This window comes from Phyllobacterium chamaecytisi, assembly GCF_020164455.1.
In the GTDB taxonomy this organism is placed as follows: Bacteria; Pseudomonadota; Alphaproteobacteria; order Rhizobiales; family Rhizobiaceae; genus Phyllobacterium; species Phyllobacterium chamaecytisi.
In genome coordinates this window covers 1-112,319 of the sequence record NZ_JAIQWW010000018.1, presented here as the reverse complement: position 1 = coordinate 112,319, position 112,319 = coordinate 1, and the positions used below count along the sequence as shown (strand labels likewise).

The window sequence follows — 112,319 nt, the reverse complement described above, 5'->3', positions numbered from 1 at the left end:
ATGGTCATTTTATGGAGGGCTTCACGCAGCGGAACCAGCATGCCCTTGTGCCAGGCGAGAGCAAGGATAAGAACGGTCGAGATCGAGCTGCGTACGAGCATGACCTGGCCCATATTCATGTCTTCCGCAACGAATTTGACCGTTGCATCGTTGAACGTGAAACTGGCCATGCCGATGGCCATGAAAAGACTGCCACGCAAATTGGGAGATAGCGCCAAGATGGTCAATTCCGAATGAGGAAGCGATTCTCCTCCAGAATCGCTTCATTAGATATATCAATCTGTGCTGATCAGTGCATCTGGAATGTTTTGGCGAGGCTAGTGCCCGAGGCTCTAACCGCCTGTGACACTCATGTGGCGGGATACGGCAGGGCGATTGTGACGGCGGTCGATAATAAAATCATGGCCTTTCGGCTTGCGGCCAATTGCTTCGTCAATGGCATTGTTCAGAAGTTCGTTACCTTCTGAAGCGCGCAATGGTTCGCGTAGATCAGCAGCGTCTTCCTGGCCGAGGCACATGTAGAGCGTGCCGGTGCAAGTCAGACGTACCCGGTTGCAACTCTCGCAGAAATTATGCGTCATCGGTGTGATGAAGCCGACACGTCCGCCGGTTTCCTCGATCTCGACATAGCGGGCAGGACCGCCGGTCTTGTAGGCGATGTCGTTCAAGGTGAACTCTTCGCTGAGTTTGGCCCGAAGCAGCGACAGCGGCAGGTACTGGTCTGTACGATCGAGTTCGATTTCACCCATTGGCATGGTTTCGATCAGCGTCAGGTCCATACCGCGCCCATGAGCCCAGCGAATCATCTCTGGAATCTCGTGATCGTTGAAGCCCTTAAGAGCGACTGCGTTCAGCTTGACTTTGATGCCGGCTTCTTGCGCAGCGTCGATGCCTTCCATAACCCGGTTGAAGTCACCCCAGCGGGTAATGGCCCGAAATTTATCAGGATCCAGCGTATCTAGCGATACATTGATGCGCTTGACGCCGTGGCCGGCCAACTCAGGCGCAAAGCGTGCGAGCTGCGAGCCGTTCGTTGTGAGTGTCAACTCTTCGAGCGCACCGGACTGAAGGTGACGCGAAAGCTCTCCGATCAGATGCATGATATTCTTGCGCACAAGCGGCTCGCCGCCGGTAAGACGCAGTTTTTTCACGCCCTTCTCGATGAATGCCGTGCAAAGCCGATCCAGCTCCTCGAGCGTCAGCAGATCCTTCTTTGGCAGGAATGTCATGTGTTCCGACATGCAATACGTGCAGCGGAAATCGCAGCGATCCGTCACCGATACGCGCAAATAGCTGATCGTTCGCCCGAAAGGGTCGATCATGGGGGCCTGATGTGCCGTCGTATCGAGCAATGCAACGTGATCCAAGAGCTTCCTCCTACCAAAGAGATAGGGTGCCGGCTTCCAATTGTCCAGCCGTCGGACGAGACAAACGCTGAGGCTTTTCCACGCAGTTTGTTCAACCCTGCGTTCGTTGCCGACCGCGTCTGACAAAGTAGAGAATTGGCCGTGTGCAAGCGAAACAGTCTGCACAGTGCCAGCCGTGTATTGGAAAGGACGGACTTGCGGGGATCGATCCTTGTTCTTACAGAAGAGGGAGCACGAGGAGCGTTCGCGATGACTGATGCCTGGCCCAAAGAACTGCGCGTAAGCAAAGACCGCCGATCGCTCACGATCGTCTTCGACAATGGGGAAAGCTATGTGCTTACGGCGGAGCTTTTACGGGTCGCGTCACCTTCGGCGGAAGTACAAGGGCACTCGCCCGAACAGCGCCAGACATTGCCGGGCAAAATAAATGTCGAGATTGCCAAGATGGAACCCGTTGGAAATTATGCTGTGCGCATCATTTTCGACGATATGCACGATACCGGCCTGTTCAGTTGGGACTATTTGATCGATCTTGGGCGTAACAAGAATACACGCTGGCAGGCCTATCTCGATGAACTTACCGAGAAGGGTTTAAGCCGCGAACCGTTCACGCCGCGGCGAGTGACCTGAGTTACTTCAAGATGATGTCATGCGAATGCAGCCCGAGCAATTCCAGAACCATAGGTTGCAGGAGATGACACGAACATACGCGCAGTGGGCGAGTGGTCCGGTGGCCATTTGCCGGCTTGGCGTTCGCGTTGACCCGTAAGAAATATTCTCTTGATAAGTGTATCCTGCGCATTTGCGGGTGACATTAAAGAATTCATTCCAAGAACCGCCAAACACAACAACGACATGCTGAAAAACTTGTTCACCATGCTCTCCAATTCGATGCAGTGGGTCGCTTCTTCTGGAATATTATTACGATTTTTGGGAATGAACTGGATTGCTCAACTATTTGTGTGATGAATTAACATGAAAGTGTGGGTGAATTGGGATAAATGTGTCAAAACCAGCACACAGCTTAAAATTGTGCCGCGGCGAGTTAATATTTGGGGGCGGGGCATTGTTAAAAGATTCTAAATACGATGCGGTCAAACTGGCTACACACCTCATCAATGGCTCATGTTCATCCGTGGGCAACACAGTTCCAGCTGGGCACGCATCATGAATTCCCGTTCCAAAAAAAATGCAATCTTTCTGGCCGCGATGTTATCGGCCACGGTCGTCCCAATGGCGCCGGCATCAGCAGCCAATAACCTGATGGAACTGCTGTTCGGCAATCGTCGCGTCGAGTCGCGTCCTGTCGACCAAACACATCAGGTCCATCCTGGCAGGCTGCAGGATGCGAGCGTGCGGCGTCCGAACGCCCCTATCAAGCGCGTGGTCGTCACAGCGCCGACAAACTATGACTACAAGCCCGAAGGCTTGGTTCAGATCGATTTTTCGAAAGTGGATACGCAGATCACGGCTTCAGCCGATCATGGCACGGATATGTCGTCATCAATGGCGATGGATGAATTCGGTCTGAAGATCGACCATCTGAAGGCTGCTCACGTTCTTGCGGAAAAGGAGATATCTGACGCGATTGTCTCGTATTATGCCACGAAACAGCGCCCGATCTGGACGGCTTCTTATGATGTGACACGACAGGCAAAGGCGGTCGTGGCGCTTTTTGCAAAGGCTGCAGATGATGGTCTAGATCCACAAGATTACACAGTTGTGGTCCCGAGTGACGATTACGACCGTGCCAACATTCCAGCGCGATTGAAGGAGCTTGCAGATTTCGAGTTGTCGATGTCGGCGCGAGCGCTGCGCTACGCCATGGATCAGGGTGAGGGCCGCATCAATCCAAACCGCCTCAGCGGGTTCCATGACTTTGCTACGGGCCGGGTCAAGCCGCGCGAAGTGATCGAACAGCTCGCTTCGTCGAACGATCCCGCCGCGACGCTTGTCGCTTTCGAACCACAGAATAAATGGTATACCGAGCTCAAACAAAATCTGCACGAGCTCGATGGTACCGATGAGCCGACTGTGAGCATTGCTCCCGGCACAATGATCCGCCCGGGCGATACAAGCGCTGAACTTCGCAATGTCGTAGCGCTGATCCGGGCGAAAGCGCCGCAGGATTATTTGGCACAGCACAAGATTGTGCTGGCCGCGCACGAAAACAGCTATGTCTATGACGAGAGTCTCGTCCAAGCCATCAAGGACTTTCAGAAGGCGCAGGGGCGCAAGGCCGACGGTGTAATCGGCAGCAACACCATCAAGTCGCTTCAAACCGAAACAACTCTGTCCAAACGGAACCGTATTTTGTATTCCATGGAGCGGCTGCGCTGGCTGCCGCATGATTTCGGCAAGCGCTATGTTTTCATCAATCAGCCTGCCTACCGGGCCCAGTACTTCGACGACAACACAGAAAAACTGGCGATGAATATCGTGGTCGGATCACCCACGAACCAGACCTATTTCTTCGACGATACGATCGAGACTGTTGTCTTCAATCCATCCTGGGGGGTGCCGCGCTCGATCATTCTCAACGAGATGATGCCGAAAATACTCAGCAATCCGTCCTATCTCGAAAATAGTGGATACGAGGTCTATGACAAGACGGGTCGCGTGGTTCCGTCGAGCTCGATCAATTGGTATCAGGTTGCTTCAAATGGCGGCGGCGTTGGCATTCGCCAGAAGCCGAGCCTCGACAATGCTCTCGGGGAACTGAAGATCCTCTTCCCGAACAGTCACGACATCTACATGCACGACACGCCGGCCAAATCTTATTTCAAGCGGGACATGCGAGCATTGAGCCATGGCTGTATCCGCCTGGAGCGCCCACGTGACATGGCCGCGGCAGTGCTCGGCGTTCCGGTCGAAGATCTGAAACAGTACTTCGGCAAAAACGAACGCAGCGTCAAGGTAAAGGACCAGTTGCCGGTCTATGTGTCCTATTTCACTGCGTGGCCAGACGCGACGACGGGCGAGATCAAGTATTACGACGACGTCTATGAGCGCGACGCTTATCTCGAAAAGGCTTTCGTCAAGACGCGGGCAATGCGACAGGCAACAAGCGTCCAGACTGCGAAACTTTAAAGGCAGCGCCCCTAGTCGTTTTTGATTTCGAAAGGTGGCAGGCTTTGGAATGCAAGTTTCAAGGCCTGTGACCAACCATCTGAAATCATTTCATAATAAGGATCATGGCGTTCGATGCGTTTTTCGAAACCAAGCTTGAGACTATCCGACTCGTAGAACTGTAAGTCCAGCGGCAGTCCTACTGACAAGTTGGATTTCAGCGTCGAATCGAAGGAAACCAGCAACAGCTTCGTCGCTTCCTCAAAAGTCAGTGCAGGGTCGTAGGACCGCACGATAATCGGCTTTCCATACTTGTGCTCACCGATCTGGAAGAAGGGTGTATCCGGCGTCGCCTCAATGAAATTCCCCTCGGGATAGATCAGGAAAAGCCGCGGATCGCCGCCTTTGATCTGGCCACCGAGGATAATCGAGGCGCCGAATGAATCGGCACGCTGCCCGCCGGAATCCACCTCGTCGATGACGTGTCTAATTGTATCGCCAACGAGCCTTGCCGTCTGAAACATCGATGGCATTTCGTAGATCGACGGCGACCGTTCGGATGGCTCCTTGGTGCGTTCATTCAGGATGCTGATGACGGCCTGGGTTGTTGCCAGGTTGCCAGAGGAAACCAGCGTGATAACGCGGTCGCCCGTCTTGGCCCAAGTATACATTTTCTTGAACGTGGAAATGTTGTCGACACCGGCATTTGTTCTCGTGTCAGACATGAACACAAGGCCGCGGTCCAGTTTGAGCCCCACGCAGTAAGTCATAGCGAATCCCGAATCCCGATAGTAGAGCGATTACTGCTCTACATTGACCTCTACGGCAAGTGATTCAATGCCGGGTCCAAAGCGTATACCGGAAACTGGTGCCGCTTCGCGGTAATCGAGGCCGCAAGCCAGACGCACATAGGTTTCATTCGGACAAATATCGTTGGCTGCGTCGAATCCGACCCAGCCCAGTCCTTCGATATGTGCCTCCGCCCACGCGTGGCTTGCCGTCTGTTCGATCGTGTTGTTCAGCATGAGATAGCCGGACACGTAGCGGGCAGGAATATTGAGCAGGCGCGCGGTAGAAATGAAGACATGGGTGTGGTCCTGGCAAACACCGCTTCCGTTGAGCAGTGCCTCCTCGGCCGTGGTGTTGATGTTGGTAGTGCCTGGTGTGTAGGCCATTTTCTGATGCAGTAGTGCCATCAGTTCGTGCATGATTGCCAGTTTGTCGGTCTTGGCTGGCAAGCTTGCTGCCAATTCGCGGATCGACTCACCCGGTTTGGTCAGGTCCGTTTCACGTTCGTAGAGCCATATCGGCATGAAATTATAGACCTTGCCGAGAACACCCGTGCGATCCTCGGTTTCGACCTGGCCCTCGGCGCGTATGACGAGTTCTTCGATGTCGCGATCAAGCCGTATCAGCATGGTGCGATTGCCATAGCCGTCACGGTAGTTCGCTTCCTGTGTCGCCCCCTCTATCTTGAGTGCCCAGTCGATGACTTTCTGGCCCGGGCTGCTCTGTGGATGCATACGCAATCGCAGCACCGAATAATGAACCGGAGTGTCGTAACGATAGCGGGAATTGTGCTGGATGTTCAAAAGCATGATCTTCAATCGAAATTGTAGGCGTGAGCAATTTTGCTGCTCAAGCTGTTCGTTTGATAAATGAGATCGCTCAGGAATTCGTGTAGTCCATTGTCAAAAATGGTGCGGATCTCATTGTTCTCTAGCCGCGTCATAATACTCTCGGACATGTCATGGCATTCGTGCCGCTTGCCATAGTCGAGGGCAAGGTATTTCAGATTATCGACGATATTGGAGTAGCAGAAGTTCAGGGACCGAGGCATGCGTGAATTCAAGATCAGATAATCCGCAATGTTCACGGGATTGTATTCGACATCATAAACCCAGCGATAGGAGCGATGGGCGGAGACGGACCGCAGGATAGATTCCCATTGGAAGTTGTCGAGGGTCGTTCCAACATATGAAATCGAGGGAAGCAGCACGTAATATTTAACGTCAAGAATGCGCGCAGTGTTATCGGCCCGCTCGATGAAAGTTCCGATGCGCGCGAAATTGAAAATTTCGTTGCGCAGCATTGTTCCATGAAAAGCACCGCGGATAATCGCCGTTTCGCGCTTGATCTGATCGAGAACGCGTGGAAGGTCGGTTTCGGGGATAATGGATGCCAAAGTCGATTTGAGCACCATCCAGGTCTCGTTAACGCTTTCCCAAGCCTCACGCGTAAGCGCAGTCCGCACCATGCGTGCGTTGGATCGCGCGGTTTCAACGCAAGCCATGACGCTCGAGGGATTACTCAGATCACGCAACAGGAAATCGGAAACAAGGCTCGCATTGTACTCCTTGTATTTGCTATCATAGCCGATCTTTACTCCCGCGCTCATCAATACGGACGACCATTCCTCGGGCGCGTCGGATGTTTTCGTCAATGCCATTCGCAGTCCGGCATCGATGAGCCGTGCCATATTCTCTGCCCGCTCAATATAACGGAACATCCAGTAGAGACCATTTGCGGTGCGGCCAAGAAGCATTTTCTAGTCGTATCCTCTTTGTAGTTCCGAACCGTCTTGAGCGATTCTTATTTCCCCTCAGAACCAGTCTAGTCGTCCAGCACCCAGGTATCCTTCGTACCTCCACCTTGACTGGAGTTGACCACGAGCGAGCCCTCTTTCAATGCGACACGCGTCAGACCGCCAGGTGTGATGCGTATGCGGTCAGACACGAGCACGAATGGCCGCAAATCCACGTGGCGCGGCGCCAAACCTTTTTCGGTCATGATCGGCGTTGTCGAAAGCGCGAGCGTTGGTTGTGCAATGTAATTTTTCGGGTTGGCCTTCAGTTTAAGGGCGAAGGCTTCGCATTCCTTCTTGGAAGCTGCCGGACCGACGAGCATCCCGTATCCGCCGGAGCCGTGAACCTCCTTGACCACGAGATCAGAGAGGTTGTCGAGCACATATTTGAGTGTGTCCGGTTCCGAGCAGCGATGCGTGGGTACATTTTCCAAAATCGCCTTGCGTCCGGTGTAGAATTCAACGATCTCCGGCATATAGGAATAGAGTGCCTTGTCGTCGGCAATCCCGGTACCGGGTGCGTTGGCAATAGTGATGTTCCCCGAACGATAGACGTCCATGATCCCGGCAACGCCGAGCGCTGAATCGCGGCGGAAGGTGAGGGGATCAAGGAAAGAGTCGTCGACTCGTCGGTAAAGCACATCGATGGCGCGGTTGCCTTCTGTCGTCCGCATGACGACCTTACCGTTCTCAATCTTGAGATCGCTCCCCTCGACGAGTTCGACACCCATCTGATCGGCGAGAAAAGCGTGTTCGAAGTAGGCGGAGTTGTAGATGCCTGGCGTCAGCACCGCGATGGTGGGCGTACCCTTGCAGCCGGGCGGAGCAACCGCCGCCAATGATTGCCGTAGCAGCTTGGGATATGTCTCGACGGGACGCACCTTGATCTGCTGGAACAGTTCCGGAAACAGCTGCATCATCGTTTCGCGGTTTTCCAGCATGTAGGAAACGCCGGAAGGTGTGCGCGCATTGTCTTCAAGAACGTAGAACTGGTTCTCTTCCGTCCTTACGATATCAACGCCGATGATATGCGTGTAGACGTTTCCCGGTGGTCTAAACCCGACCATCTCCGGCAAATAGGCATCATTGTGGGTGAAAAGTTCACGTGGAATGCGGCCGGCGCGGATGATCTCCTGGCGGTGATAGATATCATCAAGAAACGCGTTGAGCGCCATGACACGCTGCTCGATGCCCTGCGACAGGCGGCGCCATTCATTGCCGGTGATGATGCGGGGGATGATATCGAACGGGATGAGGCGTTCGGCGGCTTCCTCGTCGCCATAGACTGCAAATGTAATCCCGGTCTTGCGAAAAACGTTCTCGGCATCAAGCGACTTTTGAGCCAACCGCTCGGGATTCTGCGTATCGAGCCAGCATTTTAGCTGTTCATATGGCGGGCGCACTTCTCCGCCTGTTTTGATCATCTCATCAAATGGATTCACTCAAACCCCCTTCATGTAAGCGTATTCAAGCGGGTTCAGCAAAAAATGCAAGCACATTCCATTGTTGAGGAATGACTCCGGAAGCACGGCTCAAAAATTAGGCAACTACAGAGCGTTTGAGGCACGCGCAATACGATTTTCGTCTAATGCGTGAGCTCGCGTTTGCTATTTTCAAAAATAAAAAGAGCCCGCCTACCACTGGTAAACGGGCCTTGGAATCATGTTGTCAGGTTTAGTATGGCGATACGCATTGGCGACGGGGGCCGTTGTTGGGCTGATATGTATTGTCATAGGCCCTGTACGACCGATAGCGGTTGTAGCACCACTGTGTATGCGCACTGCCGGTGCGATAGACCGGACGAGGCGCAATGGCGCTACCCACTATAACACCGGTACCAAAGGCGGCCAGTGGGAACCAGCCTCCGTTATAATATCGATAGCCCGGACGATAGTAATTGTATCCGCGGTGTCCTCTGTACCAATACCGGTCGCCGCCATAGTAGCGGCCGCCGCGATAGTAACGACCCCCACGATAGTAGCGATTGCCGTTCCAGTTTCGGCCGCCGCGATAATGCCGCCGGTATTGCACTTGCTCGATGTTGGCGCTCGTGGTTTCGACACTCAACGGCGCAAGCGGCGCCGAAAAGGCGGGCATCGGACCGACCGAAGTCAGCCCCGCCGACATCGCAAGTGCGGCAAGCATTGAAGTTAGTTTCCTCAATTTTTCCTCCTGAAATCCCGGGACTGCGCCCGTTTTCACTGTAAGAGCAAAAAAACCTCGGATGGAAGGCTAATCCTCAGCCCAACATCTGCAGCTGGTTAACGTTCGGATAAAAAAATCGTTCCAATTCAGACGGTTCAAGCGTTAACTGCACCTATCAAATCGTCTGCAAGCTTTACCTTCAACTCACGATAGTGTGAGATGACCCGGCTCGGCTCATAGGTTGCAACCGGTAGATCCGAGTAGCCGAAATCCACAGCGATTACAGGAATTCCTGCGGCCTTTGCCGTGTTGATATCCGTCTGGCTGTCACCGATCATCACAGCGCGCTCGGGATCGCCGCCAGCCTTGCGGATGGTTTCAACCAGATGGCGCGGGTCAGGCTTTCGGAAGGCGAAAGTATCGGAACCGCAAATCGCACTGAATCGCGATGATTGACCAAGACCGGTCAGGAGGTTGACGGACAGGCCTTCAAACTTGTTGGTGCAGACCGCCAGCAGATAGCCGGCGCCCGACAATTCTTCCATTGCCTGTTCGGCGCCTTCATAGAGCGCGGAGTGTCCGGGCATATTGGCACCATAATGTTCGATGAAGATACCGACCAGCCAGTCAAGTTGTTCTGGGCTCAGCAGCTTTTGCTGGGCTTCGAATGCTCGTTCAATCATCACGCGTCCGCCTTGTCCGACATAACGGCGCAGCGTGACCGGATCGACCTTTTGCAGGCCTGTTTCACCAAGGCAATGATTGAGACTATCGAGCAGGTCGGGGGCGGTATCCACCAGAGTTCCGTCAAGATCAAATACGACAATGGGTTTGGACATTTATGTTCCTGTGGCATCCGTAGCCGATGGCGAAAACAGCAGCAGAACTGCTGGTTTCGTGAGGTGACCTTCCCACACTGAAGTATAAGGTGGGTTCAAAATCAAGCCACGAGCCTTGACCCGGTCGCCTGACGTGGTAGGGAGCAGCCAGTGTCGACTCAAAGAAACGGCAAGTCAAAGCTACAAGAGGGCGCACCACCATGGATGCCAAATCGCTGAAGATCAAAGCGGCTGCGGAGGCCCTGACCTACGTCAAGGATGGCATGCGCCTTGGAATCGGAACGGGCTCGACCGCTGAGGAGTTCGTGCGGCTCTTGGCGGACAAGGTGACGTCTGGAATGAACGTTATTGGCGTACCCACATCGGAACGCACTGCGGCTCTCTGCCGCGAACTCGGCGTCAAGCTCAGCACCCTCGAAGAAACACCGCAGCTGGATCTTACGATCGACGGCGCCGACGAGGTCGACCCTGACCTCGTTTTGATAAAAGGCGGCGGCGGCGCCTTGCTGCGGGAAAAGATCGTCGCGGCAGCTTCGAGTGAAATGATCGTGATTGCAGACGAATCGAAGCTGGTGAATACGCTGGGCGCCTTTCCCTTGCCCATCGAAGTCAACCGTTTTGGGCTTGCAGCCACGAAACTTGCCATCGAACAGGCCGCTGGCAAGCTTGGGCTTGCAGGTCCTGTTACATTGAGGATGACGGGAGACGAAGCATTTGTTACAGACGGCGGGCATTTGATCCTGGATGCATCTTTTGGCCGCATTCCGGATACAAGAGCTTTATCGAACGCTCTGCACGCCATACCCGGCGTGGTGGAGCATGGACTTTTTCTGGGACTGGCGCGCGTGGCCATTTTGGCCGGTGCTGACGGTGTCAGAACACTGCGGAGCAGGGCGTCTGTTTAGAGGCACTTGAAGCAGACGCACTTTAAATCCTGCGCAAAGCCTTCTGAAAATCGAGGATGATTTTTGGGTTATGCGCGACAACGTCGAAAACGGAGCGATAAATTCATGAACCGAGCAACTGGCTTCCGCCGCTTGATTGCACCTTTGGCCGTCGTAATTATGCTTGGCGGTTTCAGCGCCGCTCAGGCGCAGGATACGAACACCAACAATAACATCACCCCGTCGCATCTGGCTGCCGCCCGAGCTGCTATTTCCGCAATCAAGGCAACGGACCAATTCGACTCGATCCTGCCTGGCGTTGCGCAGCAGCTGAAGGGTGAGTTGATCCAGAAGGATCCAAACCTTGAGTCTATCATCGGCGCAGCCGTCGACGAACAGGCCCTGGCGCTTGCAGCACGTCGTGCCGATCTCGAAAATGAAGCCGCCCGCGCCTATGCGGTGTCATTCAGCGAAGAAGAACTGAACGCCATCACCGGTTTTTATAATTCCGAGGCTGGTAAGAAGCTGTTGTCCGAAGGTCCGATCGTTACGCGTGAAGTCATGAAGGCCGCCGGCATCTGGCAGCGCGGCATCGCGCGCGATCTTGCCCAGGCCGTTGCTGAGAAGGTCGTTGCGGCAGCGGCTGCGACAGCGCCTGCCCAAGCGCCAGCGGCTCCTGCACCAGCTCAACCAAAGCAGCCGTAAGGACGGGTTCAATTGAATATTATGCAAAGCCCGGCCGTCAGCCGGGCTTTGTTCTTTTAAGTGGCCAAGATACAACCCATATATAAGCGCTGCTCATCAGATTCGGAGTTTTTGCACCATGCCAAGCTATGATTATGCCCTTTTCGTCATTGGGGGAGGGTCGGGCGGTGTACGCGCCGGAAGGCTTACCGGCGCCATGGGCAAGAAAGTCGGGCTCGCCGAAGAATACCGTATGGGTGGCACCTGTGTCATCCGTGGCTGCGTGCCGAAAAAGCTTTTTGTCTACGCGTCGCAGTTTTCCGAACATTTCGAGGCTGCGGCCGGTTATGGCTGGAGCGTTGGAGAAACCAGGTTCGATTGGCCGACGCTGGTTGCGAACAAGGATCGGGAGATCGGGCGGCTAGAGGGCCTTTACCGGCAGGGGCTCGACAATTCTGACGTCGAGATTTTCGACAGCCGCGCGGTGCTTGTCGACGATCACACCATCGAAATTCTCAAGACTGGCCAGCGCGTGACTGCTGACCAGATTCTTATCGCCACCGGCGGCCATCCAAACCCGCATCCGGCTTTACCGGGACACGAATTGTGCATCAGCTCCAATGAGACATTCCATCTCCAACAGCTACCAAAGGCCATCATTATCGAGGGCGGTGGCTACATCGCAGTTGAATTCGCCAATATCTTCCATGGTCTCGGCGTCGAAACGACGCTGATCTACCGCGGCAAGGAAATCCTGTCGCGCTTTGACCACGATCTGCGGCAGTTACTGCACGCGGCTATGGTTGCCAAAGGTATCCACGTCCGTTGCGTGGAGGTCATCGAGGAAGTCAAACGCCAGCCTGACGGGAGGCTGGGTGTACGCCTTTATTCGGGGGATGAGCTTGTTGCGGATCAGGTCATGCTGGCCATTGGCCGGGCACCAAACACGAAATCGTTGGGCCTGGAAGAGGCGGGTGTCGAACTCGACGAACTTGGCGCAGTCAAGGTCGACGAGTATTCGCGTACGAGCAAGGCGAACATCTGGGCTGTAGGCGACGTGACCAATCGTGTTCAACTGACGCCGGTCGCCATTCATGAGGCCATGTGCTTTATCGAGACGGCGTTTAAAAACAATCCGACCAAACCTGACCACCGCCAGATCGCGACAGCGGTTTTCTCTCAACCCGAAATCGGTACCGTGGGATTGACCGAAGAAGAGGCAGCCAAGGAGTTCAGGGAGATCGAGGTGTACCGTGCTCTTTTCCGCCCGATGCGCAATACGCTATCCGGCGCCAAGGACAAAATGCTGACCAAGCTGATAGTCGATGCCGCCAGCAGGAAGGTCATCGGTGCGCATATCTTGGGCCCCGATGCGGGTGAAATGGCTCAACTTTTGGCCATTCCCATCAAAGCCGGCTGCACCAAGGATGATTTCGACCGCACAATGGCAGTGCATCCTACAGCTTCAGAAGAGTTGGTGACCATGTACAAGCCGAGCTATAGATTGGTGAATGGCCAACGTGTTGATGGGTGAAATTGAAGTCCTTGCGAAGAGCGGCAAACTTGTCGCTTATTTCGGTTATGGCTCGCTGGTAAACCGCCATACGTTGCGAACCAATATAGTTCACGCCATGCCTGCAAAACTTCATGGCTGGAGGAGATTGTGGCGCGCAAGTCCTCGCGAAGCCGGACTTCACGCCGCTCTATTGTCTGTTCGTCGCGACGAAAATTCCAGCGTGGATGGTCTGCTTGTTTTCGATTATCTGGAAAACCTTGCAGCCGTCGATTTGCGCGAGGAAAATTACGACCGCCGCAGCGTCCTGCCTGAACAAATCGAGACTGCACTGCCTTTTCCCGACGGCATGCCAATCTTCGTCTATGAGGCGCATCAATATGTACCAATTCATCCGCAACCGCCGATGATCCTGCAATCCTATCTGGATGCGGTTATGCAGGGTTTTCTGGTCGAGCACGGTGAGGAAGGACTTCGTCGGTTCGTTCTCAAAACGGAATATTTCAACACGCCGATTTACAGGGACCGCCCGTCACCGACCTATCCGCGCGCCGTGAAACTCAGCGACAAAGAGATCGACATGTTTGATAGGCTGTTGGAGGAAATCGGCGCGAACTTTACCGATCCTCAGGACATGGATGAAGCGGCAGCTGCCGACGTAAAGTGAGATTAAACTTAGCCCGGTTTTCATTTTTTATGTCCAGTTACATTCGCCTGCGGCGTCATAACGGGATCAGCCGCGCTGGCCGCCAACAGGACTGGTATATCCCTCATAATTGGACTATATGAGCGCCTTCCGGTCTGGACCGGATAGTCTCCAACAATCGCTACCAATGTGGAAAGCAAGTAACAGGTGCAATAATGACCAAGAACTGGACACCGACTTCCTGGAGAGGCAAACCTATCAAGCAGGTTCCTTATTATCCGGACGCTCAGGCTGTGAGCGATGTCGAGGCCCGTCTTCGGACTTATCCGCCTTTGGTTTTTGCAGGTGAAGCACGCAAGCTCAAGAAGCAGCTTGCGGCTGTTTCCAGGGGTGAAAGCTTTCTGTTGCAAGGCGGCGATTGCGCCGAGAGCTTTGCCGAACATGGTGCGGATAATATTAGAGATTTCTTCCGCGTCTTCCTTCAGATGGCCGTTGTGCTGACCTTTGGTGCTTCTCAGCCTATCGTCAAAGTGGGCCGTATCGCGGGTCAGTTCGCCAAGCCGCGCACCTCCGACACCGAAACCAAAGACGGCATCGAGCTCCCGATCTATCGCGGCGATATTATCAATGGCACCGAGTTCACCGAACAGTCGCGCACCCCGGATCCGGCTCGTCAGGAAATGGCTTACCGCCAATCCGCCGCGACGCTCAATCTTCTGCGCGCTTTCGCCCAGGGTGGTTATGCCAATTTGGAGAACGTCAATCAGTGGATGATGGGTTTCGTTGCCGATAGCCCTCAAGGCGAGCGCTATGGCCAGTTGGCACGTCGCATCTCCGAGACAGTCGACTTCATGCGCGCTGTTGGCATTACCGCGGAAACAAATGCCCAGTTGCGCGAGACGGATTTTTACACAAGTCACGAAGCGTTGCTTCTTGGTTATGAGGAAGCACTGACCCGCGTCGATTCGACGTCTGGCGACTGGTATGCGACGTCCGGCCATATGATCTGGGTTGGTGACCGCACGCGTCAGGCGGATCATGCCCATGTGGAATACTGCCGTGGCATTAAAAACCCGCTGGGGCTGAAATGCGGTCCGTCACTGGAAGCTGATGATCTCCTGCGACTGATCGATCTGCTCAATCCTGCAAACGAGCCGGGTCGCCTGACATTGATCGCCCGCTTCGGTCACGACAAGGTTGCCGATCACCTGCCGAAGCTCATTCGTGCGGTGCAGAAAGAGGGCCGTGAGGTCGTGTGGTCCTGTGATCCCATGCATGGCAACACCATCACTGCCAATGGCTACAAAACACGGCCATTCGACCGTATTCTGAAGGAAGTCGAGACCTTCTTTGGAGTGCATCATGCGGAAGGAACTTATCCGGGCGGTATCCACATCGAGATGACCGGCAATAACGTCACGGAATGCACTGGTGGTGCGCGGGCGGTTCTGGCAGAAGATCTGCAGGATCGCTACCATACCCATTGCGACCCGCGCCTCAATGCCGATCAGGCGCTGGAATTGGCGTTTCTGGTTGCGGAACTTCTGAAGAAAGAGCGCGACAGCCATCCACAGAAAATGGCCGTCAACGGTTAATCTTCAGGTATTCGTGAAATAGAAGGCGGTCCTTTGGGCCGCCTTTTTCAATTTCAGTAATCAAAACGTTTGGGCTGGAGTTTTGCCGTTCGAGATTCTATCAAGGTCTCATGGATCCAAAACCCGTCCGCCGAATCCGCCTGTCAGCGTCTTTCCGTTCGTTCATTGAGAGTGAGGCCTCCGGCGGCATCATTCTGATGGCGGTCGCGGCGCTGGCACTGATTGCCGCCAACTCTCCCTTGAGCGGATATTATTTCGGTCTGCTGAAGACTTATGTTGGCGGCCTGAGCATTCTTCATTGGGTGAACGATGCGCTTATGGCCGTGTTTTTCCTGCTGGTTGGCCTCGAAATCAAGCGGGAGATGATCAGCGGTCAACTGTCGAGCTGGTCGCGGCGCGCATTGCCGGGGTTTGCGGCTGTCGGTGGTATGGTCGTTCCCGCCCTGATCTTTCTTGCTTTTAATGAGGGTGAGACAGTTCGCGGTTGGGCCATCCCGACCGCCACCGATATCGCCTTTTCGCTGGGCGTTCTGTCGCTGCTCGGGTCGCGCGTTCCGTTGTCAGTGAAGGTCTTTTTGACGGCCCTTGCCATCATCGATGATCTGGGTGCGGTCATCATCATTGCCTTGTTTTATACGGAGGGATTGAACATCCCAGCGTTAGCCGGTGTCGCCGCCGTGTTCACAATACTTATGCTGATGAACATGATGGGTATCGTTAGGCTTTGGGCTTATCTCGTTCTCGGGGTGATCCTCTGGATCCTCGTCTTCAAATCGGGGATCCATGCGACGATTGCCGGTGTGCTGCTGGCCCTGGCTATCCCGCTGCGCGGCACGAAGGGGGAGGGTGATTCCCCGCTGGTCGAACTCGAGCATGCTATTCAGCCGTGGGTTGGCTTTCTGATCGTGCCAATCTTCGGTTTCGCCAACGCCGGCGTTTCCTTCAGCAACGTGTCGCTGTCGAACCTTGCCGATCCGGTTCCGCTCGGTGTGGCAGCTGGCCTGTTTGTCGGCAAGCAGGTCGGCGTGTTCTCCTTTGCCTGGCTAGCGATCAAGCTTCGTCTGGCCGAACGGCCTGCTGGCACAACCTGGCTGCAAATGTATGGTGTCGCTACGCTTTGTGGGATCGGTTTCACGATGAGCCTGTTCATCGGTCTGCTTGCCTACGCGAATTCCCCATTGTTGCAGGATGAAACCAAGCTCGGCGTTCTGCTCGGCTCGTTGCTGTCAGCGGTCTTCGGGGCTTTCCTGCTCAGTCTGTCTTCGAAGCGTCCGGCAAAGACGTGAATGCGAAAGGCGGTGCCTGTGGTATCGCTTATGTTTTGTTCTCGACAATAACGGGGTGAGAGCATGATGGAGTTGCATCGGGGTTCATGCCTGTGCGGCAGAGTACATTTCGAAACGCGCGGCAAGCTGCGTGGTGTTGTCTACTGCCATTGCTCGCAATGCCGCAAACAGTCGGGCCATTTTTACGCTGCGACGAACGTCCAGGACGATTCGATCGACATTTCCGGCGAAGAAAATATCAGCTGGTATGAGGCAAGTGAATTTGCCCGCCGTGGCTTCTGCAAGAATTGCGGGTCAGTGCTCTTCTGGAAGCATAATAATCTCGATTATATTTCCGTCATGGCAGGATCATTCGATCAACCGTCCGGCCTGCATGGAGAAAGTCATATCTTTGTCGAGGACAAGGGCGACTACTATCAGATTGACGATGACCTGCCCAAGTACGCAAGGAGTGGTGGTGGAGTCGTGGTTGCGTCCGACGGACAGGATTGACGCGCAGCGAACTCTCCTTATACCTGCCGTAGCTAACAACTCGGGAGCGGGCATGCAGCGTCTGGTACTCGCATTCATAAATTCCATGCGTGCGCTGAAGCATCTGGCGCAGCATGAGAAGGCGGTTCAGCAGGAACTTATGCTGTTTATTCTCGCCATTCCCGTTGCGGCATTCATCGCGCCGACCGGGCTTTCGTTCCTGCTCCTTACGGGATCAGTACTGTTTCTGATCATGATCGAAGTACTCAATACCGGTATCGAGGCCGCCTGTGATGCGGTTTCACTGGATTTTCATCGCGAGATCCAGATCGCCAAGGATTGCGGATCGCTTGCGGTGCTGATCTCGGTTATCCTTGTCGCTACCGTCTGGGTCTATACCGTGTGGAGCGTGTTTTTTACCTGACCGCTGCTTGATCAAACATTGTTTTTCCACCAACGAAACGATATATGTTCATTATGAGCAAAAATCCCGACATTCTCCGTATCGCCATCGCTCAGCTCAATCCGGTGCTGGGCGATATCAAGGGCAATCTGGCAAAGGCACGCGAGGCTCGCGCTGACGCTGCACGTCAAGGCGCCGATCTGGTCCTCTACACCGAGCTTTTCATTTCCGGTTATCCGCCGGAGGATCTGGTGCTGAAACGCGCCTTCATGGATGCTTGCGAGAAAGCAGTTGAGGAATTCGCTTTGGATACTGCGGATGGCGGACCTGGCGTCATTATCGGCACGCCCCTCAAGCGTGAGTCCGGCCTTCACAACTCGGTCATGGTGCTGGATGGTGGCAAGGTGATTGCCGAACGTTTCAAGGTCGACCTGCCCAATTATGGCGAGTTTGACGAAAAGCGAGTGTTCCAGGCTGGTCCGATGCCGGGCCCGGTGAATTTTCGCGGCGTTCGCATCGGTATTCCGATCTGCGAGGATATCTGGGGCGACCTCGGTGTCTGCGAGACATTGGCGGAGAGCGGTGCGGAAATTCTCTGCGTGCCGAATGGCTCTCCCTATTATCGCGGCAAGGTCGATGTGCGTTATCAGGTGGCGCTACGACAGGTGATTGAGACGGGGTTGCCATTGATTTTCGCCAATCAGCTTGGGGGGCAGGACGACCTGATTTTCGACGGCGCTTCCTTCGCGTTCAATGGCGATAAAAACCTTGCTTTCCAGATGTCGCAGTTTGAGGAGCAGTTGATTGTCACGACATGGCGACGCGGCGCAGATGGCTGGACCTGCACTGAAGGCCCGATGTCGCGAATCCCGGAAGGGGAGGAAGCGGACTACCGCGCCTGCATGCTTGGCCTGCGTGACTACGTCAACAAGAACGGATTCAAGGACGTTGTGCTTGGTCTGTCTGGCGGCATCGACTCTGCAATCTGCGCCGCGCTCGCGGTGGACGCATTGGGGGAAGAACGCCTGCGGGCTGTCATGATGCCTTACACCTATACGTCGAAGGACTCGCTGAAGGACGCCGAAGACTGCGCCAAGTTGCTTGGCTGCCGCTATGATATCGTCCCGATCTTTGAGCCGGTTGAGGGCTTCCTCAAGGCGCTTGCGCCCACCTTCGAGGGTACCAAGGAGGGCATAACCGAGGAGAACCTGCAGAGCCGTGCCCGCGGTACCATCCTTATGGCGATTTCCAACAAGTTCGGTTCCATGGTCGTCACCACGGGCAATAAGTCGGAAATGTCGGTTGGCTATGCCACGCTCTATGGCGACATGAACGGCGGCTACAATCCGATCAAGGATCTCTACAAGATGCAGGTCTATGCCATGTCGGAATGGCGCAACAAAAACGTCCCTGCGGGCGGCCTGGGTCCGTCTGGCGAAGTTATTCCGGTGAATATCATCAGCAAGGCACCCTCGGCAGAGCTGCGGGAAAACCAGACCGACCAGGATTCGCTGCCGCCTTATCCGGTTCTTGACGATATCCTCGAATGCCTCGTCGAACACGAGATGGGCGTCGATGAAATCGTCGAACGCGGTCATGATCGTGCCACGGTCGAGCGTATCGAACACCTGCTCTACATCGCCGAATACAAGCGCCGCCAGTCGGCCCCGGGGGTCAAGGTGACGAAGAAGAATTTCGGCCGTGATCGGCGCTATCCCATCACCAACCGGTTTCGGGATCGATCGCAGTAAACTGTTGCAATCTGGTCGCACCCGATTCTTGAAAACCGATCGCAAAAAAAAAGACACTTGGCGGCGCAAAACGATTCAACTATAAGCCGACCTCCGGCAATAACGACCGGGAGGTTCTCGAATGGCACCCATGTTTATGTCCCCGCGGGGCGGCGCTCGTTCCTGACACGTGATGACGAAAGGCTTGTTTGCCTTTCGATTGACTTCACCGGTCAAGGTAACTCATCGCCGATAATGGCCTTTCCTGTATTCAGGCGAGTTGCCAGATCATTCATGCCGTACTGATTCTGTCTTCTTTTTCACGGCATTCCCGTTTGCATTTTTCTATTGAGGCTGGTGCGTATTCGCATCGGACAATCGTCATGGCTTTATTTCGTAAAGACCTGCGCGGCGGCGCATTCCGCAGCGTTCTTGGATTCACCTGGTTACACTGGCAGCGACAGCCGGTGCGAATCGCCGTCATTGCAGTTGCAGTGTTGCTCTCGACACTGGCCGACGTGTTGACGCCGCTCTATTCGGGTCGCTTGGTCGACGCTGTGGTCAATGGTCACGCCACCGAGGCGGTCGTCTGGAACGCGGCAATCGCTGCGTTCTCAACACTGCTTGCCTTGTCCCTCGGTGCAATCATCTTACGGCATATCACCTTCATGCAGATTGTCGATTTGACGCTGAACATGATGATGGAAATTGCCTCAGATGCGTTTTACCGCATCCAGCGTTTCTCGACGGAGTGGCACGCCAACAGCTTTGCCGGTTCGACGGTTCGTAAGGTAACGCGCGGTATGTGGGCCCTGGACTTGTTGAACGATACGCTGCTGCTGGCGCTGTTTCCGTCGGTGATCATGCTGATTGGTTCGACAGCACTAATGGCCTGGTATTGGCCGTTGATGGGCGTCATTATCGGCATTGGTTCGTTGCTGTTCGTTGCTGTCACCGCATCTCTCTCACTGGGTTACGTTGCGCCGATGGCACGGCTTGCGAATCGTTGGGATACAAAGCTTGGCGGTTCGCTGGCTGATGCCGTCAGTTGCAACATGGTGGTGAAGGGCTTCGGTGCAGAAAGCCGTGAGGATGCGCGTCTCGCCAGCGTTTTGACCAAATGGAGGGACCGGACGGCTCGCACCTGGGTTCGTGGTACCTGGAACGGAACATCTCAAGGAACGATGCTGCTAATGCTGAGGGCTGCGGTCATCGGTTTCGCGCTGATCCTGTGGTCGAACGGGCAGGCGAGTGCGGGTGATATCACCTTCGTGCTAACCTCGTTCTTCATCCTGCAGGGCTATTTGCGGGAAGTCGGCATGCACATCCGCAATTTGCAGCGTTCGGTCAATGACATGGAGGAGCTTGTTGATATCCAGAGTCAACCGCTTGGCATTGAAGATCGGCCCGGCGCAAAGCCGATCCGGATCAACAATGGCAAGATCGAGTTCGACAATGTGACGTTCCACTATGGGGCACATCGCCTGCCGCTTTATGACCGGTTTTCGGTGACGATCCGGGCAGGCGAGCGGGTCGGTCTGGTTGGTCATTCAGGCTCGGGCAAGACGACGTTCGTCAAGCTGATCCAGCGATTGCATGATGTGAAATCGGGCCAGATCCTGATCGATGGTCAGGATATTGCCGGGGTCACACAGGCTTCGCTGCGCCAGCAGATCGCCATCGTGCAACAGGAGCCAATCCTGTTTCATCGTTCGCTGGCGGAGAATATCGCCTATGCCCGGCCCGGTGCCACGCAAGGTGAGATCGAAGAGGCGGCAAGGCAGGCCAGCGCGCATGACTTCATCACGGCGTTGCCGAAGGGGTACAGCACGCTTGTGGGCGAACGCGGTGTCAAGCTTTCAGGCGGCGAGCGCCAGAGAGTGGCCATTGCCAGGGCTTTCCTTGCGGATGCTCCGGTTCTTATTCTGGACGAGGCCACTTCCAGTCTCGATTCGGAATCGGAAGTGCTGATCCAGCAGGCGATGGAGCGGCTGATGCTGGGACGGACGACATTGGTGATCGCACACCGTCTGTCGACTGTGCGCTCGCTCGACCGGCTCCTGGTTTTCGAGCACGGCCGTATTGCCGAAGAGGGTAACCACGAAGCGTTGATCGGGCTCCATGGAGGCATCTATCGCGGCCTGTTCGAGTTGCAGACGCTTGAGCTGACCAAGGGGCTTGTCCTCAACGATGACTAAGATATGGGCCGCGCGCAAACGCGGCCCATATTGCCATTGCTGGCTCTATCCGATATGCCGCAAGCATGACCATTATCGTCCGTTTTGCACCGTCTCCGACCGGCTATATCCACATTGGCAATACACGTATTGCCTTGTTCAACTGGCTTTTCGCCCTCAAGAACAATGGCCAATTCATCCTGCGCTTCGACGACACGGATACCGTTCGTTCCAAGACGGAATACGCTGAAGCGACGATCGCGGACCTCGACTGGCTGGGCATCAAACCGGTGCGCATCGAATACCAGTCGAAGCGCATCCCGATCTATGATGCTGCGGCCGAAAAACTCAAGGCAGCCGGTGTGCTTTATCCCTGCTACGAGACTGCCGAGGAACTTGAACGCAAGCGCAAGCTGCGCCTGGCGCGGCGCCTCCCGCCAATCTATGGGCGCGATGCCCTGAAGCTGACGTCAGCCGATAGAGAAAAGCTTGAGGCGGAAGGGCGCCGGCCGCATTGGCGCTTCCTGCTGCCAAACTTCAAGGACGATCCGTTTTCGGTAACGAGGACCGAAGTTCACTGGAACGATCTTGTGCGCGACAGGGAAACGGTTGATCTCGCCTCGCTTTCTGATCCGGTTCTGATACGGGAAGATGGCACCTATCTCTATACGTTCACTTCGGTCGTTGACGACATCGACATGGACATCTCCCATATCATCCGTGGCAACGACCACATTACCAACAGTGGCGTACAGATTTCGATCATCGAGGCTCTGGGTGCCAAGGTTCCCGAACTTGGTCACATCAACCTCCTGACCACGGCGTCGGGAGAGGGGATCTCCAAGCGTACCGGTGCGCTTTCGATCGGCAGTTTGCGGCGTGACGGCTATGAACCGATGGCTGTGGCCAGTCTTGCGGTGTTGATTGGAACGTCGGAAAATGTGACTGCCGTACCGGACATGGCCACGCTGGCCGATATTTTCGACCCGGCGGCAACCTCCAAATCGGCTTCGAAGTTCGACCCGGCTGAACTGGATGCGCTCAACCGCGCGCTGATTCACGCAATGCCCTATGCGCAAGCAAAGGATCGCCTTGTAGCGCTTGGTATCGAGGGCGACCGCGCGGAAGAATTCTGGCTCGCAGTTCGGGGCAATCTTTCGCGCGTGTCCGATGCTACGAATTGGTGGAAGATCATCAAAGAAAGTCCTGCGACGGACGAACAGCTTGCCGAAGAGGACCGCGAATTCGTTCGTGCCGCTTTCGATCTACTGCCGCCCGAGCCCTGGAACCGCGAGACCTGGAAGCTGTGGACCGATGCGGTGAAAGCCCAGAGCGGCCGCAAGGGCAAGCCGCTGTTCATGCCACTGCGTATCGCGCTTACTGGGCTGTCTTCTGGTCCGGAGCTCGCAGATTTGTTGCCCCTTCTTGGTCGGGAAGGAACGTTGGCCCGACGACCCTGACCAGAAAACCCCGGAAAGCGCAATGTTTTCCGGGGCGTTATTACGGCAGTCGAGACGCAGTGCCAAAAGAACAAAACGCGGCCTGTGAGTTGGTCGTCAACGGAACTGTCACGGAGGCAGCCTCTCATCCCACCTGTTCCGCGCCGGCCTTCGCCGCCTTGCGGAATGCTCCTGGCGTGAGGCCCGTCTCGCGCTTGAACGCACGGTTGAAGGCCGCCACCGAGTCGTAGCCGGCCTCGCGCGCCACCGCGGCGACGGAGGCGCCGCTGCGCTGGATGTGGCGGCTGGCGCGATAGATGCGCCAGCGAGTGAGATAGTCGAGCGGGGTCTGTCCGACTACCGCCTTGAAGCGTGCGGCGAAGGCGGAGCGGGACATCCCGGCCTGTTTCGCCAACAGATCCAATGTCCAGTTTGCTGCCGGCTCGGTGTGCATCGCCTCGACTGCGCGCGCCAGGTTTCGGTCGCAGATTGCCGCCAGCCAGCCGACTCCTGGTCCGCCGGGCTGTGCGGAGTAGGCCCGGATCGCATGCACGAAGAGGAGCTCGAACAGGCGGCTGACCGCAGCTTCCGAGCCGAGGCCGGGCGCCTCGGTCTCGCCGGCTAGCAACTCCAGCACCGACTGAAAGGCCAGGCTACGGTTCTGGTCGAGCTTTAGATGGAGCAGCCGCGGCAGGACGCTGATGAGCGGCCGCAGATCTAACCTGTCCATTTCGAAAGAGCCACTGACAAAGGTGGTGGGCGCGCCACCACCGCCGACCTCGATCCGATGACCGATACGGAGCTTCTCTACATCGACGCACGGTATCGGCAGTGAGGCTTCATGATCGTACATCCGATACGGCTCGTCATCGAGCATGATGAAGACATCGCCGCCACGAAGGTGGATCGGCTCCGGATGATTGACCGTAGTGAGGACACCCGAGCCGCGCACGACGAGAACGAACTTGACCGCTCGGTCGCCCTGTGATGCCCAGGCCCATGGGGCGGTGGCCTCCAGTCGCGTGAAGGTCGCGCTGCGGATTCGCATCTCGACGAGAGTTTCGGTCAGAGGGTCCATAATTCCACGCTGTTCTGGACGATCGAGCAATAAATTGGGACTTTCGGTAGCTTAAAGAAGTTGAAAGCGCACATACATGTGCATCGTAAAGGAGATGCACGTCATGGCGAAAGCGAATTATCCGATTGAGCAGGTACGGCGCGTCAAGGCACGCTACTGCCGCTTCGTAGATACCGGGCAATGGGATGAACTCGCCGCTCTTTTCGTCCCAGAGCCAACGATCGAGATGCTCGATTCGGACGGAAACACTATTGCCGCCTTTAGCCGGCGAGAAGAATTTGCAAGCGCTGTTCGCAACTTTCTCGACGGCGCGCGCTCAAGCCATCATTTGCACAATGCCGAGATCGACATCGTCTCCGAGCGTGAGATCACCGCGATCTGGGCGATGGAAGACATCGTCGTCAATCCCGCCCCTCGGGCTGACCAGCCGGCGCGGTTGCACGGCTATGGTCACTATCACGAAACATGGGTCCATAGCGCGGAGGGCTGGCGCATCGCGCGCCTGCAGCTGCGCCGGACGATCCTCGAAATCACCCAGAATTAAAGGAATATCCCCATGACTGACGATCCGATCCGGGTGGGCATCATCGGCGTCCATCCCGAAAAGGGCTGGGCGACGATGACCCATATTCCCGCCCTGCAGCAGCTTCCCGAATTTCGCTTGACTGCGATCAGCCACCGCAATGCGGAGGCAGTTCAAGCCGCCGCCCAAAAATTCAACGTTCCTCATGCACTGACGACGAACGAGGCGTTGATGAATTATCCGGAGGTTGACGTGGTGGTTATCGCCGTCAAGGTTCCGCACCACCTCGACCTCGTCACCCGTGTGATCGACGCCGGCAAGGCCGTCTTTTCGGAGTGGCCGCTCGGCATGAACCTCGCCGACGCCGTGACGATGCGCGACCGGGCGAAGGCGAAAGGCGTAGCGACCACAATCGGCCTCCAGACGCGCGCGACGCCGGCCTTCGCCCACATCCGGGACCTCATCCGGGACGGCTATGTCGGCGAGGTCCTGTCTGCGACGATGATCGGCTCCGGCATCACCTTCGGCGCGTCCATGAGCGAGACCTTCGCCTACACGCTCGACCCTGCAATGGGCGCCGGCATGCAAAACGTCGTCTTTGCCCATTCGATCGACGGATTGCTCGACGTGCTTGGCAGTCGGTTTGAGACGGTGGACGCCAGATATGCCATTCGCCGCAAGACGACCCGGACCGACGAGACGGGCGCTGTGCTGCCGATGACTGTTCCGGACCAGGTCGTCGTGAACGGCACGCTGGCGAACGGCGTGGTTGTGGCTACGCACTTTCGCGGCGGGCTGTCGCGCGGGACCAACTTCCATCTCGAGATCAACGGCACGGGAGGGGACATCATTCTCACCAGCCCGGTCGGCTATGCGGGCTTCGGCGGCTTTAGGCTGATGGGCGCGAGCGGCGATCAGGCGCTGCAAGCGATCGAGATACCGGCGTTTTACGGCATGGATCACTTCGCCGAAGGGCCGTCGCAAGGCATTGCCGTCGCCTATGCCAGGATAGCATCCGACATGCGGCAGGGCACCCGCCTCAGCCCAACCTTCGACGACGCCGTCGAATTGCATCGCCTTATCGATGCGATCGAGCGTAGCGCCGGTATCGAGCGAGGCCGCTTAAGATGAAGGCGGTCAGGATGAGGCGGCCCGGCGGAACCGAGGCGCTAGAATGGGTCGATCTGCCGGATCCCGCGCCCGGTCCGGGCGAGGCGCTGGTCGAGATCGCCGCCGCGGGGGTCAACTTCATGGACATCGGCGCCCGACGCGGTGTCATCTGGACCGACCTGCCGGATCCGAAGATCCTAGGCGTCGAAGGTGCGGGCCGCATCGTCGCCGTGGGCGACGGCGTAACCGAGTTTAGGCCGGGCCAGCGCGTCGCCTGGGTCTATGGTCCGGGCAGCTACGCGCAACGCATCGCGTTGCCGGTTACCTCGCTTGCGCCCGTGCCGGATGCGATCAGCGACAGGACGGCGGCAGCGCTGATGATGCAGGGGCTGACCGCCAGCCATTTCGCGACGGACTTCCATCCTGTTCAGCCGGGTGATGTCGCACTGGTTCACGCCGCCGCGGGCGGCGTCGGCCTGCTGCTGACGCAATTGATCAAGCTGCGCGGTGGTCGGGTCATCGGCCGGGTTTCGAGCGAGGATAAGGTGGCCGCCGCGAGGAACGCCGGCGCGGATCATGTCATCGTCAACAGCGACGGCAAGTTTGCCGACGAGGCGCTGCGGCTGACGGGGGGTGAAGGCGTGCACGTCGTCTACGACGGCTCGGGGCCGGCGACGTTTGAGGATTCTGTGGCATCGTTGCGGCGCTCCGGTACGTTTTGCTGGTTCGGCCCGGTGCTGGGCGCCCCACAATCCTTGGAGCTCATGCAACTGCCGAAGAGCATCAAGATCGGCTATGCTGTCTTCCTGGACCATATCCACACTCCCTCACTCTTCCGCGAGCGCACCGCGGCGCTGTTCGGACTGGTTGGAAGCAGGGACCTCAAGGTCAAGATTGGGGCAGAATACGCCCTGGCGGACGCCGCGCAGGCGCATCAGCTTATGGAAAGCAGAAGCAGCGTCGGAAAGCTGCTCCTCCTTCCCTAGTGGTTCGCTCTCGTTCGCGCTTGCTGTTGCTCAACTGGCAGCTCCGCTGCGTCCAACTAGCCGACGACTGATATCAGAGGAGACCTCGTGGCCGACGCAGTTCGCCATGATCGGCACGCACATGATAACCGAGCGGCGACGGCGCGACGAAGTCGTCGTCCGGCTTGAGCGACCCAGTCGCACCGTCGTTGCCTTGACCAGCATGCAGATCGCGAATTTCGCCGGTAACGCGCTGGAGCTTCAGGGTCACGACGGACGGCGCATCCTCGCGCTGTCGACCACGGCGCTTGCCGCGTTCGACGCGGATCAATGTGCGACATCGATGACGGCACAACACTCGTTCCGCTTCATACTCCGACTATCGAGCGTGCCGGCGGTTCGGTTCGCTGCACACTGGCAGGGTTTCATTTTATGCCGCGTCTGTCGAATTCCGATTCCGCCGCGCGAAAAAGTTACAACGGATTGATCGTCAAGGTTTTTTCCCGAAGTCCATCTCTTCTTGGTCGGGAAGGAACGTTGGCCCGACGACCCTGACCTTGCGGTTCGGATCGATCGGCTTGTCGCCGGTAAGCGGCTGCGGCAGCGGTGCTTCCGTCTTGGTCTTTGCGGGTTCACCCAGCTGAATAATGGACGACGAATTTTCGGTCGATTGAGCTGCCGGCACTGTCGGCTCGACTGTGGTTTCAACAGGCTTCGCAGGTTCGACAACTTTGGCTGGTTCTCCGGGCTTTCCTATGGCTGATGTCGCCGCCGCTGGATTGCCCAAGGTGGTGAAATTTCCGGCCGATCTCTGGCAACCGCATTGCGGCGTTCCATTGGCTCCTACCTTCCTGAATTTGAAGGCATTCGGCATGTCCTTGTAATCTTCGCCGCTTAACGAAGTCATCCTTTCAGGATTTGGATTGTCTGTGGGCTGATAGTACAGCTTTGCGCCGGGACACTGGGACTGGCACTGCGCCTGATCGCGTGAGAAATTCTCCGCGCCGGTTTCATAGGAGAGCGGGAAATAGTAGCCGTCACATGCACGCACGCAAAGTGTCTGGTATCGGCCGCCATAGACCGGAGCTGTACTCATTTCCGGCTCGACAGGTTCGGGCTCTTTCCCCAGAACCTCGTAAGACTGCGAACCCGCCGTGTCCGGCTCCGGGTCATCATAGACGCGGTCGTCCACGGCAGAACAATTATTGGCATCGAGCGCGGCTTCGACGCGGTCACGCCGCAAACTGAGTTCGAAGTCATCGACATCGGCGTTGCGGTTGAGCTCGTCCAGCCGGTGCAGCATGCGCGCGCAAATATCTGAATTTGCGGAAGAAAGTTGCGCCGCCGCCAAGACGGCGGTCGCTGCCATAAAGGCGATCTGAAATGTCCGGTACATGCGGCGGCCCAAGATTGTCATGCGCATTCGAGGCGAGTGAATGCGCACGAACCAGCCACGGCCATGCGGCAGCAATAAGACACCCGCCTGTTAATCAACGCGTTGAGATGCTTCCACCACCGCCAGTGCCGTCATGTTGACGATACCGCGCGATGTGACCGACGGCGTCAGGATATGTGCGGGCTTGGCGGCACCGAGCAGGATCGGGCCGACATGCAAGGCATCGGTGACGGATTTGACGACGTTGAGGGTGATATTCGCCGCGTCGAGATTAGGGAAAACCAGCAGATTGGCTTCGTCGCTCAGCCGCGAATGCGGAAGTACGCGCTCGCGCAGGATCGCCGAAAGCGCGGAATCGCCATGCATTTCGCCATCCTGCTCCAGATCAGGCGCCTTGACGCGCAGAATTTCTGATGCGCTCCGCATCTTTGCTGCACTTTCGGAATCGCGTGAGCCGAAATTGGAATGCGAGAGCAAGGCTGCCTTGGGCTCGATGCCGAAGCGGCGGATTTCGTTGGCGGCAAGAACCGTTTTTTCAGCGATTTCCTCTGCAGTCGGATCGATACTGACGTAGGTGTCGGTCAGGAACAGCACACCGCGTTGCGAAATCAGCAGGCTCAGCGCGGAGAAATTGCGTATGCCCTCCAGTTTTCCAATAATCTGGTCGACATTACGCAAGTGCCGCTCAAAACGGCCTTCAAGACCGCAGATCATTGCGTCGGCTTCACCGCGAACGATAGCAAGTGCTGCGATGACGGTGCCACTGGCGCGAACCATGGTGCGAGCGACTTCCGGTGTTGTGCCCCGCCGTCCTGTGAGATTGAGCAGCAGATCGACGTAATCGCGATAACGCGGATCATCCTCGGGATTGATGACATCGAAATCGGTGCCGATCTTGATCTTCAGCCCATAGCGCTGCAGACGCGTCTCTATGACCTGCGGGCGTCCAATCAGGGTCGGGATGGCGATGCCTTCTTCCAGCACAACCTGGGCTGCGCGCAAGACCCGTTCATCCTCGCCATCCGCATAGATAACGCGCTTCTTCTCCGCCGTTTTTGCCGCGGTGAAGATCGGCTTCATGATCAGGCCGGAGCGGAAGACGAAGCGGTTCAACCGGTCGAGATAGGCGTCGAAATCCTCGATTGGACGTTCGGCAACGCCGGTGTCCATCGCGGCTTTGGCAACAGCCGGCGCGATCCGCAGAATGAGGCGCTGATCGAATGGCGAGGGGATGAGGTAATTCGGTCCGAACGTAGGCGTCTCGCCGGAATAGGCGCGGGCGGCAACGTCCGATGGCTCTTCGCGAGCCAGCGCGGCAATAGCCTGCACTGCCGCCATCTTCATTTCCTCATTGATCGCCCGTGCACCGCAATCGAGTGCGCCGCGGAAGATGAAGGGGAAGCAGAGGACGTTGTTGACCTGGTTGGGAAAGTCCGAACGGCCGGTACAAATCATCGCATCGGCACGGGCCGCGCGCGCCTCATCCGGCATGATCTCCGGGTTTGGATTGGCCAAGGCCATGATCAGCGGGTTCGGTGCCATCTGCTTCAACAGCTCGGGCTTGAGCACACCGGCGGCCGAAAGGCCGAGAAAGACGTCAGCTCCGCCGATGACATCCGCGAGAACCCGCGCATCGGTTTTCTGCACGTAGACCGATTTCCAGCGGTCCATCAGCGTATTGCGGCCCTCATAGACGACACCGTCAAGGTCACAGACCCAGATGTTCTTGCGGTCAACGCCGAGCTTCACAAGGAGGTTCAGGCAAGCGATTGCCGCGGCGCCGGCCCCGGAAGCGACGATCTTGATCTTGGAGAGCTCTTTTCCGGCAAGTTCCATGCCGTTGAGAATAGCCGCCGCCACGATGATCGCAGTACCATGCTGGTCGTCATGGAACACCGGAATGTTCATTTTGGCGCGAAGTTGTTCCTCGACTTCAAAACATTCCGGCGACTTGATGTCTTCGAGATTGATGCCGCCGAAAGTCGGCTCCAGCGCCGCTACCACATCGACGATCTTGCTGATTTCCTGTGCGTCTATTTCGATATCGAACACATCGATATTGGCGAATTTCTTGAAGAGGACAGCCTTGCCTTCCATCACGGGCTTGGACGCGAGCGGGCCGATATTGCCGAGGCCGAGGACAGCGGTGCCGTTGGAGATGACTGCGACGAGATTGGCGCGGCTCGTATAGTCGGCGGCCGTCGCTGGATTCTCGTGAATCGCCAGACATGGCGCAGCGACGCCGGGAGAATAGGCGAGGGCAAGATCGCGCTGATTTCCAAGCGGCTTCGTCGCCTGGATTTCCAGCTTACCCGGCTGAGGAAAGCGATGATAGAACAGCGCGCTTTCTTCGAGATCAGAGTTGCTGGGCGTTTGGTCGTTGGCCATTGACGATGTCCTCCGGGATTTGGCTCGCGCGTTTATACACTGGCGATTCAAATTTTCCAGCACGCTAAAATGTCATCCAGAGGCATAACGGAACGCGATTTCGTTACAAGTGCCTATCTTGCCGAAACACGCACTTTTCCGTGCCGTCATAAGACTGTTGCATGAATCAGGTTTGTGTCAGCGCAAATGGACGCGCCTTTGCGTCAGCTGAACGGAGATCAGCACCATGGTCGAGATCGAGGCCCGCAAATTCCGCACGCTTTTCCTGTCCGATGTGCATCTCGGCTCGAAAGGTGCGAAGGCCAGTTTTCTACTGGATTTTCTGAAATACCACGACGCCGATACGATCTTTCTGGTTGGTGATATCGTTGATGGCTGGCGCCTGCGCCGCAACTGGCATTGGCCACAAGAGCACAATGACATCGTGCAGAAGCTACTGCGCAAAAGCCGCAAGGGCGCGCGTATCCTCTACATTGCTGGCAACCATGACGAGTTCTTGCGTGATTTCCAGGGAACGCACTTCGGCGGCATCGAGGTCATGGACCGGATCATGCATGAAACCGCGGACGGCCGGAAATTCCTCGTCATCCACGGCGACCAGTTCGACGTTGTTGTGCGCAATGCCCGCCACATCGCCTATCTCGGCGATTGGGCCTATGACGCTGCGCTCGCAATCAACACACTTATGAACAAGGTACGGCGCATGCTTGGCCTGCGTTACTGGTCGTTTTCGGCTTGGGCAAAGTTCCGCGTCAAGAAAGCTGTGAACTTTATCGGATCGTTCCAGACCGTGGTTTCGGACGAGGCCCGGCGCATTGGCGCGGATGGCGTGATCTGCGGCCATATCCACCATGCAACGATCGAGCAGATCGACGGCATCGAATACATCAATACCGGTGATTGGGTGGAAAGCTGCACGGCTATCGTCGAGCATTTCGATGGCCGCATGGAACTCCTTTCCTGGACGCATCTGATCGGCGAACAGGCAGGCTTCGCGCCTGTCGTCCGGCTGGATGACAAGCGTCCAAAGGCGGCGAATGCAGCCTGAGGGTCAAGCGAAGCGCCTGGTCATCGTCTCGGATGCTTGGCACCCGCAAGTCAATGGCGTGGTTCGCACGCTGACCAAGCTGCGCGAGCAGATGGAAGCGCGCGGCTTTGAAGTAACGATCATCTCGCCTGCCGATTATCGTTCTGCGCCTTGCCCGACCTATCCGGAAATCCGTCTGGCGTTGACGCATCCCCTTGCAATCAGGGCGCGCATCGAAGCGCTGCAGCCGGCTTATGTGCATATCGCCACCGAGGGGCCGCTCGGTATCATGGCAAGACGTGCTTGCCTGAAGAATAACTGGCGATTTACCACCAGCTTCCATACGCGTTTTCCTGAATACCTGCGCGAGCGGCTGCCTGTTCCACTGTCGTGGTCCTATGCCTTCCTGCGGCGTTTCCATAATGCAGCCGAACATTGCCTGGTCCCGACACAGTCCATCCATGACGAACTGGCCGAACGCGGCTTTGCGACGCTGAAAGTGTGGACGCGCGGCGTTGACCGTGAGCTTTTCCGGCCGCAACCCGATGTCGATCTCAAGCTGCCCCGACCTGTCTTTCTCTGCGTCGGCCGTGTCGCGCCAGAAAAGAATCTTGAATCCTTCCTTTCTCTCGATCTGCCTGGCACCAAACTCATCGTAGGCGACGGTCCGGATCTGGATGAATTGAGGCGGAAGTATCCCGATGCGGTGTTTGCCGGGAAGCAAGAAGGGGAAACCCTTGCTCGCTATTATGGGGGATCGGACGTCTTCGTCTTTCCGAGCCGCACGGACACGTTCGGTCTTGTCCTGCTTGAGGCCATAGCCTGCGGGCTGCCTGTTGCAGGTTATCCCGTTCCGGGCCCAAAGGATGTTATCGGCGCGTCAGGCGCGGGTGTTCTTTCCGAAAATCTGCAAAAGGCCGCGTTGGGCGCGCTGGAAATGGGCCGGGTCGATCCGGACGTCAGACTCAAGGGATTCAGCTGGGAAGCCTGCGCCGACATATTCGAGAGCGTGCTGACGACGATTGGCGGTGCGACTGCGCCAGCACCACGCAATGTAAAATCCGGGAAGATCGTATCAGCGCGATAACATCATGTTAGTTGCGGATGATACTCGAGCGTTTCTAGGCGCTTGGCGAATTTCGTGATAGTTGCGAATCTCAGGCAACGCAGGGTTGCGATTCCACCTGAACCGCTCGATCTTCCGAAAGTTTTTCCATGACAGCCGCTGCAGCGGACCCTATCCAGGACATGCCGTTTCGCTTCGAGCTGCGGGTTGCGCTGGCTTATTTTGCGATTTTCACATCAAGCGGTCTGCATCTGCCGTACTTTCCGTTGTGGCTCGAATATCGCGCGCTGACACCGACGCAAATCTCTATCGTATTGTCGATGCCGCTGTTCGTGCGTGTCATCGCCGCGCCGCTGGTATCGATGCTCGCCGATCGTTCGAATGATCGCGCTCACATACTGACCATGGCGACAATCCTGGCCGTCATCGTTGCGGCCTTCTATTTCGTCCCGTTCGGCTTCATCGGAATTCTGATAGTATCCCTGATGCTTGCCCCGCCATGGACGTCGCAGGTGCCGCTTGCCGACACGATCGCACTGTCCGGCGTCCGCCGGTATGGCGCCGATTTCGCGAAGATGCGCGTATGGGGCTCGATATCGTTTCTACTCACGTCTTTCGTTGGCGGTGTGTTCATCCAGCAAGTGGGTGAGCACATCATCCCGTGGGCACTTTTAGCCACGCTGATAGCAGCCTGTGGCATGAGCTTCATCGTGCCGCGCATCGGCAAGCCACGGCGTCTTTCACCGCTATCGGATATGGATATCGCGGATGCGGGGAGGGCGCTGCGCAGGCCGGCTTTCGTCACCTTTCTCATTGCCACCGGCATCACGCAGGCGAGCCATGCCTATGGCTACAGCTTTTCCGCGATCTACTGGAAATCGATCGGCATCGAGGAGACTATGATCGGCGCGCTGTGGTCGATTTCCGTCGTTGCCGAAGTCATCATGTTTACGTTCTTCCGTCGACTGTTCGGCCGCCTGCATCCGGCTAAAGTCCTGATCATCGGCTCGGCCGTTGCGATGTTCCGTTGGGCGGTTTTTCCGCTCATTGCGCCCGCCGGTCTTGGCGTTGCTGGATTTCTCGCCGTCCAGAGCCTGCACGCGTTTTCCTTCGCGCTGTCGTTCCTCGGCATGCAAAAAATGATAGCACTCACCATACCCGAGGAACGCGGCGGCACCGCACAGGGGCTTTCGACGTTCTTCATCGGTACATCGCTCGCCATCGCCACCATGGCGTCGGGCCCGCTCTACAGCGCCACCGGGATCTATGGCTTTTACGTGATGGTAATTCTCGCTGCGTGCGGTCTTGGCCTTGCTATCGTTGCACTAAGGCTGGAGCAACGAGAGGGTTAGCCCCACAGTTCGGGGAGTGGCGGTGAGATGCGGCTACCTTGGAACAAAAGGCCAGGTTTGCGGTCTTCGCGCAGGATCAAAGGTCCATCGAGATCGACGAAATCCGCATCCTGCGCCAGCAGTACTGCAGGTGCCATGGCCAAGGACGTCCCAACCATACATCCGACCATGATACCAAAACCAAGCTCCCGGGCGCGCTTCTGCATCCGCAGCGCTTCAGTGAGGCCTCCCGTTTTGTCGAGCTTGATATTGATGCTGTCGTAGCGGCCAAGGAGTGTGTGCAGATCGTCTGTGCCATGGGCACTCTCGTCGGCACAGATGGGCACCGGATGTGGTATTTTGGTGAGAATGGCATCGTTGCCGGCTGGTAAAGGTTGTTCGATCAGCACGACGCCGGCCTTCGCTGCAGCCAGCATGTTTTCAACAATGTTTTCGTCGCTCCAGCCTTCATTGGCATCAAGTATGATGCGGCTTGAAGGTGCGGCGTCTGCGACCGCTCGAATGCGCTCGGCATCGTTCTCGCCGCCAACCTTGACCTTGATCAACGGACGGTCGGCGAAGTCCCGAGCCGCGGCAGCCATGGTCTGGGCGTCGCCGAAGGAAACGGTCACCGCTGTCGTCAGATCGTGCAAAGGTAACAAGCCAAGAAAATCAGCAACGGCTTTGCCACTGCGTTTTGCCTCCAGGTCCCACAATGCGCAATCGACCGCATTGCGGGCCGCACCAGCACCGATCAATGCCGGCAAAGCATCTCGTGCGGCGCCATTTGCCAATGCGTCGCGCAGTCCTTCGATCTCGGCGCAAACGGAGTCCAGGCTCTCGCCATAGCGCGCGTAGGGCACGCACTCGCCACGTCCGGTGAACGTTCCGTCAGACAGCGTACACAGCACAATGGCCGCCTCGGTTTTCGAGCCGCGAGAGATCGTAAATGTTCCGGCAATGGGCCAGCGCTCCACCGATATTTCTACGCTCACAACCATATTTCACGCCTTAATTGTTCAAGTGACAGGAAGCACGAGACTCGATATGTGTGTGTGATGTTGACCGATAGAGCAAACAATTCAAGTGCTTCTACCGCAGCGCCGCCTCACGTTGAATTCAGCAAGGACGGCGACCGCGCGACGATCACGCTATCGGGTGCATGGACGACACGCAATGTTCGCCGTGTCGATGACCGCATGCGCGAAATTGCCCACGACCACAGTTTTTCCAGTGCAATAATCGAGGTTTCCGGCATTGAATTGCTGGATACCGCAGGAACCTGGCTGATAGAACGCCTGCGAACCACACTTGAGAAGGCTGGCAAGCAGGTCACCGTCGAGGGACAATCCGAAAGCTGGGGCGCATTGTTTGAAGCCGTAGGCGAAGCTGCTTCGGCTCCTGAGGAGCCGGTTCATATCGAACGGCCATCCCTGCTGATTCGCTTTTTGGAAGCCATCGGCAGAACCGTGTACGCCTTTGGCGACGATTTCACCAAGGCCATGCATATCCTCGGTGCAACCGTGCGCGGCGCCCAGATGAAGGGCAGCGGGCGCAGCGGCATCAGGCCAGCTGCGATCGTGCATCAGCTCGACAGCATGGGTATCGGCGCCGTGCCGGTGGTGGTGCTGATGTCAACGATCATCGGTGCGATCATCGCTCAGCAGGGCGCATTTCAGCTTCGCTATTTCGGCGCAGAGATATTCGTCGTCGATCTTGTTGGTATTCTGGTGTTGCGCGAGATCGGTGTGCTGCTGACTGCGATCATGATCGCCGGCCGTTCGGGAAGTGCCATCACGGCTGAAATCGGCTCGATGAAAATGCGTGAAGAGACCGATGCGCTCACCGTCATCGGCCTCAACCCGGTCGGCGTGCTGGTGTTTCCGCGCCTGGTGGCACTGGTGATTGCCCTGCCATTGTTGACGATCATTGCGGATTTCGCGGCGTTAGGCGGTGCAATGGGAATCACCTGGGCCTATTCCGGTATCACGCCCGATGCGTTTATTCAGCGATTGCGTGACGCAATCGATACGTCGAGCTATCTGGCCGGTCTGATCAAAGCGCCATTCATGGCGATGATTATCGGCATCATGGCATCGGTGGAGGGCATGAAAGTCGGCGGCAGCGCTGAGTCTCTCGGTCAGCGAGTGACGGCGTCCGTGGTGAAGTCCATTTTCGTCGTTATCGTGGTCGATGGCATTTTTGCAGTCTTCTACGCATCGATCAATTTTTGAGCCAAGTATGACTCCGGCAGCAAACAAACAACCCGACACTGACGCGCAAGAAGTGATCCTTTCGGTTAAGGATGTCAGCGTGTCATTCGGCAGGGCGAAGATTCTGGATAATCTCTCGCTCGACGTCTATCGCGGCGAGATTCTTGGTTTCGTCGGCGCGTCCGGCACAGGCAAATCGGTGCTGATGCGGGCGATCCTCGGTCTCAACCAGAAACAGAGCGGACAGATCAAGATCTTCGGTCATGATATAGATCGTGCCTCGGAACAGGAGAAGCTGGGCGTCGACATGCGCATGGGCGTGTTGTTCCAGCAGGGCGCGTTGTTTTCTGCCTTGACCGTGCTTGAAAATATCCAGGTGCCGATGCGGGAATACCTCGATATTCCGCAAAGGCTCATGGATGAGCTCGCTCGGCTGAAAATCGAACTGGTCGGCCTCAAGGCTGATACGGCTGAAAAGTTTCCGTCGGAGCTTTCAGGCGGCATGATCAAGCGCGCTGCCCTGGCGCGCGCCCTATCGCTTGATCCGGAAATCGTCTTTCTCGATGAGCCGACTTCGGGGCTCGATCCGATAGGTGCGGCGGAATTCGACGAACTCATCGCCAATTTGCGCGATACGATGGGTTTGACAGTTTATATGGTGACCCACGACCTCGACAGCTTGTTCGCCGTTTGCGACCGAATCGCGGTATTGGGAAAGAAGAAAGTTCTCGTTGAGGGAACGATTGAAGACATGCTGGCGTTCGACGATCCGTGGGTCCAGGAATATTTCCGCGGAAAGCGCGCACGCCAGATAGTCTCGAATGGCGATAACAGACGGCGATCGACGCACGAGCAGCCCAGGGCAGAGCAGGATCACACGAAGTAATCTATGGAAACGAAAGCCAACTACGTCCTGGTCGGTGTCTTCACGCTCATAGTGTGCATCCTCGCCTTTGGATTTGTCTATTGGATCGCCCGTTATGGCGATCGTAGCGAGACCGCGACGCTTGAAATCCGTATTGTCGGCTCGGTCACCGGGCTGGCCGAGGGCAGCCAGGTGCTGTTCAACGGCATCAAGGTTGGCAGCGTACGGCGCCTGTCCATCGACGCCAACAATCCTGATGCGGTTATTGCCCAGACGGAAGTCAACGCGACGACGCCCATCACCCGTTCCACGCAGGCGACATTGGGCTTTGCCGGCCTGACCGGACAGGCCTTCATCGAGCTCAAGGGTGGAAAGCTCAACGAACCAAACTTGCTGGAAGAAGCGGCCAAAGACGATCAGATCGCGCGCATGGATGCTGATCCTTCGGTAGTCAACAACCTCTTGCAGAAGGCGCAGACAATTCTCGAGCGTGTCGATGGTGCTGTAGGATCCATTGAAAGCTTCATCACCGAAGTGAAGGGCCCGTTGGTCGACACCGTCAACAATACCAAGAAGTTTACCGATGCACTGGCCAACAATTCCGACGTCATCGATAAATTCAGCCAGAGTGCCGAAGATGTTCAGGCTGTGGTGAAAGAAGCGCGGCAAATGATGACCCGGCTCAACAGTGCATCGACACGGGTCGATGGCGTTCTTGCCAAGCTCGACAAGCAGCTGTCGGACCAGGATGGCAGCGTCGTCAGGGAGGCGCAGGATACGCTCAAATCCTATCGCGCGGTTGCCGACAATCTGAATGCCCGGCTCGGGCCGATCACCGATAATATCAACCGATTCTCCGGGCAGGGCCTGCGCGACGTACAGGCGCTCGTAAACGAGAGCCGTCAGTCGGTTCAGCGCATCGAACGGGCGATCACCGACCTTGAAAAGAACCCGCAGCGCGTAATTTTTGGTGGAGGCGGAAGCGTTCCGGAGTATGACGGACGCACACGCCGTTGACTTTGGGCGATTCGCATCGCATGAAAGTCAGTGGGGTTGGTGCGTTCGCATGACACGGACAGAGGGGCGCTGGTGAAAACAAGAACGACTATTGCCGCTCTGCTGTTGGCTTTGTCCGTTTCAGCCTGCGCAAGCTCCAAGAAGCTTGATACTTTCGATCTTTCCAGCGCTTCGCCAGACGTTTCTTCACCGAAGAAGCAGGGCCGTCAGATCTTGATCGCAGCACCCTCCGCGCTCAAGGCGCTCGATGGCGAAAATATTGTCGTTCGATCGGGCCCGAATTCGATTTCCTTCTTGAAGGGTGCGCAATGGGCTGACCGTCTGCCGAATATCGTACAATCGCGACTGGTCCAGGCCTTCGAGAGCACGGGTCGTCTTGGCGGTGTTGGACGTCCAGGCGAAGGCCTCGCCATCGACTATCAGGTGATCAGCGACATCCGCACTTTCAATATCAATGTATCCAGCGGCCGGATCGCGATCGTTGAAATCGCCATCAAGATATTGAACGACAAGAATGGGACTGTGCGCTCGGCGCGTGTGTTCCGCGCGACATCGCCGGTCGGCGGCGAGGGCAATGCATCCTATATCGCCGCGCTTGACAGAGCCTTTGACAGCGCCTCGAACGACATAGTCACGTGGACATTGTCGGTCATCTGAGCGGACAACGCACGCACGTCTCCGTCATCCTCGGGCTTGACCCGAGGACCCACGGCTAGAAGCCCGCACCTTGCAACTTCCCAACGCATTCCCGACAGGTGCGGATTTATAACGAGGAATTGCATACCATTTGCTCGACTGCATCAGCAAATGGACCCGTGATGCTCCTCAGGTCCTCGGGGGTAAGCCCAAGGATGACGGAGTGGTGGCACCAACAAGAGGTCTAATTTACCAACAAAAAAACGCGGCCTAAGCCGCGTTTTTTATTGTACATTCCGCCGCTTATTTCAGGCGGTTGCTCGCGTGCGCCAGCATCGTATAGACCTTGCCGGTGTCGGACGTCAGGTAGTTCTGCGCCATGACATTGTCGCGGTCATTGCGCGAAACGTCTTCGAGTAGGCGTTCGAAGTCATCCATGTAACGATCGACGGCGCGTTTGAATTCGCTGTCGCCCTGATACTTGCGCTTGATCTCGTCAAATGTCTGCTGACCCTTTAGCGTGTAGAGACGGCGGGTGAACACGTTGCGTTCGCCAGCGCGATAACGCTGCCAGAGTTCGACCGAAGCCTCATGGTCAATCGCGCGGGTGATGTCGATCGACAAGGAGTTCAGCGATTCAACAACCTGGCCAGGCGAGCGTCCGCCAGTCTCGGGTGCCTTCGCCTTTGGTTCGGCCTGGGCCTCGTCGCTCGATGCGCGGCGCAAGAGATCCGAAACCCAGCCATTGCCGGCAGGGCGTGCAGCCGGAGCTGCGTTGCCGCGGACGTCGAGGCTGCCACGTATTGCAGGTGCCTGTGCCGGCGTAGAAGCAGGTGCGGCTGCCCGTGGGGTGGCCGCCGGTTCGGCGCGTTGCGGTTGCGCTGCGACGGCCGACGTACGGGTCGGCGTTGCGGCACGTACTGCACGGGCTTCACCAACATCGGTCAAACGGCCGGATTTCTGAACGATTTCCGCAAGTTCCTTTAAAGCGTTGATCTGCTCGGATACCGCCTTGCGCATTTGCGCAGTCGACTGCTTGGCTTCTTCCGGCATGTCCATTACGCCGCGCTGCAGCTCGGAACGGGTTTCCTCCAGCTCCGCGCGGATGGCAGCAGAGGAGCGGCGGATTTCGTCCGTGGCATTGGCGAACTTCTGCGATGCCTGCTCGACGACTTCCGAGATAGAGGTGCGGATCTGTTCGGTCGTCTGCGTTGCCCGGCCTTCGGCACGGTCGAATGCCGACGAAACCAGCGATTCGAACGAACGCATGGTCTTTTCGACGCTCTCCGACTTCGCGATCAAGCCGGCAGCGAGCTTCTGCAGGGCTTCCTGACGCTCGTCGAAGGTCGATGCGAGGTTCGATTGTGAGGCGTTGATGAGTTCGGAAGCCTTGTCGAGCATGCTGCCATGTTCTTCGAAGCTTTTCGCGATGGCGGAAATATCCGTCAGCGTCGAGTTCGAAAGTTGCGAGAGCTTTCCGAGATTGCCGTCGATGAGACGGGTCGATGTCTGGAACGACTCAGCGGCTTTCGTTGCGTTTTCGGCAAAAGTCGTCGTCGTGTCGAGAAGACGCCCGTCGATATCGCCGAGGTTCTTGGTCGCCATATCAATCAGCTCGCCGAGCTTCGCATTGGAAGCGGAGAGGCGATCGATCAGATTGCTGACATCGTCGGTGAGGCCGGCCTTTGCCGCCTGAACGGCAGTAATGGTCTCTGCCGTACGGCTGGCGATAGCATTGATCAGGGCGGCGTTCTCGACGCGCAGGCGTTCCGTTGCTGCCGTTGTTGCCTCGACCAGCTGCGAGGCCAGCGTGCGGCCGTTGTCGGCAAGGCTGTCGACCAGCGGCTGCGCCGTATTGTCGAGGATGCCGATAATCTCCTGCGAGCGGGCAGCGAGAACTTCGTTGAGCTCGCGCGTGCTTTCCGCAAGCTTCGACGCGGTCGAATCCGTTGCGGCGGAGAAGCGCGCTTCGAGTGCTTCCAGATTGGCCGCTGCTTCGCGAGCCCGCTCACCGAGACGCTTTTCGGTTTCCGCGAGGCTTTCATTCATGCGCAGGCTGAATGCCTCGCCATGGCCGTCGAGCGCTTCGCCGGCCTTCTGTGCCTCGCCGGTGAGCGAAGAGGCGGCTTCGGTGATCTTGTCACGCAGGCTGCGTGCCACGACGGTCGCACTCTGTTCCAGTGACTTGCGCACATTATCGACGCCCATCTCCAGAGCGTTTTGCATGGTCGTTGTGCGCTCGTCGATGGTTCCGCCATGGTTTTCGAAGGCCTTGGCCAGCACCTCGGCGCTGTCCTGCAGGATCGCTTGAAGTGCAACCGTACGGTCGCTGATGGCGCTCGCCTGGTTGTCGAGCGTCTTGCCGATGGCGGCGTTGCCTTGTTCCATGGCGGTGCGGATGCCGGCAATGCGGTCATCGAGCAGTCCGGCATGTTCGTTCAGCGTGTCGCCGATGCGCGTATCGCTGTCTGCAAGCGCGATGCGGATCGCAGCAGCCCGCTCCTCAAGGGCGCCGATATGCGATGCCAATGTATCACCGAACTGGTTATTGCCATTGTCGAGCGCGGCACGGATACCTGCCGCACGTTCTTCGATGTCATTGGCATGCCGGCTGAGTGTGTTCGCAATCTGACTGTTGCTGTTATCCAGCACAGAGCGGATACCCGACGTGCGCTCCTCTATATCGTTTGCGTGCTGGGCAAGCGTCTCGCCGATGCGTGCATGGGTATTTTCGAGCGCCGACTGGATGCCTGCGGTGCGTTCGTCAAGCGAACTTGCATGCGAGGCGAGGGTCTGGCCGATCCGCTGATCGCTGTTGCTCAGCGCCTGCTCGATCCCTGCAGTACGATCCTCGATGGCGCTTGCATGGGATGTCAGCACATCACTGATCCGCGCGTCGCTGCTGGTAAGTGCCGATTCAATGCGGTTCGTCCTGTCATCGACCGAGTCGATGAAACCACCCAGCGTTTCATCGATGCGCGTGCCGCTTGCGAGCAATGTCGACTGGATTTCCGCGTTGCGGGAGTCGATAGCCTGCGTATGCGCGGCCAATGTCTCGGACAGCTTGCCGTCGCTGCTCGACAGGGCCAGCTGGATTTCCTGGTTGCGCTCGTCAAGGCTCTTGGCATGGTGGTCGAGAGTCTGCGCAATTTTGGCGTGCGTGTCGACAAATGCCGCGCGCATGCCGGATGTCCGGTCTTCGAAGATCTTGGCATGAGCATCGAGCGTCTGGCCGATCCGGGAATCGTTGGCCTGAATAGCCGCTTCGATGGTGGAGCTGCGCAGATCGATGGTGCGCGCATGCTCATCCAGCGTTTCGCGGATCTTCGCATCCGTATCGGAGAATGCAGCGTGCATGCCCGATGTGCGGTCTTCGATCGCCTTGGCGTGCTGCTCGAGCGTTGCGCCGATGCGTGCGTCATTGTCATCGAGCGCAGCGCGCAGGCCCGAGGCCTGACTTTCGAGAGATGAGCCATGGCTCCCGATAATCTGGCCAATGGCTGCAGTGCTGCTTTCGAGAACGGTCTTGAGGTTCGACGTATGACCGCCGATCTGGCCGGCCTGTTCGCGAATGACGTCGGCGGCACGATCTGTTTCTGCCGACAGCGTTGCGGCGAGTGCCTCGCGGCTTTCAACCAGTTTATCGGCAAAGGCCGCCGCATTGGTGGAGAGGAGGCTGCCGACGGAGTCGGACAGGCTCGACAGGTCATTGCCGATCTTTGCCTTGGTTTCATCGACGATGCCGTCGATCGAAGCGCGGCCATCGGTGAAGGTCTTGGCGATATCGCGGGTACGCTCGATCAGCTGTTCGTTGATCTGGCGGGCACGGGCTTCCAGCGCCGAGTTGAGGCGTTCGGTGCTTGTATCCAGCGACTGCGCACGGGTTTCGAACTCCGCAAGTAGCGAGCGGCCACGTTCGTTGATTGTTGTATCGAGACCGGAAAGGCGCGTATCGAATTCGCCCACAAGCGTCTGTGTGGCATTGCCAAGCAGCGACAGCATGCTGTTGGTGCGGCCATCCAGCGTATCGGCAAGTTTCATCGTTACGGCATCTGTCTGTTCGGACAGGGCGGCAATGCGCATTTCCAGAAGGTTTGCAAAGGCTTCGCCGGAAGTGCTGATCTTGTGTGAAATGTCGTCGGAACGCGAAACGATCGATTCGGAAATCGTTTGTCCGCTCTGGGTCAGGCGGTCGATAAGTGTCTCACCGGACTGGCTGATCGACATGGTCAGGTTGGTCGAGGCATTGGCGAGATTGTCGCGCAATGAATCGCCCGCTTGTGACAGCTCATCCTTCAATTGCTCATGCGCGCTCGAAATCGATGCGCGAACGCGTTCAGCATGGCCGATCACCGATTCACGCTCGCCGCCCAGACGGTCGACGAGCGTGCGGATGCGATACTCGTTGTCCGTATAGACGCGTTCGAGCTGGTTGACTTCGGTCTGCACGAGCGTTTCGAGTTCAACGGCACGGGCGAGGGTCCGTTCGACACCTTCACTCATGGCTGCGACTTCGCGACGTACGGCCTGACCAAGCGAGGCTACGCGGTCCGAAGACATCATTTCGGGTTCTGACAGGCGCATTGCCGCTTCGGCCATGGAGCGGGCCGCGTACTGCATTTCCTGGGCGCGCCGGATCATGACCGCGAAGGCCCAGAACAGCATGATCGGCACGATAATGGCAACGAGCATGGCAATTGCGTGCGGTGCCGCGGCAAAATCTGCGAAGGAACGAATTGACCGCAGCTCGGCACCGTAAAGCGCGTTGCCGAGAGCGAGCACGGCCGCTGCCCAAAGGACGCTGACGATGACTGTTATCAAACCGTAGGATTTTGGCGCCGGCACGGTGCTGGCCGTGCGCGACACGGTCGCGGTCTGCAACAGGTCGTCATTTGCCGGCTTGAAAGTCTGTGCGGGCACGGCCGGCGCTTTTGGCGGCGCGGGCGGTGCGGCCGGAATAGGGTTGGCAGCTTTGATCTGCGGCTTTGGTGCGGGCAGAGGAATCGGTGGCTCAGTGGAAACAGGCGCTTTGATTTCTGGCGCTTTCACGGGTTCCGGCGTCGCTGGCGGGTCAAGTTTTTCCGCTGCCAGTTCCTGGGCTGCCTGCGATATCTGCGCTTCCAGATCAGTGAAGGACAAGAGTTCGTCATCAATAGGTGACAAATCCATATCCATCCCAAGCGTGGACTCATCGAAATCGATTTCGAGAGCCTTTTCAAGAGCTTGGCCGAGTTCGTCGTCGGCCTTCACTGCTTTGCTTTTCGGGGCTGTGGCCATGTTTTCCTCACAATATTGGGCGGTGACCACATGTGAAGCCCACCGCACCATACTCTCTACGCCGCTACTGTATCGTACTGGCACATGGATTGGAAAGAAACAATGGATTCGGGAAATGCTTAAAAGTTTAAACACAAGGTTAATTTTTTCGGGTCGAGCGAAATTTCACACGAACATCAAAATTTACCTTTCGTTCACCATAACCGGGCATTTCCCCGCAGCGCTTGCCACGTTTTAACCTTGAATCAGAGGCATTTGAGTAAACTTGTTAGTTCAATTGTAAAGCGTTCAGGAGAGTACCCAATGGCACAACAAGCATCGATGGCCTTTGCATCGCCGGGAGGTGAAAAGTCGAAGCCATCGCGCAAGCGGCCAATCGATCTCGTCCATTTGACACGCGAGACGTTTGGCAACCGGGCCCTCGAAACCGAAATCCTCAACCTGTTTTCCCGCCAGACATGCGGCATCGTCGATCGGCTGGCGCACGCCAACCCGGATGAACGCGTTCGTCTCGCCAAATCGTTGAAAGGTTCAGCCCGTGCGGTCGGAGCGTTTCGCGTCGCCGAGATGGCCGAAGCCATCGAACAGGCGCCAAGCGACACGAAGAAAATCAAGGACATGGGACCGGTCATCGATGATGTCCGCGATTATATAGCCGCTATAACGCGCTAGCATCAAAGTCGGTCGAAACGCTCAACGTCCGCCATTTGCGGTCGGCCTCGATCTTGGCAATATCGTTCTTTTCGACCGCGTTCATGGCATCGCTGCCGAGCAACAGCCGTAACGGTGGTTCGTCAAGGCTCGTGATGTGCAATACCGCATCCGCGGCTTTGGCAGGATCTCCCGGTTGTTTTCCGTTGTAATTGAGCTGGAAACGGGCCACTTCGCCCACCGTTGCATCATATTCGGGGCGACCATTCTGGATCGTGGTTGAAGCGCCAGCAAAGTCAGTACGAAAACCACCCGGCTCGACGATCGTTACCTTGACGCCCAGTGGACCAACCTCCTTGGCCAGCACTTCCGAGAAACCCTCGACACCCCACTTTGCGGCAGAGTAGGGCGCGCGGCCCAGCGCTCCAATTCGGCCGCCGACCGAAGAAAACTGGATGATGTGGCCAGATTTTTGCTCGCGCATCACCGGGATCGCAGCCTTGGTGACATTGATGACGCCAAACAGATTGGTCTCGATCTGCGCCCGGAATTCCTCGAGGCTTGTATCTTCAATCGCGTTGACATTGCCGTAGCCCGCATTGTTGACGAGGACATCGAGGCGTCCGAACGTATCGACCGCGTTTTTTACGGCTGCGTCTGCCGCCGCAGGGTCGGTCACGTCGAGTTCGAATAGGCGGACCTGGTCGCCATAACGCTCTGCCAGATCGGAGAGTTGGGAAGGGTTGCGAGCTGTAGCGACGAGTTTGTGGCCAGCCCGTAGTACCGCTTCTGCCAACGACCTGCCGAGGCCGCGGGAGCTGCCCGTTATCAACCATACCTGTGCCATGAATGTCTCCTTGATTTATCTGAAAACAATATAGGACCGATAGTATCCTCTTGAAAGAAGGAACCCGTTGGAACTATACTTACCTCTTGGAAACAAAGGAGCTGAGATGACTGTCCAACCTTCACAGCAAGCCATCGACTTTTGCGCCACCATGACCGACGAACAGGACGAATTTGCGCGCGAAATGCTTGAGCGGGTCTCGGCCAAGTGGCCGCTGCGCACATTGCAGATATTGCAGGCCGCAGGCGGGCCTTTGCGGTTTTCCCGCGTGCTCGAGCGGGTAGGCGGTATCAGCCAGAAAGTTTTGACACAGACCTTGCGCATGCTGGAACGGGACGGGCTGATCACTCGAACACTTTATCCGCAGGTGCCGCCGCGCGTGGAATACGAACTCACGCCGCTCGGATATGAGTTTCTTTTGCAGACGGTTCCCCTCTGGCACTGGATTATCGAGCACCTTCCAGCATTCACCGCCGCGCGCCATGAAGCCGCCAAGCGGTAGAGGGCTGCGTCAGGGAATACAATTGACTTGCCCGCCAAAATCCCTATGTGAGCGGTAACTTTCCTGCTTTGGGGCGAATTTTTATGGCAAAGATCACTTTTGTCACTCATGACGGTGCGCGTATTGAAACGAACGCGGAAAACGGTTCGACCGTGATGGAAAATGCCATCCGCAATGCGGTGCCGGGCATCGATGCGGAATGCGGCGGCGCCTGCGCCTGCGCCACGTGCCATGTCTATGTGGATGAAGAGTGGACCTCCACCACCGGCGAGCCCGAAGCGATGGAAGAGGATATGCTGGATTTCGCCTATGATGTACGGCCGAACTCGCGTTTGTCCTGTCAGATCCGTGTTTCCGACGAACTGGATGGTCTCGTCGTACAAGTTCCGGAACGTCAGGCTTAAAGCCTGCTGATATTTTCTCATCGACCGATTAGAATATGCCTTGGCGAGCCAATTTGGCGATCAAGAGAAACGCATTCTCTTGACCTTGGCGAGTGCAATCGTTACGCGCTTGGCAGCCCGCGTGTCCCGGACACGCCAGCCATACCCCTTTTTCCATCAGCGCGGCATGCAGGCATGAGGAATTTTCGATGAGCGAGATTATCAAAACCGATGTTGTGATCATTGGCGCCGGGCCTGTCGGTCTGTTCGCCGTGTTCGAGCTTGGCCTTTACGATCTCAAATGCCATCTCATCGATATTCTTGATCGTCCGGGCGGCCAATGCGCCGAGCTCTATCCGGAAAAACCGATCTACGACATACCGGCTTGGCCGATCATCAGCGGGCACGATCTTACTGAAAAGCTCATGGAGCAGATCAAGCCGTTCGCGCCGCAGTTCCATTTCAACCGCATGGTCACCAAGCTTGAGCGCCAGGCCGATGGCTCATTCCACGTCGAAACCGACGAGGCGGAGGTGTTCGAAGCCAAGGTCGTGGTCATCGCTGCTGGCGGCGGTTCGTTCCAGCCGAAGCGCCCCCCGGTACCGGGCATCGAAGCCTATGAGGGCAAAAGTGTCTTCTATTCCGTGCGCCGCATGGAAGAATTTTGCGATCAGGACATCTTGATTGTCGGTGGCGGCGACAGTGCGCTCGATTGGGCGCTAAATCTGCAGCCGATCGCGCGCAGTCTTACAGTCGTACATCGCCGCGCCGAATTTCGTGCGGCTCCCGATAGTGTCAAGAAGATGTTCGAACTGGTCGAGAGCGGCAGCGTGCGTTTCGAGCTTGGTCAGGTTTCCGGACTCAAGGGCGAGGATGGCCAGCTTACCCATGCAACGATCAAGGGTACCGAGGGCGAGACCGATATTCCGGTCACGCGTCTGCTGCCGTTCTTCGGCCTGACGATGAAGCTCGGGCCAATAGCTGATTGGGGGCTTAACCTGCACGAAAATCTCATTCCGGTCAGTGTCGAAACATTCGAGACGTCGGAGCCCGGCATTTTCGCTATCGGTGACATCAATACCTACCCCGGCAAGCTAAAGCTCATCCTGTCAGGCTTCCATGAAGCGGCGTTGATGACGCAGGCCGCCAAGCACATCGTCAGTCCAGGCGAGCGTATCGTGTTCCAGTACACAACATCATCGACCAGCCTGCAAAAGAAGCTGGGCGTTAACTGACGCCGATCAAGGGCTTTTTGCGAATTCGCGCTGGAGCCTGAAAACAAGAAGCCGTTCAAAGCGACTGTCAAAGTTGACGGCTTCGACGCGGTCGAACTGGATTTGCGCAAGATCATGCTTGCGCATCAATTTTGTAGTCAGCGCATCGATGTCAGCCTTCATGGCGGTGCAATCGCTGCGCCATGGCAGTGCCTTGATCGCCCGCTCCATATCGCCTGCAGCTGTGCGCGCGATGACGATATGACTCTCCTCGTGCCGTTTTATGTCGGCCGACAGCGTATCCCAGATCAGGGCAAGGTCCGGTTTCGCCGTACGGCGCTGTATCCAGCGGGGCAGGAAGACCTGGGCATGAACGACGACGTTGGCGTCAACAACACGGCAGTTCTTGCCATCGGAACCGTATTTTATCCTGTTAGTGAAGCGCATCTTCGTCATGCCGGGATGACGCTGGCCCGTCTTTAGCAAAATGGGACCCCGGCGGTACAATTCGCGATCGAGATCGGCAGCCGTGCGGCCATTCAGCGCGAAATATTCATATTTGCGCAGGACTGTTGCCGCGTTGGCGGCGGCTACGGTCATCAACAGTGCCATACCGAGGGACACAGCTCTGGCAAAAATATGCATCTGGTACTTTCCTTTTCAGCCAAGTCTGCCCGATCCTGACACTATCGTCAAAAACATTGCGGATGAATTGACGTTGCATGCGTTCTGTTCAAAAACAATGATATGTGAAGCATGATGGGAGCGCGCCGATGCAAAGAGAATGGAAACTGGCACATGGCCGGTCTCTGACGTTGGGTGACCGCGCACTGATCATGGGCGTTCTCAATGTCACACCGGACTCCTTTTCCGACGGCGGTGTGCATTATTCTCTGGATCAGGCTCTGGAGGGCGCGCGGGAGATGATCGCCGAGGGCGCATCGATCATCGATGTGGGCGGCGAATCGACCCGGCCCGGCGCTACACGCGTCGAACCGGTCGTCGAGCAATCGCGCATTTTGCCCGTGATCGAAGCGCTGGTAAAAGAAACGGATATCATCATCTCCGTCGATACCTATCGTGAAGAAACCGCCCGCCTTGCCGTCGCTGCCGGCGCTCATATCGTCAACGATGTCTGGGGTGTGCAGCGCGAGCCTGCCATTGCCGATCTCGCGGTGGAAACCGGGGCAGGGCTTGTCATCATGCATACGGGCCGCGAGCGGGAACGCGACCCCGATGTCATCGTCGACCAGTTCGCCTTTCTCAACCGTTCGCTGGAAATTGCCAAGGTAGCCGGCGTTTCGCGTGACCAGATCGTACTCGATCCAGGTTTCGGCTTTGCCAAGGACACGGCGGAAAACATTGCGCTGATGGATCGCTTTGTGGAACTCGAGGCGTTCGGCTATCCATTTCTTGTCGGTACCTCGCGCAAGCGTTTCCTGCGTGCCACTTCGGGCGGTGAGCAACAGGAATGGGATATCGCCACGGCCGCTTCTTCAGCGATATTGCGAATTGCCGGTGCAGATATTTTCCGGGTGCACAATGTCGCGATGAGCCAAAGCGCGCTGGCGCTGGCGGATGCGGTATTGCAATCGCGCAGATCGAGGCAATGACCGCCTTGAAGCACAAGGCGTGGCTCGGGCTTGGCGGCAATATCGGCGATCCGGTGGTTTCGATGGCCAAGGCATTGCGTGCGTTGAACGAGCGCAGTGAAACGCGTGTTCTCGGCGTCTCGCCGGTCTACAGGACACCGCCCTGGGGCAAGACCGATCAGGCATGGTTTCACAATGCCTGCGCCGAAGTCGAGACTTCGCTTGATCCGGAGGCGTTACTCGCAGCTTGCCTCGATGTGGAATTGCGCTTGAAACGCCAGCGGCTCGAACGCTGGGGACCACGGATCATCGATATCGATGTGCTGGCCTATGAAGGTCTGGAGGAATTCGAAAGTCCGACGCTCATCTTGCCGCACCCGCGCATGACCGAGCGCGCCTTCGTGATGGTACCGCTCGCCGATATCGCGCCAAATCTGGTGATCAGCGGCAAGACTGTCGCGCAATGGGCTGCGCTTTGCGACAGAACCGGCGTCGAAACTGCCCGCGATGATTTGGACTGGTGGAAATGAACGATTTTGCGCCTTCCGGTCAGGCTGTCAAAGATTGTTAGTTCTTGGCGATGCTGCCAACAGCCCTTGCATCAACGCGTTTCAGCGTTATACCTACAACCGGGATCAGCGCCTCTTCGAGCCGCACAGAAATCGTGACGTTCATCGTGTTGTCATCGTTGAACTTGGCCAGCATGGCGCCATTTAATTGTTTGCGGCTGATGGCGAGCACCACGCGGTTGCCGGAGACATTACCGCCGGTGATGTCAAGACCCTTGCCGGCTGAACCATCGAGAAAGCTGCCCTTATAGCTATTGCCAGCGCGAACGATCGTTGCCTTCATCGGCTGGTTGAAAATGCCGACGCGGCAGCTGCCGTCCAGCGTCATGCCGGCTTTTTCCGCAGGCGTGGTTCCATCGAGCGTGCAGACGAATTTGGTGCCCTTGTATTTGCCGGCAACGATCTCGCCGGGACCGACCCATTGACCTTCCACGGTCTGGAAGAATTCGGCGTCCTTGTCCTTGGCTTGCGCCGGCAACGCCAGAAACGCGCAGGCAAACAGGGACAGGGTAGCGGCTGCTGCGCTTCTTTTCATCGACAAGACTCAACACAAATCATTGGAATGGGCACTTAGGCGATCATCGTTTGGAATGGTTAATGGATGGTTGCCATTCAGTGCTTATTGGAATGAAAAGGAACCTTCAAGGGGAGGGTGGAGTGATATTCTTGCATATCTCCCGCATAACCAACGTCAGCAGTTCGTTTGATATCTCGCCAATAATTTCCGCATCGCGTTTTTCTATGGTTGCGATCTTCGTGGGTCTTATCAGCGATACAATGGGCAGTCCGGTAGCCTCAAGCAATTGAATTGTCTGATCTCCTGGCCACTTGCGGTTTTCGGCGCTTGTTATCATAACAACCCATAACAAGGCATCATCCTTGCCAATTTCTCCACGCGAAACAACCAGAGCGGGTCGGTGTTGCCGTGTATTTTTATCGGTATAGGGAAATGGAACCTTTACGACGTGGCCCGCCCTAAAGATCGCCATAAGCTCTCCGGTCCGCCTCGGAATTCCATTCCTCAAAAGTTGCAAAGGGATTGTCGCCCGATGTTTCTGCTACGTGCTTGACCAGGATGACCTTTTCGCCCTCAATCTTGTATTCGATATGGTCACCTTCGACGAGATGCAGGGCAGCTCTCACCGGCTGGGGTATCGTCGTCTGCGCTTTGCTGGTTAATTTGCTCGTTATCATGTTTCACCCAATGAGAATGGACATTCCTTACAATGTAAGGAATGATTTGTCAATTTCCACCCTTCTTCCCGCCACCAATACGCGCCAGATCGCCAATGAAATCGCCGATACTCGGGCGCCTTTCCGCATTGAACGGGAAGGGCCGTACAAGGTCCATGGCAGAGATGCCGATGCGCGCTGTCATCAATCCATTGATGACGCCTTCGCCGAGCCGCGCGGAAAGCCGTGCTGCCAGACCGTGGCCAACCAGCTGCTGGATGATGCTGTCGCCCATCGCAACCGTGCCGGTGACGGCGAGATGCGCAATGACGTTGCGTGTGAGCTTGAGGAAGCCAAGAGTGCCTGGTCTGCCTCCGTAGAGCTCCGAGAGCCGCCGGATCAGACGCGCAGACTCAAAAACCACATAACCGATGTCGACCAGCGCTCGCGGACTGACTGCGGTGACAATCGAGACGCGTTTTGAGGCGGCAAGGATCATCTCCCGCGCCTGCCGGTCGAGGGGACGGAGCAGTTCGGTTTCAGTGAGCCGGATGAGGTCGCGGCCGTCGATCACGTCATCGCGCAGATCGTGCAAAAGTGCACGGCCCTTCGCCGTAGCGGGGAGGGTTTCGGCAATGGAGACAAGTTTGCCGACAGCTGCTTTCGCCGCTCGAGCATCATTATCCGCCGCAGCCTTGGCCGCTTCGTCGCGCAAGTGCTGCACCGATGCGAGGCGACGTAAGGCCAGCCCTTCGCGCAGGACAATGGCAATCAGCGCGAAGGCTGCAACGACACTGACGCCAAGCGCAACCCAGCCCAGCGATGGCGCACGCTCGAACAGGGTACGAATGAGATTGTCGGCCCACAGGCCCAGCGCCAGCGATACGAGCACTCCGAGCGCTCCTGACAGTAGGGAGGCGAAAGAAAAGCGCTTTTTCTGTGCGAGTGCAGGCGGCGGGGTGAGCGCATCGAGTTCGTTCGCAGTCTCCGGATCGAGGTCGAAGACGTCGACGGCTGCCGGTGTGATCACCGCGACATCCTTGATCGCGGTCGGCTTGCGCTGTTGCGGAGCGCGCGCCCTCTGCGGATCAGCGGTTTGTTCTGGCTGGTCGAGCCGAAAGGAAGCGGGTCTGCGGGCGTTGTTATCCGTCATGCGAGGCGATCTCCTATGAGGAATTGTAGCGCGCGATCGAGCCTTATATGCGGCAGCGACAGGGTGAGGCCTTCCGCGGTCTTTTCCAGCCGGGGCGGGCGGAAGCGAACGAAACGAATTGCCGGGTCTTCAGAAACCCTCTCCGGATGTTCAAAGATTGAGTCCGCTTTTGCTGGCAAGTCACCGGGAAATATGGCGGTTTCGGTTTTGCCATCGAACGTCTCGCCGTTGATGGTCTCGCCTTTCAGCGGCGTTCCGATAATGACCGGGAGCGTTTCCTTGCCCTGCGTTACCGTCGCCTCGCGGGTGGTGCGTACGGCTGCCATCGCCAGCACGTCGACGCTTGCACCAGAAAAATCGGCGCGGCTGACGGCACGGTCGACCAATCGCCGGACGATGGCCTGCAGCCGGTCGTGGCTCTCGTGGTGTAAATGATCGGCCTTGGTCGCGGCAACGAGAATGCGGCTGATGCGCCGCTGCACGAGGCCTGTCAGGAAATTGGTGCTGCCGGGGCGAAAGCAGGAAAGGATTTCCGTCAGCGCGCGCTCCAGATCAGCCACAGCCGATGGCCCGGCATTCATTGCCTGCATGGCATCGACAAGGACAATCTGCCGGTCGAGCCGGGCAATGTGTTCGCGGAAGAAGGGCTTTACTACATGGGTTTTGTAGGCTTCGTAACGCCGCTCCATCATTGCCGCCAACGAGCCGGGCCGCGGCTTGCTGGCATCAAGTTTTGGCAGTGGAGCGAAGGTAAGCGCCGGCGAACCGTCAAGGTCTCCGGGCATCAGGAAACGGCCGGGCGGTAGCGTCGATAACGCCCGTTCGTCGGCCTTTCCAGCTTTCAGATATTCTGTAAAGCTCTTTGCCAGGCGCTGCGCCGTCATTTCGTCTGCGTTCGCATCCGCCTCGGCATCGTTCGACACCTTGAACCAGTCCGCTGCAAGATCGCGGTGGCTTTCGAGCTGGGCGAGCTCAAACGAATCCCTGGAAAACTCCGCATAGGTTTTACCAAGCAGCGGGAGATCCAGCAGCCATTCACCGGGATAGTCGACGATATCGACCGAAAGCTTGCCGCCGGAGAACATGCGGTTCCACATCGACGCGGATTCATATTCGATCGTCAGACGCAGTTCGGAGATTGCCCGCGTCGAGTCGGGCCAGATGCGCTCGTCGATCAGCGCCTTCAGATGCTCCTCATATTGAAAGCGCGGGACTGCGTCGTCGGGCTGCTCTTCGAGATAGGCGCGGGCGATGCGTCCGGATTTCTGTGCCTCAAACAATGAGAGGCGGCCGCCATGGATCAGATTATGCACCAGCGCGGTGATAAAGACCGTCTTGCCGGCACGAGAAAGGCCGGTGACACCGAGCCTCAGCGATGGCGACATGAGCCCGCTGGTACGGTCGGCCAGCGTATCGAGCGCGATCTTCGCTTCGTCGGTAAGTGTCGTCAGTGTGCCCAATTCACCCGTCCTATGGCCGCGTCGCAATCTTGATCTCATCCCTTGGCTCAGCCCATTTGGGTGTCTGGCGTGTCAAAGGCAAGAAAATGATGATCTTACAAATGTGTTGAGGGAGAAAAGAAAGCCTGCAATGTCCCGGTTCCCGGGCGGATTTCTGCAAGCGGGCTATCGAACTGGATGACAGCCAAGGCGGCGGTCGGAAACCCGGATACGAAGGTGGGATGGGTGGGAGGTTTGCCACGGCCGGCGAGGGCGGTGGCCAGTTCCTCCATCATCGGGTTGTGACCGACCAGCATCACGGAGTTGGCTGCTTCGTGTTCGAGCCCGGCCATGCGGATCGCCATGAGATAAGCGTCAGGACCAGCCGAATAGAGCTTTTCGGATTCCTCGAGGATGAAAGGAGATTGAATATCAACGTATTCTAGGGTTTGCCGCGCCCTGATCGCGGGCGAACACAAAACGATCTCCGGTTTCATTCCGGAGCGCCTGAGTTCCTCCCCTAGGACCTTGGCGGCTTCGATGCCGTCCGTATCGAGCGTCCGGTCGAAGTCTTTCTGGCCGGGGGATGGCCAGACTGCTTTTGCATGCCGCAGCAAATAAACCTGGCTCATCCTGCAACTCCCTGATGATACTGTTCAACAGGTGCCATGGTTCCCCGAAAGACGCAAACTTTGGATAAAATCTGTGCGGCAAATGTGACAATTATCAAATAATTGTGCAAAACAGGCCTGTCGAATTTCTGGGCGGCATGCATTTTTGCAAGGCAGGCTACAACCGGTAGTAGAGCCTTGGAGCTATAAAATGCCGAAATTTGCCCTCGTTTCTTCGTATTTTTGGTTAGAGAATCGATGAATCCTGCCATTTTTGCCGATAATTTGGGCAAAAAATCATGATTTCTTTCTTTGATTTACATGTCTTTTTGTAGTTGTGCGCCAATCTGACACGACCTATATAGGCCTCCTCGCGTCTTACAGGTGCAGGGTGATTCAAAGATGAATAAACTGATCGATCTTGACTACAAGCCCACGGATGACGAGCCCTTCATGAGTGATCGGCAGAAATCCTACTTTCGTGAAAAACTGATCAACTGGAAAAATGATATTCTGCGGGAGGCGCGTGAAACGCTTGAGATCCTGCAGCAGGAAAATGCCAATCTGCCGGATATCGCAGACCGTGCATCATCTGAAACGGACCGTGCAATCGAGCTTCGGGCCCGTGACCGCCAGCGCAAGCTGATCTCCAAGATCGACGCCGCCTTACAACGCATCGACGATGGGACCTACGGTTTTTGCGAGGAAACCGGCGATCCGATCAGCTTGAAGCGTCTTGACGCGCGTCCTATCGCAACCTTGTCAATCGAAGCTCAGGAACGTCACGAACGGCGCGAGAAAGTCTACCGCGACGACTGAGCTGCAATCCCCATCAATAAAAAAGGCCCGGTTTTTCCGGGCCTTTTGTTTCTGTCCATTGTGGGTCTCAACGCTTCTCAGGTCGGGATAGATCTCCTAGCAGCCGTTCCATCTCGTCCTCGATGCTGTCCTGTTTTTCAGGCTTTGCTTCTTTGCCAGGCGCGATGTTGAGTTCGCTTCCGAGATCGGTCTCGAATGCGTCGCTGAAATCCATGTCGCCCAAGGTTATTTCGGATTCTTCCGTTTCCACGGACGCGTCGAATGTCGGTTCCTTGACGGCCGCCGCCGGTTCGTTGCGCACGGCGAAGGGGAAGGCAGCGGCAGTCGTCGTTCTGGTTTCCGATGCAGCTACCTCTCTGGCAGGTTCTGGCGTGTCTATCTTCGGCTCGGCGCGAGGCACGGTTCCAAAGGATGGCGAAGCGGTTCGCTGCCAGCCATTGTCGCGCGCCGGTGCACTGACAGCCGGTGGCTCGTTCGCAGCAGCGGATGCTACTTCCGGAGCCTTCGCTGCCGGTGGAACGGGTTGCATGGGCGGCGTGGGTGGCAAGGGGGCAGGCTGTTCGGCCTGTCTCGGTGGTTCGGGCGCCCGCCTTGGCGGCTCCGACTGCTGCGGCGGTGCCGGACGCAGCGGTATCTGCGGCGCTGGCGCTGTCTGAACAGGTGGGGGAGGCGTGTGAACTGGAGGGGCTGGAGATGCGATGCGGGGCTGTGCGCGAGGTGGCGCTTCCGCGACTTTCGGCTCCGGCTTCGGTTCAGGAATTCTCGGTTCGGGCTCGGGCGTCGGTCCGGACGCTGGCGGTTCAACCCGCCCCTGCCGCGCGAACTGGCGAATGTTTTGCTCGATCACCAGGTCGCTGGGGCCACCGATCAGGATAAGATGTTCGACGTCGTCGCGGCGCACGAGTACCAGTCGCCTGCGATTGTCGACAGCTGCCGCGTCAGTAACCGAGAGGCGGACCTGCCGGTTGCGCCCGCCGGCAACGAATGTTCCACCCGTCACCCGCCGCAATATGGCGAATACCAGTAGAAGCAGGGCGATGACCAGAATGAACAGAAGAATAAATCCCACGATGGGGGCAGCGCTTTCGCCAACAATAGTGGCAAGCCAAGCGTTCATGATAAACTCTCCTTGTGCGTTCTTCGGGCCCAAAACTTGTTCCCCGACATGGGCTTCGAAGCATTACTTTATGCGACACTAGTGCGTGCCATTGTTAGCCGCAACCCTAACGCAGTTTCAGCCTATGTAGTACGGATTGTCTACGCGCGATATTGGATGTTCTAGATCGGAATTCGTGCGAAACCGTGGAATAATCGCGGTCATATAAAGGATGGGGTTTATACGGGGTCAAAGATATGATCCAAACGATTCGAGAATAAACATCGGCTTGATGCAATTGCGCCGGTGATGAAGAAAAGGGGCCTGAGACGTATGTCTCAAGAAACGAATAGCAGACGTATGTCTCAAGAAACGAACAGCGATCTTTATCCAGAGCCTATCATCGCGAACACGAAATCCAACAAGGCCGGCTTGCGCCTGGTCCTTCTCGGCGTGCTGCTGATCGGCGTTTCAGTCCTTTATTTCATCTATCGCGATCAACTCGGGCAGCAGTTCCTGCTTGGCCTTCTCGGTACGCTAGCCATGACCGGCGTGTTCTATCTGTTCGGCTCGGCGATCAATGTCATTCAGTTCACGCCGCGGGGCACCAGTGATGAACTCACGCGCGCGTTTGTTGATACGTTTCCGGAAGGCACAGTCGTCTGCGATCAAAAGGGCCGCATCGTTTACGCCAACAGGGCCTATGCCGAGCTGACCGGCGTCACCAATTCCAACGATGTGCGGGCGATCGAGCACATTCTCTCCAGTGAGGCCGCAGCGTCGGATCCGATTTATCGGCTCGCCAATGCCGTGCGCGACGGCGTTTCCGGACAGGAGGAGCTGCGCCTGTCCCGGCCGCTCGATCCATCGCGTGAGCCTGTGCCGACGTGGTACCGGGTCAAGGCTCGGCCTGTCGCGGGCATTCCAGACCAGACGACGCCGGTTTATGCGTGGCAGATCGCCGATATTTCGGCTGAGCGTGCCGAACAGGAGCGTTATTTCCAGGATATTCAGGAGGCCATCGATCATCTCGACCACGCTCCGGCAGGCTTCTTCTCAGCCGATCCGGACGGCCGCATCATTTATATCAACGCAACGCTGGCGGAGTGGCTCGGCGTTGACCTCACGCGGTTTACCCCCGGCTCGATGATGGTTCGCGATATCGTCGCTGGCAATGGTATGGCGCTGATCAATGCGGTCAAGACCGAGCCTGGCACCAGCCGCAACACGGTCATCGATCTCGACCTTGCCAAATCCAATGGCCAGAGCCTTGCCGTGCGCTTCTATCATCGCGTTCAGGCGCAGCGCGATGGCAGGCGCGGCCCAACCCGCACCATCGTTCTCAACCGCGCCGAAGGCGAAGACAATTCAGCCGCGTTGCGCGCGGCAGAAGTGCGATTCACGCGCTTCTTCAATTCGGCGTCCATGGCTATCGCAGCCGTCGATGCGACCGGCAAGATCCTGCGCACCAATGCGCGGTTCCTGGGGCTTTTCGCCCCGGTTGTCGATCGTGATGACATCGACCGGCGCATTCCGCTTGAAACCGTCGTGCATGAACGCGACCGCGAGGCCTTCGACCGGGCGCTGGCAGCGGCTTTTGCCGGCAAGGCGGAAATCTCTCCTGTCGATACCGTTATTCCGGGTAATGAGGACCGCCATCTGCGCTTCTACGTCAGTCCGGTGTTCGACGCCGGTTCCGAGGATGGTGCCGAGGAAGCCGCCATTGTTTCAGTGGTTGAAACCACTGAGCAGAAGGCGCTCGAAGCCACGATGGCGCAAAGCCAGAAAATGCAGGCTGTAGGACAGCTTGCAGGGGGTATCGCACATGATTTCAACAACGTGCTGACCGCAATTATCATGTCTTCCGATCTGCTGTTGACCAATCATCGCGCATCGGATCCGTCCTTTGCCGACATCATGAACATCAAGCAGAATGCCAATCGCGCCGCTTCACTGGTACGGCAGCTCCTCGCGTTCTCTCGTCGCCAGACCTTGCGGCCGGAAGTGCTCAACCTCACCGATGTGATCGCTGATGTCCGCATGCTGCTGACGCGTCTTGCCGGGACGCAGGTCAATCTCAAGATCGAGCATGGGCGCGATCTGTGGCCGGTGCGCGCGGACCTCGGCCAGTTCGAGCAGGTGGTGGTCAATCTCACGGTCAATGCCCGGGACGCTATGCCCGAAGGTGGCAACCTGACGCTCCGTACCCGCAACGTGACCGAAGCGGAAAGCGCAGAACTCACTTATCGCGACCTCGTTCCAGGCGATTATGTGCTGGTCGAGGTAGAGGACAGCGGTACCGGCATGACGCAGGAAGTGATCGAGAAGATTTTCGAACCGTTCTTCACGACGAAGGAAGTCGGCAAGGGGACTGGCCTCGGCCTGTCCATGGTTTATGGTATCATCAAGCAGACGGGCGGCTCGATTCATGCCGAGTCCGAGCTTGGCAAGGGGACGACATTCCGCATTTTCCTGCCGCGTTTTGTCGAGGAAAAGCAGCCGCAGGTCCTGAACGCCGATGGCGAAGCCGTCGTGACCGAAATGCCGAAAAAGGAGAAGAAGACGGAAAAGGCCACCGATCTCTCCGGTTCCGCAACCGTTCTCCTGGTGGAAGACGAGGATGCCGTCCGTATGGGCGGGGTTCGCGCGCTGCAATCGCGTGGCTACACGGTGCATGAGGCATCCAGCGGCGTCGAGGCGCTTGAGGTGATGAAAGAACTCGGCGGCAAAGTGGACATCATCGTTTCCGATGTGGTGATGCCCGAAATGGATGGTCCGACGCTGCTGCGCGAATTGCGCAAGGATTACGGCGATATCAAATTCATTTTCGTTTCGGGCTACGCGGAAGACGCTTTTGCTCGAAACCTGCCGGAAGACGCCAAATTCGGTTTCCTGCCGAAGCCGTTTTCACTGAAGCAGCTGGCGACTGCTGTCAAGGAAACGCTGGAGAATTGAGGTTTCAAAGTCATCGAAATGGATCAACGATTCTGACACCTTCAACGATCTGGCCATGCGACAGGTCTTCAGAAAAGAGCTCGCTGCATCCAGCCTCACGCGCGGCCGAAATGATTGCGCTGTCCCAATAGGAAAAGCCGTAAGCTCGCTTTATCTCAAGCGCACCTTGCAAGATTGGTACGGTATTCTCCTGAACACGGAACCGCAGCCACGTCTTGATCAGCCCGGCAGCCAATTCGTGTGGAAGGGGATCGGTGCGTGATGCGCGCGTGGCCTGGACATAAAATTCTTGCAGTACCTGCACCGAGACAACGCAATCATCCCGATCCGTGAGCGCAATAGCCCTCATGCGCTTGCTCACTTCGTCGGCGGCGGTGCTGATGGAATAAAGCAGGATATTGGTATCGAGAAAAGCTGTCACTCTCCAAGGCCACGGTCATGAAGCTTGTCGCGGGAGAGGCGATCCCCGGCCCGAAACAGCTTGACTGATGCTCGCAATACAGCCTCCTCCCGGCGCAGCCGCTCCGCCTCGGTTTCGATCGTCGCAATATCCGACAGGAATTGACGAACGAGCGCGGAGACGGATGTGTCCTGCTCCGCTGCTTTCATGCGGGCACGGCGGTAGATATCGTCATCCACGGAAACTGTGATATTTTTCATAGTTACACAGTATCACAGTTTTGCGGTGAATCCAACACTTACCAAAAAGCCGAGCGGGACCCACTCCTCAGTGGCGAGCTACTATTCCAGGCCTTCGAACAGCGCGGTGGACAAATACCGCTCGGCGAAGGAAGGGATGATCACAACAAGGTTTTTGCCCTTGTTTTCCGGGCGGCTGCCAACCTCTATTGCCGCTGTCAGCGCTGCACCCGATGAAATCCCCACAGGCACGCCTTCAAGTCGCGCCACGAGACGCGCATTGGCGAAGGAATCCTCGTTCGAGACCTGCACGACCTCGTCATATATGTGCGTATCGAGCACGGCGGGCGCAAAGCCTGCGCCTATGCCCTGGATTTTGTGCGGGCCGGGATTGCCGCCGGAAAGTATGGGCGAATCCTTGGGCTCCACCGCGATAACCTGCACACTCGGCTTGCGCTGCTTCAACACCTGGCCAACCCCGGTAATCGTGCCGCCGGTGCCGATGCCGGCAACCAGGATGTCGACCGTGCCGTCAGTATCGTTCCAGATTTCCTCGGCGGTGGTCCGGCGGTGGATTTCAGGATTGGCGGGGTTGTCGAACTGGCCGGGGATGACCGCGTCTCCAATGGTCTCGACCAGCTCGTTGGCCTTGGCAATGGCGCCCTTCATGCCCTTTGCGCCTTCGGTCAGCACCAGCTCCGCGCCGAGCAGTTTAAGCATCTTGCGGCGTTCGACCGACATGGTTTCGGGCATGGTGAGGATCAACCGGTAACCTTTGGCGGCGGCTGCGAAGGCGAGCGCGATCCCGGTATTGCCGGAGGTAGGCTCGACGAGTGTCGTCTTGCCCGGTTTCGCCTTCCCCTGCGCTTCGAGCGCTTCTATCAGCGCGACGCCGATACGGTCCTTGACGCTGGCAATAGGATTGAAGAATTCGAGCTTGGCCAGAAGATTGGCGCCCACACCTTTTTCCTTGGCCAGTTTGTCGAGCCGGACGAGCGGCGTATCGCCTATCGTATCGACAATAGAATTGTAGATGCGGCCACGGCCTGGCTTTCGCGCGCTGTCATTGCTCATGAATATCTCCTGATCCTGTTTGGGGTCGTGAGGCGATCTTATGGGCCTTGCCTGAAAATTCCTAGTTGGGCCTATGCGTAAACACCGTGCCGCTTAGAAGAAAATACTAATATTCGGCTACAGCTGTAATAGCATTCCAGCTCAGGAGGAGCGCCCCGCAATGGCGAGCGCGGCGCCCGCCATAAAGGCTGCCGCCGTGCGGTTCAGCCGCTTCAGTGCCCGGGGCGAGGCGAGCAGGCCTCGCGCCTTCGCTGCCAGTGCGAGATAGGGCACCAGCACCACAAGCAGAACCAAAACGGTCAGCGCAGCGAGGATCGAATAATCGGCCAGGGTGATCGTATGCAGGTCGACGAGAGTCGGTGTCAGGGCGATATAGAAAAGCATGGTCTTCGGATTGCCAAGCGTCACCGTCAAGCCGGCCACAATGCTGGAGACAGCACCGCCGCGACTTTTCTTGGCTTCGATTTTTTCCGCCGATATGCCCGATGTCCAGAAACCCCAGGCAAGGTAGGCAAGGTAGGCAACGCCCGCCCACTTAATCACCAGGAAGACCGTGCCGAATGTCTGCGCCACCATGGCGAGGCCAAGCACCACCGCGGTGAGATAGGTGAGGTCGCCCATGATCAACCCGAGCGACATGAACAGCGACGAGCGAAATCCCGAGCCCAGCGCCCGCGCAACGAGGGCGGTCACCCCCGGTCCGGGGATAGCGGCGGCGATGGCAAGGGCACCAGAATAGGCAACAAAACCGGCAAGCGTCATGATCGTTCTCTGTCAGCGGAGGTTGGCGGAGGCGGAAGATACTCCGGGGCCGGGCTTCTGTCCATGGACTAGGAAAAGAACCCGATTACACCTTGAACACAGGGCTTTGAATCTATAGTTTAGAATTATTCTAATTTAGGATTACGCCATGCTCAGCCGTTTTTTTGGTCATCGCCGCCACGCCCTGGAATCCCTTTCCGAACAGCAATTGCTGGCTCTGGCTATTTCGTCGGAAGAGGACGACGCACGAATCTATCTCGCCTATGCGGATGGGCTGCGCGAGGATTTTCCACAAAGCGCCAAGGTTTTCGATGAAATGGCAGAAGAGGAAAATCGCCATCGCCAGGCGTTGATTGATCTGCACCAGGAGCGTTTCGGCAACCAGATACCACTCATCCGCAGAGAGCATGTGCGCGGCTATCTCGAGCGCAAGCCCGACTGGCTGGTTCGCCCGCTCGGCATAGAGAAGGTCCGGGAAATGGCCGAAAAGATGGAGGAGCAGGCCTACCGCTTTTACACCGAGGCGCTGAAACTTGTACGGGATGCCTCTACACGCAAGCTCCTGGGCGACCTCGCCATTGCCGAGAAGGCGCATGAGTCACTCGCCCACCGGCTCGGTGTTCAGCACACGCCTGACGACGTGCAGGAGGTAGAGAAACAGACCGAACGGCGACAGCTGATCCTGACCTATATCCAGCCGGGTCTTGCCGGCCTGATGGATGGTTCGGTCTCGACCCTTGCGCCGATTTTTGCTGCCGCCTTCGCCACACAGGACACGTGGCAGACGTTTCTTGTCGGCCTGTCTGCTTCCCTTGGTGCCGGTATTTCCATGGGCTTCACGGAAGCTGCGCATGACGACGGAAAACTGTCCGGGCGTGGCTCACCCTTGAAGCGCGGGCTCGCCAATGGCCTGATGACGGCGATCGGTGGCCTTGGCCACGCGCTGCCCTATCTCATCTCGGACTTTTGGACAGCTACGACAATCGCCGCGATTGTCGTTTTCATCGAACTCTGGGCCATCGCCTATATCCAGCACCGCTTCATGGAGACGCCATTCTTCCGCGCCGCGATCCAGGTTGTTCTCGGCGGCGGGCTTGTGCTGGCGACAGGCATATTGATCGGTAACGCGTGATTCGATTTCTTATAAAAATCCACGCGATTCACCAACATTTCGGACGCCTTATTGAAGGAAAAGGGCGAATTTTCGCCCTTTTCCTGTTGCGAAAAGATCTTTTTGCCCAATTGGTTAAGGCTAATTTTCTATGAATTCATTTGATTTTAACCAACGCCGTTCAGGAGGCGTTCATCTTTATGCATTAAATTTTAGCTAATTGATCGCTATCGGCCTCGTCCGGTATGCCAAAAACAAGAGACCAAAATGATGACCATGATTATCCAGCTACGCGATACGCTACGCGTCGTGCGAGAATTCATTGCTCCGAGTTACCGGCCCGAGCGCCACTACATGCGTGGCCCCGGACCGGCCTGTGCCCAGCGCAACCACCAGGTTCAGGCGTGATGGTACACTCGCGCATCAGGCGGAGCTTCATCACGGGCACGCAACCCATAATCACGTATAACGGACGCAATCCGCAGCCTGTAGTCGGCAAAGATCCCGGCGCGGCCGTCACGTTGAGCCAGGCGATGTTCCTCGGTCTGGCGCCAAGCCGCCACTGACGCTTCATCGCGCCAGAACGACAGGGAGAGATAGCGGTTTTCGTTGGCAAGGCTGCGAAACCGCTCAACTGAAATAAAGCCGTCCATCGTCTCCAGCAGCGGCTTCAGGTCCGCTGCCCTGTCGAAATAATCCTTGCCGCGGCCTTCCGCCGGCTCCACCTCGAAAATCACCGCAATCACTTGAGCATTCCTCCATTCGTTCCTGTCACAAGGCGCAGGAATGTACGGTCCTCACGCCGGATAAAGCGCTTATCCCTGGAAAATTCGTAGTTGGCCCGGCCCAGCGGATCGGCCATAAGCCGCGCGCGATAGGCTTCATACGCCGCCAGGTTCTCGATGTTGTAAACGCCGTAGGCCAGCGTCGCGGAGCCCTCATGCGGCGCATAATAGCCGATGAGATCTGCGCCGCAACGCGGTATCGCCTCGTTCCAATTGCGCGCATATTCCTCGAAAGCGTCCTTCTGATAGGGATCGATTTCATATTTGATGAAACAGGTGATGGTCATCTCGGTCACTCCTTCGTTGGCGCTGACCATCGATATAGCCGCCAATGGGCGCTTGATACTTCGATCGTTTTCGAAGCATCATCGACTGTGCTGGATCAGTCTTGATCAGCCAACAAACACGGAAACGACCATGTCGAACAATGCGAGATTTGCCGAAATAGCCGCGCTTGCAGGTGATCCCGGTCGTGCGAGTATGCTCAACGGGCTCATGGACGGCCGCGCGCTGACCGCATCGGAACTCGCGCAACTTGCCGGGATCACCGCGCAGACCGCCAGCAGCCATCTCACGCGCATGACCGAGGCCGGGCTTCTCGCGGTGGAAAAGCAGGGCCGGCATCGCTATCACCGGCTGGCTTCGCCTGCCGTGGCCCAGATGATCGAAAGCATCATGCGGCTCGCCGCGCCGGAAGTCACCGCCAAGCCGTTGCGCACCGGGCCACGTGATGCGGCGCTCAGGGCAGGGCGCACCTGCTACGATCATCTCGCCGGGCATCTCGGCGTTTCAATCACCGATGCGCTGATCAATGCCGGCCATCTCGATCTCGGCCTCGATGCGGGCGAAGTGACGGATAGCGGGCTTGCGCTATTTGCCCGCGCCGGCATCGATGTGGAAGCGTTGACCGCCAAGCGCGGCCGCATCCTGTGCCGGCCGTGCCTCGACTGGAGCGAGCGCCGCCCGCATCTTGCCGGTGCAATCGGCGCAGCGCTGTGCAGCCACTGCTTCAACAATGGCTGGATCAGGCGGCTGGAAGGAACCCGCGCGGTGTCGGTGACGCCGAATGGCCAGAGACATCTACGCGAGACATTCGGTGTCAGCCTTTCCTAAACATGCCGCGTGACGCCGCCATCGATCCGTATGTTCTGGCCGGTGATATAGCCAGCATCGTCTGACAGCAGGAAGGCGGTGGTCTTGGCAATTTCCGCCATCGTCCCAAGCCGCTTCATGGGCACCTTGTCTTCGGTTCCGGGCTTGTGGTCGAGACTGTCGATGTACCCCGGCAGAAGTGCATTCATACGGATATTGTCGGCGCCATAGCGGTCAGAATAGAGCTTGGTATAGGCGCCGACGGCGGCGCGATAGGCGCAGGAGACCGGGAAAACCAGGCTTGGCTCGAAGGAGGCGAACGTCGTGATATTCACCCATGCGCCCTTGCCCTGCTTGAGCATATAGGGCGTCACCAGCCGTGCCATGCGGACCACGCTCAACACCATCAGGTCATTGCCGATCGCCCATTTTTCATCCGTGATATCGAGGAGATCGCCCTTCGGCGGATGGCCGGTATGATTGACAACAGCATCCACGCGGCCATAGGCCTCGACGGTCTTTTCAACCAGCGCCTCCAGATCGTTTGCCTCGCCAGCCGAACCCTTGATCCCTACACCGCCAAGCTCGGCGGCAAGTTCGACCGCGCTGCCCGACGGCGACATCAGTCCGAGACGATAACCGCGCTCGTGCAATTCGCGGGCGATGGCAGCACCCATGCCGCGTCCTCCACCGGTGATGATTGCAACTGGTGCTTGTGAAGTGTCGGTCATGATGCTCGCCTTTCAAGATTTTGAATGGCGCGAAGCATGTTTGATAGGAAGCTCCAGCGCAAATGAATTCAGGTGACGGCGAGGCTCAAATATTTTGAACGAACTTCCGAAAATGAGTCAAAAGTCGAATTGAAATTGTTGAAATAATTGTGAGAGTCACGACTGGCCCAACCAAGCCTCTAAGGATTTCATCATGGATGAACCGGCTACAAAGTCCGATCTTGCCGCCGCAGTCAGGGCACAGACCTTATCGCTGACTTTGTATTTCGGTGCGATGATGTCTGTTGGTATTGGTCTTGTGGTGTTGATGTTGGCAGCGCGCTAGTCTGAGCCGGCTTATGGGCCATGTTTGAACGGAGGGGTACTTTCCCCCCGCTCCAGCATCTCCACGCCGTATCAATCCATTGTCACGCCCGTGCTCTTTACGACAGGCTCCCATTTCTGGATTTCTGCTTTGACGTGTGTCGCAAGCTCGTCTGGCGTTGAACCGACAATCGTGGCACTGAAATCTTTCATGCGCGAAACGACGGCAGGATCTTTCAGCGCGGTATTGGCGGCTTCGTTGAGGCGAGCCACAACCTCGGGTGGGGTCCCGGCGGGTGCAAACAATGCATTCCAGGTATATGTCTCATAGCCCGGCACGGCCTCCGCGACTGTTGGTACATCGGGGAAGGAAGGAGCCCGATCCTTCGTCGTGACACCGAGAGCTTTCAGGGATCCGGCCTTTATGTGTGCCGAAGAAGAGGGCAAATTGTCGAACATGATCGAAACCTGATTGCCAAGAAGATCGTTCAAGGCCGGTCCCGCACCCTTGTATGGGATATGTTCCATGGAGACCCCGGCCATGCTTTTGAAAAGTTCGCCGGATAAATGCAGCGGAGTGCCGTTTCCGGACGAAGCATAAGAATACTTGTCGGGGTTGTCCTTGAGCAGTTGAACGAGCTCCTTGACGTTATTAACTGGCAGCTGCGGATTGATAACCAGGACATTGGGTACCAATACCAGAAGCGAAATCGGCGCAAAATCAGCGACAGGATCGTAGGGTTTCGCTTTCAGCATCAGTGGGTTAAGCGCATGGGTTGCAACCGTTCCCATGAGGATCGTGTAGCCATCAGGGTCCGCTCTGGCCACCTGGGCAGCTCCGAGGTTTCCGCCGGCACCACCAACATTATTAACGATTACTTGCTGTCCAAGTGTCTTTGACATGTTCGCTGCGACGAGACGGGCAACGAGGTCGGTCGAACCACCAGCCGCAAAAGGCACCACGAGTGTGACCGCGCGATCCGGGAATGTTTGTGCTGAAGCCGGTAATGCCGATGCGATCGCCGAACCAATCGCCAAGGCTAAAACAACGCGTCTATTCAATGCCACAGTATACCCTCCCGGTAAGTTCACATGATGTGGAATGGCCATCTCGAGAAGACATTCTCGATCGGACCATAAACTCAATGAGCTATAGGACGGTATTTCAGAATCCATGTCCAGACCAGGATTTTGCCTCAGCGCTCTTTTTGCAGCAAACCGGCAGCGAGATGCCCGAAAGCCTCGACAGCCTTTGCAAAGACAATGCGAGGATCATCAGCCGCGGCAATCCAAAGCGACGCATTCAGCACGTCGTCTCGCGACCACTATCATCTCCTGAAAAATACATACGCGTCGTATGCCAGTTGACATACGGAGCGTATGCAGATATATGGCTACATACGGGACGTATATCAATGGTCGCTCCGGACAGTAAAGCGCAAGGGCTTTGAAACCGGCGCGAACGGCTCATCCATCCCCGCCTTAATTCTAACAGGAACAACCAATGACAAAACGCGATGCCATTTTCCCTGCCGGTCGGCAGGCACTCTATGAGATCAATCGATATTCGGCGGCGATCCGCTCGGGCGACCTTCTGTTCGTCTCGGGGCAGGTTGGCAGCCGCGAGGACGGCTCGCCAGAACCGGTCTTCGAAAAACAGGTGCAACTTGCCTTCGACAATCTCGCAGCCGTGCTGAAGGCTGCTGGTTGCACGTTCGACGACGTGGTCGACGTAACCACTTTCCACACGGACCCTGCCACGCAGTTTGAGGCAGTCAACACAGTTCGCATGAAGGCAATCGGTGAGCAACCCTACCCGAACTGGACCGCGGTGGGCGTGAACTGGCTGGCCGGCTTCGATTTTGAAATCAAGGTAATAGCGCGCATTCCTCAGTCAATCTGATCGACTCGCCTATGCCACACGATGACGGCCGGTTGGCGGCCGTCATCACGCAATGGCCTGATGTTACCGTTACGTACTTGCCCCTGACCATATCCGAACCGATCATTGTCCGCTCACGCCGCTCAGTCCGGTTGTCACCATCACGGCGTGCTTTCGCAGGACCACATCCACAGAGCACACGAGATGCTACGGGCGTAACGTTCTCGTATTGTCCCCACAGGACCATGTCCTCTGTTTTTGGCCTGACCAATGGAGGACGACAATGGCAGAAAATCCAGATCCGAGCAGGCGTGACATCTTGCTGACGGGCGGTTCATTGCTCGCCATGTCAGCTATCGGCACAGGTGCCGCGGGCCTTATTTCAGCTTCCCCGGTGCGGGCCGCCGCAACTGAAGAAATCCGCCCGTTCAGCATACACTTTTCGGACGAGCAACTTGCCGATCTGCGCAGGCGCGTTGCTGCAACGAAATGGCCGAGCAAGGAAATTGTCACGGATGCATCGCAGGGCGTGCAGTGCGCGACGCTGCAGAAACTCGCAAAGTATTGGGCGACTGATTATGACTGGCGCAAGATGGAGGCGAAGCTCAACGCCTTGCCGCAATTCAAGACAAACATCGACGGGGTGGACATTCACTTCATCCACGTTCGTTCCAAGAACCCCAATGCGCTCCCGGTGATTATCACGCATGGTTGGCCGGGCTCGATTATCGAGCAGTTGAAGGTCATCGAACCACTCACCGATCCAACGGCAAACGGCGGGGCAGTCGAAGACTCGTTCGACGTCGTGATCCCATCGCTGCCGGGCTACGGTTTTTCAGGAGTTCCCACCGTTACCGGCTGGGATCCTGTCCGCATCGCAAGCGCCTGGATCGTGTTGATGAAGCGCCTCGGCTACGACCGCTATGTTGCACAGGGCGGCGATTGGGGAAATGCCGTCACGGAGCAGATGGCCGTGCAGACGCCTCCGGGCTTACTCGGCATCCACACCAACATGCCCGCCACAGTGCCCGACGATATTGCACAGGCACTGAGTTCCGGCGGCCCACCGCCGCCGGGCCTATCTGCCGACGAGAAACATGCCTACGAGCAGCTCGACTTTTTCTACAAACACGGCCTGGCTTACGCCCAGGAGATGGGTAACCGCCCACAGACACTATACGCGATCGAGGACTCGCCCGTCGGTCTCGCCGCCTGGATGCTTGACCACGACGCGGCGAGTTACGCACTCATCGCACGCGTCTTTGACGGTGTACCCGAGGGCCTGACACGAGAGGACATCGTCGACAACATCACGCTCTACTGGTTGACGAACACAGCAGTCTCTTCGGCCCGTCTTTATTGGGAAAGCAAGCTTCCCTTTTTCGCCCCCAAGCACCTCACCATACCGGTGGCCGTAAGCGCTTTTCCCGACGAGCTTTACCAGGCTCCGCGAAGCTGGGCCGAAAAGGCGTATCCGAAGCTCATCTTTTACGCCAAGCATGACAAAGGCGGGCACTTCGCGGCGTGGGAACAGCCGGCGTACATCACTGCCGACCTTAGGGCGGCTTTCAAGCCACTGCGCCAGTAGATTTATAAAAAGCACTGCGCGAATTGCGCACCATCCTTTCAACAGGCATCGAGGAGGACCATGCCATGACTGAGACAAATCAAACGCGAACGGCCGATATGAAACTCGAGATTGTCGTCATCCCCGTTTCGGACCCCGACCGCTCGAAGGAATTCTACGCCAACCTCGGCTGGAGGCTGGACGCCGATTTTGCCGGCACCGATTTTCGCGTAATGCAGTTTACGCCGCCGGGTTCCGGCTGCTCCATCATCTTCGGCAAGAATGTCACCGCTGCCGCCCCGGGCTCCGCTCAGGGGCTTTACCTGATCGTTTCCGACATCGAGGCTGCCCGCAAGGAGCTTATCGGACGGGGCGTGAAGGTCAGCGACGCGTTTCACCCTGCCGGTGACGTTTATACGGGTCCGGACGAGCCCTATCTGTTTGGACGAGTCCGGACTGGCGGTCTACATCCCGAGCGTGGCACCTATCGCTCATTCGCGTCGTTCAGCGATCCCGATGGGAATGGCTGGCTGTTCCAGGAGGTTACGGCGCGGTTGCCCGGGCGCGTGGACGCGACCGATACGATCTTCACCTCGTCGAAAGAGCTCGCGGCCGCCCTACGCCGTGCAGGGGCCGCGCATGGTGAGCACGAGAAACGGTCTGGTGGTGAATATGATGAGGGCTGGCCTGACTGGTATGCGGAGTACATGGTCAAGGAACAGTCGGGCGAACCACTGCCAACTTGAGCAGCTACGACAAATCCGAGCCAGTGATGATCGAGCTAAGCGGCTCGATCGTCATTCTCCGGCTTTGCGGCCCGGATTTCTGCGGAGCCGGTCTGCCTTTCCTGAAACAGAGCTGCAATCAAGTCTGATTGTGTGACGATGCCAACGACACGGTTGTTTGCATCGACCACAGGCATGTGATGCAGGCCCATGTCGGCCATTGGCGGCACGAGCTTGGCGATCATGGTTTCCGGCAAGGCCGACTGGACCCGTCGTGTCATTATGTCGGCCACCGTGTGCTTGGATTGACGCGCCAATCGGAACCGGTTGCCGACACGGACACGCCAGCCAAGATGGAGGCGGCCATCATCTGCCAAAAGCGATGCCCGCATGAAGTCTGTCTGGGTGATGATACCCGCCAGTTCGCCATCCGGTGAGGTAACCGGAAGCGCCTTGACGCGGTGATTGATGAGGAGCTTCCAGGCATCGCGCAAAGCTGTCTCGGGGCGCACGGTCGCGACATCCTTCGACATGATCTGCCCGCAGGTGATCTCGCCGGATCGCCTTTCATAGGCGCGGATCTGCGCACGATGCAGCAACGCATCGAGCTCGTCCGGGCTGACATTGACGATCTCGTCATACTGGGCCAGCACGTCCTGCAGATCGCTGGGGACAAATCCCAGGCGAGCCGTCGGGGGCAAGTCTGCCGTATCGTGGATGTTGAGTTGAGGAGCTGGCGCAAGATGGGGATAACGCCGCCCCGCCAGATTGTTGAAAACCAGCGCTGACGCCAGCAACAGCAGCGAATTGAGCCCGACAGGCCAGAAGACGAAGCCATATCCTTCCGCCTGCAACACGGGACCGCCCAGCACCGCTGTCAATGCAACTGCCCCGCTTGGGGGATGCAGACAACCGAGCGCCAGCATCAGCCCAATGGCCACCGAAACGGCCAATGCCGACGCAATGATCGGATCCGGCACCAGAAGCGCGAAGGAAACGCCGACAAACGCGGACAGCATGTTGCCGCCGAGTATCGACCATGGCTGCGCCAGCGGACTTGTTGGTGCGGCAAAGAGCAACACTGCCGATGCGCCCATGGGAGCAATCAGCAGGGGAAGGTTAACCTCTGGACCCAGCGCAAGTTTACTGACAGTGCCTGTCACCATGATGCCGACAAGTGCACCAATGCATGCTCTGAAGCGCTCATGCTTGCTGATCGGCGCAACCGCAGGGATGAAGCGCTTGAGGGTGCTCCAAGGCATGGTGAACTATCCGTCTGTTGGATTGGCCGAGAAAGGCGTCGCTTGACGCCTGGGTGTTTGCCTAAATCACTAGCAGTTAGCTCATATTTTAGGCAACGAATAAACGTCCTCCTTACGGACCAATCGCAGAACAAAATTTCGTCTCTAGCTGATATATGAGGCAAATCAATCCGGTGGCTGAATGGCCGATTTTAGAAGGGGCCAGACGAATTTCAATCGGGCCTCCGCTCGCCGCCTTCTTTACCCTTCTTTTGCCCGAATCACTCGTATATTCCCTGCCACATCCAACCGGGGACTTGATTCCATGATAAAAAGATTTGCCATCGGCTGCCTTGCCGCGACCTTTCTTGCGGGCTGCACCACGACCGACCCCTATACGGGCCAGCAGAAAATGTCGAACACGGCCGGTGGTGCCATGATCGGCACAGCTGTCGGCGCGTTAACGGGTCTGGCGATTGGCGGCGGCGGCAAGTCCGGGCGCAATGCGGCCTTGATCGGCGCGGGTATCGGCGCGCTCAGCGGTGGCGCGATCGGCAATTACATGGATCGGCAGGAATCGGAACTGCGCGCACAGTTGCAGGGCACCGGCGTCTCGGTGACCCGTAATGGCGACCGGATCATCCTCAACATGCCGTCCAACATCACCTTCAACACAGATCAGGATCAGGTGAAGCCGGAATTCTTCTCCACGCTAGGTTCTGTCGCTATCGTGCTGCGCAAGTTCGACCGCACCATCGTCGATGTCGCCGGCCACACGGATTCCACTGGCAGCCTGCAGCATAACCAGCTGCTGTCGGAACGCCGCGCTCTGTCCGTTGCCAATTATCTGACCCAGCAGGGCATCGACAACCGCCGCTTCGACGTTCAAGGCTATGGCCCGACGCAGCCCGTCGCGACCAACGCCACCGAAGCCGGTCGCGCACAGAACCGCCGCGTCGAGATCCAGATTTCGCCGCTTACCGAGTAGCGGTTAGCGATACCGCGATCTTTGCGGCAAGGCGCGCATTGTTCTCGACGAGAGCAATGTTCGCTTTAAGGCTCTCACCTTTGGTGATGTCGAGAAGTTCCGAGAGAAGAAACGGCGTCACTGTCTTGCCGGTGACGCCTTTTTTTGTGGCGCGGGCAATCGCTTCTCTAATGTACCCGCCCATGATTTCCGCAGGGATTTCACTGGCCTCGGGGATGGGATTGGCGATCAGCATGCCGCCGACAACGCCGATGGCATCCCGCGCAGCCTGAAACTTTGCAATGGCATCGGCAGTATCCAGCCGCAATGGTGCCTTGATCTGCGACTGCCGCGACCAGAATGCAGGCAGCACGTCCGCGCCGTAGACGACGACAGGTACGCCTTTTGTTTCAAGCACTTCCAGCGTTTTCTCGATATCGAGAATCGCCTTGGCGCCCGCTGAAACGACGATGACCGGCGTCCGGCCGAGTTCTTCCAGATCAGCGGAAATATCGAAACTCTGCTCGGCGCCCTTGTGCACGCCGCCAATGCCGCCGGTGGCGAAAACCTTGATGCCGGCGAGGTGGGCGGCGAGCATCGTCGCGGCAACCGTGGTTCCCCCGGTACGCCCTTCCGATAGCGCAAACGCCAGATCCGCGCGCGAGAGTTTCATCGCGCCCTTGACCTGCGCCAGCGCCTCGCGCTCTTTCGCGGAAAGCCCGATCTTCAAACGCCCGTCGACGATGGCGATGGTGGCCGGAACCGCGCCTTCCGCAATGATGATGGCTTCGACGTCGGCCGCCATGCGGCTGTTGTCCGGATAGGGCATCCCATGGGTGATGATGGTGCTTTCGAGGGCAACGACGGGTTTGCCCGCTGCAAGCGCGTCTTGAACCGCGGGGGCAATATCCATGAATGGGTTCAAAACTTTGGTCATTGTCATCTTCCTTTTTGGGTCTATGCGAGAGCAACTGCAGCCGGTATCTGCGCAAGTGCCGTGTCGAATTCCTGCCGTGTGAACCGCGCGCTGGCGGAGTGGACTTTTAATGTCAGCATCGACGCTGCCAGTCCCTCGCGCAAGGCTTCATCAAAGGCGAGCCCCCGCATCAGCGCGGCGATAGTCCCGCCCGCCAGCGCATCGCCAGCGCCGGTGACATCGGCGATTTCATCGACGGCGGGCGGGCGGATAGTGAACACATCGCTGCCGGAAAAGGCGAGGGCGGCCTCACCGCCATTGCTGATCACAGCGCCCTTGAGGCCACCAGCGTGCAACGCCTCATAGATGTCCTTCAGTCCGGCTTCGGAACCGAGCCCGGTCAGTGCCAGCGCTTCGCGGCGGTTCATGAACAGGCAGGTGAGGTTGCTGAAGATCGGTTCCAGACGAGACACCTTAGCCGGCGAAATCGCCAGTGCAAAAAGTGGCCGCTCGCCGGTAAGGCTTGCCAACCGCTGCAGCGCATCCGAGGGGAGATTGGCATCGCAGAACACCGCATCGGCCATGGCGATCGAATCGCGCACCTTGCGCCGGCGCAATTGCCGCGGCAGGGCGAGCTCATAAAGTCCCATATCCGCGATGCCCGCGACCACATCGCCTTGCTCGTCGAGGATGGCCGTATAGCTCGGCGTCGCGCGGTCCATGAAGACCACCGAACCGTCGCGAATGCCCGCCGATTCGATGGCTGCGGCAACCATTTCCCCGATCCGGTCACCGCCGCGCACCGAGAGAATTTCGGCGGCGATCCCGCGCTGAACCGCGAGGCGCAGCGCATTGAAAACGCCGCCGCCCGGCTCCTCGCGCATGATTCCAGGGTTGGATGCACCGGGCACGAACGGCACGAGGCTCTGGCCGCGCCGGTCGAGATGAGCGCCGCCGACAGCGAAGAGCAACGGCTTGGTGACTTGGATCATGGTTGATTGTGTATCCGGATAAAACTTGAAGTTGTGGGCACGGACGCCCGCGCTCCTCTCTAGAACGCCGAAGGCCGCGGTGCAATCATAACAGCGATTCGAAAGGGCGAGCCTTGGTTCAGTCAAAGGCGCGGCGAAGGCACGCCGAGAGATGTGGACAGAACGTCACGCCCCGACGAGAACATTTTGCGAACATTTTTTGATTATTGTTGTTTTGCAATAGCTTATACCTGTTGCCAAATAAGAACAAAACAGATACAAATAAATTCAGATACAGGAACATTCCGGACTTCATGCACAACACAGGGGTAGTGTAACATGGCTCAAAATTCATTGCGGTTGGTTGAGGGTAATTCGGTGGATAAAACGAAAGCGCTGGATGCGGCATTGTCCCAGATCGAGAGGGCCTTTGGTAAGGGCTCGATCATGCGGCTTGGACGCAATGAGCAGGTGGTTGAAATTGAAACGGTTTCTACCGGCTCGCTGTCGCTCGATATTGCCCTTGGCGTCGGCGGATTGCCGAAAGGCCGCATCGTCGAAATCTATGGGCCGGAAAGCTCCGGCAAGACGACCCTTGCCCTGCATACGATTGCCGAAGCCCAGAAGAAGGGCGGCATTTGCGCCTTTGTCGATGCCGAGCACGCACTTGATCCTGTCTATGCCCGCAAGCTTGGCGTCGATCTGGAAAACCTCCTGATTTCGCAGCCGGATACCGGCGAACAGGCTCTGGAGATCACCGATACACTGGTGCGCTCCGGCGCGATTGATGTTCTGGTCGTCGACTCGGTCGCCGCGCTGACACCCCGTGCTGAAATCGAAGGCGAGATGGGTGACAGTCTGCCGGGTCTGCAGGCCCGCCTGATGAGTCAGGCGCTGCGCAAGCTCACCGCCTCCATTTCCCGCTCCAACTGCATGGTCATCTTCATCAACCAGATCCGCATGAAGATCGGCGTCATGTTCGGCTCGCCCGAGACCACGACAGGCGGCAATGCGCTGAAATTCTATGCGTCCGTTCGTCTCGATATCCGCCGCATCGGTTCGCTGAAGGAGCGCGATGAGGTTGTCGGCAACCAGACCCGCGTCAAGGTGGTCAAGAACAAGCTGGCTCCACCCTTCAAGCAGGTTGAATTCGACATCATGTATGGCGAAGGCGTTTCCAAGACGGGCGAACTGGTCGATCTTGGCGTCAAGGCCGGTATCGTGGAGAAATCCGGTTCCTGGTTCTCCTACAATTCGCAGCGTCTCGGCCAAGGCCGCGACAATGCCAAACTCTTCCTCAAGGAAAATCCGGAAATTGCGAACGAGATCGAGTTGGTGCTGCGCCAGAATGCCGGTCTCATCGCCGAGCAGATGCTCGACAAGGGTCCTGACGATGTCGAAGATGACGAGAGCCCGGACGCTGCCGAAGGTTGATCTGCCCGATTATCCGCTTACTGTGACGACAAACCCGCATCCAGGCGCTGGCTGCGGGTTTGTTTTTTTGCGATGCCAACCCATATTAAGTTGCTCCCGAGCTGGTGCCAAACGGCTTGCCTCCCTCATGGTGAGCTTGGCGTTGTTGCGAAACATCCTTTCACCCAGATTTTCTGGACAGGTCGCGGCCCTATCGCTACAAGCGGTGCGTTCTGCCCCTTTATCATAGGAAGGGGCCAATTCCGTTTCGGACAATAGCAGGTCAGAAGGCAATAAGATGAGTGGCGTCAACGAGATCCGGTCGACATTTCTGAACTATTTCAAGAAGAATGGCCATGAGATCGTGGCGTCGAGCCCGCTTGTTCCGCGCAATGATCCGACGCTGATGTTCACCAACGCGGGTATGGTCCAGTTCAAGAATGTTTTCACCGGCCTGGAGCAGCGTCCTTATAGCCGCGCCACCACCTCGCAGAAGTGCGTTCGCGCTGGCGGCAAGCACAATGACCTCGACAATGTCGGCTATACCGCCCGCCATCACACCTTTTTCGAGATGCTCGGCAATTTCTCCTTTGGTGATTACTTCAAGGAAGAGGCAATCTCGCTTGCCTGGAACCTGATCACCAAAGAGTTCGGCCTTCCGGCAGACAAGCTCACCGTCACCGTCTATCACACGGACGACGCGGCTTTTGACCTTTGGAAGAAGATCGCCGGTCTCCCGGAAGAGCGCATTATCCGCATCGCCACCAGCGATAATTTCTGGGCGATGGGCGATACCGGTCCTTGCGGTCCGTGCTCGGAAATCTTCTATGATCATGGTGCGGGTATCTGGGGCGGTCCTCCCGGCAGCGCCGATGAGGATGGCGACCGTTTCATCGAGATCTGGAATCTGGTCTTCATGCAATTCGAACAGGTGACGAAGGAGCAGCGCATCGATCTGCCGCGTCCGTCGATCGACACCGGCATGGGGCTGGAGCGCCTTGCCGCGGTTTTGCAGGGCAAGCACGACAATTACGATATCGATCTGTTCCAGACGCTGATCCACGCTTCGGAAGAAGCAACCGGCGTCAAGGCGGAGGGTCCATTCCGCGCCAGCCACCGCGTCATCGCCGATCATCTGCGTTCGTCGAGCTTCCTCATTGCCGATGGCGTGCTGCCTTCCAATGAAGGCCGCGGCTATGTGCTGCGCCGCATCATGCGCCGCGCCATGCGTCACGCGCAGCTGCTTGGCGCCAGGGAGCCGTTGATGTACCGCCTGCTTCCGGCGCTGGTTCGCGAGATGGGCCAGGCCTATCCCGAGCTCATCCGCGCGGAATCGTTGATCTCCGAGACGCTGAAGCTCGAAGAGACCCGCTTCCGCAAGACGCTCGAACGCGGCCTTGGCCTGCTTGGCGAAGCAACGGAGTCTTTAAGCGATGGCGACAGCCTCGACGGCGAAACGGCATTCAAGCTCTATGATACCTTTGGCTTCCCGCTCGACCTGACACAGGATGCGCTGCGCCAGCGGGGCATTTCCGTCGATACGGAAGGCTTTTCTGCTGCCATGGAGCGGCAGAAGGCCGAGGCCCGCGCCCACTGGTCCGGTTCGGGCGACGCGGCAACGGAAACCGTATGGTTCGCGGTTCGCGACAAGGTCGGGGCGACAGAGTTTCTCGGTTATGAGACTGAGAAGGCGGAAGGCGTGATCACCGCGCTGGTGCAGAACGGGGCGCTTGTCGATAGTGCCAGCGAGGGCGACGCGGTGTCCATCGTCGTCAACCAGACGCCGTTCTATGGCGAATCCGGCGGCCAGCAGGGCGATACCGGCACCATCTCGGGTGATGGCTTCCTGGTGACCATCACCGACACGCAGAAGAAAAACGACGGCGTTTTCGTTCATATCGGCACCGTGACCAAGGGTACGGTGAAACTGGACGCGCCGGTTGAGCTCACGGTGGATCATGCGCGCCGTACGCGCATCCGCTCCAACCATTCGGCAACGCATCTGTTGCATGAGGCGCTGCGTGAAACGCTTGGCACCCACGTCGCGCAAAAGGGTTCGCTCGTCGCGCCCGACCGGCTGCGTTTCGACTTTTCGCATCCGAAGCCGATTTCGGACAAGGAGCTTGCCGTCATCGAGGATCTTGCCAATGAGATCGTCTTGCAGAATGCGCCGGTCACCACGCGTTTGATGGCCGTGGACGACGCCATTGCCGAGGGTGCCATGGCGCTGTTCGGTGAAAAATATGGCGATGAGGTGCGTGTGGTCTCCATGGGTACCGCGCTGCACGGCGACAAGACCGGCAAAAGCTATTCGACCGAGCTTTGCGGAGGTACGCATGTGCGCGCCACGGGCGATATCGGTCTGATCCGCATTGTTTCCGAAGGGGCAGTTGCCGCGGGCGTCCGCCGCCTCGAAGCCTTGACCGGCGAGGCCGCCCGCCGCTATCTCGAAGAGCAGGACGAACGCGTCAAGGCAATCGCCGGCGTGCTTAAATCTACACCCTCCGATGCGTTGTCGCGTGTCTCGGCGCTGATGGATGAGCGCCGCAAACTTGAACGCGAATTGACCGAAGCGCGCAAACAGCTGGCTTTGGCCGGCCCGGCTTCGGGCGGTGCACAGTCCGAAACGGTCAATGGCGTCGGTTTCATCGGCAAAGTGGTCAGCGGCGTCAATCCGCGTGATCTGAAGCCGCTTGCCGACGATGCAAAGAAGACCGTCGGCTCCGGCGTTGTCACCTTCATTGGCGTGTCGGACGATGGCAAGGCAAGCGCAGTCGTCGGCGTTACCGATGATCTCGTTGGCAAGTTCAGTGCCGTCGATCTCGTCCGCATTGCCTCCGCTACACTCGGCGGGGCAGGCGGTGGCGGCCGTCCGGATATGGCACAGGCCGGTGGTCCGGATGGCTCCAGGGCCGAGGAAGCCGTGTCTGCCGTGCGCGAAGCTTTGGCTGGATAGTTCATCACAGGCACCAGCCGCGTGTATTGTGCGGCTGGAATCTATCCCAAGGTGCTATTGGACATTTATTGGTATTTCAGACTTATTGATTAGTCATCAAGACTTGCGAATCTCGTTTTCCATATGCAAAAGTGTTCGAACGTTACTTTTGCGATTTTAGCAATTTCTTTTTTCCTGCCTTGAGTTCTGTCTTGAATCGACCTGCGTTTGGCGTGCTGGCAAACAGCCGTCGTGAATCCGCGCCTGACAGAAATGCATTCGGACTCCGTCTTTTCATTTCGCACAGGAGAAATCGTGCAGCGATTACTAAGTCTGGCATTGATTGTAATTGGTCTCACGTCTTGTGTTGGCAGCCGTCCGGCGCACATAGAAAGCTCCGTTCACACGGGCAGCAATGTGGCTTATGGCTCGTCCCACAGTATCTGGTCCAGTACGGGCCAGTTGATTGTACGAACCTTCATCACGTCCAGCTCCGCTTACGGATTTACCACTGTATACCGCAGCGACGATAAGATAGGTGCCTACGAAGCGTGGAGCTTTGGTAAGAAGTATCGCTTCGTCAAAGGTGGAAATGTCAGAAGGGGATGCCGCGGATGTTCTGCAACAGAACTTGGTGCGGTCTTCATGAGTGATTCCGATTTCAACTCCGCCGCCGTGAACGGTTTCGAGTTTGAATTGCGCGGCCGGTCCGGAGACGTTACCGGTCACATTCCAGCACGCGCGTTCAGCGAGGTATTAGGCCTTCAAGCCAAGCTCGACGCGACGAGTGGCAACATGCCTGGGCATGACCCAGCCGAGCAGAATCCTGAATCCATAGCGCCGGATGAAACGGAGCCGGCTAGCTAGATCATCCCGCGCGAAAGCCGCGTGCCGCTGCAATATGCATCGGCGCGATGCTGTAGCTGTTCAGTCCCGCCATCACCGTCGGGTCGTTCTCGGCAAATTGTACTGCTTGATTGTGATCCACGACTTCGAGGAGAGCGATGCCGAACCAGCCGTCCGGGTCCTGCACCGGGCCATAGGCGAGAACGGTTCCCTCTTCGAAATATTCGCCGACATAAGTCACATGCTGGCGCATCAATTCCTGTTCGTCGTCGTCCATATCGTCGGCGAAGGTCGGGCGCGGCGGGATCAAGCGGAAAAAGAAATGCTGCGTGGTCATCGTTTCAGTCCCCCTGGTTCGATGGCGCTGTGACACTCCATCATACCGCAGGAACATGGGACTTGCGATCCAGTAAATATTTGCCGCTTTGCGGTGGCTATTTCCGTACCTGATCCATTTCGCTTCTGATCAGTCCGCCAAGCCGCTGCATGCCCGTATCGATCGCTTCGGCGTCTGGCAGGGAGAAGTTCAGCCTTATCGTGTTCCTGCCGGTGCCATCGGCATGAAAAGCCGCGCCCGGCACGAAAGCGACGCGAATCTGCTCGATCGAACGGGCGAGCAGCGCCGCACCATCCATATGGTCCGGCAGCGTCATCCAGACGAACATGCCTCCCTCCGGCTTTGTCCATGTGACGCCGTCCGGCATGTATCGTGCCAAGGCGTTGAGCATGTGATCGCGCCGTTGGCGGTAATGCTTTCTGGCTTTTTCCACCTGCGCATCGAAATGGCGCTCCGCCACGTGGTGAATGACCATCTGGTTGATGGTGGGGCTGTGCAGGTCCGCCGCCTGCTTGATCAGGACCAGCTTGCTGATGACCGGGTGTGCAGCGCAGATCCAGCCAACACGCAAACCGGGCGTCAGCGTTTTCGAGAAGCTGCCGGAATAGAGAACGCGTGTCCGGTCGATATGGCCTTCGCGCTCGATATCCAGTGCCAGCAGTGACGGCGCATTCTCTCCCTCGTAGCGCAGGGCGCGATAGGCGGCATCCTCAATCAGCGGAATATCGAGTTCATGCGCCAGCTCGACCAGCTTCATGCGATCGCTGCGGCCGATGGTTTCGCCGGTCGGGTTGGAAAAATCGCTGGTGAGATATGCGAGTTTCACCTGGCCTCCCGCCGCCCGCGCATTGGCCCGGTAGGCGTCAGGCGTCATGTTGCCGCCCTCGGGGATCAGGCGATCATAGTGCGGCTCATAGGCATTGAACGCCTGCAGCGCGCCGAGATAGGTCGGCCATGTGGTGAGGATTGTGTCACCCGGCGAAATGAACAGCTTGCCGAGATAGTCGAGCGCTTGCTGCGATCCGGTGGTGATGATGATGTTGTCTATCGTGCAGGCAACACCGAGCGACGCCATGTATTGCACCAGCCATTGCCGCAGCGGCTTGTAGCCTTCGCTGACTGAATATTGCAGCGCTGCATCCGCATTCTCACTGAGGACGGCGCTGTAGGCGTCCTTGATCGCATCTTTTGGAAAGAGCGCCGGGTCGGGAATGCCGCCGGCGAACGATATGATGTCCGGCTGGTCAAGCAGCTTCAACAGCTCACGAACTTCCGAAGCGCGCATCTTGCCGGTGCGTGCCGAATACCGGGCATCCCAGTCGCTCATTTCAATCCTCCCATCGTGCAAAGGCACTCGACCGCAAATTGGAGATTATGTCAACAATGCTGTCGTATATTTGGGTTTTCAATTTGACAATATAAAAAGCCCCGGCGAACCGGGGCCTTTTTGTTGCATGAGGTGCCGGATCAGGCAGCCATGGCTTTCGACAGGTTTTCGTTGATCTTGTCGAGGAAGCCAGTGGTCGACAGCCAGGGCTGGTCCGGGCCGATGAGCAGGGCGAGATCCTTGGTCATGTAGCCGGATTCAACCGTATCCACGCAGACTTTTTCCAGCGTATGACTGAAGCGCTCGAGTTCCGCATTGCCGTCGAGCTTGGCACGGTGCGCAAGTCCGCGCGTCCAGGCGAAGATCGAGGCGATGGAGTTGGTCGAGGTCTCTTCACCCTTCTGGTGCTGGCGATAGTGGCGGGTCACTGTGCCGTGCGCAGCCTCAGCTTCGACGGTCTGGCCATCCGGCGTCATCAGCACCGAGGTCATCAGGCCGAGCGAGCCAAAGCCCTGCGCCACGATGTCGGACTGCACGTCGCCGTCATAGTTCTTGCAGGCCCAGACATAGCCACCGGACCACTTCAGCGCCGACGCGACCATGTCATCGATCAGGCGATGTTCATAGGTGATCTTCTTGGCCGCGAACTTGTCCTTGAATTCGGCGTCGAACACTTCCTGGAAAATATCCTTGAAGCGGCCGTCATAGGCCTTGAGGATGGTGTTCTTGGTCGAGAGATAGCAGGGAACGCCGCGATTGTGGGCATAGTTCAACGAGGCGCGGGCAAAGTCGCGGATCGAATCGTCCAGATTGTACATGGCCATCGCAACGCCGGCGCCTGGTGCGTCGTAGACTTCGTGCTCGATCGTCTCGCCATCGTCGCCGACAAACTTGATCGACAGCTTGCCCTTGCCGGGGAACTTGAAATCGGTGGCGCGGTACTGGTCGCCGAAAGCATGACGGCCGACGATGATCGGCTGCGTCCAGCCTGGAACAAGGCGAGGGACGTTCTTGGCAATGATCGGCTCGCGGAAGATGACGCCGCCGAGAATATTGCGGATCGTGCCGTTCGGCGACTTCCACATCTTCTTCAGGCCGAATTCCTCAACGCGCTGCTCGTCCGGTGTGATCGTGGCGCATTTGACGCCGACGCCATATTGCTTGATCGCGTTGGCTGCATCGATTGTCACCTGATCGTTGGTCGCATCGCGATGCTCGATCCCGAGGTCATAATATTTCAGGTCGATATCGAGGTAGGGATGGATCAGCTTTTCCTTGATATATTGCCAGATGATGCGAGTCATCTCGTCGCCATCAAGCTCGACGACCGGATTTGCAACCTTGATCTTTGCCATGGAGTGTCAGCCTCTTTTTTGCTGCGTCTGGGAGTGTCAGCACGGGATTAAAGTGAGGGTTCGCGCCCCTATAGCACCACGATTGCAGAACGCAAAGTGAGGGATGCGGTTTATCTCCCCCCTTGTGGGGGAGAAAGGATTTTCTTGGGTTTAGCCCTTGCTAAATCCTTAGAAAATCCAAGAGAGGGGATATTGTGCTGGGCGTGAAATCCCCTCTCTGGCGATTTCTAGCACTTGGCAAGAGCTAAGATGCTGAAATCGCTTTCTCTCCCTCAAGGGGAGAGATACCGGCGGCATCCACCATTGCTCATCAAAAAAACGCGAGCTATGACGGCGCAACGCAGCGAAGGATCAAAAATGGCCGGTACAGACAGACAGCGCCCCCTGATTGCCGAAGGCCCGGCGATCATTCTGGTGGAACCGCAACTGCCGGAAAACATCGGCATGGTGGCACGGGCCATGGCCAATTTCGGTCTGGCGGAGCTGCGCCTGGTCAAGCCACGCGAGGAATTCCCCAACGACAAGGCGCGCTCTGCCGCGAGCCGCGCCGACCATATCATCGATGCGGCGCAGGTCTTCGACGACCTGCCATCGGCGATCAAGGATTTGCATTTCGTCTATGCGACCACGGCGCGCGAGCGCGACGCCTTCAAGCAGGTTCGCGGCCCTGTCGAGGCAGGCCAGGTCCTGCGTCAGCGTTTCAACAATGGCGAGAAAACCGGCATTCTTTTCGGGCGCGAACGCTTCGGCCTCAATAATGACGAAGTCAGCCTTGCGGATGAGCTCGTGACCTTTCCGGTCAATCCGGCGTTCTCGTCGCTGAATATTGCACAGGCGGTTTTGCTCATGTCCTACGAGTGGATGAAGTCAGGTCTGGAGAAGCATACCGACACGGCTTTTCGCGGGCCCGAACTCGAGCCAGCGCCCAAAGAGCAACTGCAGGGGTTTTTCAACCACCTCGAAGATGCCTTGCAGGCGCGCGGCTATTTCCGGCCGATGGCGCGCAAGGAAATCATGGTCAACAATCTGCGCGGCGTGCTCACCAGGGCAGGCTTTTCCGATTCCGAACTGAAACTCCTGCGCGGCGTCCTTGTGTCGCTCGACTATTTCAGTCCGAAGACGCCGCGCGGCTCCGGTGCACCGGAAGGGCGCAAGCGCGAGAAACCACCAGCGAAGAAAATCAACGGGGATCAGCCAGGCGATGAATGAAGAAACAGCGGACCGGCCAATCATCGTCTTCGACAGCGGGATTGGCGGCCTGACCGTTTTGCGCGAGGCGAGGGTGTTGATGCCGGACCGGCGGTTCGTTTATATCGCCGACGATGCCGGCTTTCCCTATGGGGAATGGGAGGAGGGCGCCCTGTGCTCCCGCATTGTCGATATGTTCGCGGGCGTCATCGCCGAGCACAACCCGGAGATTGCGATCATCGCCTGCAACACCGCCTCCACGCTGGTGCTCGATGATCTTCGCAAGGCCTATCCGGCCGTGCCGTTCGTCGGCACCGTTCCCGCGATCAAGCCGGCCGCCGAGCGCACCTCGTCAGGCTTCGTCAGCGTGCTGGCGACGCCGGGCACCGTCAAGCGCGCCTATACGCGCGATCTCATCCAGTCTTTCGCCACGAAGTGCCATGTGCGCCTGGTCGGCAGCCAGAATCTGGCTGCCATGGCCGAAGCGCATATTCGCGGCGACCATATCGATGACGAAGCCATCCGGACAGAAATAGCGCCGTGTTTCTACGAAAAGGACGGCGATCGCACCGATATCGTCGTTCTTGCCTGCACGCATTATCCCTTTCTCGCCAATGTTTTCCGGCGTCTTGCACCCTGGCCGGTGGACTGGCTCGACCCAGCCGAGGCGATCGCCCGCCGTGCGCTGTCACTGCTCAAGCCGAACGGCACGGGTGCTGAGCCCGAACATGGTGACGACATCGCCATCTTCACCTCAGGTAATCCGGATTTCTCGACAAGACGGCTCATGCAGGGCTTCGGGCTTGCAACAGTGTGACTGCCTAATAATAACTCAGGCAAGCCGAGCGATAAAAAAATAGACAAATTGCGACTAACGTCGAATTGACCATACAACCTGCCGCCGCCAAAAGTTGCTTTTTGAGATTTTCAGAGAGCACCTATGAATTTCCGTTATTTATTGCTTGCGGCCGTCCTTGGCCTCTCCGCCTGTAATGGCTCGGACACTTCCACGAACAAGAAAGAAGCGGACAGCACTTTTTCTGACGTGGCGAACGCGGTGAAGCAGCTTGGCGATCTCAATGCGCAGCTCGATGCCGGTAAGAAGGCAATCGCCGAAGCCACACAAGACCTTTCCGGCATCAAGGATCAGCGGTCAACAGAAGAGAAGAGGCGTGACGAGCTCAAGACCGCCAACGATGCGGCCGTTGCCGCGGCAGAAAAGCGATTGAGGGAACTGACCGAAGCCAATGATGAAGCTGTTGCCGCGGCAGAAAAACGGCTGGGGGAGCTCGCTGAAGCGGAACGAACGAAAGCTGTCGATCTGGCTCGCGCACAATCAGAATATGAGGCGCTGGTCGGCAAGGATGGCACCAGCACGACGGCGGGCAAGATATTCGATGAGACGAAGAAATTTGACGGATTGAAAACCGGCGTCGTGGCCGAGCAAGGCAAACTCGATGCCGCCAATGACAGTCTTGATTCGCTGCTCGGCAAGGACAGAAAAAAAACGACCGAAGGCAAAATATTCGAAGCGCAGAAAGAGCTCGACGATTTGATACGTACGGACCCTGAAAATTTGGGGAGAATCGCCAAGAAGCAGGCAGAACTCCAGGCGCTGCAGGACGATGTGACGAGCGAGCAGGGCAAAGTAGCCTCAGCAAAGAACGAACTGACAAAACTGCTCGGCGGTGATCTGACGGGCAAGACCGCAGGCTTGGTATTTGATGTGGACCAGAAACTGGCCAAGCTGAAATTGGACGCAGCGACAGAAGAAGCGAAACTGAACAAAGCGAAAAAGGACCTCGATGATCTCGTCCGCGAGGACCTGCCAAACCCCGGCGAAATCGCCAAGGCGCGCAAGCTGCGCGACGACCTGAAGGCGGAGGGTGAGAAGCTTCTTTCCGACGCCAGAAAAGATGCAGCGCGAATCTTGGCAAAGGCATCAGCTGATGCCGGGCGTTTCGATGACGCCGGGAAGTTTCTGACCGATGCCGGACTCAACGACGAAGCCATCGAATTGTACAAAAAGGCCGGCAAGATCGACAAGGCCGCGGTGCTTCTGACGGCCGCTGGCAAGCTTGAAGACGCCTATAAGCTGTATGCGCCGGAGGACAAGGCGATCACAGATCCCAATCCTTACGGTGCCGCGACGTACGGCTCGGTCACATTCGATAAGGTCGACGAATCTCCTTCGGTCAAGCATCATTCGATGCAACTCGGCGACAAGACGGTGTGGTTTACCGCCAAGGCCGGTCATCTCGTCGCCTATGCCCAGAAGGACAAGAACAATCCTGATGCCAAGCGGGATCCGCAAGCTGCAGTCTTCTATATGAGCTATACCCGCGATGATATGCCAAAGGAGAATCGCCCCGTAACCTTCTTCTTCAATGGCGGACCGGGCGAATCCTCCATCTGGCTGCATCTCGGCGCCTGGGCGCCGTGGCGGCTAAAGGTGGATCAACCCAATGTTCCGACTGATGCCAAGTCCGGTCCTCCCAAGAGCTATCCCTTCGTTGGCAATCCGGAAACGCTGCTCGACAAATCGGATCTTGTCTTTGTCGATCCTATCGGGTCCGGTTATTCGCAAGCCATCTCCTCGGATGTTAAGAAACACATCAACAAGGATTTTTGGGGCGTCGATGCCGATGCCAAGATCATGCGCGATTTCGTCACCCGTTATATCAATGTGAACAACCGTCAGAGTTCACCCAAATATTTATACGGCGAATCCTATGGCGGCGGTATCCGTGTGCCCGTTCTGACCAAATTATTGATTGATGCTGGAACCACGGGCTTTGAGGAGGACAAGTCGGACAGGCCGCCGGTCGTGCTGACGGGATCCACGCTACACTCACCGATATTGGATTACGGCTCTAATTGTTCCACAGGCGGCGGTTCATCCTGTGCAGGCTATGTGCCCACCTATGTTCTGACATCCGATTTTTTTGGCCAATCAACGGAACGCGACAAAAACCGGCCTTACTCAGAGTTCGTTGATCGGGTCCGCACATTTGCCCGGGAAAAGCATACTGGGGCGATCACAGAATTCCTGAAGTCAGGAGATGCTTGGGCTGCATACAAAAATACCGCTGAGGGTAGAGCTTATCTCGGGGAGGTGGTCCGGCTGACTGGCATCACCGCGACAAAATTATCAGAAAAGTTACCTGACAAGAGTTGGACCATTACCACATATACAAATCTCTGGGAAAAGTTGCCCAACGTCGTCGTTGGGAAGTGCGAACCTGATCGCAAGCAGAACGACGGTTATATGAACGCCCTAAAACCGGGTTTCAGCTTCAATCTCTATGATACACGAATGGTCGTGCAGGGGAGTGTGCCATACGATTTCGAATATTCGGAAGACGACGCGTTCAAAGCCGAAATGAAAAAATTCCTGCCGAAATACCTGAACTATACAAACAACGCTGAATACATTGCATCTGCTGAATTGACGAACAAGGAATTGAAAAATTTTTGGGATTGGGGGACCAATCGCGAGGGTGTGGAGAAGACCAAAACCAGTACGCTGTCGGATATCACAATGGCACTCAACACTGCGCCAAAACTTAAATTGATCGTAACACACGGGTATTTCGATGCGGCCACGCCGTTCTTTCAAACTGAGCTCGATCTTGACGCAAAGGTCAAAGTGAATGGTTCCGACATCAAGCTCTCCGACCGTATTCCAGTCTATAATTTTGAGGGCGGTCATATGATTTATTACGTGGAGAAAGAACGCCCGGCCTTGAAGAGAGCCATGGACGATTTTTACGACGCGCCGCCCTATTCGCCGCCAACGGTCGCCTCGGTGCAAAAATCGGCAGCTGTGCAGTGAGATGAATGTCATGAAAAAATTGTTTCAGGTCGCTGTTGTTCTAACATTATTCGACACGTCAATGGCGGTAGCCATGCCGCTTGCTAGCGTTGGGTTGATCCCTAAACCAGCATTCCTTCAAGTCAAGGACGGGAGGTTTGGCTCGCCGCCGATCGATCCGAACCTGCCGCCTGTAACCGGCGCATCGATCAATGCCGAGGTCAACGCTGAACTTGCGGCGCGCTTTGCCGAGGCGGCCGGTACTTCCGCTGGCTTGCTGACAAAGCAGCAGGCGAAGAATGCAAGCTGGGGCTATGTGGCCGATCATTTTGCGGCGATCGACCGGGATCATGACGGCTACATAACGTTCGGCGATGTTCTGGATTTCATGCAGGGCGGATCGGCCAAACCGGAGAGTGTTCAAATCGTGGAATGAAGACCTCTCAGGGCGGTCGCTGCTGCCTCTGCCTTCGCTGCGCCTTGCGCATATTCGCGGCGACTATATCGGCGACGAATCCATTCGGACAGAATCACGCCGCTTCTATGAGAAAGACGGCGACCGCGCCGATATCGTCGTCGTTGCCTGCACGCATTATTTCCTTCCCGCCATATCTTGCGGCGCCTTGCGCCCTGGCTGGTCGACCGGCTCGATCCGGCAAGCAGGCTCATGCAGAGTTTCATCCGGAACATCAACCAGACCTTGAGTTGCAGCCAATCTGGACGATGGCGAAGAATATTCGTCGCTTCAGGCAGACAGAGCGGCATACGACTTTCGCTTAATAGACAGCACATCTCATAGTTGTGTATCGTCTGCCTCGTAAAACCATACCGTGTATCTTGACCATGCCGCTTGTGGCCCTTTCTGCGAAGGTTGCTCCAAGATTGCCCTTTCACATCGTCTGTTTGTCCAGTTACCGTAATCCATTGATTAATAAATATTTTTGATTTGGAGGTTGCGATGAAATACCGGTTTCTGCTCGTTTCTGCATCGCTTTTGCTGACTGCCTGCGATGGTGATTCCAGTAAGACCAGCGCTGACGGTACGTTTGTGTCGGCTGAGGCCGATCCACAGATCAATGCTCCGGGAAGTCCAGGGACAGAATCGATCAATATTGTCGCGCTTGTCCCACCCGAGGACCACGTGCTGGAAGACAACAACGTCTATAGCGCCGCAGCAGATGCGAGCCTTCCGCTTGCAGCTGTCGATGAGACGCCCGCTGTCAAGAATCACCAGATCATGATCAATGGCAAACTGCTCAGATATACTGCCGCCGCCGGCCATCTCATTGCCCATGCGCGGAAGGATACCGAGCAGCCGGCGGGGAACGTAGCGCAGGCCTCCATTTTCTATATGGCCTACACCAGGGAGGATTTGCCGAAGGAAAATCGCCCGGTGACGTTCTTCTGGAACGGTGGTCCAGGATATTCCTCCGCCTTTCTGCATCTGGGCTCGTGGGCGCCGAAACGGCTCAAGACAGGTGCTTCCGATGTTGCCCAGGAACGTCTGAAAAGCGAGACGAAAGGCTTTTCGTGGGTCGACAATGCCGAGACGCTGCTGGACAAGACCGATCTCGTTTTTGTCGATCCACCCGGAACGGGATTGTCGCAGGCCATTGCGCCCTACAGGAACAGCGACTTCTGGGGCATGGAGGCCGATGCGCAGGTAAATCAGGACTTTGTCGTGCGCTTCGTCAATCGTTACCTTCGCCAGAGCTCGCCGAAATATCTCTATGGCGAATCCTATGATGGCATCCGCCTGCCGATCGTCGCCAATCTGCTCGTCGCTGCGGGAAGCGGCAATTTCGCCCCTGACAAAACCGGCAGGAAGCCTGTCGCTCTGTCAGGGCTCGTGCTGGGTTCGCCGGTTCTCAACCTCGGTACGAATTGCCAGACCGCGGATGTCAGCTGTGCAGGATATTTGCCATCCTACGCCATGGCGGCTGATTACCACGGGATGAGCACCAGGCGCGGGACAGCGATCGCCCCGGAATACATTGAAACGTTACGAACTTTTGTCACCGAAAAGTACAATCCTGCACGGAAAATCTGGTACACGCCGATGCTTACCAGGGCCAAAGCAGCCTATGCGGAAGCCAATCGCCAGTACGACAGGCTGACCGGTATCTGGCAGAACCCTGCCACTGCCCGTGAGTGGGTGCTCAACGTCGACACGAAGCAGAATGCCAGCAGCAAGGCTACCGAACTTGCAAATCTGCTTGTTGCCACCCCTGCGGAGCGGGGTCGTTTCGTCGAAGCATTCATGGCCGATCCCTTTGACACGCTCAAGCAATTTGTCGCGAACGCAAAACAGGAGATCGAGAGAGCCTTGACGCCGGCGTGGCGGGACTATGCGCAGACGCCGGCCGGTTTGAGCTTCTTCAAGGATATGACCAGCATCACCGGCCTCGATGCGGATTGGCTGTATGCGTTTGAAGTGTCTCCGGTTCAATTCCCAAACAAACTTGTTCCGGGCTCGAACCTCGGTTTCTTTGACGCTCGGGCGAACATCTCCAATTTTGGCAGCCCTGCCGCTGCACTCTATACCGGGGCAGGGTTTGCGGATGCAATCAAGACTGCCCTGCCTGAGACGTTCAACTATCACAACGCTTCGCTCTATATGCTGCGCGATGACAGCATACGCGCCCTTTGGAAATTTGAGCGCGAACACAAGCTGCAGCCCTTCAGAACTGGACTTCCAGACTTGGTCTCGACTTTGAAGAACGACCCGGCGGTAAGGGCGCTTGCCTTGCACGGTTACTATGACCTGCTGACGCCCTTTCACCAGACAGAACTTGATCTCGCCGGTGCCGGCTTGGGACGCAGCGTCCCGGTTACGCTCTACGAAGGCGGGCACATGTTCTTCGATGATGACAAGGCACGCACTCAGGCAAAAAAGACGCTCGATGCGTTCTACGATGGCCGGCCCGTGGACGCTGCCAAAGCGCCTGTCGTATTACACTAGGCTTGTCAAACGGCATCAATCCCGGCATTGGCGACGTCTTTGCCGGTCTTGCTCACTGTGGCTCCACCGAGTTCCTTCCTGATCACCGGCGCGACCTTCGTGCCATAAAGCTCGATAGCCTTCAGCGTGTTCGCGTGCGGCAGGCTGCCGAGGTCGATCTGCAGCATGAAGCGGTCGTGCTGGAAATAGCTGTGTTGCAGCATGATCTTGTCGATGATCTCCTGCGCTGAGCCGACCAACAATGCGCCGCGCGGCGTCCGCCCCGCTTCGTATTGGGCGCGATTGCTCGGCGGCCAGCCACGCTCGCGGCCGATCTTGTTCATCACCACCTCGTAGGACGGCCAGTACTCGTCAGATGCGGCTTGCGAATTCTCTGCGATATAGCCATGCGAATTGATGCTGACTTTCAGCGTTTCGGGCGCATGTCCCGCCTTGGCGCCTGACTTGCGATAAAGGTCCACCAGCGGCGCAAAACGATGCGGTTCGCCGCCGATGATCGCCACGGCGAGCGGCAGGCCGAGCGTTCCGGCGCGGACCACCGATGCCGGCGTGCCGCCGACGGCGATCCAGACGGGAAGGGGATCCTGCAGCGGACGCGGGTAAATGGCGAGATTGTCGATCGGCGCGCGAAAATTGCCACTCCATGTCACGCGTTCGCTGGCTCGGAGTTTCAGGAGCAGGTCGAGTTTTTCGGCAAACAGCTCGTCATAATCGTTGAGGTCATAGCCGAACAGCGGAAAGGATTCGATGAACGAGCCACGTCCGGCCATGATTTCGGCGCGGCCGGAGGAGATCAGGTCGAGCGTCGCATATTCCTGGAACACACGGACCGGATCGTCGGAGCTCAGCACCGTTACTGCGCTGGTCAGCCTGATGTTCTTCGTCCGCGAGGCGCCAGCCGCCAATGCGATAGCCGGGGTCGAGATGACGAAATCAGGGCGGTGGTGTTCGCCGATGCCAAACACGTCGAGCCCGACCTCATCGGCGAGCACCATTTCCTCGATGAGGTTCTGCATGCGCTGGTGCGCGCTGATGGCGACGCCCGTCGAGGGATCGGGGCTCATCCCTGCAAATGTATAGATGCCGAGTTCCATGGTCATACCTTGCGCTAAACTTTGCTGCATAGTTAAGCGCAGGATGACGCCATGGGAAGAACGCACGTTGCGGTTGCCAAGGCACTAAAAGGAAACCGGTGGTTTGCGTTCGAGGCAACACGTTGCCGCCCTTACCCTCCCCCTTGTGGGGAGGGCAGGAGCGAAGCGACGGGAGGGGTCTTTCTAGTTATGCGGAATGGGCAGTGCGAGGGTGTTTGAAATGCCCCTCCCTGCTGCTGCGCAGCCTCCCTCCCCACAAGGGGGAGGGTAAGAGGAGCTCACCTCAATAACCCACGGTAAAACGCTCTCTGCTATGCTTCGGCTTTTCTGCCTCATCCACAATCGCCACGGCCAGATCGCTGGCGCTGATCGCGCTGTTGCCCTCGGCATCGACCACCGGATTGTCCTTGCCAAGCCGGTATTTGCCTGTCCGCGCTCCGGGTGCCAGATGGAATGGAGGCGATACGAAACTCCAGTCGAGTTCTGTCTCGCCGCGCAGGTCGTTCAGTGCCTGGCGCGCACCCAATGCGCCTTCCTTGTATTCGGCCGGAAAACCTTTGCCATCGACAAATTGCGTGCCATCGGGCGCATAAAGGCTGCCTGCGCCGCCGATCACGATCAGCCGACTGATCCCCGCCTGCTTCGTTGCAGCGGTGATCGATTTGCTGGCTGCGATATGGACTGCCTTGATGTCCGGGTTGGTCCAGCCGGGATTATAGGCAGAAATGACGATGTCGTGGCCCTTGAGCTTGCCGGCAAGATCGGCAGTGTCGAGCGCGTCGGCTTCGACGGCGGTGACACCCTTCAGCTTTTCCACCTTGTCCGGGCTGCGCACCAGTGCTGTGACGCTATCGCCGCGTGCGACGGCTTCCTTCAAAATCTCGCTGCCAACAAAGCCGGTGGCGCCGATCAACGCAATTTTCATGACATGCTCCTCTAATGCAGGTACGCATCGTTTTCTGGTTACCAATAATAACCATGTATGCTAGAAGCAGGACCGGGAGAAGTACGCACTTTTTCCGTTTCAGGGCACATGGAAGTAACTGCCTGGAGCAATTCCAGGAAAAGCGGGAACCGGTTTTCCGGCGAGAATTGCGTCAAAACAAAAAGGCTAGAGCCGTTCCAGGAAAAGTGGGACCGGTTTTACCGATCGGGATTGCGCAGAGACGAAAAACCGAAAACGAGGCAGATATGAGTATTCATGCGAAGACCGAGGGCAAGACACCACTGCTTGAATCGATGCCGGCCATGCAATCGGATGGCGCCGGCGGCTGCCCGATGCGCGAGGTGCTCGATATTGTCGGCGACTCCTGGAGCCTCTTGACGCTGATCAACCTGCAGTCCGGACCGCGCAGGTTCAACGTGCTCCGCCGCATGATAGAAGGCATTTCGCAGCGCATGCTTACCGTGACGTTGCGCTCGCTCGAACGCGATGGTCTTGTCAGCCGTACGGTCAAGCCGACATCGCCTCCGGAAGTGACCTACGCCTTGACCGATATCGGCCATTCGATTGCCGTGCCGGTGGGGGCGCTCGGCGAATGGGCGGCTGCCAACCGCGATCACCTGCGCGCCGCGCGCAAGGCGTTCGATGAGGCGCGCGCGGATTAGTTGGCAACGTCGATGCCGATTATCTCCCCCCTTGTGGGGGAGAAAGGATTTTCTTGAGTTTAGCCCTTGCTAAACTCCTAGAAAATCCAAGAGAGGGGATTTGAGATCAAACCACCCTATCCCCTCTCTGGCGATTTCTAGCACTTAGCAAGTGCTAAGATGCTGAAATCGCTTTCTCTCCCACAAAGGGGAGAGATAATCTGCATGAACGTTTGAGTAGCTGGAACCCCCATCCGCCGTTTGCGTTTCTTTACCTGTGCAACATTTCTCAGGGAGATGACAATGCCTGCAAAATCCCAGGCCCAGCAAAAGGCAGCTGGTGCGGCGCTTTCGGCAAAGCGCGGCCAGACCAAGAAGAGCGAGCTCAAAGGCGCGTCCAAGGGGATGTATGAATCGATGAGTGAAAAGCAGCTGGAGGAATTCGCAGAAACCGATCGCAAGAACCTTCCAAAGAAGAAGTCCACCAAACACTGATTCAAGCCTAAGGCGCGTATTCTCACTGGCAGATGCGCGCCTCGCATTTTCTTCCATGGCAGCCGAGATCGAGGTGCAGGTTGCCCTGATGGGCGGCATCGCCATCCGGACCAATCACCGTCATGAAGCGGTCGCAACTCGCCTTGTGCAGCGCCCGCCAGAATGTCTGTTCCTCGGGCTTGCCCTTCCAGCCTGAACCCAGTTCGGTAGTCTTGCCGTTCTTGAACTTGAAAGAGACGATATCGACAGCGTTGGCGAAGGCGTGCTCCGAGACGCGGCCTTTGTGGCCATTATTGACCTTACGGCACTGATAGTCGGAACCGGTGGTGATGCTTTCGATCTCTGCACCAAAATTTGCCTGTGCATCTTTTTGTACCTCGACTACCCACGTCGCCAGCGATCCTGCCATCGCGCAATTCGTGGTGATCGGCGCCGCCAGTTTCACCGGGTTATCCTTGCCAATGGCCGTGATCTTCAATGGCGAACGCTCGCCGCACATACCCTCGGACAAGGGCGCAATGAGTTCGCCCTTGACCTCGCCATTCATGAGGGCAGGGCAGGCATTCTGATAGACCCGATCGGGCGAGATCGAAGGATCGGCCTTCTCGACACTTTCCTCATGATCGGGCTTGTCGCCTGCATCCTGCTTGGGCAGCGGGTTCGGGCCAAGTTGTTCGGCCGGCTTTGGCGGCTCCTTTGGCTTCTCGGCCGGTTTGGTCTCCGGGGCTGGCTTCTGCTCGGGAACGGGCGTCGTTTGCGGATCCGCTTTCTGTATTTCGTTGGCGGGCTTTTCCTCAGGTTTTGGCGCTTCCGGCGCGGCTGCATCCCGTGGATTGTCCTGCGGCAATGGTGGAACGACCGGCAAGGGAACCGCTGGCGCGGCCGGCGGACGAACAACCTTCGCCCGGTGTCCGCGTCTGTGCCGCGCGTCCGCATTGTCGCTGAAACTGATAAGGACGGTGCTTGCTATAATGGCTGTGAGGGATAGAAGGACGAATGTCGAGCAACGCGATTGCCGCGAGAATAGGGTCATTACCGGCTCTACTCCTGTTGAGCGTCCATCCTAACGTGTGAAGTACGGCATCGGTTTCAATTTATATGATCCGCTGAAACATGCGGGTCTAGGGGCACAACGCCATTTGCAGACCGTCAGAGCGTGAATACCAACTTGACATCATGAAACCTTCACACTAGAAGCCACCCCAGCGCAGGGCTTGAAAGAGCTCTGCGTTTCATTTGACGTGTCCCGTGAGTGATCTCGCAAAGCGTGCGTGGGTCATTCTGTCAGTCTTCGAAAACGGAAGGCAGAGGAGGGCGCGTTTCCTTGAACCCGGGTCTTAGGCTCGAGGTTTGGTTTGTTTGAAAGGAAATGCGATGAGCAAGCGCGAATCGTCCAAGTATAAAATCGACCGCCGTCTTGGCGAAAACATCTGGGGCCGTCCGAAGTCCCCGGTAAACCGTCGTGAATATGGCCCCGGCCAGCATGGTCAGCGCCGCAAGAGCAAGCTCTCCGATTTCGGTGTGCAGCTGCGCGCAAAGCAGAAGCTCAAGGGCTTCTATGGCGACATTTCGGAAAAGCAGTTCCGCAAGACCTATGAAGAAGCCGCTCGTCGCAAGGGCGATACCGGCGAACAGCTCATCGGTCTGCTCGAGTCGCGTCTGGATGCGATCGTGTACCGCGCAAAGTTCGTTCCGACGATCTTCGCAGCGCGTCAGTTCGTCAACCACGGCCATGTCAACGTCAATGGCCGTCGCACAAACATCCAGTCCTACATTTGCAAGGCTGGCGATGTGATCGAAGTGCGCGAAAAGTCGAAGCAGCTCGTGATCGTTCTGGAAGCCGTTCAGCTGGCTGAACGCGATGTTCCTGAATATCTCGAAGTTGATCACAACAAGATGGTTGCCAAGTACAACCGCGTTCCGGCCTTCTCCGATGTGCCTTACGCTGTACAGATGGAACCGAACCTGGTTGTCGAATTCTATTCGCGTTAATCAGTATTGAGTTTTAAAAGAAGCCGCCGGGGAAATCCTGGCGGCTTTTTTGTTGTCCTAATCGGAGCCCGGAAATGGCTGATCTTCAGGATGTCGTCGACAGCGTCTATCACGATCTTTCCAGCCGCATCGGCGAGGGCAAGCTTGCCGACTATATTCCGGAACTCGCGACCGTCGATCCGAAGCAGTTCGGCATTGCGCTGGTCACTGTCGACGGGCAGACCCACGTGGCAGGCGACGCCGAGACGGCATTCTCGATCCAGAGCATCTCGAAGGTCTTCACGCTGACGCTTGCGCTCGGCAAGATCGGCGACGGTTTATGGAAGCGCGTCGGACGCGAACCGTCGGGCAATGCTTTCAACTCCATCGTCCAGCTCGAACAAGAGAAGGGCAAGCCGCGCAATCCCTTCATCAACGCCGGAGCGATCGCGGTCGCCGATGTGGTTCTGGCCGGCCATTTGCCCAAGGAGGCGATCGGCGAGATCGTGCAGTTCATCCGGCATCTCGCCGATGATGAAAGCATCGCCATCGATCAAAACGTCGCCCGCTCGGAGACGCAGACCGGCTTCCGCAATGTGGCGCTCGCCAATTTCATGAAAGCCTTCCGCAATCTCGATCACCCGGTAGAACACGTGCTCGGCGTCTATTTCCATCACTGCGCCATCGCCATGTCGTGCCGCCAGCTTGCGCATGCCGGGCTTTATCTCGCTTCGGCCGGGCGCAATCCGCTCAATGGCGGCAGTGTGGTTTCGGCAAGCCGTGCGCGCCGTATCAACGCGCTCATGCTGATGTGCGGCCACTATGACGGCTCGGGTGATTTCGCCTATCGCGTCGGTCTCCCGGGGAAGAGCGGTGTTGGCGGCGGCATTCTAGCCACCGCGCCCGGCAAAGCCTCGATAGCCGTGTGGTCACCAGGTCTGAACGAAGTCGGCAATTCGCAGCTCGGCTCGGCAGCATTGGAGCTTCTGGCGCAACGCACAGGCTGGTCGGTGTTCGGGCAATAGAGCCTCCACCTCTCCGTCATCCTCGGGCTTGACCCGAGGACCCACATTGTCCTGGAAGCAAGCCTCCACTGTGGTACGAACGTCGCTATGGGTCCTCGGGTCAAGCCCGAGGATGACGGAGGGATGAGCGGCGATTGAAGCAGGACTGAGTCCAGAACCTCTTGCGTTCTGACCGCTACCTTGTCAATGAAACACCATGAGGTGTTCAGATGACCATTCATGACCAGGAATTGACTGACGCTGCCGGTTGCCATCCGATGTTTCTCGGTGTGCCGTCGAGTGTGGAGTTCAACAAGCTGCGCAAGCGACTGTTGCGCAACACGCGTCAGGCGCTCGAAGATTTCGCCATGGTCAAGCCGGGTGAGCGCTGGCTGATAGGGCTATCAGGCGGCAAGGATTCCTACGGCCTGCTTGCGCTGCTGCTCGATCTCAAATGGCGCGGTTTGCTGCCGGTGGAGCTCCTCGCCTGTAATCTCGATCAGGGCCAGCCGAATTTCCCCAAGCACATCCTGCCGGATTTCCTCAAGGCAAACGGCATCGAACATCGCGTCGAATACAAGGACACCTATTCGATCGTCACGGAGAAGGTGCCGGAAAACCAGACCTATTGTTCGCTCTGCTCCCGGCTTCGGCGTGGTCATCTTTACCGCGTGGCGCGAGAGGAGGGCTGCTCGGCGCTGGTGCTCGGCCATCACCGCGAGGATATCCTCGAAACCTTCCTGATGAACTTTTTCCACGGCGGACGCCTTGCTGCGATGCCGCCGAAACTGGTCAATGACGAGGGCGATCTCATGCTGTTGCGGCCGCTGAGCTACTGTGCCGAGGATGATCTGGAGAAATTTGCCGCGGCCATGCAGTTCCCGATCATTCCGTGCGACCTGTGCGGTAGTCAGGATGGGCTGCAGCGCAACATGATGAAGGCGATGCTGGCCGATATTGAAAAGCGCATGCCCGGCCGCAAGGAGATCATGATCCGCGCGCTGGCTAACACGCGCCCGAGCCATCTGCTGGATCGGAAGATTTTTGATTTCGCCGGGCTAGTGGCTGGTTAGGAAGCGCTTTTTCGCGATCAGGGGAATAGTTTTACGATGGCCGCGATAGCGGCAATCGTCGCCACGGATGTTCCGAAGAAAAATGCACCCATCCGCACCGTAAGACGAAGCGTTAGCAGCTCCAGAGCAGTGTTCAGATCAGATTTGGTTACCAGTTCGGGCATGATGAAATCCCTTGCGGCTTCAGCTTGCGCCTTGGCATGGGCGGGACTAAATCCGCCCTGTTCCAAACGTATCGCATAACCCAGAGTATCAAATGAAATTGTCATAGTCAGCCCTTCAAGATACTCGGATGTTAGGCGGCAGATTGGACGTCAGCAATTCAACCAAAGTGGCACATGGGAATCGCGCAATACTAAATCGGCTTGTTGTGAGGCTGGAACAGCTTGCCTCGTTCAGCGATCAGCACAAACACCAGCCCGATCAGCGACAGCACGAAGAACCCGGTGACCAAGGGCAGGGTTGTGCCGTTGTAAGCCTGGCCGATCACCGCGCCGATGACGCCGCCGCCGGCCGTACCCATGAAGCCAAGCACCGACGATGCCGTGCCGGCCACGTGTCCAAGCGGCTCCATCGCCAGGGAATTGAAGTTGGAACCGATCCAGCCAAACTGGAACATCGCCAGCGAAAACAGCAGGAGATAGAGCACGAATGGTGTCGGCTGCGGTCCGAATAGCGTCAGCAGCAGCCAAACGCCATTGATCATCATGAAAGCAAGCAGCGCGCCATGCGACAGGCGCCGCATGCCGAAGCGGCCGACGAAGCGCGAATTCATGAACGAAGAAAATGACATGGTGATCGCGACGACGGAAAACGCCAGCGGGAACCACACGCCGAGATGATAGATCTCGACATAGATTTGCTGCGCAGAATTAATGAAGCCGAACATCGCGCCGAAGATGAACGCACTCGCCAACGCATAGCAAAATGCGACCCGGTTGGTCAGAACGATCTTGAATGCGCGGGCAACCGACACGATGGTAAATGGACGCCGATCGGTAGGGTCCATCGTCTCTGGCAGGCGCAGATACATCCAGATCGCGACCGACGTTGCCATCAGCGCCATGAAGATGAAGATCAGCCGCCAGTCGCCGAAGAGCATCACGACCTGACCCGTCCCGGGCGCGATAACCGGAACGATCATGAACACCATCATGATCAGCGACATAGCCTCGGCCATCTGCCGGCCGCCATAAACGTCACGCACGATCGAAATGGCGATGACGCGGGTAGCAGCGGAGCCGATGCCCTGCAGTGCCCGGAAGAACAGAAGTGCGCCGAAGCTCGGGACAAAGACACACGCCATCGCCGAAGCGATATAAATGATCAGGCCGCAGAAAATCGGCACTTTGCGGCCAAAGCGATCCGATAGCGGGCCGAAGAACAGCTGCGCCACCGAGAAGCCGAGCAGATAAGCCGAAATCACATATTGCCGATGGTTTTCACTGCTGATGCCAAGCGCCGCGCCGATCTGCTGCAGAGCCGGCAGCATGACATCGATAGCCATGGAATTGACCGCCATCAACATCGCCATCAGGCTGATGAATTCGACTTTACCCATCCCCTGGAGGCGTGAGGGAGCGGTATTGGCGGAGGCATCCATTTCCGAGTGCTTTCTGGATTTGAAAAACAAACAAAGACAAAGGCGTCGGAACGGCCGACGCCTTTAACATTGCGATCCCGGGATTAACCGGAACCAGTTGGAATTAAAGCGTAATCAGGCGGCCTTGGTGGCAACGCCCTTTTCGCTGAGGAGAGCCTGCAATTCACCGGCCTGGAACATTTCGCGGATGATATCGCAACCGCCGACAAATTCACCCTTCACATAGAGCTGCGGGATGGTCGGCCAGTTGGAATAGTCCTTGATACCCTGGCGCAGTTCATTGGAAGAAAGAATGTTCACGCCTTTATAGTCGACACCGACGTAATCGAGAATCTGAACAACCTGACCGGAAAATCCGCATTGCGGAAAGCCGGGGGTGCCCTTCATGAAAAGCACGACGTCGTTGCTCTTGACTTCATTGTCGATGAATTCGTTGATACCGCTCATTTAAGGTTCCTTTCGCGGCCGCGAGGGAGGAATCACGGCCAGAAAACGCTTTGAGGTCAATCTTACCTCAATTCTTTGCCCAGAAAAAGCACGATGGGCGCGTGAACGCAAGTAACTTGTCTATTAGTTGGGAGTGCGTGGCTCGACAATCAATAAGGAGATTTCATGCCGTTGGACTGGCAATGTTGCCCATACCTTTTGCACGAGCCACTGCATTAAGGGCTGCCGCGATAAACTTTGCGTCATCGGTCGCTATAGCTTCGGTCAGGAATATTTCGACTGCCTCAGCGGAATCCAGCATTTCTGCAGGATCAAAATCATAGAATTTCTCGGCCATTTTCATCTTTCAATGGCGCGCCGTTATTCCGGCGCGCTGGTCTGCAGGGCGAGGGCGTGCAATACGCCGCCCATATTGCCTTTCAGCGCATCATAGACCATCTGGTGCTGCTGAACGCGAGACTTGCCGCGAAAGCTTTCCGCGACGACTTCAGCGGCGTAATGGTCGCCATCGCCCGCCAGATCGCGAATGGTTACTTTCGCATCCGGAATGGCGTCTCGAATCATTTTTTCGATATCGCGCGCGTCCATTGCCATGTCGTTCTCTCCTCAGGCGGCCTGTGTTTTTTCGTCCGCCTGACCACTCATATAGTCAGGGAACCACGATTCGTGGGCTTTTGTCAGGTCCTCAACAGATATGGAGAGCAGGCGTCCAATCGTCAATGCGTTGCCGCCGACTGTACCAAGGTTACGGAACGGAACGCCGCAACCTTCCGCGTTGAGCATGACGAGTTTTGCCATGTCAGGAGCAACCGCCACGACGTAGCGGGCCTGGTCCTCTCCGAACAACAGCGCATGCGGCGCGGTTTCGCCGATTTCCACATTCGCACCTTTGCCAGAGGCCATGCACATTTCGCTCAGGGCAATGGCGAGGCCGCCATCGGAAAGATCGTGGCAGGCGGTCACCTGGCCGTTGCGGATGGCGGAGCGGATGAAGTCGCCATTGCGCTTCTCGACGCCGAGATCGACGGCGGGAGCAGGGCCGTCTGCCCGTCCATGCAGATCGCGAAGATAGATCGACTGGCCGAGGTGCGTGCCGTCGCCGCCGACGAGGATCAGCACATCACCATCGCGCATGCCGCCGATCTTGGCGGTCTTCGTCCAGTCCGGGATGAGCCCGACGCCTGCGATGGTCGGGGTTGGCAGGATAGCTTGGCCGTTGGTCTCGTTGTAAAGCGAGACATTGCCCGAGACGATGGGGAAGGCCAGCGCGCGGCAGGCATCGCCGATGCCGCCAATTGCCTTTACCAGCTGGCCCATGATCTCGGGCCGTTCCGGATTGCCGAAGTTGAGATTGTCCGTTGCGGCGAGCGGTTCAGCGCCAACAGCAGTCAGGTTGCGCCAGCATTCGGCAACCGCCTGCTTGCCGCCCTCATAGGGGTCCGCCTCGCAATAACGCGGCGTCACATCGGACGAAAAGGCGAGCGCCTTGCTGTGATGGCCATCGACACGTACCACACCGGCGTCTCCGCCCGGTACCTGCAGGGAGTTGCCCTGGATCAGCGTGTCATATTGTTCGTAGACCCAGCGGCGCGATGAAAGGTCGGGCGAATTGAGCATTTGCAGCAGCGCCGCACCATAGTCCTCGACCTCAGGCACATTGGCGGCCGGCAGCGGGGCGTGCTTGCCCGGCTCCATCCAGGGCCGGTCATATTCCGGAGCCTGATCGCCGAGATCCTTGATCGGCAGATTGGCGACTTCATCGCCGTCATGCAGCACGCGAAAGCGCAGATCGTCGGTCGTATAGCCGACAATGGCGAAATCCAGCCCCCATTTCTTGAAGATGCCCTCGGCCTCTTCTTCTTTTTCCGGGCGCAGCACCATGAGCATGCGCTCCTGGCTCTCGGACAGCATCATTTCATAGGCGGTCATGCGCTCTTCGCGCACCGGCACGGAGTTGAGATCGAGTTCGATCCCGAGATTGCCTTTGGCGCCCATTTCCACCGCCGAGCAGGTGAGGCCGGCAGCACCCATGTCCTGAATGGCGATGACGGCGCCGGAAGCCATCAGTTCCAGCGAAGCCTCGAGCAGGCATTTTTCGGTAAAGGGATCGCCCACCTGTACGGTAGGGCGCTTCTCCTCGATGGATTCGTCAAACTCAGCCGATGCCATGGTTGCACCGCCAACGCCGTCGCGTCCGGTCTTGGCTCCGAGATAAACCACCGGCAGGCCCACGCCCTTGGCCTCGGACAGGAAAATTGCATCGGTCTTGGCAAGGCCCGCTGCAAACGCATTGACCAGGATATTGCCGTTATAGCGCGCGTCGAAATTGACCTCGCCGCCAACCGTCGGCACGCCGAACGAATTGCCATAGCCGCCGACGCCTTCGACCACGCCGGAAACGAGATGCCGTGTCTTGGGGTGTGATGGTTCGCCGAAGCGCAGCGCGTTCATTGCTGCAATCGGCCGTGCACCCATGGTGAACACATCGCGCAAGATACCGCCGACGCCAGTCGCCGCACCTTGGTACGGCTCTATATAGGACGGGTGGTTGTGGCTCTCCATCTTGAAGACCACGCAATCGCCATCGCCGATATCGACGACACCGGCGTTTTCACCCGGCCCCTGTATGACCTGCGGCCCCGTGGTCGGCAGCGTACGCAGCCACTTTTTCGAAGATTTGTAGGAACAATGCTCGTTCCACATCGCGGAAAAGATGCCAAGTTCGGTGAAGCTCGGCTCGCGCCCGATCAGATCGAGGATGCGCTGATATTCGTCCGGCTTCAGCCCGTGTGAAGCCACGAGTTCCGGCGTGATCTTGACAGTATTGGAAATGGTCATGGGTCCTGGAATATCCATACATGGGAGAGCTTTTGGCCTTCTTTAGCTTATGTAGTCCCGCGGCGCGATAGGAAAAAGGACTGAATCAACAGAGAGGGTCGCGGGTCAAAGGATGCGGCGCTTGTCGGGGCCAGCCGCCCGGCGTAACGTCACCCTCACAAGCACTAAAATGGGTTCAAGGGGATTCAAATGACGGGCAGGCTGGCAGGCAAGGTGGCAATCGTTTCCGGTGGAGCGACAGGCATGGGCGGTGCGGCATCGAAACTTTTCGCTGCCGAGGGCGCGAAAGTGGCGATCATCGACCGCAACGAGCAGGCGGCTGCCGCTACCGTAACGGAAATTACCGCTGCCGGTGGCGTGGCCAGCTATTTCGTTGCCGACGTTTCTGATGAAGCGCAGGTGCAGAAGGCGGTTGCAGGCGTTGCGGAAAAATATGGCAATGTCACCGTTCTGTTCAACCATGCGGGCACCATCGTCATCAAGCCGTTCCTCGAGACGACGGTCGAAGAGTGGGATTGGCTGCATGCGGTTAATGTCCGCTCCATGTATCTGATGACGCGCGCCGTCATCCCGCAAATGCTCGACGCCGGCGGCGGTTCAATCGTCTGCACCTCGTCTATTTCAGCCGTGGCGGCAACGCCGATGGAAGTCCTCTACGATACGACCAAAGGTGCGTGTCACATGTTTGCGCGGGCCATCGCAGTGGAATTCCGCGACAGGAACATCAGGTGCAATGCTGTCTGCCCGGGGTTTATCCGTACGCCGCACGGCTTGCGTGAGGTGGATGAATTGCAAAAGCAAGGCGTGGATGTCTCGGACGAGGCCATGATGGCAGCGCAGGGGCGCATTGGCGAGCCGGAGGAGGTGGCGCGTGCTGCGCTTTTCCTTGCCAGCGACGAGGCGAGCTTCATCACCGGCACGCATCTGTTCGTCGATAACGGCTTTACGGCGATCTAGGTTCAATAGAGTTCACTGGAACTTGCATCTTTCCCGTGCGAGACTGCGTGTGGGTCACCGGACTTTACGGGCTTCGACAGCCCGGCATAGGAGGAATGCAATGACGGTTTTCCTGATCGCCGACGTTAAAATCACTGATGACAAATGGGTGCCGGAATATGCAGCTGTCGTGCATGATATCGCGGCGAAACATGGCGGCAAATATCTTTCACGCAGCGGCAATATCAAAGTGCTTGAAGGCAAGCCGCTCGAGACGACGCTCATCGCACTTATCCAGTTTCCGGATGCGGATGCCGCCATGGCCTTTGCAAATGATCCGGAATACGCTCCTCACGGCAAAGCGCGCCAGGAAGGCAGCGAAAGCCGCTTCCAGCTTATCGACGATACCGATATCGCCGGGACCATCCCGTATTTGGGCAAGGGGTGAGGAAGCGCTCCATCTCGCCGCTGCCGTATAGCGCCTCCTTCTCCGTCATCCTCGTCCTCGGGTTAAACCCGAGGATGACCCGAGGACCCACGGCAAAGGAGGGCAAGCGTTTCCGCCAACTCGATTTTATCCAGCAGGATATCGCAGGGAAGCTGCTCTTCATTGAGTGCCTTCCTACCTGGAAACCGTCACGCCCACTCAATTCACAGCGCTGCTTTGCCGTGGGTCCTCGGGTCAAGCCCGAGGATGACGGAGAGGGACGCGCTTCACGTTGACGGAGGGAGAGGTAGTTGAAGTTGACGAGGGAGGTGGCGTCTGACCACGCGCTTCGGTCGTGGTTCGACAAGCTCACCATGAGGGAGGTAGGAGATTGCAGGGAGTTCATTTCTGCAACGTTGGCGATTATCCTTACAGCCACCAACCTCCCTCATGGTGAGCTTGTCGAACCACGCACATGGCATTGACTTCAAGTAGGGTTCGACCTCGCCTGCCCATCAATCAAACTCAAGAATAGCTGTCATAACTCGCATTATCCGTTTCCATTAGCCGGCGTAAAATGCTGAAGCCCTGAACCACCTCATCGCGCGTTTCCGGCACCGTCAGTCCGAGGCGCACGCGATGGAACACCTTTTCTGTGCGGCCCGGTTTGAATTCGTCCTCGTCGTCGACAAGCACGCCTTCATTCAGCGCAGCGCTTTTGAACGTGCCTGAAAGCCATGGGTCGGGCAGTTTCATCCACAGAAATGGCGCAAGCGGCTGCGAGGAGAACTCCATGCCCGCGAAAACCGAGCGTGCAATCGCTTCGCGCGCGGCGATCTCGGTCTGGACCTTGCCGCGGATCGCGTCGGCTTCGCCTGAATTGACCAGTTGGGCGCCGAGTTCCGCCATGATGAATGGCATGCCGCCCGTGACCATCTTGTGCGCCGTATGGACACGCGCCGCGAGGTGCGGAGGGCAGGCGACCCAGCCGCCACGCACACCCGCCGCTACGGATTTCGATAGCCCGCCAATATGAAATGTCCGCTCCGCCGCGAGATCGGCGATCTTGATGTGATCGTTCCCCATCACCGAACCGTAAATCTCGTCCTCGATGATCCAGACATTGTGCCGCCGCGCGATCTCGACAATCGCCCGGCGATGATCCTCCGGCATGGTCGTTGCGGTCGGGTTGTGCAGCGATGGCATGAGAAAAACCAGCTTGGGATGCTGCTGCGCGCAGAGCCGTTCGAAATCATCGGGCGTCGCGCTGCCATTTTCCGTGTGGAGTATGATGCTGCGCCGGCCCATGAGATTGACGCTGCGTGCTGCCGAGCAATAGGTCAGGTCTTCGAAAGCGACCCGGTCGCCGGGAACTGTTATCGCCGCTATCACCGCGAGAATTGCCGAATGCGCGCCGAGTGTCGGCACGATGGACGCAGGTTCCGGCACCCAGCCCGCGCCGGATAGCCATTTGCTTCCCGCTTCCTGCCACGATGCGGGAAGGGTGCGGGAATAGCTCGACATCTCGCGCGGGAACTGTCGGGTGATGTCCGCCAGCAGCTGTTGCATCGCCTCGGACTGGCCGACCTCGATGGCGGCCGTTGAGTCCATGCGAATCTTGCCGGGTGTCGCCACCGGACCGCGCGTGCCACCAAATGGCTCCGTGTGCGGCGGCGCCTGAACCAGCGAGGCCACCTTGTGATCCGTCACATAGGTGCCGCGCCCGACTTCGCCGCTGACAAGCCCACGTTCGCGAATGAGATTATAGGCGCGGCCGACCGTTCCTATCGTCACGCCGATATCGAAGGCGAGATTGCGCTGCGGCGGCAGTTTGGTGCCGGGCGCGAGGATACCCTCGGCAATGTCGGTTTCGATTCGGTCGGCCAGCTGCAGATAAAGCGGGCCTTTGCCGGGTTCAAGTTCAGGGAGCCAATTTGTCATGGTAACAATTATACTATTGCGATTCCAATTGAGTCAATTCATATAACAATCGCACGAAAAAGAGTCAATTTGACCTCCCAAGGACAATGACAATGAGTACAATAGATACAATCAGAAGGCCTGGTGGCGCCGAAAGCCACGCGGCACGTTCTCAGAACAGCGGATTGTTGCACACGGCCTCCGCACTGATCCGCTGGTTTGGCAACGCGATGATGAAGCGCCGGACGCGCATGCATCTCAGCGAGCTTAGCAATGATCTGTTGAATGATGTCGGTATTGAACCTGCGCAAGCGCGTCGCGAGACCAAGCGTTTCTTCTGGGATTGAGGCGCTCTTGCGACGGGGGGCGCCAATACCGATATGAGAGGCGATCGCTCGTCACAAGGAGGCGAATATGGGTCCGATCTACATAGATCCTGGCAGGTCCTTTCATTTCGGCCAGGTACCAGCATTCCAATACGACTTGCTTACCCGCGTCATGCGTTGGCTGGAAAATGCAGCCGTGAAGCGGCGGACGAGACTGGAGCTTGGATCGCTCGGTGATGACGGGTTGAAAGACCTCGGCTTGACACGCGATCACGTGGAAGCGGATCTCGAAAGGTATTATTCCTGAGGTGATGAGGCCGGCGCACTGCGCACGGCCTCAGCCATTTTCATCCGCTGGCCGAGCACGATGTCTGCCCGCCTGCCCACCGCCGCACATCCCCGGCGATACGATTTCCCGCGGAATTGCTCATGAGCGGACCGAAGGCTTCGACCTTCGCCGGATTGCCTTCCGCATGCACGACGAGAAGCGGGCGACCGCCCGGATTGCTCGCGGGGACGACGAGGATGCGCGGGCGTCCCGAATAGGAATTCAGTTCCGGCGCCAGGCGGTACGGCTTGAAGCTTGAATCGCCTGATTTGAACCAGCAATTATTGGCGGCGATCGCCACGCGCTCCATCGTTGGCAACGCGGCTTTTTCCGATGCGAAGGCCAGAGAGCCCGGCCCGGGTTTGCCTTTCGATTGACAACCGGCAAGGACGCCGAGCGAAATTATTACGGCGATTGCGATCGTCGGCGTCTTCATGCGTATTTTCTCCGGTCTGGAATTTAAGCGGACTCGAGTTCACCCTGGAACACTTTGAGCCCGTCGGTCATTTCGTACCAAACCAGCGATAGCACCGGATCCTGAATAATCAGTTGCTGAAGCGCATCGAATTTGGGGTAGGGATCGAGCAGATCCTCGCGGCCGGACATCACACGGAAATTGTTGAAGACGAAACGTGTCGGCGTCAGCCAGGCGTCGGCCAGCGTCATCTGATCGCCCAGCGCGTAAGGGCCATTACCGATACGCTTTTCAATCTCGGTCAGGCCGATTTCCATCTGCTTGAACAGCTTGCTGATGCGCGCATCATCCTTCGACTTCCTGAAGAACAGCTCGAAAAGTTCCATCACCGGCGCCAGCACCTCGAGTTCGGCCGTACGGGCAGTCATGCGCACGATGGCCCGGTCGCGGGAATCTGCCGGGAGCAGCGCTGGTTCGGGGAAATGCTCTTCCAGATATTCGGCGATCACCGAGGCTTCGACGATGGTGAGGCCTGAGCCGGTGATCAGCACCGGTATGCGGTTGAACGGCGAAATTGCGCGGAATTCTTCCGGGATCGGAAATCCCGAGGGCGGCGCGACGATCTTGATGGGAGCTTGTTTGTAATAGGCGATGCAGCGGATGATGGAGGAATAGGGGGATAGCGGCCGCGAGTATAATTTCATGTCTGTTCCTCCATTAAAGCGCAGTTTTTGCTGTCCGCAGACACTGCTTCGGTCGAGCCTATAGCAATGCCCGCAGAGATCAAGGAAGACATCGCTTTTGGGGTCCGTCAGCTAAGCCAACGTATCAAAGTTGCGAGAGAAACTTTGCAAAAACCATCGAACCCTCCGGCCAAGGGCCGTGGCCGGATTCAGAATTGAGATGGCCGCTGTCGCCCGCATCGATGATCATCGAACCCCATGATGCGGCGAGTTCATCCGCTACTTCGTAGGAGCAATAGTGATCGTTGCGGCTGGCAACGACGATGGATGGAAATGGTAACGGTTCCAGCGGGTAGGGGCCGAAGGTCATAAGATGTTTCGGCCGGATCTTCGGGTTGGAAACATCCGGCGGCGTTACCAGAAACGCGCCTTTGACCTTGTCGCCGATCTCGGGGATAGCATGGATGAAGGTCGGCACGCCAAGCGAATGCGCCACCACGACCACCGGGCGCGTCGCGGCGTCGATCGCCTTGACCACCTCGGCCACCCAGTCCTCGCGCACAGGTTTCGTCCACTCCGCCTGCTCGACGCGGCGCGCGGTGGAAAGCTTTGTCTCCCAGCGCGTCTGCCAGTGATCGGGGCCGGAATTGGTATAGCCGGGAACGATGATAATATCGGTATCTTTGACTTTCATGCGCCGTATTTAGGAAAAATGGCGGTGGTGCGCAATATGGGCATGCCTGACGAACGCTGCGAGCGGAGGTCTACCAGGCTTTGGCGGCAAAAAATGCTTGCGGCCTTCGTCGTCGATACTGACGAAAAGGCGCTTGTCCTTCCAATGAAGTAAGCTAAGGAGCGTTGGCGGGGCCAAAATCAGAAACGGGCCTCGTTAGCTTGCTTCAGGAGCCACCGATTATGCTCGATCTGCTTGTCTCACCACTTTTCCAAATTGTTGCGCTCGGTATTGCAGGCATCGTTGTCTGGCATTTGCAAGGGCGCAGTCGTCCGACAGCTCGCCTTCTGGTCCAGATCGCATTCTTTGCCGCGATGACAGCAATATTGTTCGCAAACGGTATCTCGCCTCTCAAGTTCGAGCCAATGAGAGAAGGCGGCGCTATGCTCATCGCAGCCAAGACGCTGTGGTGGGTACATCTTGCCTGGGCCTCGATCGGCTTTGTCCGCATCTATATTGTCCTCGACGGCAGGCCGCGCGAGGCCCGGGTGTTACAGGACCTGATCATCGCCGCAGTCTACCTTGCGGTTACGCTCTCGGTTCTCGCCTTCGTGTTTGACTTTGCAATTGGAACACTCCTCGCGACCTCCGGCGTCCTCGCGATCATCCTTGGCCTTGCCCTGCAGAGCACCCTGAACGATCTCTTTTCCGGATTGGCGCTTACATTGGGGCGCCCGTATGGAATCGGTGACTGGATCATACTAACCGACGGCACCGAGGGACGGGTGGTGGAGAGCACCTGGCGTTCAACCCACATCCTGACGCCGGCAAACAACATCGTCGTTTTGCCGAACAGCTTTCTGGCGAAGATCGGACTGACGAACGTCAATCGTCCTGACGAGTCGCATCTGCTGGTTCTGCCGCTCCGTGTGAAGCCGGTGCACCCGCCATCTTTTGTCGTCGAGAAGATGCGGCAAGCCATGATTGGGGCAAACAACATCATTCACGATCCTGCTCCCGTTGTCGCGCTGAAGGGTATCGACGCCTTTGCTATGGACATCGAACTGCAATTCCGCGTCAGGCATCCCTCAGATAGAATTCCTGCCAGAAACGAGCTTATCGATCTGGTCTACCGCCAATGTATCGAGACCGGCATTTCTCTTGCCCCGCCGGCGTCGTCTTCCGTCCTTGTTGAAAACATTCACACCAATCATGCCTCACAGGACACGTTGCAGGAATTGTTGCAGGACAATCCGATCTTTGCGGATCTAGAACAGGACGAGCTCCATAAACTGGAAGTGTCGGCGAAACTACGGCAGTACCGGCCTGGAGATATCTTTTTCGAAGGGGCGGATAGTGCATCGAGCCTGATGATTGTCCGCTCGGGAGCTGCATCGGCCCTTTGTGATGGTGTGGAAGTTCTACGACTTGCACCGGGTGCCATATTCGGCCAGATCGATGGGGTCCCCCAAGCCACCAAATACCAAGCTTTGACCGTGCTCGAAGCGTATGAGATTGACGGACTGACCTTGGCGTCGCTGTTCCAAGATCATCCTGAAATCCAGAACAAGCTAACCCAGCACCTTGCCGGAATTACCGGGAATGGATCGACAACGGCCTCGTCTCGAGGAGAGCATGCATCCATCCTGCGTACAGTCCGAAGTTTGTTAGGTAAATGAACAGATGCGCAATTTTTCTCGGCGCTGTCGGCAAATGCCACTGGCGAACGTCTTTAATGCATAACGGCAGCGTTGAAGGAGACTAAAAATGAGAAAGATCATTACTGGTGCTTTTGTAAGCCTCGACGGTATCATGCAGGCACCAGGTGGCCCGGACGAAGACCCAACAGGCGACTTCAAATATGGCGGCTGGGTTGCCCCCTATTTTGACCAGGCAGGGGAAGAGGCCGTGGGGGAGATGTTTGCCAAGCCTTTTGATCTTCTGCTCGGCCGGAAAACCTACGACATTTTTGCCGCCTATTGGCCGTATGTCGACGCCGGCCATCCGATCGGTCCGTTGTTCGACCGCGTCAACAAATATGTCGCGACCCGCAATCCAGACCTGAAGCTCGACTGGCAGAACAGCCAAACTCTGGGCCCGGATGTGGTCGCGGCAGTCACGAAGCTGAAAAGCGGGCAGGGGCCGGATCTGTTGACCCAGGGTTCCACTGGTTTCCTGCAAACTCTGTTCAAAAATGGCCTGGTCGACGAGATGAACATTTTCATGTTTCCGCTCATATTGGGGAAGGGCAAGAGACTGTTCAGCAGCCATGCCTCTCCCGGCGCTCTGAAACTCGTTTCGTCAAAGGTCTCGGGCACCGGCGTCACAATCAACAAATACGTGCGCGCGGGCGACATTGTCACTGGCTCGTTCGCATCCGAACAGCCGAGCGAGGCAGAGTTGGCACGGCGTAAAAACCTGACGTGAACCGTCCAGTCGTGCCGTCATCCCCCAACGGCAACGCTTGAGCTGTTAAACGCTGGGTCTATCGCACCTTGATGGCTGTATTTCCTGGAGTGGCTGTTGCCTGGCCTACTGAATGCATGTCCAGGCGGCTCGCCGATTTATAGGACCGTAGTGAGGGCCAAGTTGTAGCCCTCATGTTGCAAGTCCGCAGGTTCGAGCTCAATACAGAGCGAATATTTCGCTGGTCGTGAATGTAAGGGCGACGATACTCACCGAGCCCATCAGAAAAAGCATTAACCAAAGCGTATCCATCTTATCCACGGCTTCAATCCTTCGTCAGATATAAGCTCACAAGGAGCGGTCGTGAGTACGGCAAATAGCAATGTCGACCCACGATCACAGTAGCGAGACAGAGATGGATGCTCCATCATGCGCTGGTTTGCCTGAGTTATACTTTGGTCTGATATCCACGGGCTAACCGGGGAGGAATAGCGAATAAATGGGAAACGTTCATAAGGCCGCCGACGGCAATTCTTGAAACATCGGCGCATTGTTCCAATTTGCTCTGGACAGTCGACGCGAACGATAATGAAGGTCGCACCATACCTTGCCCAATCCGGAAATTCAGACCTTCTCCTTCTTTTTCACCGGGGTTTTCTTCGCCGGTTCATCCGGTTCATCCGGCTTGGGGGTCAACAGCTTTCGAAGTTGGCTAATCTTGTCTTTCACCAATGGACGAAAGCGGGACGCGCGATAAGGCATGTCGGCCGCACCGTAACCCTCGGGGCCATCATCATTGCCACGGTGGATCTCCTCGACCTTGATGCCGACGAATTCGCCATCGACGTAGTGCTGGTACATGCCAATCCAGCGGATGGTGTAGATCTGGCCCTTTCGGATGATTTGATCGATGCTGACATTCTTGAATTTGTCGTCGATACAAACGACTTTCTGTCCGACATAAAAGTCGTTCATAATATTACCCCCGCCGCGTGAGACTGGCACTCATTCTAGGCCGTAAACTCAAAGATGCCATGATGCAATACCAGCTGTCTGGCGATAGTAAGGCCGCTGCGAAGGCCCGGACGGCCTCGCACTGGCAGGTCAGTGACTATCTCTCCCCTTGTGGGAGAGAAAGGATTTTCTTGGATTTAGCACGTGCTAAATCCTTAGAAAATCCAAGTGAGGGGATTAGCAGCGGATGATTTGAAATCCCCTCTCTGGCGATTTCTAGCACTTAGCAAGGGCTAAGATGCTGAAATCGCTTTCTCTCCCGCAAGGGGAGAGATAATCGGCATCGCCCCGTGCCGCCACCCTTCACTCCCGATCATCCCCGATGCTAACCTTCATCCGATTCCAGTTCTGGGAGGAATGACGCAACCATGACGATATTGGTCACAGGCAGCTCCGGCCATCTGGGCGAGGCGCTGGTGCGCACATTGCAGGGCAGAGGTCGCGAGGTCGCCGGGCTCGATATCGCGGCAGGACCGTTCACCCCCCATGTCGGATCAATAGCCGACCGGCCTTTCGTCAAACGCTGCATGGCCGGTATCGAGATCGTCTTCCATGCGGCCACGCTGCACAAGCCGCATGTCGGCACGCACATGCGGCAGGATTTCGTTGATACCAATATCACCGGCACTTTGAACCTTCTGGAAGAAGCGGTGGCGGCGGGCGTCAAATCTTTTATATATACCAGCACGACGAGTGTCTTTGGCGATGCGCTGGTGCCACCCGACGATGCGCCAGCTGCCTGGATTACCGAAGATGTGCGGCCTGTCCCGAAGAATATTTACGGGGTGACCAAGGCGGCAGCCGAAGACCTTTGCCAGCTGTTTCATCGCAACCAGCAGTTGGCGACGATGGTGCTGCGCACGTCGCGATTTTTCCCGGAAGAGGACGACGACAAGGACGTGCGAAGCGGCTTTGCCGACGAAAACATCAAGATGAATGAGTTTCTCTACCGCCGGGTGGATATCGAGGACATCGTGAGCGCGCATCTTCTGGCGGCGGAAAAGGCGCCTGCACTGGGTTTTCGCCGCTATATCATCAGTGCGACAACGCCGTTTACGCCAGACGATCTGGCCGATCTGCGGGCCGATGCCCCGCGTGCCGTGCAGCGCCGTGTGCCCGAATACGCGGCCGAGTTTGCGCGGCGCGGCTGGAGAATGCTGCCGAGCATCGACCGCGTCTACGTCAATGAGCGCGCGCGGACAGAACTCGGCTGGCAGCCGAAATATGATTTCAGGTTTCTCGTCGAACGGCTGAAAGCAGGCGATGACACACGCAGCCCCTTGGCCCGCTTGATCGGATCCAAGGGCTACCACCCAGAAAACTTTACCGAGGGGCCTTACCCGGTAGAGTGATGGCTCCCTACCGCCCCCAACGTCCCTCATGGTGAGCTTGTCGAACCACGCACCGG

The 112,319-nt window shown here is 57.3% G+C and carries 109 protein-coding genes and 2 pseudogenes (1 of these 111 running past the window's edge); 60 read left to right on the top strand and 51 right to left on the bottom strand.

Features of this window, described 5'->3' with window-relative positions:
* Both LB462_RS23765 and moaA read right to left on the bottom strand, forming a co-directional pair.
* Nucleotides 1–218 carry the 5' end (the start) of a DMT family transporter gene (locus tag LB462_RS23765; RefSeq protein WP_224513117.1) on the bottom strand. Its footprint begins 703 nt before the window's first position, so 218 of the gene's 921 nt are visible here — the first part of the coding sequence; it begins with the start codon at nt 216–218; its stop codon lies beyond the left edge, outside the window.
* A 114-nt stretch (nt 219–332) separates the two neighbouring features.
* Nucleotides 333–1,322: a GTP 3',8-cyclase MoaA gene (gene moaA, locus LB462_RS23760; RefSeq protein WP_224513188.1), complete on the bottom strand. Its 990-nt coding sequence runs from the start codon at nt 1,320–1,322 to the stop codon at nt 333–335.
* 294 nt (nt 1,323–1,616) lie between these two features.
* Here moaA and LB462_RS23755 point away from each other — a divergent pair, with 294 nt between their 5' ends.
* Both LB462_RS23755 and LB462_RS23750 read left to right on the top strand, forming a co-directional pair.
* Nucleotides 1,617–1,997 carry a gamma-butyrobetaine hydroxylase family protein gene (locus tag LB462_RS23755; protein ID WP_224513116.1) on the top strand — a complete coding sequence of 127 codons (381 nt, stop codon included), beginning with the start codon at nt 1,617–1,619 and terminating at the stop codon, nt 1,995–1,997.
* A 537-nt stretch (nt 1,998–2,534) separates the two neighbouring features.
* A complete protein-coding gene (locus LB462_RS23750; RefSeq protein ID WP_224513114.1) occupies nt 2,535–4,457 on the top strand; it encodes a L,D-transpeptidase family protein in 1,923 nt (640 codons plus the stop codon).
* An 11-nt stretch (nt 4,458–4,468) separates the two neighbouring features.
* Here the strand turns inward: LB462_RS23750 and LB462_RS23745 are convergent, their stop codons facing one another.
* The 6 genes from LB462_RS23745 to LB462_RS23720 all read right to left on the bottom strand — a co-directional run bounded on the left by LB462_RS23745 (nt 4,469) and on the right by LB462_RS23720 (nt 10,004).
* Nucleotides 4,469–5,206: a proteasome-type protease gene (locus tag LB462_RS23745; RefSeq protein WP_112528526.1), complete on the bottom strand. Its 738-nt coding sequence runs from the start codon at nt 5,204–5,206 to the stop codon at nt 4,469–4,471.
* Between the two features lie 30 nt (nt 5,207–5,236).
* Nucleotides 5,237–6,034, bottom strand: coding sequence for a transglutaminase family protein (locus LB462_RS23740; protein WP_224513112.1), 798 nt, complete (start codon nt 6,032–6,034; stop codon nt 5,237–5,239).
* Between the two features lie 5 nt (nt 6,035–6,039).
* The gene (locus tag LB462_RS23735) at nt 6,040–6,981 is read right to left on the bottom strand and encodes an alpha-E domain-containing protein (protein ID WP_224513110.1); all 942 of its coding nucleotides are present in this window, start codon (nt 6,979–6,981) and stop codon (nt 6,040–6,042) included.
* A gap of 68 nt (nt 6,982–7,049) precedes the next feature.
* On the bottom strand, nt 7,050–8,462 hold the full coding sequence (locus tag LB462_RS23730) for a circularly permuted type 2 ATP-grasp protein (protein WP_224513107.1): 1,413 nt from the start codon (nt 8,460–8,462) through the stop codon (nt 7,050–7,052).
* 232 nt (nt 8,463–8,694) lie between these two features.
* On the bottom strand, nt 8,695–9,165 hold the full coding sequence (locus LB462_RS23725) for a BA14K family protein (protein WP_370637278.1): 471 nt from the start codon (nt 9,163–9,165) through the stop codon (nt 8,695–8,697).
* Between the two features lie 155 nt (nt 9,166–9,320).
* Nucleotides 9,321–10,004, bottom strand: a complete 684-nt coding sequence (locus LB462_RS23720) for an HAD family hydrolase (RefSeq protein ID WP_224513105.1) — start codon at nt 10,002–10,004, stop codon at nt 9,321–9,323.
* Between the two features lie 200 nt (nt 10,005–10,204).
* On the opposite strand from LB462_RS23720, the gene rpiA reads away from it, so the two are divergent.
* From rpiA to gltX, 11 genes are all read left to right on the top strand, one after another.
* Entirely contained in the window at nt 10,205–10,909 is a 705-nt protein-coding gene (gene rpiA / locus LB462_RS23715; protein WP_224513102.1) for a ribose-5-phosphate isomerase RpiA, read from the top strand.
* A 105-nt stretch (nt 10,910–11,014) separates the two neighbouring features.
* The gene (locus LB462_RS23710) at nt 11,015–11,593 is read left to right on the top strand and encodes a DUF2059 domain-containing protein (protein WP_224513091.1); all 579 of its coding nucleotides are present in this window, start codon (nt 11,015–11,017) and stop codon (nt 11,591–11,593) included.
* A gap of 118 nt (nt 11,594–11,711) precedes the next feature.
* Nucleotides 11,712–13,106: a glutathione-disulfide reductase gene (gene gor / locus LB462_RS23705; protein ID WP_224513090.1), complete on the top strand. Its 1,395-nt coding sequence runs from the start codon at nt 11,712–11,714 to the stop codon at nt 13,104–13,106.
* Nucleotides 13,084–13,752 (top strand): gamma-glutamylcyclotransferase family protein, encoded by a 669-nt coding sequence (locus tag LB462_RS23700; RefSeq protein WP_224513088.1) that lies wholly within the window; start codon nt 13,084–13,086, stop codon nt 13,750–13,752. Before gor ends, LB462_RS23700 begins: the two co-directional genes overlap by 23 nt.
* Before the next feature lie 194 nt (nt 13,753–13,946).
* Nucleotides 13,947–15,326 (top strand): class II 3-deoxy-7-phosphoheptulonate synthase, encoded by a 1,380-nt coding sequence (locus LB462_RS23695; protein ID WP_224513086.1) that lies wholly within the window; start codon nt 13,947–13,949, stop codon nt 15,324–15,326.
* 110 nt (nt 15,327–15,436) lie between these two features.
* Entirely contained in the window at nt 15,437–16,612 is a 1,176-nt protein-coding gene (gene nhaA / locus LB462_RS23690; protein ID WP_224513085.1) for a Na+/H+ antiporter NhaA, read from the top strand.
* A gap of 63 nt (nt 16,613–16,675) precedes the next feature.
* Nucleotides 16,676–17,104 carry a GFA family protein gene (locus LB462_RS23685; protein ID WP_224513084.1) on the top strand — a complete coding sequence of 143 codons (429 nt, stop codon included), beginning with the start codon at nt 16,676–16,678 and terminating at the stop codon, nt 17,102–17,104.
* Nucleotides 17,105–17,156: 52 nt separating this feature from the next.
* Complete coding sequence (locus LB462_RS23680; RefSeq protein ID WP_224513082.1) at nt 17,157–17,507, top strand: diacylglycerol kinase; 351 nt, start codon at nt 17,157–17,159, stop codon at nt 17,505–17,507.
* Nucleotides 17,508–17,560: 53 nt separating this feature from the next.
* Nucleotides 17,561–19,237, top strand: a complete 1,677-nt coding sequence (locus LB462_RS23675) for an NAD+ synthase (RefSeq protein ID WP_224513185.1) — start codon at nt 17,561–17,563, stop codon at nt 19,235–19,237.
* Between the two features lie 362 nt (nt 19,238–19,599).
* Nucleotides 19,600–21,414: an ABC transporter ATP-binding protein gene (locus tag LB462_RS23670; RefSeq protein WP_224513080.1), complete on the top strand. Its 1,815-nt coding sequence runs from the start codon at nt 19,600–19,602 to the stop codon at nt 21,412–21,414.
* A 65-nt stretch (nt 21,415–21,479) separates the two neighbouring features.
* Nucleotides 21,480–22,853: a glutamate--tRNA ligase gene (gene gltX / locus LB462_RS23665; RefSeq protein ID WP_224513078.1), complete on the top strand. Its 1,374-nt coding sequence runs from the start codon at nt 21,480–21,482 to the stop codon at nt 22,851–22,853.
* A gap of 124 nt (nt 22,854–22,977) precedes the next feature.
* On the opposite strand, the gene LB462_RS23660 is transcribed toward gltX, so the two are convergent.
* Nucleotides 22,978–23,910, bottom strand: a complete 933-nt coding sequence (locus tag LB462_RS23660; RefSeq protein ID WP_224513077.1) for an AraC family transcriptional regulator — start codon at nt 23,908–23,910, stop codon at nt 22,978–22,980.
* A gap of 103 nt (nt 23,911–24,013) precedes the next feature.
* On the opposite strand from LB462_RS23660, the gene LB462_RS23655 reads away from it, so the two are divergent.
* The 4 genes and pseudogenes from LB462_RS23655 to LB462_RS23640 all read left to right on the top strand — a co-directional run.
* A complete protein-coding gene (locus tag LB462_RS23655) occupies nt 24,014–24,454 on the top strand; it encodes a nuclear transport factor 2 family protein (protein ID WP_224513075.1) in 441 nt (146 codons plus the stop codon).
* Between the two features lie 12 nt (nt 24,455–24,466).
* Nucleotides 24,467–25,564, top strand: coding sequence for a Gfo/Idh/MocA family protein (locus LB462_RS23650; RefSeq protein ID WP_224513074.1), 1,098 nt, complete (start codon nt 24,467–24,469; stop codon nt 25,562–25,564).
* Nucleotides 25,561–26,529, top strand: coding sequence for a quinone oxidoreductase family protein (locus LB462_RS23645; protein WP_224513071.1), 969 nt, complete (start codon nt 25,561–25,563; stop codon nt 26,527–26,529). Before LB462_RS23650 ends, LB462_RS23645 begins: the two co-directional genes overlap by 4 nt.
* Nucleotides 26,530–26,623: 94 nt before the next feature.
* Nucleotides 26,624–27,063: pseudogene (locus LB462_RS23640) on the top strand (arginine deiminase-related protein); the annotation flags it as partial.
* Here LB462_RS23640 and LB462_RS23635 read toward each other — a convergent pair.
* Both LB462_RS23635 and LB462_RS23630 read right to left on the bottom strand, forming a co-directional pair.
* Nucleotides 26,999–27,925 carry a DUF2865 domain-containing protein gene (locus tag LB462_RS23635; protein ID WP_224513069.1) on the bottom strand — a complete coding sequence of 309 codons (927 nt, stop codon included), beginning with the start codon at nt 27,923–27,925 and terminating at the stop codon, nt 26,999–27,001. The pseudogene LB462_RS23640 and the gene LB462_RS23635 sit on opposite strands and share 65 nt — an antisense overlap.
* 69 nt (nt 27,926–27,994) lie before the next feature.
* Nucleotides 27,995–30,292, bottom strand: coding sequence for an NADP-dependent malic enzyme (locus LB462_RS23630; protein WP_224513067.1), 2,298 nt, complete (start codon nt 30,290–30,292; stop codon nt 27,995–27,997).
* Nucleotides 30,293–30,518: 226 nt separating this feature from the next.
* On the opposite strand from LB462_RS23630, the gene LB462_RS23625 reads away from it, so the two are divergent.
* The 3 genes from LB462_RS23625 to LB462_RS23615 all read left to right on the top strand — a co-directional run bounded on the left by LB462_RS23625 (nt 30,519) and on the right by LB462_RS23615 (nt 33,737).
* The gene (locus LB462_RS23625; protein ID WP_224513066.1) at nt 30,519–31,340 is read left to right on the top strand and encodes a UDP-2,3-diacylglucosamine diphosphatase; all 822 of its coding nucleotides are present in this window, start codon (nt 30,519–30,521) and stop codon (nt 31,338–31,340) included.
* Nucleotides 31,330–32,406, top strand: a complete 1,077-nt coding sequence (locus LB462_RS23620) for a glycosyltransferase family 4 protein (RefSeq protein ID WP_224513064.1) — start codon at nt 31,330–31,332, stop codon at nt 32,404–32,406. The genes LB462_RS23625 and LB462_RS23620 overlap by 11 nt, the downstream gene beginning before the upstream one ends.
* A 128-nt stretch (nt 32,407–32,534) precedes the next feature.
* Nucleotides 32,535–33,737 (top strand): MFS transporter, encoded by a 1,203-nt coding sequence (locus tag LB462_RS23615; RefSeq protein WP_224513062.1) that lies wholly within the window; start codon nt 32,535–32,537, stop codon nt 33,735–33,737.
* Here LB462_RS23615 and dgcA read toward each other — a convergent pair.
* Complete coding sequence (gene dgcA, locus LB462_RS23610) at nt 33,734–34,717, bottom strand: N-acetyl-D-Glu racemase DgcA (RefSeq protein WP_224513060.1); 984 nt, start codon at nt 34,715–34,717, stop codon at nt 33,734–33,736. The genes LB462_RS23615 and dgcA overlap by 4 nt on opposite strands.
* A 57-nt stretch (nt 34,718–34,774) precedes the next feature.
* Between dgcA and LB462_RS23605 the strand changes: the two genes are divergently transcribed.
* From LB462_RS23605 to LB462_RS23590, 4 genes are read left to right on the top strand one after another with little or no spacing between them, the layout of a single operon-like run.
* Nucleotides 34,775–35,950 carry an ABC transporter permease gene (locus LB462_RS23605; protein ID WP_224513058.1) on the top strand — a complete coding sequence of 392 codons (1,176 nt, stop codon included), beginning with the start codon at nt 34,775–34,777 and terminating at the stop codon, nt 35,948–35,950.
* Between the two features lie 7 nt (nt 35,951–35,957).
* Nucleotides 35,958–36,815 (top strand): ABC transporter ATP-binding protein, encoded by an 858-nt coding sequence (locus tag LB462_RS23600; protein ID WP_224513057.1) that lies wholly within the window; start codon nt 35,958–35,960, stop codon nt 36,813–36,815.
* Between the two features lie 3 nt (nt 36,816–36,818).
* Nucleotides 36,819–37,811, top strand: coding sequence for an MlaD family protein (locus LB462_RS23595; RefSeq protein ID WP_112528478.1), 993 nt, complete (start codon nt 36,819–36,821; stop codon nt 37,809–37,811).
* A gap of 36 nt (nt 37,812–37,847) precedes the next feature.
* Complete coding sequence (locus LB462_RS23590; RefSeq protein ID WP_444359124.1) at nt 37,848–38,468, top strand: ABC-type transport auxiliary lipoprotein family protein; 621 nt, start codon at nt 37,848–37,850, stop codon at nt 38,466–38,468.
* A 282-nt stretch (nt 38,469–38,750) separates the two neighbouring features.
* On the opposite strand, the gene LB462_RS23585 is transcribed toward LB462_RS23590, so the two are convergent.
* On the bottom strand, nt 38,751–43,724 hold the full coding sequence (locus LB462_RS23585) for an apolipoprotein A-IV repeat region-like domain-containing protein (RefSeq protein WP_224513055.1): 4,974 nt from the start codon (nt 43,722–43,724) through the stop codon (nt 38,751–38,753).
* 303 nt (nt 43,725–44,027) lie between these two features.
* Here LB462_RS23585 and LB462_RS23580 point away from each other — a divergent pair, with 303 nt between their 5' ends.
* Nucleotides 44,028–44,396, top strand: a complete 369-nt coding sequence (locus tag LB462_RS23580) for an Hpt domain-containing protein (RefSeq protein WP_224513053.1) — start codon at nt 44,028–44,030, stop codon at nt 44,394–44,396.
* On the opposite strand, the gene LB462_RS23575 is transcribed toward LB462_RS23580, so the two are convergent.
* The gene (locus LB462_RS23575) at nt 44,383–45,222 is read right to left on the bottom strand and encodes an oxidoreductase (RefSeq protein ID WP_224513051.1); all 840 of its coding nucleotides are present in this window, start codon (nt 45,220–45,222) and stop codon (nt 44,383–44,385) included. The two genes, LB462_RS23580 and LB462_RS23575, sit on opposite strands and share 14 nt — an antisense overlap.
* Nucleotides 45,223–45,328: 106 nt before the next feature.
* Here LB462_RS23575 and LB462_RS23570 point away from each other — a divergent pair, with 106 nt between their 5' ends.
* From LB462_RS23570 to LB462_RS23560, 3 genes are all read left to right on the top strand, one after another.
* Entirely contained in the window at nt 45,329–45,724 is a 396-nt protein-coding gene (locus LB462_RS23570) for a winged helix-turn-helix transcriptional regulator (RefSeq protein ID WP_224513050.1), read from the top strand.
* Nucleotides 45,725–45,807: 83 nt separating this feature from the next.
* Nucleotides 45,808–46,128: a 2Fe-2S iron-sulfur cluster-binding protein gene (locus tag LB462_RS23565; protein WP_114428820.1), complete on the top strand. Its 321-nt coding sequence runs from the start codon at nt 45,808–45,810 to the stop codon at nt 46,126–46,128.
* 188 nt (nt 46,129–46,316) lie between these two features.
* The gene (locus LB462_RS23560; protein WP_224513049.1) at nt 46,317–47,342 is read left to right on the top strand and encodes an NAD(P)/FAD-dependent oxidoreductase; all 1,026 of its coding nucleotides are present in this window, start codon (nt 46,317–46,319) and stop codon (nt 47,340–47,342) included.
* Nucleotides 47,343–47,348: 6 nt separating this feature from the next.
* Here LB462_RS23560 and LB462_RS23555 read toward each other — a convergent pair whose 3' ends face one another.
* The gene (locus LB462_RS23555; protein WP_224513048.1) at nt 47,349–47,966 is read right to left on the bottom strand and encodes a DUF922 domain-containing Zn-dependent protease; all 618 of its coding nucleotides are present in this window, start codon (nt 47,964–47,966) and stop codon (nt 47,349–47,351) included.
* Between the two features lie 128 nt (nt 47,967–48,094).
* Here LB462_RS23555 and folP point away from each other — a divergent pair, with 128 nt between their 5' ends.
* Both folP and folK read left to right on the top strand, forming a co-directional pair.
* Nucleotides 48,095–48,934: a dihydropteroate synthase gene (folP, locus tag LB462_RS23550; RefSeq protein WP_224513038.1), complete on the top strand. Its 840-nt coding sequence runs from the start codon at nt 48,095–48,097 to the stop codon at nt 48,932–48,934.
* Nucleotides 48,931–49,443 carry a 2-amino-4-hydroxy-6-hydroxymethyldihydropteridine diphosphokinase gene (gene folK / locus LB462_RS23545; RefSeq protein WP_224513036.1) on the top strand — a complete coding sequence of 171 codons (513 nt, stop codon included), beginning with the start codon at nt 48,931–48,933 and terminating at the stop codon, nt 49,441–49,443. Before folP ends, folK begins: the two co-directional genes overlap by 4 nt.
* A gap of 37 nt (nt 49,444–49,480) precedes the next feature.
* Here folK and LB462_RS23540 read toward each other — a convergent pair whose 3' ends face one another.
* From LB462_RS23540 to LB462_RS23515, 6 genes are all read right to left on the bottom strand, one after another.
* Nucleotides 49,481–50,017, bottom strand: a complete 537-nt coding sequence (locus LB462_RS23540; protein ID WP_224513025.1) for a hypothetical protein — start codon at nt 50,015–50,017, stop codon at nt 49,481–49,483.
* Nucleotides 50,018–50,123: 106 nt separating this feature from the next.
* Nucleotides 50,124–50,471, bottom strand: a complete 348-nt coding sequence (locus LB462_RS23535; protein WP_224513024.1) for a type II toxin-antitoxin system PemK/MazF family toxin — start codon at nt 50,469–50,471, stop codon at nt 50,124–50,126.
* Nucleotides 50,458–50,676: an AbrB/MazE/SpoVT family DNA-binding domain-containing protein gene (locus LB462_RS23530; protein WP_224513022.1), complete on the bottom strand. Its 219-nt coding sequence runs from the start codon at nt 50,674–50,676 to the stop codon at nt 50,458–50,460. Before LB462_RS23530 ends, LB462_RS23535 begins: the two co-directional genes overlap by 14 nt.
* Before the next feature lie 49 nt (nt 50,677–50,725).
* Entirely contained in the window at nt 50,726–51,808 is a 1,083-nt protein-coding gene (locus LB462_RS23525) for a YcjF family protein (RefSeq protein WP_224513021.1), read from the bottom strand.
* Complete coding sequence (locus tag LB462_RS23520; protein ID WP_370637276.1) at nt 51,805–53,307, bottom strand: YcjX family GTP-binding protein; 1,503 nt, start codon at nt 53,305–53,307, stop codon at nt 51,805–51,807. The genes LB462_RS23525 and LB462_RS23520 overlap by 4 nt, the downstream gene beginning before the upstream one ends.
* A gap of 56 nt (nt 53,308–53,363) precedes the next feature.
* Nucleotides 53,364–53,879, bottom strand: a complete 516-nt coding sequence (locus tag LB462_RS23515) for a SixA phosphatase family protein (protein WP_224513008.1) — start codon at nt 53,877–53,879, stop codon at nt 53,364–53,366.
* Nucleotides 53,880–54,260: 381 nt separating this feature from the next.
* On the opposite strand from LB462_RS23515, the gene dksA reads away from it, so the two are divergent.
* Entirely contained in the window at nt 54,261–54,677 is a 417-nt protein-coding gene (dksA, locus tag LB462_RS23510; protein WP_091877580.1) for an RNA polymerase-binding protein DksA, read from the top strand.
* A 67-nt stretch (nt 54,678–54,744) separates the two neighbouring features.
* Here the strand turns inward: dksA and LB462_RS23505 are convergent, their stop codons facing one another.
* Nucleotides 54,745–55,794, bottom strand: coding sequence for a flagellar biosynthetic protein FliO (locus tag LB462_RS23505; protein ID WP_224513006.1), 1,050 nt, complete (start codon nt 55,792–55,794; stop codon nt 54,745–54,747).
* Nucleotides 55,795–56,133: 339 nt separating this feature from the next.
* On the opposite strand from LB462_RS23505, the gene cckA reads away from it, so the two are divergent.
* Nucleotides 56,134–58,728: a cell cycle histidine kinase CckA gene (cckA, locus tag LB462_RS23500; RefSeq protein WP_112528443.1), complete on the top strand. Its 2,595-nt coding sequence runs from the start codon at nt 56,134–56,136 to the stop codon at nt 58,726–58,728.
* Between the two features lie 10 nt (nt 58,729–58,738).
* Here the strand turns inward: cckA and LB462_RS23495 are convergent, their stop codons facing one another.
* The 4 genes from LB462_RS23495 to LB462_RS23480 all read right to left on the bottom strand — a co-directional run bounded on the left by LB462_RS23495 (nt 58,739) and on the right by LB462_RS23480 (nt 61,203).
* The gene (locus LB462_RS23495) at nt 58,739–59,149 is read right to left on the bottom strand and encodes a PIN domain-containing protein (RefSeq protein WP_112528441.1); all 411 of its coding nucleotides are present in this window, start codon (nt 59,147–59,149) and stop codon (nt 58,739–58,741) included.
* On the bottom strand, nt 59,146–59,388 hold the full coding sequence (locus LB462_RS23490; protein ID WP_224513004.1) for a hypothetical protein: 243 nt from the start codon (nt 59,386–59,388) through the stop codon (nt 59,146–59,148). The genes LB462_RS23495 and LB462_RS23490 overlap by 4 nt, the downstream gene beginning before the upstream one ends.
* 81 nt (nt 59,389–59,469) lie before the next feature.
* The gene (gene cysK / locus LB462_RS23485) at nt 59,470–60,441 is read right to left on the bottom strand and encodes a cysteine synthase A (protein WP_112528437.1); all 972 of its coding nucleotides are present in this window, start codon (nt 60,439–60,441) and stop codon (nt 59,470–59,472) included.
* A gap of 141 nt (nt 60,442–60,582) precedes the next feature.
* The gene (locus tag LB462_RS23480; RefSeq protein WP_224513002.1) at nt 60,583–61,203 is read right to left on the bottom strand and encodes a LysE family translocator; all 621 of its coding nucleotides are present in this window, start codon (nt 61,201–61,203) and stop codon (nt 60,583–60,585) included.
* A 148-nt stretch (nt 61,204–61,351) separates the two neighbouring features.
* Between LB462_RS23480 and mbfA the strand changes: the two genes are divergently transcribed.
* Both mbfA and LB462_RS23470 read left to right on the top strand, forming a co-directional pair.
* Nucleotides 61,352–62,335 (top strand): iron exporter MbfA, encoded by a 984-nt coding sequence (gene mbfA / locus LB462_RS23475; protein ID WP_114428837.1) that lies wholly within the window; start codon nt 61,352–61,354, stop codon nt 62,333–62,335.
* Nucleotides 62,336–62,581: 246 nt separating this feature from the next.
* The gene (locus tag LB462_RS23470; protein WP_210001723.1) at nt 62,582–62,722 is read left to right on the top strand and encodes a hypothetical protein; all 141 of its coding nucleotides are present in this window, start codon (nt 62,582–62,584) and stop codon (nt 62,720–62,722) included.
* Here the strand turns inward: LB462_RS23470 and LB462_RS23465 are convergent.
* Together LB462_RS23465 and LB462_RS23460 are read right to left on the bottom strand one after the other, a co-directional pair.
* Nucleotides 62,713–63,060: an antibiotic biosynthesis monooxygenase family protein gene (locus LB462_RS23465; protein ID WP_224513000.1), complete on the bottom strand. Its 348-nt coding sequence runs from the start codon at nt 63,058–63,060 to the stop codon at nt 62,713–62,715. The genes LB462_RS23470 and LB462_RS23465 overlap by 10 nt on opposite strands.
* The gene (locus LB462_RS23460; RefSeq protein ID WP_112528429.1) at nt 63,057–63,386 is read right to left on the bottom strand and encodes an NIPSNAP family protein; all 330 of its coding nucleotides are present in this window, start codon (nt 63,384–63,386) and stop codon (nt 63,057–63,059) included. Before LB462_RS23460 ends, LB462_RS23465 begins: the two co-directional genes overlap by 4 nt.
* 130 nt (nt 63,387–63,516) lie before the next feature.
* Between LB462_RS23460 and LB462_RS23455 the strand changes: the two genes are divergently transcribed.
* Complete coding sequence (locus tag LB462_RS23455; RefSeq protein WP_224512998.1) at nt 63,517–64,212, top strand: ArsR/SmtB family transcription factor; 696 nt, start codon at nt 63,517–63,519, stop codon at nt 64,210–64,212.
* On the opposite strand, the gene LB462_RS23450 is transcribed toward LB462_RS23455, so the two are convergent.
* Complete coding sequence (locus LB462_RS23450; protein WP_224512997.1) at nt 64,209–64,922, bottom strand: SDR family oxidoreductase; 714 nt, start codon at nt 64,920–64,922, stop codon at nt 64,209–64,211. The two genes, LB462_RS23455 and LB462_RS23450, sit on opposite strands and share 4 nt — an antisense overlap.
* A 193-nt stretch (nt 64,923–65,115) precedes the next feature.
* Between LB462_RS23450 and LB462_RS31260 the strand changes: the two genes are divergently transcribed.
* Nucleotides 65,116–65,247: a hypothetical protein gene (locus LB462_RS31260; RefSeq protein ID WP_255627376.1), complete on the top strand. Its 132-nt coding sequence runs from the start codon at nt 65,116–65,118 to the stop codon at nt 65,245–65,247.
* Between the two features lie 71 nt (nt 65,248–65,318).
* Here LB462_RS31260 and LB462_RS23445 read toward each other — a convergent pair whose 3' ends face one another.
* A complete protein-coding gene (locus LB462_RS23445; protein ID WP_370637275.1) occupies nt 65,319–66,335 on the bottom strand; it encodes a Bug family tripartite tricarboxylate transporter substrate binding protein in 1,017 nt (338 codons plus the stop codon).
* Nucleotides 66,336–66,421: 86 nt separating this feature from the next.
* Nucleotides 66,422–66,532: pseudogene (locus tag LB462_RS23440) on the bottom strand (TetR/AcrR family transcriptional regulator); the annotation flags it as partial.
* 197 nt (nt 66,533–66,729) lie between these two features.
* On the opposite strand from LB462_RS23440, the gene LB462_RS23435 reads away from it, so the two are divergent.
* From LB462_RS23435 to LB462_RS23425, 3 genes are all read left to right on the top strand, one after another.
* Nucleotides 66,730–67,128, top strand: coding sequence for a RidA family protein (locus LB462_RS23435; RefSeq protein ID WP_224512992.1), 399 nt, complete (start codon nt 66,730–66,732; stop codon nt 67,126–67,128).
* 262 nt (nt 67,129–67,390) lie between these two features.
* Entirely contained in the window at nt 67,391–68,695 is a 1,305-nt protein-coding gene (locus LB462_RS23430; RefSeq protein ID WP_224512990.1) for an epoxide hydrolase family protein, read from the top strand.
* Between the two features lie 65 nt (nt 68,696–68,760).
* The gene (locus LB462_RS23425) at nt 68,761–69,420 is read left to right on the top strand and encodes a VOC family protein (RefSeq protein WP_224512987.1); all 660 of its coding nucleotides are present in this window, start codon (nt 68,761–68,763) and stop codon (nt 69,418–69,420) included.
* Nucleotides 69,421–69,455: 35 nt separating this feature from the next.
* Here the strand turns inward: LB462_RS23425 and LB462_RS23420 are convergent, their stop codons facing one another.
* On the bottom strand, nt 69,456–70,661 hold the full coding sequence (locus LB462_RS23420; protein WP_224512984.1) for an HPP family protein: 1,206 nt from the start codon (nt 70,659–70,661) through the stop codon (nt 69,456–69,458).
* A gap of 304 nt (nt 70,662–70,965) precedes the next feature.
* Between LB462_RS23420 and LB462_RS23415 the strand changes: the two genes are divergently transcribed.
* On the top strand, nt 70,966–71,628 hold the full coding sequence (locus tag LB462_RS23415; protein ID WP_112528411.1) for a YiaD family glycine zipper/OmpA-like lipoprotein: 663 nt from the start codon (nt 70,966–70,968) through the stop codon (nt 71,626–71,628).
* Here the strand turns inward: LB462_RS23415 and LB462_RS23410 are convergent.
* Both LB462_RS23410 and LB462_RS23405 read right to left on the bottom strand, forming a co-directional pair.
* Entirely contained in the window at nt 71,618–72,544 is a 927-nt protein-coding gene (locus tag LB462_RS23410) for a pseudouridine-5'-phosphate glycosidase (protein ID WP_304610452.1), read from the bottom strand. The two genes, LB462_RS23415 and LB462_RS23410, sit on opposite strands and share 11 nt — an antisense overlap.
* Before the next feature lie 20 nt (nt 72,545–72,564).
* Nucleotides 72,565–73,515 (bottom strand): carbohydrate kinase family protein, encoded by a 951-nt coding sequence (locus LB462_RS23405; protein ID WP_224512980.1) that lies wholly within the window; start codon nt 73,513–73,515, stop codon nt 72,565–72,567.
* Nucleotides 73,516–73,833: 318 nt separating this feature from the next.
* Between LB462_RS23405 and recA the strand changes: the two genes are divergently transcribed.
* The 3 genes from recA to LB462_RS23390 all read left to right on the top strand — a co-directional run bounded on the left by recA (nt 73,834) and on the right by LB462_RS23390 (nt 78,709).
* Nucleotides 73,834–74,928, top strand: coding sequence for a recombinase RecA (gene recA / locus LB462_RS23400; RefSeq protein WP_114428850.1), 1,095 nt, complete (start codon nt 73,834–73,836; stop codon nt 74,926–74,928).
* Between the two features lie 277 nt (nt 74,929–75,205).
* Nucleotides 75,206–77,863, top strand: a complete 2,658-nt coding sequence (alaS, locus tag LB462_RS23395; RefSeq protein WP_224512979.1) for an alanine--tRNA ligase — start codon at nt 75,206–75,208, stop codon at nt 77,861–77,863.
* A gap of 231 nt (nt 77,864–78,094) precedes the next feature.
* A complete protein-coding gene (locus LB462_RS23390; RefSeq protein ID WP_224512976.1) occupies nt 78,095–78,709 on the top strand; it encodes a hypothetical protein in 615 nt (204 codons plus the stop codon).
* 1 nt (nt 78,710) lies between these two features.
* Here the strand turns inward: LB462_RS23390 and LB462_RS23385 are convergent, their stop codons facing one another.
* The 3 genes from LB462_RS23385 to LB462_RS23375 form a co-directional block, all read right to left on the bottom strand.
* Nucleotides 78,711–79,025 (bottom strand): YciI family protein, encoded by a 315-nt coding sequence (locus tag LB462_RS23385; RefSeq protein ID WP_162701883.1) that lies wholly within the window; start codon nt 79,023–79,025, stop codon nt 78,711–78,713.
* A 97-nt stretch (nt 79,026–79,122) separates the two neighbouring features.
* On the bottom strand, nt 79,123–80,352 hold the full coding sequence (locus LB462_RS23380) for an aminotransferase-like domain-containing protein (RefSeq protein WP_224512973.1): 1,230 nt from the start codon (nt 80,350–80,352) through the stop codon (nt 79,123–79,125).
* 140 nt (nt 80,353–80,492) lie between these two features.
* Nucleotides 80,493–81,707, bottom strand: coding sequence for an NADP-dependent isocitrate dehydrogenase (locus LB462_RS23375; protein WP_224512971.1), 1,215 nt, complete (start codon nt 81,705–81,707; stop codon nt 80,493–80,495).
* Between the two features lie 357 nt (nt 81,708–82,064).
* On the opposite strand from LB462_RS23375, the gene LB462_RS23370 reads away from it, so the two are divergent.
* From LB462_RS23370 to LB462_RS23350, 5 genes are all read left to right on the top strand, one after another.
* Nucleotides 82,065–82,916 (top strand): RNA methyltransferase, encoded by an 852-nt coding sequence (locus tag LB462_RS23370; RefSeq protein ID WP_224512969.1) that lies wholly within the window; start codon nt 82,065–82,067, stop codon nt 82,914–82,916.
* Nucleotides 82,909–83,712: a glutamate racemase gene (murI, locus tag LB462_RS23365; protein WP_224512967.1), complete on the top strand. Its 804-nt coding sequence runs from the start codon at nt 82,909–82,911 to the stop codon at nt 83,710–83,712. Before LB462_RS23370 ends, murI begins: the two co-directional genes overlap by 8 nt.
* A 123-nt stretch (nt 83,713–83,835) precedes the next feature.
* Nucleotides 83,836–86,730 carry a S10 family serine carboxypeptidase-like protein gene (locus LB462_RS23360; protein WP_224512965.1) on the top strand — a complete coding sequence of 965 codons (2,895 nt, stop codon included), beginning with the start codon at nt 83,836–83,838 and terminating at the stop codon, nt 86,728–86,730.
* Nucleotides 86,731–86,740: 10 nt separating this feature from the next.
* Nucleotides 86,741–87,145 (top strand): EF-hand domain-containing protein, encoded by a 405-nt coding sequence (locus tag LB462_RS23355; protein WP_224512963.1) that lies wholly within the window; start codon nt 86,741–86,743, stop codon nt 87,143–87,145.
* 522 nt (nt 87,146–87,667) lie between these two features.
* Nucleotides 87,668–89,671 carry a S10 family serine carboxypeptidase-like protein gene (locus LB462_RS23350; RefSeq protein WP_224512961.1) on the top strand — a complete coding sequence of 668 codons (2,004 nt, stop codon included), beginning with the start codon at nt 87,668–87,670 and terminating at the stop codon, nt 89,669–89,671.
* Between the two features lie 5 nt (nt 89,672–89,676).
* Here LB462_RS23350 and LB462_RS23345 read toward each other — a convergent pair whose 3' ends face one another.
* Together LB462_RS23345 and LB462_RS23340 are read right to left on the bottom strand one after the other, a co-directional pair.
* A complete protein-coding gene (locus LB462_RS23345; protein WP_224513181.1) occupies nt 89,677–90,765 on the bottom strand; it encodes an LLM class flavin-dependent oxidoreductase in 1,089 nt (362 codons plus the stop codon).
* Between the two features lie 283 nt (nt 90,766–91,048).
* The gene (locus LB462_RS23340) at nt 91,049–91,690 is read right to left on the bottom strand and encodes an NAD(P)-dependent oxidoreductase (RefSeq protein ID WP_224512958.1); all 642 of its coding nucleotides are present in this window, start codon (nt 91,688–91,690) and stop codon (nt 91,049–91,051) included.
* A gap of 266 nt (nt 91,691–91,956) precedes the next feature.
* Here LB462_RS23340 and LB462_RS23335 point away from each other — a divergent pair, with 266 nt between their 5' ends.
* The gene (locus LB462_RS23335; RefSeq protein WP_224512956.1) at nt 91,957–92,373 is read left to right on the top strand and encodes a winged helix-turn-helix transcriptional regulator; all 417 of its coding nucleotides are present in this window, start codon (nt 91,957–91,959) and stop codon (nt 92,371–92,373) included.
* Nucleotides 92,374–92,655: 282 nt separating this feature from the next.
* The gene (locus tag LB462_RS23330; RefSeq protein ID WP_112528379.1) at nt 92,656–92,847 is read left to right on the top strand and encodes a DUF3008 family protein; all 192 of its coding nucleotides are present in this window, start codon (nt 92,656–92,658) and stop codon (nt 92,845–92,847) included.
* A 22-nt stretch (nt 92,848–92,869) separates the two neighbouring features.
* On the opposite strand, the gene LB462_RS23325 is transcribed toward LB462_RS23330, so the two are convergent.
* Complete coding sequence (locus tag LB462_RS23325; RefSeq protein ID WP_224512954.1) at nt 92,870–93,880, bottom strand: extensin family protein; 1,011 nt, start codon at nt 93,878–93,880, stop codon at nt 92,870–92,872.
* A 341-nt stretch (nt 93,881–94,221) separates the two neighbouring features.
* Between LB462_RS23325 and rpsD the strand changes: the two genes are divergently transcribed.
* The 3 genes from rpsD (at nt 94,222) to ttcA (ending at nt 96,895) form a co-directional block, all read left to right on the top strand.
* Complete coding sequence (rpsD, locus tag LB462_RS23320; RefSeq protein ID WP_112528375.1) at nt 94,222–94,839, top strand: 30S ribosomal protein S4; 618 nt, start codon at nt 94,222–94,224, stop codon at nt 94,837–94,839.
* Between the two features lie 74 nt (nt 94,840–94,913).
* The gene (locus LB462_RS23315) at nt 94,914–95,843 is read left to right on the top strand and encodes a glutaminase (protein ID WP_224512953.1); all 930 of its coding nucleotides are present in this window, start codon (nt 94,914–94,916) and stop codon (nt 95,841–95,843) included.
* Nucleotides 95,844–96,052: 209 nt separating this feature from the next.
* Nucleotides 96,053–96,895 carry a tRNA 2-thiocytidine(32) synthetase TtcA gene (gene ttcA / locus LB462_RS23310; protein ID WP_224512951.1) on the top strand — a complete coding sequence of 281 codons (843 nt, stop codon included), beginning with the start codon at nt 96,053–96,055 and terminating at the stop codon, nt 96,893–96,895.
* Nucleotides 96,896–96,912: 17 nt separating this feature from the next.
* On the opposite strand, the gene LB462_RS23305 is transcribed toward ttcA, so the two are convergent.
* From LB462_RS23305 to purL, 6 genes are all read right to left on the bottom strand, one after another.
* Nucleotides 96,913–97,164, bottom strand: coding sequence for a hypothetical protein (locus LB462_RS23305; RefSeq protein ID WP_224512949.1), 252 nt, complete (start codon nt 97,162–97,164; stop codon nt 96,913–96,915).
* 86 nt (nt 97,165–97,250) lie between these two features.
* Nucleotides 97,251–98,456: a multidrug effflux MFS transporter gene (locus tag LB462_RS23300; RefSeq protein ID WP_224513179.1), complete on the bottom strand. Its 1,206-nt coding sequence runs from the start codon at nt 98,454–98,456 to the stop codon at nt 97,251–97,253.
* A gap of 156 nt (nt 98,457–98,612) precedes the next feature.
* Entirely contained in the window at nt 98,613–98,945 is a 333-nt protein-coding gene (gene grxD / locus LB462_RS23295) for a Grx4 family monothiol glutaredoxin (RefSeq protein ID WP_112528367.1), read from the bottom strand.
* 163 nt (nt 98,946–99,108) lie between these two features.
* On the bottom strand, nt 99,109–99,282 hold the full coding sequence (locus LB462_RS23290) for a helix-turn-helix domain-containing protein (RefSeq protein ID WP_224512947.1): 174 nt from the start codon (nt 99,280–99,282) through the stop codon (nt 99,109–99,111).
* 23 nt (nt 99,283–99,305) lie between these two features.
* Nucleotides 99,306–99,539 carry a BolA/IbaG family iron-sulfur metabolism protein gene (locus LB462_RS23285; RefSeq protein ID WP_099998651.1) on the bottom strand — a complete coding sequence of 78 codons (234 nt, stop codon included), beginning with the start codon at nt 99,537–99,539 and terminating at the stop codon, nt 99,306–99,308.
* A 12-nt stretch (nt 99,540–99,551) separates the two neighbouring features.
* Nucleotides 99,552–101,783: a phosphoribosylformylglycinamidine synthase subunit PurL gene (purL, locus tag LB462_RS23280; RefSeq protein WP_224512945.1), complete on the bottom strand. Its 2,232-nt coding sequence runs from the start codon at nt 101,781–101,783 to the stop codon at nt 99,552–99,554.
* 189 nt (nt 101,784–101,972) lie between these two features.
* Here purL and LB462_RS23275 point away from each other — a divergent pair, with 189 nt between their 5' ends.
* Together LB462_RS23275 and LB462_RS23270 are read left to right on the top strand one after the other, a co-directional pair.
* Nucleotides 101,973–102,740 carry an SDR family NAD(P)-dependent oxidoreductase gene (locus tag LB462_RS23275; RefSeq protein ID WP_224512943.1) on the top strand — a complete coding sequence of 256 codons (768 nt, stop codon included), beginning with the start codon at nt 101,973–101,975 and terminating at the stop codon, nt 102,738–102,740.
* A gap of 100 nt (nt 102,741–102,840) precedes the next feature.
* On the top strand, nt 102,841–103,167 hold the full coding sequence (locus LB462_RS23270; protein WP_112528361.1) for a DUF1330 domain-containing protein: 327 nt from the start codon (nt 102,841–102,843) through the stop codon (nt 103,165–103,167).
* A 504-nt stretch (nt 103,168–103,671) separates the two neighbouring features.
* On the opposite strand, the gene LB462_RS23265 is transcribed toward LB462_RS23270, so the two are convergent.
* Nucleotides 103,672–105,087, bottom strand: coding sequence for an aminotransferase-like domain-containing protein (locus LB462_RS23265; protein WP_224512941.1), 1,416 nt, complete (start codon nt 105,085–105,087; stop codon nt 103,672–103,674).
* Nucleotides 105,088–105,179: 92 nt separating this feature from the next.
* On the opposite strand from LB462_RS23265, the gene LB462_RS23260 reads away from it, so the two are divergent.
* Entirely contained in the window at nt 105,180–105,413 is a 234-nt protein-coding gene (locus LB462_RS23260; protein ID WP_224512939.1) for a DUF1127 domain-containing protein, read from the top strand.
* 67 nt (nt 105,414–105,480) lie between these two features.
* Nucleotides 105,481–105,699, top strand: coding sequence for a DUF1127 domain-containing protein (locus LB462_RS23255; RefSeq protein ID WP_224512937.1), 219 nt, complete (start codon nt 105,481–105,483; stop codon nt 105,697–105,699).
* A gap of 40 nt (nt 105,700–105,739) precedes the next feature.
* On the opposite strand, the gene LB462_RS23250 is transcribed toward LB462_RS23255, so the two are convergent.
* From LB462_RS23250 to LB462_RS23240, 3 genes are all read right to left on the bottom strand, one after another.
* Nucleotides 105,740–106,156 carry a hypothetical protein gene (locus LB462_RS23250; protein WP_224512935.1) on the bottom strand — a complete coding sequence of 139 codons (417 nt, stop codon included), beginning with the start codon at nt 106,154–106,156 and terminating at the stop codon, nt 105,740–105,742.
* 23 nt (nt 106,157–106,179) lie between these two features.
* A complete protein-coding gene (locus LB462_RS23245) occupies nt 106,180–106,839 on the bottom strand; it encodes a glutathione S-transferase family protein (RefSeq protein ID WP_224512934.1) in 660 nt (219 codons plus the stop codon).
* A gap of 124 nt (nt 106,840–106,963) precedes the next feature.
* Entirely contained in the window at nt 106,964–107,512 is a 549-nt protein-coding gene (locus tag LB462_RS23240; RefSeq protein WP_224512932.1) for an RBBP9/YdeN family alpha/beta hydrolase, read from the bottom strand.
* A 221-nt stretch (nt 107,513–107,733) separates the two neighbouring features.
* Here LB462_RS23240 and LB462_RS23235 point away from each other — a divergent pair, with 221 nt between their 5' ends.
* Together LB462_RS23235 and LB462_RS23230 are read left to right on the top strand one after the other, a co-directional pair.
* The gene (locus LB462_RS23235; protein ID WP_224512930.1) at nt 107,734–109,170 is read left to right on the top strand and encodes a mechanosensitive ion channel family protein; all 1,437 of its coding nucleotides are present in this window, start codon (nt 107,734–107,736) and stop codon (nt 109,168–109,170) included.
* Nucleotides 109,171–109,258: 88 nt separating this feature from the next.
* A complete protein-coding gene (locus LB462_RS23230; RefSeq protein ID WP_224512928.1) occupies nt 109,259–109,918 on the top strand; it encodes a dihydrofolate reductase family protein in 660 nt (219 codons plus the stop codon).
* Nucleotides 109,919–110,521: 603 nt separating this feature from the next.
* Here LB462_RS23230 and LB462_RS23225 read toward each other — a convergent pair.
* Nucleotides 110,522–110,875, bottom strand: a complete 354-nt coding sequence (locus tag LB462_RS23225) for a CAP-Gly domain protein (protein WP_224513177.1) — start codon at nt 110,873–110,875, stop codon at nt 110,522–110,524.
* 404 nt (nt 110,876–111,279) lie between these two features.
* Between LB462_RS23225 and LB462_RS23220 the strand changes: the two genes are divergently transcribed.
* The gene (locus LB462_RS23220; RefSeq protein WP_224512926.1) at nt 111,280–112,263 is read left to right on the top strand and encodes an NAD-dependent epimerase/dehydratase family protein; all 984 of its coding nucleotides are present in this window, start codon (nt 111,280–111,282) and stop codon (nt 112,261–112,263) included.
* Nucleotides 112,264–112,319 lie beyond the last annotated feature (56 nt).

What these genes read in the sequence shown, in the direction of transcription:
- moaA (WP_224513188.1), bottom strand. Translation starts at nt 1,322, where the DNA reads ATGATCGACCCTTTCGGGCGAACGATCAGCTATTTGCGCGTATCGGTG.
- LB462_RS23755 (WP_224513116.1), top strand. Translation starts at nt 1,617, where the DNA reads ATGACTGATGCCTGGCCCAAAGAACTGCGCGTAAGCAAAGACCGCCGA.
- LB462_RS23750 (WP_224513114.1), top strand. Translation starts at nt 2,535, where the DNA reads ATGAATTCCCGTTCCAAAAAAAATGCAATCTTTCTGGCCGCGATGTTA.
- LB462_RS23745 (WP_112528526.1), bottom strand. Translation starts at nt 5,206, where the DNA reads ATGACTTACTGCGTGGGGCTCAAACTGGACCGCGGCCTTGTGTTCATG.
- LB462_RS23740 (WP_224513112.1), bottom strand. Translation starts at nt 6,034, where the DNA reads ATGCTTTTGAACATCCAGCACAATTCCCGCTATCGTTACGACACTCCG.
- LB462_RS23735 (WP_224513110.1), bottom strand. Translation starts at nt 6,981, where the DNA reads ATGCTTCTTGGCCGCACCGCAAATGGTCTCTACTGGATGTTCCGTTAT.
- LB462_RS23725 (WP_370637278.1), bottom strand. Translation starts at nt 9,165, where the DNA reads ATGCTTGCCGCACTTGCGATGTCGGCGGGGCTGACTTCGGTCGGTCCG.
- LB462_RS23720 (WP_224513105.1), bottom strand. Translation starts at nt 10,004, where the DNA reads ATGTCCAAACCCATTGTCGTATTTGATCTTGACGGAACTCTGGTGGAT.
- rpiA (WP_224513102.1), top strand. Translation starts at nt 10,205, where the DNA reads ATGGATGCCAAATCGCTGAAGATCAAAGCGGCTGCGGAGGCCCTGACC.
- LB462_RS23710 (WP_224513091.1), top strand. Translation starts at nt 11,015, where the DNA reads ATGAACCGAGCAACTGGCTTCCGCCGCTTGATTGCACCTTTGGCCGTC.
- gor (WP_224513090.1), top strand. Translation starts at nt 11,712, where the DNA reads ATGCCAAGCTATGATTATGCCCTTTTCGTCATTGGGGGAGGGTCGGGC.
- LB462_RS23700 (WP_224513088.1), top strand. Translation starts at nt 13,084, where the DNA reads ATGGCCAACGTGTTGATGGGTGAAATTGAAGTCCTTGCGAAGAGCGGC.
- LB462_RS23695 (WP_224513086.1), top strand. Translation starts at nt 13,947, where the DNA reads ATGACCAAGAACTGGACACCGACTTCCTGGAGAGGCAAACCTATCAAG.
- nhaA (WP_224513085.1), top strand. Translation starts at nt 15,437, where the DNA reads ATGGATCCAAAACCCGTCCGCCGAATCCGCCTGTCAGCGTCTTTCCGT.
- LB462_RS23685 (WP_224513084.1), top strand. Translation starts at nt 16,676, where the DNA reads ATGATGGAGTTGCATCGGGGTTCATGCCTGTGCGGCAGAGTACATTTC.
- LB462_RS23680 (WP_224513082.1), top strand. Translation starts at nt 17,157, where the DNA reads ATGCAGCGTCTGGTACTCGCATTCATAAATTCCATGCGTGCGCTGAAG.
- LB462_RS23675 (WP_224513185.1), top strand. Translation starts at nt 17,561, where the DNA reads ATGAGCAAAAATCCCGACATTCTCCGTATCGCCATCGCTCAGCTCAAT.
- LB462_RS23670 (WP_224513080.1), top strand. Translation starts at nt 19,600, where the DNA reads ATGGCTTTATTTCGTAAAGACCTGCGCGGCGGCGCATTCCGCAGCGTT.
- gltX (WP_224513078.1), top strand. Translation starts at nt 21,480, where the DNA reads ATGACCATTATCGTCCGTTTTGCACCGTCTCCGACCGGCTATATCCAC.
- LB462_RS23660 (WP_224513077.1), bottom strand. Translation starts at nt 23,910, where the DNA reads ATGGACCCTCTGACCGAAACTCTCGTCGAGATGCGAATCCGCAGCGCG.
- LB462_RS23655 (WP_224513075.1), top strand. Translation starts at nt 24,014, where the DNA reads ATGGCGAAAGCGAATTATCCGATTGAGCAGGTACGGCGCGTCAAGGCA.
- LB462_RS23650 (WP_224513074.1), top strand. Translation starts at nt 24,467, where the DNA reads ATGACTGACGATCCGATCCGGGTGGGCATCATCGGCGTCCATCCCGAA.
- LB462_RS23645 (WP_224513071.1), top strand. Translation starts at nt 25,561, where the DNA reads ATGAAGGCGGTCAGGATGAGGCGGCCCGGCGGAACCGAGGCGCTAGAA.
- LB462_RS23635 (WP_224513069.1), bottom strand. Translation starts at nt 27,925, where the DNA reads ATGACAATCTTGGGCCGCCGCATGTACCGGACATTTCAGATCGCCTTT.
- LB462_RS23630 (WP_224513067.1), bottom strand. Translation starts at nt 30,292, where the DNA reads ATGGCCAACGACCAAACGCCCAGCAACTCTGATCTCGAAGAAAGCGCG.
- LB462_RS23625 (WP_224513066.1), top strand. Translation starts at nt 30,519, where the DNA reads ATGGTCGAGATCGAGGCCCGCAAATTCCGCACGCTTTTCCTGTCCGAT.
- LB462_RS23620 (WP_224513064.1), top strand. Translation starts at nt 31,330, where the DNA reads ATGCAGCCTGAGGGTCAAGCGAAGCGCCTGGTCATCGTCTCGGATGCT.
- LB462_RS23615 (WP_224513062.1), top strand. Translation starts at nt 32,535, where the DNA reads ATGACAGCCGCTGCAGCGGACCCTATCCAGGACATGCCGTTTCGCTTC.
- dgcA (WP_224513060.1), bottom strand. Translation starts at nt 34,717, where the DNA reads ATGGTTGTGAGCGTAGAAATATCGGTGGAGCGCTGGCCCATTGCCGGA.
- LB462_RS23605 (WP_224513058.1), top strand. Translation starts at nt 34,775, where the DNA reads ATGTTGACCGATAGAGCAAACAATTCAAGTGCTTCTACCGCAGCGCCG.
- LB462_RS23600 (WP_224513057.1), top strand. Translation starts at nt 35,958, where the DNA reads ATGACTCCGGCAGCAAACAAACAACCCGACACTGACGCGCAAGAAGTG.
- LB462_RS23595 (WP_112528478.1), top strand. Translation starts at nt 36,819, where the DNA reads ATGGAAACGAAAGCCAACTACGTCCTGGTCGGTGTCTTCACGCTCATA.
- LB462_RS23585 (WP_224513055.1), bottom strand. Translation starts at nt 43,724, where the DNA reads ATGGCCACAGCCCCGAAAAGCAAAGCAGTGAAGGCCGACGACGAACTC.
- LB462_RS23580 (WP_224513053.1), top strand. Translation starts at nt 44,028, where the DNA reads ATGGCACAACAAGCATCGATGGCCTTTGCATCGCCGGGAGGTGAAAAG.
- LB462_RS23575 (WP_224513051.1), bottom strand. Translation starts at nt 45,222, where the DNA reads ATGGCACAGGTATGGTTGATAACGGGCAGCTCCCGCGGCCTCGGCAGG.
- LB462_RS23570 (WP_224513050.1), top strand. Translation starts at nt 45,329, where the DNA reads ATGACTGTCCAACCTTCACAGCAAGCCATCGACTTTTGCGCCACCATG.
- LB462_RS23565 (WP_114428820.1), top strand. Translation starts at nt 45,808, where the DNA reads ATGGCAAAGATCACTTTTGTCACTCATGACGGTGCGCGTATTGAAACG.
- LB462_RS23560 (WP_224513049.1), top strand. Translation starts at nt 46,317, where the DNA reads ATGAGCGAGATTATCAAAACCGATGTTGTGATCATTGGCGCCGGGCCT.
- LB462_RS23555 (WP_224513048.1), bottom strand. Translation starts at nt 47,966, where the DNA reads ATGCATATTTTTGCCAGAGCTGTGTCCCTCGGTATGGCACTGTTGATG.
- folP (WP_224513038.1), top strand. Translation starts at nt 48,095, where the DNA reads ATGCAAAGAGAATGGAAACTGGCACATGGCCGGTCTCTGACGTTGGGT.
- folK (WP_224513036.1), top strand. Translation starts at nt 48,931, where the DNA reads ATGACCGCCTTGAAGCACAAGGCGTGGCTCGGGCTTGGCGGCAATATC.
- LB462_RS23540 (WP_224513025.1), bottom strand. Translation starts at nt 50,017, where the DNA reads ATGAAAAGAAGCGCAGCAGCCGCTACCCTGTCCCTGTTTGCCTGCGCG.
- LB462_RS23535 (WP_224513024.1), bottom strand. Translation starts at nt 50,471, where the DNA reads ATGGCGATCTTTAGGGCGGGCCACGTCGTAAAGGTTCCATTTCCCTAT.
- LB462_RS23530 (WP_224513022.1), bottom strand. Translation starts at nt 50,676, where the DNA reads ATGATAACGAGCAAATTAACCAGCAAAGCGCAGACGACGATACCCCAG.
- LB462_RS23525 (WP_224513021.1), bottom strand. Translation starts at nt 51,808, where the DNA reads ATGACGGATAACAACGCCCGCAGACCCGCTTCCTTTCGGCTCGACCAG.
- LB462_RS23520 (WP_370637276.1), bottom strand. Translation starts at nt 53,307, where the DNA reads ATGAGATCAAGATTGCGACGCGGCCATAGGACGGGTGAATTGGGCACA.
- LB462_RS23515 (WP_224513008.1), bottom strand. Translation starts at nt 53,879, where the DNA reads ATGAGCCAGGTTTATTTGCTGCGGCATGCAAAAGCAGTCTGGCCATCC.
- dksA (WP_091877580.1), top strand. Translation starts at nt 54,261, where the DNA reads ATGAATAAACTGATCGATCTTGACTACAAGCCCACGGATGACGAGCCC.
- LB462_RS23505 (WP_224513006.1), bottom strand. Translation starts at nt 55,794, where the DNA reads ATGAACGCTTGGCTTGCCACTATTGTTGGCGAAAGCGCTGCCCCCATC.
- cckA (WP_112528443.1), top strand. Translation starts at nt 56,134, where the DNA reads ATGTCTCAAGAAACGAACAGCGATCTTTATCCAGAGCCTATCATCGCG.
- LB462_RS23490 (WP_224513004.1), bottom strand. Translation starts at nt 59,388, where the DNA reads ATGAAAAATATCACAGTTTCCGTGGATGACGATATCTACCGCCGTGCC.
- cysK (WP_112528437.1), bottom strand. Translation starts at nt 60,441, where the DNA reads ATGAGCAATGACAGCGCGCGAAAGCCAGGCCGTGGCCGCATCTACAAT.
- LB462_RS23480 (WP_224513002.1), bottom strand. Translation starts at nt 61,203, where the DNA reads ATGACGCTTGCCGGTTTTGTTGCCTATTCTGGTGCCCTTGCCATCGCC.
- mbfA (WP_114428837.1), top strand. Translation starts at nt 61,352, where the DNA reads ATGCTCAGCCGTTTTTTTGGTCATCGCCGCCACGCCCTGGAATCCCTT.
- LB462_RS23470 (WP_210001723.1), top strand. Translation starts at nt 62,582, where the DNA reads ATGATGACCATGATTATCCAGCTACGCGATACGCTACGCGTCGTGCGA.
- LB462_RS23460 (WP_112528429.1), bottom strand. Translation starts at nt 63,386, where the DNA reads ATGACCATCACCTGTTTCATCAAATATGAAATCGATCCCTATCAGAAG.
- LB462_RS23455 (WP_224512998.1), top strand. Translation starts at nt 63,517, where the DNA reads ATGTCGAACAATGCGAGATTTGCCGAAATAGCCGCGCTTGCAGGTGAT.
- LB462_RS23450 (WP_224512997.1), bottom strand. Translation starts at nt 64,922, where the DNA reads ATGACCGACACTTCACAAGCACCAGTTGCAATCATCACCGGTGGAGGA.
- LB462_RS31260 (WP_255627376.1), top strand. Translation starts at nt 65,116, where the DNA reads ATGGATGAACCGGCTACAAAGTCCGATCTTGCCGCCGCAGTCAGGGCA.
- LB462_RS23445 (WP_370637275.1), bottom strand. Translation starts at nt 66,335, where the DNA reads ATGGCCATTCCACATCATGTGAACTTACCGGGAGGGTATACTGTGGCA.
- LB462_RS23435 (WP_224512992.1), top strand. Translation starts at nt 66,730, where the DNA reads ATGACAAAACGCGATGCCATTTTCCCTGCCGGTCGGCAGGCACTCTAT.
- LB462_RS23430 (WP_224512990.1), top strand. Translation starts at nt 67,391, where the DNA reads ATGGCAGAAAATCCAGATCCGAGCAGGCGTGACATCTTGCTGACGGGC.
- LB462_RS23425 (WP_224512987.1), top strand. Translation starts at nt 68,761, where the DNA reads ATGACTGAGACAAATCAAACGCGAACGGCCGATATGAAACTCGAGATT.
- LB462_RS23420 (WP_224512984.1), bottom strand. Translation starts at nt 70,661, where the DNA reads ATGCCTTGGAGCACCCTCAAGCGCTTCATCCCTGCGGTTGCGCCGATC.
- LB462_RS23415 (WP_112528411.1), top strand. Translation starts at nt 70,966, where the DNA reads ATGATAAAAAGATTTGCCATCGGCTGCCTTGCCGCGACCTTTCTTGCG.
- LB462_RS23410 (WP_304610452.1), bottom strand. Translation starts at nt 72,544, where the DNA reads ATGACCAAAGTTTTGAACCCATTCATGGATATTGCCCCCGCGGTTCAA.
- LB462_RS23405 (WP_224512980.1), bottom strand. Translation starts at nt 73,515, where the DNA reads ATGATCCAAGTCACCAAGCCGTTGCTCTTCGCTGTCGGCGGCGCTCAT.
- recA (WP_114428850.1), top strand. Translation starts at nt 73,834, where the DNA reads ATGGCTCAAAATTCATTGCGGTTGGTTGAGGGTAATTCGGTGGATAAA.
- alaS (WP_224512979.1), top strand. Translation starts at nt 75,206, where the DNA reads ATGAGTGGCGTCAACGAGATCCGGTCGACATTTCTGAACTATTTCAAG.
- LB462_RS23385 (WP_162701883.1), bottom strand. Translation starts at nt 79,025, where the DNA reads ATGACCACGCAGCATTTCTTTTTCCGCTTGATCCCGCCGCGCCCGACC.
- LB462_RS23380 (WP_224512973.1), bottom strand. Translation starts at nt 80,352, where the DNA reads ATGAGCGACTGGGATGCCCGGTATTCGGCACGCACCGGCAAGATGCGC.
- LB462_RS23375 (WP_224512971.1), bottom strand. Translation starts at nt 81,707, where the DNA reads ATGGCAAAGATCAAGGTTGCAAATCCGGTCGTCGAGCTTGATGGCGAC.
- LB462_RS23370 (WP_224512969.1), top strand. Translation starts at nt 82,065, where the DNA reads ATGGCCGGTACAGACAGACAGCGCCCCCTGATTGCCGAAGGCCCGGCG.
- murI (WP_224512967.1), top strand. Translation starts at nt 82,909, where the DNA reads ATGAATGAAGAAACAGCGGACCGGCCAATCATCGTCTTCGACAGCGGG.
- LB462_RS23360 (WP_224512965.1), top strand. Translation starts at nt 83,836, where the DNA reads ATGAATTTCCGTTATTTATTGCTTGCGGCCGTCCTTGGCCTCTCCGCC.
- LB462_RS23355 (WP_224512963.1), top strand. Translation starts at nt 86,741, where the DNA reads ATGAAAAAATTGTTTCAGGTCGCTGTTGTTCTAACATTATTCGACACG.
- LB462_RS23350 (WP_224512961.1), top strand. Translation starts at nt 87,668, where the DNA reads ATGAAATACCGGTTTCTGCTCGTTTCTGCATCGCTTTTGCTGACTGCC.
- LB462_RS23345 (WP_224513181.1), bottom strand. Translation starts at nt 90,765, where the DNA reads ATGGAACTCGGCATCTATACATTTGCAGGGATGAGCCCCGATCCCTCG.
- LB462_RS23340 (WP_224512958.1), bottom strand. Translation starts at nt 91,690, where the DNA reads ATGAAAATTGCGTTGATCGGCGCCACCGGCTTTGTTGGCAGCGAGATT.
- LB462_RS23335 (WP_224512956.1), top strand. Translation starts at nt 91,957, where the DNA reads ATGAGTATTCATGCGAAGACCGAGGGCAAGACACCACTGCTTGAATCG.
- LB462_RS23330 (WP_112528379.1), top strand. Translation starts at nt 92,656, where the DNA reads ATGCCTGCAAAATCCCAGGCCCAGCAAAAGGCAGCTGGTGCGGCGCTT.
- LB462_RS23325 (WP_224512954.1), bottom strand. Translation starts at nt 93,880, where the DNA reads ATGACCCTATTCTCGCGGCAATCGCGTTGCTCGACATTCGTCCTTCTA.
- rpsD (WP_112528375.1), top strand. Translation starts at nt 94,222, where the DNA reads ATGAGCAAGCGCGAATCGTCCAAGTATAAAATCGACCGCCGTCTTGGC.
- LB462_RS23315 (WP_224512953.1), top strand. Translation starts at nt 94,914, where the DNA reads ATGGCTGATCTTCAGGATGTCGTCGACAGCGTCTATCACGATCTTTCC.
- ttcA (WP_224512951.1), top strand. Translation starts at nt 96,053, where the DNA reads ATGACCATTCATGACCAGGAATTGACTGACGCTGCCGGTTGCCATCCG.
- LB462_RS23305 (WP_224512949.1), bottom strand. Translation starts at nt 97,164, where the DNA reads ATGACAATTTCATTTGATACTCTGGGTTATGCGATACGTTTGGAACAG.
- LB462_RS23300 (WP_224513179.1), bottom strand. Translation starts at nt 98,456, where the DNA reads ATGGGTAAAGTCGAATTCATCAGCCTGATGGCGATGTTGATGGCGGTC.
- grxD (WP_112528367.1), bottom strand. Translation starts at nt 98,945, where the DNA reads ATGAGCGGTATCAACGAATTCATCGACAATGAAGTCAAGAGCAACGAC.
- LB462_RS23290 (WP_224512947.1), bottom strand. Translation starts at nt 99,282, where the DNA reads ATGGCCGAGAAATTCTATGATTTTGATCCTGCAGAAATGCTGGATTCC.
- LB462_RS23285 (WP_099998651.1), bottom strand. Translation starts at nt 99,539, where the DNA reads ATGGCAATGGACGCGCGCGATATCGAAAAAATGATTCGAGACGCCATT.
- purL (WP_224512945.1), bottom strand. Translation starts at nt 101,783, where the DNA reads ATGACCATTTCCAATACTGTCAAGATCACGCCGGAACTCGTGGCTTCA.
- LB462_RS23275 (WP_224512943.1), top strand. Translation starts at nt 101,973, where the DNA reads ATGACGGGCAGGCTGGCAGGCAAGGTGGCAATCGTTTCCGGTGGAGCG.
- LB462_RS23270 (WP_112528361.1), top strand. Translation starts at nt 102,841, where the DNA reads ATGACGGTTTTCCTGATCGCCGACGTTAAAATCACTGATGACAAATGG.
- LB462_RS23265 (WP_224512941.1), bottom strand. Translation starts at nt 105,087, where the DNA reads ATGACAAATTGGCTCCCTGAACTTGAACCCGGCAAAGGCCCGCTTTAT.
- LB462_RS23260 (WP_224512939.1), top strand. Translation starts at nt 105,180, where the DNA reads ATGAGTACAATAGATACAATCAGAAGGCCTGGTGGCGCCGAAAGCCAC.
- LB462_RS23255 (WP_224512937.1), top strand. Translation starts at nt 105,481, where the DNA reads ATGGGTCCGATCTACATAGATCCTGGCAGGTCCTTTCATTTCGGCCAG.
- LB462_RS23250 (WP_224512935.1), bottom strand. Translation starts at nt 106,156, where the DNA reads ATGAAGACGCCGACGATCGCAATCGCCGTAATAATTTCGCTCGGCGTC.
- LB462_RS23245 (WP_224512934.1), bottom strand. Translation starts at nt 106,839, where the DNA reads ATGAAATTATACTCGCGGCCGCTATCCCCCTATTCCTCCATCATCCGC.
- LB462_RS23240 (WP_224512932.1), bottom strand. Translation starts at nt 107,512, where the DNA reads ATGAAAGTCAAAGATACCGATATTATCATCGTTCCCGGCTATACCAAT.
- LB462_RS23235 (WP_224512930.1), top strand. Translation starts at nt 107,734, where the DNA reads ATGCTCGATCTGCTTGTCTCACCACTTTTCCAAATTGTTGCGCTCGGT.
- LB462_RS23230 (WP_224512928.1), top strand. Translation starts at nt 109,259, where the DNA reads ATGAGAAAGATCATTACTGGTGCTTTTGTAAGCCTCGACGGTATCATG.
- LB462_RS23220 (WP_224512926.1), top strand. Translation starts at nt 111,280, where the DNA reads ATGACGATATTGGTCACAGGCAGCTCCGGCCATCTGGGCGAGGCGCTG.